Source organism: Burkholderia sp. BCC0506, assembly GCF_902833145.1.
GTDB lineage: Bacteria > Pseudomonadota > Gammaproteobacteria > Burkholderiales > Burkholderiaceae > Burkholderia.
Map to the genome: position 1 here is coordinate 1 of NZ_CADFEN010000009.1, position 110432 is coordinate 110432.

Below are 110432 nucleotides of genomic sequence, written 5' to 3' on the forward strand. Positions count from 1 at the left end.
TAATGCCGTTCAGTTAAGGTTCTTTTTAAGGACGCGGACGGCATAGCGTTTTGGCACTGCCTTCACGGCCCGCTCGAATTTTCGAGCGGGCCGTTCTTCTTTGAGCAGCGCGACCAGACGTAGTCGCAGCCGTTGCAGCAGGGCTGGGAGTTTGCCCTGCGCACGGGTGACCGCGGCCCAGTGCAATTCGTACTGGATGACGTGGAAGGCGCGCACGAAGCTAAGCTCGGTCGGCTCACACTTCACCGCAAGCGCGGCCTTGGCAATCTCCAATCGCACGAGGTTGTAGGCAATCAGCGCGCCCCAGATTTCCTGATACACCCCCTCAACGCTGCGGCTGCGCAGGATCGGCGCCATGCCCATCATTGTCTGCTTGAGTTCTCGATAGCTGGTTTCAATTTGCCAGCGGCGCGCATAGCAGGCCACGATATCGGCGCTCGTGTAGCGTTTTCGGTCGAACAGTGACGTCAGCAGTACGCGCTTGCGGGCACTTGAGTCGACCAGGGTGACGGCTCGCGCCTGCCACACCTCCGGCAGGTCCGGGCATTTCTTGCGTGCCTGGGGCGACACGCGCATGCTTACCACGGCATCATCAGGCGTTCCCTCGATTACTTCCCATTTGGTGTTGGCCTTGGCCGGGATGAGGAAGTGACGGTTCGAACCCGCGCTGCTCAAGCCACACAGGATTTCTGCAGATAGAAACCCCTTGTCGAATACCGTCAGCGAATCGTCGGGGATGGCCTCGAGCAGATCCTTGGCATATAGCATCTCGTTCGTGCCATACGGACCGAACGTCGCGCTGCGGATCAGGTGCGTGGGCACGGCAGTCAGCGTCACGCCACGGACCTGCGGATAACTGGCGATGGTGTTGCCGGCATAAACCTGGGCGCCGAAATGAGCCCGATGTTCGGGGGTGTCCGCCGTCCTCAGCGTCGTGCCATCCATCGCAAACAGGCTCAACCCCTTGAACAGGTATTGTTTGCGGTCCTGCTCAGCCCACGCCTTGGCCGACAATTCGAACAGCGCCTTCAGTGGTTGCGCGCCCAGGCGCTGCCGGGCCTGAGCGACAGCGCTCTTGCTGACGAACGGCGCCTGCATATCCGGTAGCGCAAGATCGAGATCGTCGACAACCTCGCTGATCGATTGATGCCGATACAAGGCCAGCGCAATAACCAGCCAAACAACCTGCTCAGCGGGCAAGCGGCGCTGCCGGATGCTCGCCCGTCCCGTGTAAGCCACCACCTGCTCAATCCACTCGTAGGGCAAGTGCTTGCCCAGGCGAGCCCAGTCGGGCGTCTCCTGTTCTTCAGCGAGAAAATTCAGGGTGTCATCAAGCATGGCGACGCAGGTTAACAGCCCCCATCATCGTTTACAACACCCAAAACAAAAATGCCGTTCAGTTCTTAACTGAACGGCATTACGCCTAGGCGGGCTTTTTTGCGATCGCAGGAAACAGGAGCGCCCGCGCGAGCGGGCACACCGGATTTACGCTGCTGCCTGCAGACCCTTGACGGCTGCGGCCAGGCGGCTCTTGCTGCGAGCGGCCTTGTTCTTGTGAACGATCTTCTTGTCGGCGATCGTGTCGATCGTCTTCACGGCAGCCTTGAACAGCTCGGCAGCCTTTGCCTGGTCGCCGGCTTCGACAGCCTTGCGAACCGACTTGATCGCGGTACGGAATTTCGAGCGCAGCGCCGAGTTGTGCGAGTTTGCCTTCGCGGCCTGGCGGGCGCGCTTGCGTGCTTGTGCGGAGTTAGCCATGACGGTTCCTTATCCTGTCCTGTTTCCAGAGCTTGGAGCCTGACGGCCAAGCGCTGCTTTTCGATCCGTCCCCTGAGAACGATTGCCCAGGGGCGCATAAAAAAACGGTGATTTTAACCGAGGCTAGGACATGAAAACGGCAGTTGCCGTGCATGTACGAGCCCAGAAACCGGCGATTATAGCAACAAAATCAAGCGAGTGGCAAGTTCGACGTAACGCCCGCCGGGCGGGGCGCCGGCGGCGGGCGCGCTTTTCGGCATCGGCCGGTGGCCGGGTCGCGCAACGTCCGTATAATAAGCGCCCCATGAATCTATTCCGAGCCCTGCTGACGGTCAGCGGCTTCACGCTGCTGTCGCGCGTGACCGGACTGGCCCGCGAGACGCTGATCGCCCGTGCGTTCGGCGCCAGTCAATACACCGACGCGTTCTACGTCGCCTTCCGTATCCCGAACCTGCTGCGCCGCCTGTCCGCCGAAGGCGCGTTCTCGCAGGCGTTCGTGCCGATCCTCGCCGAGTTCAAGAACCAGCAGGGGCACGATGCGACCAAGGCGCTCGTCGACGCGATGTCCACCGTGCTCGCCTGGGCGCTGGCCGTCCTGTCGGTCGCCGGCATCGCCGGCGCGTCGTGGGTCGTGTTCGCGGTCGCGTCCGGCCTGCACGGCGACGGCCAGGCGTTCCCGCTCGCGGTCACGATGACGCGGATCATGTTCCCGTACATCGTGTTCATTTCGCTGACCACGCTCGCCTCGGGCGTGCTGAACACGTACAAGAGCTTCTCGCTGCCCGCGTTCGCGCCGGTGCTGCTGAACGTCGCGTTCATCGCCGCGGCCGTGTTCGTCGCGCCGCACCTGAAGGTGCCGGTCTACGCGCTCGCATGGGCCGTCATCGTCGGCGGCGTGCTGCAGTTCGTCGTGCAGTTGCCGGGCCTGAAGAAGATCGACATGGTGCCGCTGATCGGCCTCAACCCGCTGCGCGCGCTGCGTCATCCGGGCGTGAAGCGCGTGCTCGCGAAGATGGTGCCCGCGACGTTCGCGGTGTCCGTCGCGCAACTGTCGCTGATCATCAACACCAATATCGCGTCGCGGCTCGGGCAGGGCGCCGTGTCGTGGATCAATTACGCCGACCGCCTGATGGAATTCCCGACGGCGCTGCTCGGCGTCGCGCTCGGCACGATCCTGCTGCCGAGCCTGTCGAAGGCGCACGTCGACGCCGATTCGCACGAATATTCGGCGCTGCTCGACTGGGGGCTGCGCGTGACGTTCCTGCTCGCGGCGCCGAGCGCGCTCGCGCTGTTCTTCTTCGCGACGCCGCTCACCGCGACGCTGTTCAACTACGGCAAGTTCGACGCGCACACCGTCACGATGGTCGCGCGCGCGCTCGCGACCTACGGGATCGGCCTCGTCGGCATCATCCTGATCAAGATCCTCGCGCCGGGCTTCTATGCGAAGCAGGACATCAAGACGCCCGTGAAGATCGCGATCGGCGTGCTGATCGTCACGCAGTTGTCGAACTACGTGTTCGTGCCGCTGATCGGCCACGCGGGCCTGACGCTGAGCATCGGCGTCGGCGCGTGCCTGAATTCGCTGCTGCTGTTCCTTGGGTTGCGCAAGCGCGGCATCTATCAGCCGTCGCCGGGCTGGCTGCGCTTCTTCGTGCAGCTCGTCGGCGCGGCGCTCGTGCTCGCGGGCCTGATGCACTGGTGCGCGATCAGTTTCGACTGGACCGGGATGCGCGCGCAGCCGCTCGACCGCATTGCGCTGATGGCCGCGTGCCTCGTGCTGTTTGCTGCACTATATTTCGGTATGTTGTGGGTGATGGGCTTCAAATACGCTTACTTCAGAAGGCGCGCCAAGTGACGACCGCAATGACCCGCGTCCTCGACTACTTCAGCACGCTCGTGGCGGACGACGACAGTCTGCCCGTCACGGAAGCCGCGCTGTCGCTGGCGCAGGACGCGTATCCCGACCTCGACCTGCAGGGCACGCTGGCCGAACTCGACATGCTGGCGGCGCGCCTGCGCCGGCGGCTCGCCGACGATACGGACCTGAAGGCCCGCGTCGCCGCGCTGAACGACTTCTTCTTCCGCGAGCTCGGCTTCGCGTGCAATCACAACGATTACTACGACCCCGATAACAGCCACCTGAACGCCGTGCTGAAACGGCGGCGCGGGATCCCGATCTCGCTGTCGGTGCTGTACCTGGAGCTCGCCGAGCAGATCGGCGTGCCGGCGCGCGGCGTGTCGTTTCCCGGCCATTTCCTGCTGCGCGTGACGCTGCCCGACGGCGACCTGATCATCGATCCGACCAACGGTCATTCGCTGTCCGAAGCCGAGATGGTCGAGATGCTCGAGCCGTACGTCGCGCGTGCGGCCGGCGCGGTCGACAGCGCGTTGCGCGCGCTGCTGCAGCCCGCGACGAGTCGCGAGATCATCGCGCGGATGCTGCGCAACCTGAAGACGATCTATCTGCAGACGGAACGCTGGCAGCGGCTGCTCGCGGTGCAGCAGCGCCTCGTGATCCTGCTGCCCGAGCAGCTCGACGAGGTGCGCGACCGCGGCTTCGCGTATGCGCGGCTCGATTACCTGCGTCCCGCGCTCGAGGATCTCGAGCAGTATCTCGGCGAGCGGCCGGAGGCGGAAGACGCGACCGTCGTCGAGTCGCAGGTCAGCGAATTGCGGCAGCGGATGCAGCGCGACGGCGAGGACTGAGCCACGAGCGCGATGCTGCAGACACACGGAAAAACGCCCGCATCGCGGGCGTTTTTTTGCGCGCGTGCCGTTACTTCGCCGATGAGCATCGGATTCTCGCGGCGGCGACACACGCCCGGCCGTGCGAACGCGACAGGCGAAAAAAAGCCGCCCGGAACGGGGCGGCCTGCGGGTGCGCGATGCGCGGCTTACTTCAGTGCATCGAATGCACGCTCGCGGATTTCGTCGACGGTGCCGAGGCCCGAGATCTTGCGATACTGCGGCGCCTTCAGACCGTTTTCCTCGCCGCGCTGTGCCCAGTCGCCGTAATACGTGATCAGCGGCTTGGTCTGCGCTTCGTACACTTCGAGACGCTTCTTGACCGTTTCTTCCTTGTCGTCGTCGCGCTGGATCAGCGGCTCGCCCGTCACGTCGTCGTGACCTTCGACCTTCGGCGGGTTGAACTTGACGTGGTACGTGCGGCCCGATGCCGGGTGCGTGCGGCGGCCGCTCATGCGCTCGATGATTTCCGAGAACGGGACGTCGATCTCGAGCACGTAGTCGATCGCGACACCGGCTTCCTTCATCGCGTCAGCCTGCGCGATCGTGCGCGGGAAGCCGTCGAACAGATAGCCGTTCGCGCAGTCGGATTCCTTCAGGCGCTCCTTGACGAGGCCGATGATCAGCGCGTCCGGCACGAGCTTGCCGGCATCCATGTAGCCCTTCGCCTCGACGCCGAGCGGCGTGCCGGCCTTCACGGCGGCGCGCAGCATGTCGCCGGTCGAGATCTGCGGAATGCCGAATTTTTCCTTGATGAAGTTTGCCTGGGTGCCCTTTCCCGCGCCGGGGGCGCCCAACAGGATCAAACGCATGGTGATATCTCCAAGTATGTAGATTCGTGTGGCGAGACGCAAAGGCGTCGGCGACGGTGGGCGCGGGGCTTGCCCGGCGCGTAGCGGACCGGTCTGATGCGGCGCGTCGGCCAGGGCGACGCGCGGCTGCCGGCAGGGCCACGGGCGGGGTCAAGCGAGGACGCGCGGGTCGCGGACGGCTCGCACAATCGCCTGATTATGCCACGGGTTATTTTGAACCCGGCCGAAAAAGGGCCTGCACGCGCGCGAGATCGGCCGGCGTGTCGATGCCGGCTTCGGGGGCGGACTCGGTGATCAGCACCGCGATGCGCTCGCCGTGCCACAGCGCGCGCAGCTGTTCGAGCTGCTCGGCTTGTTCGATCGGCGCCTGCGCGAGCGACGGGTAGGTGCGCAGGAAACGCGCGCGATACGCATAGAGGCCGATGTGCCGATACACCGGGAAAGCCGGTGCCGGCATGGCCGCGACGTCGGGCCAGTGCGGCTGGTAGGCGTCGCGGCTCCACGGAATCGGCGCGCGCGAGAAGTACAGCGCGACGCTCCGCGCGTCGAGCGCGACCTTCACGACGTTCGGGTTGAACACGTCGGCCGCGTCGTGGATCGGGTGCGCCGCGGTCGCGATCGCGCATGCCGGATGCGCGGCCAGGTGCGACGCTACGTCGCGCACGAGCACGGGGTCGATCAGCGGCTCGTCGCCCTGCACGTTGACGACGACGGTGTCGTCCTGCCAGCCGAAGGCCGCCGCGACTTCCGCGAGCCGGTCGGTGCCGGACGGATGGTCGGCGCGCGTGAGCACCGCTTCGAAGCCGTGATCGCGCGCCGCGTCGAGCACGCTCTGCGCGTCGGACGCGACGAGCACCTGCTGCGCGCCCGCTTCGCGCGCGCGCTCGGCGACGCGCACGACCATCGGCTTGCCGCCGAGATCGGCGAGCGGCTTGTTCGGGAGCCGCGTCGACGCGAGCCGGGCGGGAATGACGGCGATGAAGGGTTGGGGGTGAGTCATCGGGGAGCGCTGAGAAGAACGGGGCGGGTGACGCCGGAGGCCGGTCGCCCGGCGGAGTGCGGCGACCCGGCCGGGGCCGGGCCGTCGGTGTCGAATCGGTGCGCCGGGCGAGCGGCGCGGCGGCTCAGCGGCCGGCCGGATCGACCGGCGTGCCTTCGACGGTCTGGCGCGCTTCGTCGACGAGCATCACGGGGATGCCGTCGCGGATCGGGTACGCGAGCTTGTCCGCGTTGCAGATCAGCTCCTGCGCGGCACGGTCGTAGTGGAGCGGGCCTTTGCAGATAGGGCACACAATGATTTCAAGCAGGCGAGCGTCCACGGAGTTTCTCCACAACGAGGGCAATGAGGCGAGGGTCGAGCGCGGCTTCGACGGGGACCACCCACAGTCGGGCGTCGCGCCAGGAAGCGCCCAATTTTACTGCATCCTTCTCGGTGATCAGGATCGCATCGACGGCATCGTCGACGAACGGATTGTCGGCGAACGCGTAATGGTCGGGCAGCGCGCGCGTCGCCGGCGCGAGACCGGCCGCGCGCAGCGTCGCGAAGAAGCGCTCCGGCGCGCCGATGCCGGCCGCGGCGAGCACGCGTTCGTTCGCGAATTGCGACAGCGGGCGGCGCAGCGCGGGCTGGTCGAGGTGCCACGCGGCACCCGGCGTCAGCGCGAGCGCATAGGTGTCGGGCCACGGCGGCAGGGCACCGCTGTACGGATCGTTGACGAGCGTCGCGTCGCGGTGCCGCGACAGCGGCTCGCGCAGCGGGCCGGCCGGCAGCAGGAAGCCGTTGCCGCCGAGCCGGTGGTCGAAGACGACGAGCTCGACGGTGCGCGCGAGGCGGTAGTGCTGGAGGCCGTCGTCGCTGACGATCACGTCGACGTCCGGATGCGCGTCGCGCAGCGCCTGCGCGGCCGCGACGCGGTCCGGGCACACCCACACGGGCGCACCGGTGCGGCGCGCGATCAGCAGCGGTTCGTCGCCGGCCGCGCTTGCGCGCGACGCCGGCGTGACGGCGGTCGGCGTCTTCACGTTCGCGCCATAGCCGCGCGACACGACACCGGGCGTGAAGCCGGCCGCGCGCAGCGCGTCGACGAGCGCGATCACGGTCGGCGTCTTGCCGGTGCCGCCGACGGTCACGTTGCCGACCACGACGACGGGCACGCCGACGTCGACCGGCTGCTTCCAGCCTTGCGCGTAAGCGGTGCGTCGCAGCGCCGCGCACAGGCCGAACACGCAGGCGAACGGCGTGAGCGCCCACGCGAGCGCGCCGCGCCGCTGCCATTCGCGTGTCAGGCGCGCTTCGAGCCGCGCGAGCAGGCCGCCGGGCGCGCTCATCGGGCCGGGCGCGGCGCGTCGGGCGCCGCGGCGAGGGACGGATTCGTCAAGGCGGGTTCTCCGTTGGCGGCGCATGCCGCAGGGTCCGTGGAAGGCGGCACTCTAGCGCGCCGCATGCCGGCGCGGCAAGCACGACCGCCCGCCGCAGCGCGCGGGGCCGGATGGCGGCGGCCTGTGGATAACTCTGTGAAAAACTCCCCGGTCGATAGCCTCAAACGCCCGTCCGGCGGGCATCGAATCGGCTGCGAATTATTTTGAAAGGTTTAAAAAATTATAAAAATCAAAGTGTTACGAAGAATCGTCTGGTTTTTTTAGCGGTTTCCGGGCGTTTTACGCGGACGAATGCCAGAGTGTGGACACCTTCCGCGTTCGCCGACGCATGCGACGGCGCTGGACGCCACGCGCATGTCGGACTATCGTGACGCCGCCAGCATTCATCCGACCGTCCATGCTTTCCGACTCTGCTTTTTCCGCGCCGGGCGCCGCCCGCGGCGGCGACGAAGTGATTCCCGTTTCGGCGCTCAATCGTGCGATTTCGACGATGCTCGAGCGCTCGTTTCCGCTGCTGTGGATTTCCGGCGAAGTGTCGAATTTCACGCGCGCCGCGAGCGGCCACTGGTATTTCTCGATCAAGGACCAGCAGGCGCAGATGCGCTGCGTGATGTTCCGCGGCCGCGCGCAATACGCGGAATTCACGCCGCGCGAGGGCGACCGCATCGAGGTGCGTGCCGTCGTCACGATGTACGAGCCGCGCGGCGAAGTGCAGCTCAACGTCGAAGCCGTGCGGCGCACCGGGCAGGGGCGCCTGTACGAGGCGTTCCTGAGGCTGAAGGCGCAGCTCGAAGGCGAGGGCCTCTTCGCCCCCGAGCGCAAGCGGCCGCTGCCGGCCCATCCGCGCGCGATCGGCATCGTCACGTCGCTGCAGGCCGCCGCGCTGCGCGACTTGCTCACCACGCTCGCCCGGCGCGCGCCGCACATTCCGGTGATCGTCTATCCGGCGCCGGTGCAGGGCGCCGGTTCCGCCGAAAAGCTCGTCGCGGCCGTCGCGACCGCGAATGCGCGGCGCGAGGTCGACGTGCTGCTGGTGTGCCGCGGCGGCGGCTCGATCGAGGATCTGTGGTCGTTCAACGACGAAGCGCTGGCGCGCGCGATCGCGGCGAGCGCGCTGCCGGTCGTCAGCGGCGTCGGGCACGAAACCGATTTCACGATCGCCGACTTCGCGGCCGACCTGCGTGCGCCGACGCCGACCGGCGCCGCGGAACTCGCGAGCCCGCAGCGCGCGCTGCTGCTGCGCGAGGTCGACGAGCGCCGGCGTGCGCTCGCGCGCGGCATGGCGCGCCGGCTCGAACAGCGCGCGCAGCAGCTCGACTGGCTGGCGCGCCGGCTCGTGAGCCCGGCCGAGCGGCTGCAGCGGCAGCGCACGCACGTCGAGCAGCTCGCGGCGCGGCTCGCGTCGGCGGCGTCGCGGCCGGTGCGCGATGCACGCGCGCGTTTCGCGCTCGCGCAACTGCGCTGGCAGCGCGCGCGGCCCGATGCGTCGCAGGCCCGCCACGCGCTCGCGGGGCTGTCGCAACGCCTCGCGATCGCGTTGCAGCGCCGTCACGAACGCGACACGGCGCGGGTGTCGGCCTGTGCGGCCCGGCTCGAGGTACTAAGCCCGCAGCGCACGCTCGAGCGCGGCTATGCGGCGCTGATCGATGCGCAGACGGGCCGCGCGGTGCGCGCGCCGAACGCGCTGAAGCCGCAACGGCGCCTGACCGTGCATCTCGCCGAAGGCTCGGCCGACGTGTCGCTCGCCGACGTGCAGCCGCGGCTGACGGATACGATCTGACGTAACCGGCACGGGCGACACGCGACGCGCGTCGCAACGGGCGCAGCGCGGCCGGGCACGAATGCTGCGCGTCGTCCGTTCGGCCTGCCGGACGTTGCGCCAGCATCGCTTTTCCGCATACCGCGGATAAATGGCCCGCGAGTTTGCGGGGTTATTCGTCCTCGCCTACAATCGGACGCTCGGCAGCATTCAACACAGCCTCCCTACATACTCAACGAAGGAATCGCCATGGCTCATACGCTCCCGCCGCTCCCGTACGCTGAAGACGCACTCGCGCCGACCATCTCGAAAGAGACGATCGAGTACCACTACGGCAAGCACCACCAGGCTTATGTGACGAACCTGAACAACCTGATCCCGGGCACGGAATTCGAAAACCTGCCGCTGGAAGAGATCATCAAGAAGTCGTCGGGCGGCATCTTCAACAACGCCGCGCAAATCTGGAACCACACGTTCTTCTGGAACAGCCTGTCGCCGAACGGCGGCGGCGCACCGACGGGCGCGCTGGGCGACGCGATCAACGCGAAGTGGGGTTCGTACGACGCATTCAAGGAAGCGTTCACGAAGGCCGCGGTCGGCACGTTCGGTTCGGGCTGGGCATGGCTCGTGAAGAAGGCCGACGGTTCGCTCGACATCGTGTCGACGAGCAACGCCGCCACGCCGCTGACGACGGCCGACAAGCCGCTGCTGACGATCGACGTGTGGGAACACGCGTACTACATCGACTACCGCAACGCCCGTCCGAAGTTCGTCGAAGCGTTCTGGAACATCGTGAACTGGGACTTCGCAGCGAAGAACTTCGCGTAAGTCCGGCGCCTGCGCGCCGCCCCGGCGCGCGGCATCGAAAAAAGCCCTCGTTTCGAGGGCTTTTTGTTTTCCGTCCCGCGCGGAACGTGCGCCCCGGCCGGATCAGCCGATCATGCCGAGCGCCCAGCCGAGCGCCGCGCTCGCGATCACGACGGCCCACGGCGGCACGCGCCAGAACACCAGCGCGACGAAGGCGACCAGCGCGGCGGCCAGGTCGCGCGGCGCGACGATCGTGTCGGTCCAGACCGGGTGATAGAGCGCGGCGAGCAGCAGCCCGACGACCGCCGCATTCACGCCGGCGAGCGCGGCCTGCATCTGCGCGCTGCGGCGCAGGCGCTCCCAGAACGGCGCGGTGCCGGCCACCAGCAGGAACGACGGCGCGAAGATCGACACGAGCGCGATCGTGCCGCCGAGCCAGCCGTTCGGCGCATCGCGCAGCGACGCGCCGAGGAACGCCGAGAACGTGAACAGCGGCCCCGGCACGGCCTGCGCGAGGCCATACCCAGCGAGAAACGTCGCATCGCCGACCCGGCCGGGTGCGACCACGGCCGCCTGCAGCAGCGGCAGCACCACATGGCCGCCGCCGAACACGAGCGCGCCCGTGCGGAAGAACGCGTCGACGACGGCGAGCGTATCGGAGCGCAGCGCGCGGGCCGCGAACGGCAGCGCGACGAGCAGCGCCGCGAACAGCGCGAGCCACAGCACGCCCGCGCGGCGCGACACGTGCAGCGGCAACGGTTCGTGCGCATCGCGCGCCGGTTGCGGCAGCAGCACGAGCCCGGCGGCGCCGGCCACGACGATCACCGCGACCTGCGTCCACGCAGCCGGCGCGAGCAGCGCGACGCAGGCGGCCGCGGCCATCAGCGTGATGCGCCGCGCATCCGGGCACAGCGTGCGCGCCATGCCCCACACGGCTTGCGCGATCACCGCGACCGACACGATGCGCAGCCCGTGCAGCGCGCCGGCTTCGATCGGCGCGCCCGTCGCGTGAACGCCGAATGCGAGCAGCATCATCAGCAGCGCCGACGGCAGCGTGAAACCGAGCCACGCGGCGAACATGCCGGCATAGCCGGCGCGCGCGAGGCCGATCGCCATCCCGACCTGGCTGCTCGCCGGCCCCGGCAGGAACTGGCACAGCCCGACGAGATCGGCATAGGTGCGCTCGGTGAGCCAGGCGCGCCGCGTGACGAACTCCGCGCGAAAGTAGCCGAGATGCGCGACCGGCCCCCCGAACGACGTGAGGCCGAGCCGCAGGAACGCGATGAATACGGGCCACGGATGACGGGCGGGGGCGGGGCGGGTCGACGTGTTCAAGGGAGCGTGCGTGGCGGACGGGAAGCCGCCACGATAGCGCAACCCGGCGGCCGCGGGCAGTGCGCGGCGGCCGATAGAGGCCGATAGTCGCCGACCGAGGCCGTGGCGCGGCGCTCAGTCCGTGCCGTCGGCGAGCCCGCTCGCGCGGCGCAGCGCGTCGATGTCGACGAGTTCGATCTCGCCGACGTGCAGCCGCACGACGCCGTCGGCCTGCAGCGCCTTCAGCAACTGGTTGGTGGTCTGCCGTGTCAGCGACAGCATCGACGCGAGCGTTTCCTGCGACAGCCGGATATGCGTGCGCCCGGCGCTGATGCCGCCGTAGCCCTCGGCGATCATCAGCAGCCGCGCGGCGAGCCGCTGCGCGGCCGGCATCACGCTCATCGACTCGACCGTCAGGAAGCTCAGGCGCAGCTTTTGCGCCATCAGCAGCGCGAACTGCCGCCAGTATTGCGGCGTCGCATCGAGGATCGCGAGCAGCGCGGCCTGCGGCACGTGCAGCAGCAGCGCGTCGTCGAGCGCGATGGCGTCGTGCGTGCGCGGCTGGCCGTCGAACAACGCGATCTCGCCGAACCACGTGACGGGTTCGGCCACCGTCAGCAGCGCTTCCTTGCCGTGCGGATCGACCGAACCTATCGTCAATGAACCGGCCAGTACCGCGTACAGCCCGCACGGCGGGTCGCCGCGCCGGAACAGCGCGTGACCGGACGGCAGGCGGCGCAGCGTCGCGCGGGCGATCAGGTCGGCGCGCAGCGCGGGCGGCAGCGCGGCGAACCACGGGTTCGCTTCGAGCTGCGGCAGGTACGGGGCGAGCGAGGAAGGCATGGGCACGCGATGTCGGGTAGCTGACAGAGGTTCTCGGGCGTGACGCGCATCATAGCGCTCAACAACCGATCAGGAGACGCCATGAAGACCCTCGAAGACCATCTTTCGCAGTATGCGGCCTACCATCGCGACGCGCGCAACATCGCGACGCATCTGGTCGGCATCCCGATGATCGTGTTCGCGGTCGAGGTGCTGCTGTCGCGGCCGGCGATCGGGGCGCTCGCCGGCATCGCGCTGTCGCCGGCGCTGCTGCTCGCCGTCGTTTCCGTGGTGTTCTACCTGCGGCTCGACCTGCGGTTCGGGATCGCGATGGCCGCGTTGTTCGCGCTCGGCCTGTGGGCCGCGCAGTCGCTGGCGCGGCTGCCGACCGCGCAATGGCTCGCGATCGGTGTCGGCGCGTTCGTCGTGGGCTGGATCGTGCAGTTCGTCGGGCACTGGTTCGAAGGCCGCAAGCCCGCGTTCGTCGACGATCTGGTCGGCCTGATCGTCGGGCCGCTGTTCGTCGTCGCCGAGGTCGCGTTCTTCGCGGGGCTGCGCGACGACGTGCGCCGCGAAGTCGAGCGGCGTGCGGGCCCCGTGCATGGCGGCGCGCATTCGCATGTCTGAGGGAGCGGCCGGGCCGGTCTGCGGCTCTCGCGGCGCGCCGCACGACCGGAACCGAGTGGATCGACGGTGAAATCGTGCGGCTGGCCGGGCGCTTCGGAGCGCGGGGCGCCGGTCAATGCGCGGCTTTGCGCGGCTCGTCCACGACGCGGAACGCGCGGCGGCACGTCCGTCGTGGCGCGGCGATGCGCTGTGCGCCGACCTGAGCGCGAGGCGCCGCGCGCCGGCCACATGCCGATCGTATAGGCCGGCGTCGCATGCCCCGCCGGCGGCGCGGGCCGTGCGCAACGACTAAGATGCGGAGTGCGTCATCCGACGCCTTTGCGGAGCAATCGCCATGGTGGACCGCCCGACCCTCGATGCGTACGACGCCCATGCCGCGCAATATGCGCAGGACTGGCTCGACCAGGCCGCGCCCGACGACATGTACGCGCTGCTCGAACAGCATTTCTCGCCGGGGCCGACCGCCGACGTCGGCTGCGGCGCGGGGCGCGACACGGCCTGGCTCGCGTCGCGCGGCTACGACGTGCGCGGCTACGACGCGAGCGCCGCGCTGCTCGACGAGGCGCGCCGGCACCATCCGGGCCTGAGGTTCGAACGGGCCGCGCTGCCGGCGCTGGCCGGCGTACCGTCCGGCGCGTTTCGCAACGTGCTGTGCGAAACGGTCGTCATGCATCTCGAACAGGCGGACGCAGCGGCCGCCGCCGCACGGCTGGCCGATCTGCTGATGCCGGGCGGCACGTTGTACCTGAGCTGGCGGGTGGCGGGAAACGGTATGTTGCGCGACGAGCGCGGCCGCCTCTATACGCCGCTCGACGCGGCGCGGATGCATGCGGCGCTCGGTGCCGGCGTGCACGTGATCGACGAACACGAAGTCGTCAGCGCATCGTCCGGCAAGCGCGTGCACCGGCTGATCGTGCGCAAGGCGGGCGGCGACGCGTGAGCGCGCCGCGCCGGCGCACTTACTCGCGGCTGAGCGCCGCTTCCCAGTTGATGTCGACGCAGAGCACCTGCATGCCCGTCGCGGCCGGTGCGGCGATCGACGCGGTCACGCACAGGTGCGCCTCGTTGATCGACAGGTACGGGGGTGTCAGGTGCACACCGCCCGGCGCGCGCATCGCGTCGATGAAGTACGGACGGCGTTCCCAGCTCGCGCCTTCGGAATGCAGCAGCGGCCGGAAGCGCTTCGCACGTTGCGACACGCTGCCGCGTGCCAGCACGTTGTCGCCGATCTGGCGGCCCGATGCGTCGAGCAGGAAGCAGCGCGCGGTCTCGGGTAGCCCGAGCACGGCGGCGGCTGCATCGGTGAGGGATTCGCCCGCGCCGAGCCTGCGGCTCGCTTCCTCGAGCGCGGCGACGTACGGCGCGAGCCGTTCCGCCTGCGTGCGCTCGCGCTGCGCGACGCGCAGCCGCAGCGCGGCCGACAGCGTATCCATGCAGCCCGCGGCGGCCTGCGGCTGCACGGGATCGACGCTCGGCCCGGCGAAGTACTGGCCCTGCACGAAATCGACGTCGCATTCGAGCGCGATCAGCGCGTCGCGTTCGGTCGCGAGCCCGCCCATCAGCACGAGCTGGCCGGATTCGTGCAGCAGCGACACGAGCCCCGGCAGCACGCGTTCGAGATGCGAGTGCTCGCTCGCCTGCGCGAGGATGCCGCGATCGAGCGTGACGATGTCGGGATGCAAATGCCACACGCGATCGATGTTCGAATGCTTCGCGCCGAACCCGACGAGCGCGATCAGGAAGCCGGCCTTGCGCAGCCCGTCGATGATCGCCGCATAGCGCGGCGTCTCGCCGCCGGCCTGCTCGGGCACCTCGAGCACCACGCGGTGCGGCGGCAGCCCGAGCGCCTTCAGGTTCGCGAGCAGCGCGTCGCCGTAGACGGTGTCCATCAGCGCGGCCGGATGCAGGCTCAGGAAGAGCCATTCGTCGTGGCTGTCGAACGCGTGGAAGTTACCGAGATGCAACGATTCGGCGAGCCGGCCGAGCTCGAGCAGGTCGCCGCGCCGCGCCGCCTGCGTGAACACCTCGTGCGACGCCACCTGGCGGCTTTCCTCGTCGTGCGCGCGCAGCGACGCGTGATAGCCGATCGCGCGCCGGTGCGATACCGAGAAAACGGGCTGGAACACGCTGAACACGGTGTAGCCGCCGTACAGCACGGTGCGCCGGTTCCCGTCGTCACCGGCGACGGGGCGGGGCGGCTGAAAGCCGGGGGGATCGATTTCGATCATGCTCATGATGTCGGCCGAAGGAAGACTGCCAGTTTACCTACAGAATAGGCGAGCAAGAAGCATGCACGGCACGCCCCCGCGTGCGGCTGCCCGTCGCGGCCGGCACGTGCACGCGGCCGGCCCCGGCTGCACCGCGATGGTGCGTGCCGGCCCGATTCGGCGCGCCGCGCATCACGCGCGCTCGGACGGGTCGGTCTTGCGCGCGGTGCTGCGGATCTCCGGCGCGAGCTGCGCGAAGATCCACGCGGACGCGGCCGTGATGATCCCGACGCAGATGAACGTCGCATGGAACGCCGGCAGCGTGTTGCTCGGCGTCACGGTGCGCAGCATGCCGGTGAACGTCGCGAGCAGCGCGCCGGCGACCGTGACGCCGAGGCTCATCGACAGCATCTGCACGAGCGAGAACAGGCTGTTGCCGCTGCTCGCGCCGCCGGTGCCGAGATCCTTCAGCGTCAGCGTGTTCATCGCGGTGAACTGCATCGAGTTGAACCCGCCGAACAGCGCGAGATGCACGACCTTCACCCACACGGGCACCGTGTCGCGCATCAGCGCGAAGCTCGCCATCATCACGCCGACCATGATCGTGTTCGCGAGCAGCACCTTGCGATAGCCGTGCCGCGTGATCAGGCGCGTGATGATCCGCTTCGAGAACATGCCGGCCGCGGCGACCGGCAGCATCATCAGCCCGGCCTCGAACGCCGAGTAGCCGAGGCTCACCTGCAGCAGCAGCGGGATCAGGTAAGGCATCGCGCCGCTGCCGATCCGCGCGAACAGGTTGCCGAGCAGCCCGACGCTGAACGTGTGGATCTTGAACAGCTCGAGCGAGAAGATCGGCTGCGGCGCGCGCACCGCGTACAGCCCGTACGCGACGAAGCACGCGAGGCTCAGGATCAGCAGCACCAGCACGGCCGCGTGCTGCATGCCGAGATCGGCGAGCCCGTCGAGCGACAGCGAGATCGCGACCATGCCGATCGTCAACAGGAGATAGCCCTTGATGTCGAAGCGGCCGGCTGCCGGGTTTCGTGCATCGGGCATCGAATAGAAGGTCGCGATGCAGCCCGCGATGCCGACCGGCACGTTGATCAGGAAGATCCAGTGCCACGACGCGATCTTCACGAGCCAGCCGCCGAGCGTCGGCCCGATCAGCGGGCCGATCAGGCCCGGAATCGCGACGAACGACAGCGCGGGCAGATAGCGCTCGGCCGGGAAGGTGCGCAGCACCGCGAGCCGCCCGACCGGCAGCAGCATCGCGCCGCCGACGCCCTGCACGACGCGAAAGGCCACGAGCTGCGTCAGCGTATGGGCGTTCGCGCACAGCAGCGAGCCGAGCGAGAACACCAGGATCGCGCTGAAGAACACGCGCCGCGTGCCGAACGTGTCGGCGAGCCAGCCGGACACGGGGATCATCACCGCCATCGTCAGCGAGTACGCGATCACGACCGATTGCATCCGCAGCGGCGATTCGCCGAGGCTCGCGGCCATCGACGGCAGCGCCGTGTTGACGATCGTCGCGTCGAGCGTCTGCATGAAGAAGCCCGTCGCAACGAGCCAGAGCATCACGGTGAGGTTTTTTTCGCCGGGGGCGGCGGCAGGCGGGCGTTGGAACATGACGGGGGCGGTGGCGCGGGACAGCCGACATTGTAGGGAAAGCCGCCGTGCCGTGCAGGTTCGGGGCGGTATGTCATTGGCCCCGGCCGGCCGGCCGCGCGCGCCCGGCCCGGTGCGCCCGGCGAAGGCCTGTCCCCGTCGGCCGGCCAGTACAGTTCAGCCAAAAGTGTCCGCGGCCGTATCTGTCCGTGTGCCGCCGTTGTCCGAAATACTGGCGTCATCGAATCCGTGCGACCAGGAGGCTGCCATGCGCGAACTGCGACTTTACGTGATGGACGGCGACGAGCCGGCCGGACGGTGGCGGATCGTCGATCGCACGCTGCTCGAAGTGGCCGAAGGCGACGTGTGGGTGACCGTAGAGGGCCAGCCCGACGATCACTGGCTGGGTGCGGGCGCGTCGCTGACCTTGCTGCCCGGCACGCGCGCGTGGGTCAGCGCCGGGCCGCGCGGCGCGACGTTCGCGTTCGGGCCGCTCGCGGCGCCGGCCGGGCGGCCCGCGTCTGCATGGTGGCGCCCGTTCGCCGCGTGGCGCGACGGCCGGCGTCACGCGGCCGCGTCGCTGCCGACGTAGCGCGCCCGCGGCCGGATCAGCTTTCCGTCCGCATATTGTTCGAGCGCATGCGCGATCCAGCCGGCCGTGCGGCCGGCCGCGAACACCGTGAACGCCGCGCCGTCGGGCAGCGCGAGCGTGCGCTCCAGCACCGCGAGCGCGAAATCGATCGACGGCCGCAGGCCCGTCGCCGCCTCGATGCGCGCGGCGAGCGCGCGCGCCACGCGCAGCGCCGGCCGCTCGGGCGCCGCCGCATGCAACGCGTCGAGCAGCGCCCGCGCGCGCGGGTCGCCGTCGGGGTACAGCGGATGCCCGAAGCCGGACAGGGCCGTGCGGCCGCCGTCCGCGCGTTCGTCGTGCGCGAGCCGCAGCGCGAGGTAGCGATCCAGGTCGGCCGCGCGGGCCGCTTCGTCGAGCAGCGTGCCGGCGCGGAACGTCTCGCCGCCGTGACGCGGCCCCGACAGTGCCGCGAGTCCGCCCGAGATCGCGCCGAACAGGTGGGTGCCGGTCGACGCGATGCAGCGCACCGCGAAGGTCGACGGATTCAGTTCGTGATCCGCGCACAGCACGAGCGCGCGCCGCAGCAGGTCGGCTTCGTCGCGCCGGCGCACGCGCCACGCGGCCGCGAGCTGCCGGTGCACGGGCGCGTCGCCCGGCGCGATGCCGGCGAGCGCGGCCGTCGCGACGCGCAGCAGCAGCGCCGCCGCGTCGAGCTGGGCGTCGCGCCCCTGCGCCCACAGGCGCGGCAGCGATGCGGCCGCGGCCGGCAGCAGCACCAGCGTGCGTTCGAGCGGCGCGAGATGCGCCCAGCGGCGTGCCCAGTCGTCCCACTGCGCGGCGTCGAAGCCGCTCGATGCGAGCGACGCGGCGGCCAGCCGCGCGGGCGGACAGTCCCACAGCCGCGCGGCCGTTTCTTCGAGTGTCGCTGCGTCGGCCAGCGCGATCGCATCGGCGCCGCGGTAGCGCAGGCGAGCGTCGGCGATCTGCGTGATCCGCGATTCCAGGACCGGCACGCCCCAGTCGAGCGAGCGTTCGGCGACACCGCCCGCGCGCTTCGCATCGGCGCGGCGGCGCGCGAGCAGGCGTACCTCGTTGGCGTCGTAGCGGCGACGCTTGGTCGTGCCGTCGGGCAGCGAGCGCAGCAGGCCGCGGCTCACGTACGCGTAAAGGGTGCTCACGCTGACGCCGAGCATGCCGGCGGCTTCCTGCGCACTGACGGATGTCATGCCGGGTGGCTCCTGTCGCCGCGCATGAAGCGCGGGCCTGCTAGAACGATTCGTTATGTATTGATTCGCGCAATCAAGATTGATCGCGCCTGTCGCGAATTCTAGACTCGATTCCGTCTCCTCAACGGCATCTCCTTCACCATGACACCCGAATCCGCATTGGCGCATCTTTGGCAACTCGCACGCGGCGAGCGCGACGCGCTGGCCCGCACGACCGTGGCCGGGCACGACCCGGCGCTGCCGTCGACGTTTCATGTCGGCACGCTTGCCGCCGCGACGATCGCCGCCGCCGGGCTCGCGGCCGCCGAATGCCATCGGCTGCGAACGGGCGTCGCGCAATCGGTCGACGTGTCGGTGCGCGACGCGCTTGTGGCGTTTCGCAGCGAACGCTACCTGCGCGTGGACGACGGGCCGCCGCCGGAGCTGCGCCATCCGGTGACCGGTTTCTTCGAGACGGGCGACGGGCGCTGGATTCAGTTGCACGCGAATTTCCCGCATCACCTGCGCGGCATCCTCGATGTGCTCGGCTGCGGTCCGCAGCCCGCCGACGTCGCCGCGGCGATCCGGACGTGGGACGGCGCGGCGCTCGATACCGCGCTGGCCGAGGCCGGCCTGTGCGCGGCATTGATCAGAACCCCTGACGAATGGGCGGCGCACGAGCAGGCGCGCGCGATCGCATCGCTGCCGCTGTTCGAGATCGAGCGCATCGGCGATGCGCCGGCCGAGCCGATCGGCCGCGGCGAGGCCGGCCAGCCGCTGGCCGGCGTGCGCGTGCTCGATCTCACGCGCATCATCGCGGGGCCGGTCGCTGGCCGCACGCTGGCGTCGCATGGCGCGCAGACGTTGCTCGTCAACGGTCCGCACCTGCCGAACATCGCGCCGCTCGTGATCGACAACGGGCGCGGCAAGCGCTCGACGTGGATCGATCTGCGCGATGCGGCAGGCGTCGATACGCTGCACGTACTGGCGCGCGAGGCCGACGTGTTTCTGCAGTCGTACCGGCCCGGCGCGCTCGCGGCGCGCGGCTTCACGCCGCAGGCACTGGCCGAGCGGCGGCCCGGCATCGTCTACGTGTCGGTGTCGGCTTACGGCCACGCGGGCCCGTGGGCGACGCGGCGCGGGTTCGACAGCCTCGTGCAGTCGGCGAGCGGCATCGCGTGGCAGGAGCAGCAGGCCGCGCAGGCGAGCGGGCCGCGCCATCTGCCGTGCCAGGCGCTCGATCATGCAACGGGGTATCTCGCGGCGTTCGGCGCGATGATCGCGCTCGCGCGACGGGCGCGCGAAGGGGGAAGCTGGCACGTGCGGACGTCGCTCGCGCAGACGGGGCGCTGGCTGCAGTCGTTCGGCGCCGTGCCGGACGGGCTGCGGGCGCCCGATCTCGCGCCGGCCGACGTGCGCGACCGGATCGACCGCGTCGCGTCGCCGTTCGGTGTACTCGACACCGTGCGGCCGGCGGAGCGGTTGTCGGCGACGCCGCCGTCGTTCGCGCGGCCGCCCGTGCCGCTCGGCACCGACGACGCGCGCTGGCTGTGACGGCCGGTGGCGCGGCCCGCGCTACTTGCGCAGTTCGACGACGAAATCGTAGTAATCGTTGCGGCAGTAGGTATCGGTCAGCTCGATCGCGCGCTGGTCGGACGTATAGCCGATCCGCGTGATCAGCAGCAGTGCGTCGTGCGGGGCGATGCCCATCTGCTCGGCGATCTCGTCGGTCGCGTTGACCGCGCGGAAATGCTGCAGCGCGCGCACGATCGGCGTGCCGCGCGCTTCGAGATAGCTGTACAGCGAGCCGACGATCGCCTGCGGATCCGGAATCAGCGTGGCGGGGAACGTCGAGTTCTCGACGGCCATCACGATGCCGTCGGCGAGGCGCAGGCGTTTCAGGCGTGTAACCGATGCGGCCGGCGACAGTCCGAGCTGGATCACTTCGTCGCGGTTGGCCGGCTGGATTTCGCGCGCGAGCCACTGCGAGCTCGGCTTGAAGCCGCGGCGCTCGAGCATTTCGCTGAAGCTCGACAGCCGCGACAGCGGATCCTCGTAGCGCGGCTGGATGAAGTTGCCCGCGCCCTGGGTGCGGCGGATCAGGCCTTGCTCGACGAGCAGCGCGATCGCCTTGCGCGCGGTGATGCGCGACACGCCGAGCGCTTCGGACAACACACGCTCGGAAGGCAGCGCTTCGCCGGCCGTCCAGCGGTTGTCGTGGATCGCGTCGCCGAGCTTGCGGGCGAGCTGCAGGTAGAGCGGCGTATCGTTGTCGGGGTCGGGGCGCAGGTCCTGCCAGCGGTCGTCCGTGGGTGCCTTCATACAATGGGTATCGATCAGGTTGCGGCCATTCTAAGTCATCATGCCGCGCCGTTATAGCCGGTTTTTGCCGTGTAACAGGCCGGAGGCGCGCCGATTGACTACACTGATGCGTCGTATCCGATGCTTCGGCCGCGGTGTGCGGCCACGAATCCGCCACGAGGAAACGCATGACAGACACGATCGCCACGGTCGTTTTGCCGGACGGCGAGACGATTCCGAAGCTGGGCCTGGGCACCTGGGAAATGGGCGAGCGCCCGGCGCGGCGTGCGGACGAGATCGCCGCGCTGCGCGAAGGCATCGCGCTCGGCATGACGCTCGTCGATACCGCGGAGATGTACGGCGACGGCGCGACCGAGGAACTGGTCGGCGACGCGCTCGCGGGCTTGCGCGACGACGTGTTCCTCGTCAGCAAGGTCTATCCGCACCATGCGAGCCGGCGCGGCGCCGTCGCCGCGTGCGACGCGAGCCTCAAGCGGCTGCGTACCGATCGCCTCGACCTGTACCTGCTGCACTGGCGCGGTTCGGTGCCGCTCGCGGAAACGGTCGAGGGCTTCGAGGCGTTGCAGCGTGCGGGCAAGATCCGCCACTGGGGCGTGAGCAACTTCGATACGGCCGACATGGCCGAACTCGTCGACGAGGCGGGCGGCGGCGCGTGCGCCACCAACCAGATCCTCTACAACATCGCGCGACGCGGCCCGGAATTCGACCTGCTGCCGTGGCTGGCCGACCACCGGATCCCGGCGATGGCGTACAGCCCGGTCGATCACGGCCGGCTGCCGAAACGCTCGCCGCTCGACGAGATCGCGCGGCTGCGCGGCGTGTCGGTGATGCGCGTCGCACTGGCATGGGTGCTCGCGCAGCCGGGGGTATTCGCGATTCCGAAGGCGTCGCGGATCGAACACGTGCGCGACAACCGCGCCGCGCTCGACGTCGTGTTGAGCGACGACGAGCGCGCGCAGCTTGATGCGTATTTCCGTCCGCCGCGCAGCAAGCGCGCGCTCGAGATGCTCTGACCGGGTGCGGCCGGGCAACGCGCCGGGTCAGTGGTTGCCGCCGGCCGATCCGCCGTTGCCGTGACCGCCGCCATTGCCGTTGCCGGTGCCATGGCCGTTGCCGACTCCGTTGGCTCCGCCGTTGCCGGCGCCGCCACTGCCATTGCCGTTACCGTTGCCGCCGCCATTGCCGTGGCCACCGGTGCCGTTGGCGCCGCCGCCGTTCCCGCCGCCGTTACCCGCGCCGCCGGCGCCGTTGCCGTTGCCGTGGCCTCCGCCGGTACCGCCACTATTGCCACCATTGCCACGGCCGTTGCCGACGCCGTTGGCGCCGCCATTACCGGCGCCGCCACTGCCATTGCCGTTACCGTTGCCGCCGCCATTACCGTGACCGCCACCGCCGTTACCATGGCCGCCGCCGCCGCCGCCGCCGCCGCCGCCGCCGCCGCCGCCGCCGCCGCCGCCGCCGCCACCGCCACCGCCACCGCCACCGCCGCCGCCGCCACCGCCGCCACCGCCATGGCCGCCACCGTTGCCGTTGCCGTGACCGCCACCACCGTTGCCATGACCGCCGCCGTCGCCGTGACCACCGCCGTCGCCGTGACCGCCACCACCGTCGCCATGACCGCCACCGTCACCGTGGCCGCCACCATGACCGTGACCGCCGCCGTCACCATCGCCACCACCGTGGCCGCCGCCACCCGAAGTACCGCCACCCGAAGTACCGCCACCCGAAGTACCGCCACCCGAAGTACCGCCACCCGAAGTACCGCCACCCGAACTACCGCCACCCGAAGTACCGCCACCCGAAGTACCGCCACCCGAAGTACCGCCACCCGAAGTACCGCCACCCGAAGTACCGCCACCCGAAGTACCGCCACCCGAAGTGCCGCCACCCGAAGTGCCGCCACCCGAAGTGCCGCCACCCGAAGTACCGCCACCCGAAGTACCACCACCCGAAGTACCGCCACCCGAAGTACCGCCACCCGAAGTGCCGCCACCCGAAGTACCACCACCCGAGGTACCACCACCCGAAGTACCGCCACCTGAACCACCGCTGCCCGACGCATTGCCTCCGCGGCCCGTGCCGCTCGTACTGCCTGAGGTTCCGCCTGTCGTTCCACCGACACCGGCAGGTCCGACGGTACCGTTCCCGCTATTCCCGCCGCTACCGTTCCCGTTCCCGTTGCCGCCGCCACTACCGGTGCCGCCGCCGTTCCCGCTGCCACTGCCGCTCGCGCCCGCACCGCTGTTCCCGACGCCCCGGCCCGCATAAACGTGCACCGCGCACGCAGCCGGATTGGCGGCGCACGGCGATGCGTTCTCGACCAGCGTCATGATGGTGTCCGCGCTGGCGTTCGCGTCGCGCGCGGCGTCAGGCGTGGTGTTCTGTGCGACGGCATACGAGCAGCAGCACGCAAGCGCGGCCGCGGCCAGCAGGGTTGCACGAGGGCGCCGTCCCGCCGCGCGGAACGGTTGTTTCGTCTTATGCATCATGGCCTCCCCATGCGCGCGATGCCTCGTTGCCGCGCGACGATCTACGTGTGATGCAGGGGGCCTTGGAAGATTCGTTGTCCTATCGTCAGCCGATGACGTTCGGGCCGACGCTTGACGCCAGCCGCGAACGCGGATCGGCACGCGGGCCCGCCGTGCGAATCACACTCTGCGAGATTCGTGCCATCGGCCGCTCGCGCCCGTGGCGCAAGGCGCGCGCAGTCGCGCGATCACGCATGCAACGTCGTGGGGGAGCGTTTTGTTTCCGGAATGAAACGTGGGGTGTCGTTCAGCGCGCCGGCGCGTCGGCCGCGCGTTGCCAGCGGTGGAACAGGATCGACGCGATCCAGCAGACGAGGAACAGCGCGACGATGCCGTAGCCGATCGAGCCGAAGCGTTCGCCGAGCGCATCGAGCGTGTCGCGCACGGGGCCCGTCAGCGACAGCTTGTCGGCCAGCAGGCCGGCCGCCTCGATTCCGCCGATTGCCAGCGCGACGGCCGCCGACACGAACGTGATGCTCGCGTTGTAGAGCAGCTTGCGCTGGGGATCGTCCATCGCCCAACCGTATGCCTGGATCATCAGCACGTTGTCGGTCGAATCGATCAGCGTCATGCCGGCGGTGAAAAGCGCGGGAAACAGCATGACCGTATAGACCGGCAGCCCCTGGCTCGCCTGCGCGGCGGCGATCGCGAGCAGGCCGATTTCGGTTGCAGTATCGAAACCGAGCCCGAACAGCACGCCGACCGGATACATGTGCCAGCTCTTCGACACGAACCGGAACAGCGGGCGCAGCAACCGCGATACGAGTCCGGCGGGACGATGGTCGTGCGCGCCGTCGTGCGTGTGCCCCGACGCGCCGCGATAGCGTCGCCACACGTCGCGCAGGATCATCAGGTTCACGCACGCGAGCACCAGCAGGAAGGTGGCCGATACCGCCGTGCCGATCGTGCCGCCGATCTCGCGGAACGCGTCGAACCGGTCGCGCAGCGCGAACGCGGTCAGCGCGATGCCGAGCGTCGCGGCGATCACGATCGTCGAATGGCCGAGCGAGAAGAACAGGCCGACGCTCACCGGACGTTGCCCGTCCTGCATCAGCTTGCGCGTCGCGACGTCGATCGCGGCGATGTGGTCCGCGTCCACCGCATGACGCAGCCCGAGCCCGTATGCGATCGCCGCGGTGCCGAGCAGCAGCGGATGATCGCGCAGCACCGCGAGCGCCCACAGCCAGACGGCGACGTTCGCGGCGATCAGGCCGGCGTAGAGGGTCAGCAGGCGGCGCAGGGCGGGGGTGGGCGGCATCGGGCGGGTTCCATCTGATGAATCGCCATCCATTGTGGCACGCGAAAAAAATGCCCGGCGCGCCGATCAAAAACCGCGAACGCGATGCGCGCCGGACGAAAAAAAGCCCGTCCGACACCGGACGGGCTTGGCGTGCATGCGCCAGCGCGCGGCGCTTACTTCACTTTCGCGTTGATCACGGCCTCCGACACGTTCGCCGGCGTTTCCGCGTAGTGCTTGAACTCCATCGTGTACGTCGCGCGGCCCTGCGTGGCCGAGCGCAGCGACGTCGAATAGCCGAACATTTCCGCGAGCGGCACTTCGGCGCGCACGAGCTTGCCGCCACCGCCCGCGATGTCCTCCATCCCCTGCACGATGCCGCGACGGCTCGACAGGTCGCCCATCACGTTGCCCATGAAGTCCTCGGGCGTCTCGACCTCGACGGCCATCATCGGCTCGAGCAGCACGGGCTTCGCCTTGCGCATCGCTTCCTTGAACGCCATCGAGCCGGCCATCCGGAATGCGTTTTCGTTCGAGTCGACGTCGTGATACGAGCCGAACGTCAGGTGCACCTTCACGTCGACGACCGGGTAGCCCGCGAGCACGCCCGACTTCAGCGTGTCCTGGATACCCTTGTCGACCGCCGGGATGTATTCGCGCGGGATCACGCCGCCCTTGATCTCGTCGAGGAACTCGTAGCCCTTGCCCGGGTTCGGCTCGAGCGTGATCACCGCATGGCCGTACTGGCCGCGGCCGCCCGACTGCTTGACGAACTTGCCTTCGACGTCGGCCGCCGTCGTGCGCACCGTTTCGCGATACGCGACCTGCGGCTTGCCGACCGTCGCCTCGACGCCGAACTCGCGCTTCATCCGGTCGACCAGGATTTCGAGGTGGAGCTCGCCCATCCCCGAAATGATCGTCTGGCCGGACTCTTCGTCGGTCTGCACGCGGAACGACGGATCTTCCTGCGCGAGGCGGTTCAGCGCGAGGCCCATCTTTTCCTGGTCGGCCTTCGTCTTCGGCTCGACCGCCTGCGAGATCACCGGCTCCGGGAATTCCATCTTCTCGAGGATGATCGGCTTGGCCGGATCGCACAGCGTGTCGCCGGTGGTCGCTTCCTTCAGGCCGACGGCCGCCGCGATGTCGCCCGCGCGCACTTCCTTGATTTCCTTGCGCTCGTTCGCGTGCATCTGCAGGATCCGGCCGAGCCGTTCCTTCTTGTCCTTCGTCGCGTTGAGCACCGTGTCGCCCGACTCGACGACGCCCGAGTACACGCGGAAGAAGATCAACTGGCCGACGAACGGGTCGGTCATGATCTTGAACGCGAGCGACGAGAACGGCTCGTCGTCGCTCGGATGACGTTCCGCCGGCTTTTCCGGATCGGCGAAGTCGTGGCCGAGGATCGCGGGAACGTCGACCGGCGACGGCAGATAGTCGATCACCGCGTCGAGCATCGCCTGCACGCCCTTGTTCTTGAACGCGCTGCCGCACAGCATCGGCACGATCTCGTTGGCGATCGTGCGCTTGCGCAGCGCGGTCTTGATCTCGTCCTCGGTCAGCGATTCATGGTCGTGCAGGTACTTCTCGAGCAGTTCCTCGCTCGCTTCGGCCGCGGCCTCGACCATCTTTTCGCGCCATTCGTGCGCGAGCTCGACGAGGTTCGCGGGGATGTCCTCGTACGTGAACTTCACGCCCTGGCTTTCGTCGTCCCACACGATCGCCTTCATCTTCACGAGATCGACGACGCCCTGGAAATGGTCTTCCGCGCCGATCGGAATCTGGATCGGCACGGCGACGCCCTTCAGGCGCTCGCCGATCTGCTTCTGCACGCGGAAGAAGTCGGCGCCGATCCGGTCCATCTTGTTGACGAACGCGATGCGCGGCACCTTGTACTTGTTCGCCTGGCGCCACACGGTTTCCGATTGCGGCTGCACGCCGCCGACCGAGTCGTAGACCATGCACGCGCCGTCGAGCACGCGCATCGAGCGCTCGACCTCGATCGTGAAGTCGACGTGCCCGGGCGTATCGATGATGTTGATCCGGTGTTCCGGATAATTGCCGGCCATGCCTTTCCAGAAGGCCGTGGTCGCCGCCGACGTGATCGTGATGCCGCGTTCCTGCTCCTGCTCCATCCAGTCCATCGTGGCCGCGCCGTCGTGCACTTCACCGATCTTGTGGCTCACGCCGGTGTAAAACAGGATGCGCTCGGTCGTCGTGGTCTTGCCGGCATCGATGTGAGCACTGATCCCGATGTTGCGATAGCGCTCGATGGGGGTTTTGCGGGGCACGTGAACCTCCTGGTGGTTCGGATCGTAAGCGGGCCGGCTGGGGCCGGCCCGGACTGGAACTAGCGAGATTTAAAGGATAGCGCTTGTCCGTGGCTTTTGCAGATGCGGGCAGCGTCTGCCGAATCAAGGCGGCTGCCGCGGGCGGGCGAAAAAAAACCGGCGCCCGACAGGAAATGACGGGCGGCCGGTTTTCCGGTCGGTGCGCGGCGCGATGCCGCCGCGCGGGCCGTGGCTGTTACTGGGCCCGCGGCAGGCCGTCGAGCTTCACGCCGGGCTTGATACCCTTCGCGGCGAACCAGCCCTTGCTCATTTCGAGCGCATAGACGCCGTTGTTGCGCGGGCAGTGGTTGTCGGTCGTCTCGGCCTTCATCTCGTCGATGTCGGTGATCGTGCCGTCCGCGCGGATGAACGCGATCGACAGCGGAATCAGCGTGTTCTTCATCCAGAAGCAGTGCACCGCGTTCTCGTTGAAGACGAACAGCATGCCCTCGTTCGGCGCGAGCTGCGAACGGTACATCAGCCCCTGTTCGCGGTCGGCGTCGTTCGCGGCGACGGCCGCGTCGATCACGTACATGCCGGCGCGCAGCTTCACGCGCGGGAACTCGCTCGGCTGCTTGGCGCCGGGCGGCACTTGCGCGCTGGCGGCCTGCATGCCGAACCCGAGGACGGCGAGCGCGGCGGGAAACACGGCGGCGCGCGCAAGGCGGCCGAGCGACGGGCGCAGGGAGAATGGCACAGCATGGCTCCTGTCTGGAAAACGAGACCCGCATGGTACGCGATGCGCGGCGGCGGGCACAAAAAAGAAAAAGGCAGATCGCCTTGCGGTGATCTGCCTTTCAACGCCGTAAGAACGGCAAGACTGCGTGTTCTTGACTGCGTTATTACAGCTTGCTTACTTAGTTCGAAGCAGCTGCCGGTGCTGCTGCGTCGCTTGCTGCAGCCTTCTTCGATGCCTTGTGGTGCTTCTTGGCAGCGTGGTGCTTCTTGGCAGCGTGCTTAGCCGGTGCCGAAGCAGCTTCTGCTGCTGCCGGAGCAGCTTCCGGAGCCGAAGCTTGTGCGAATGCAGCCGTTGCGAAGAGACCAGCGACCAGAGCGGCGATCAGTTTGTTCATGTTGTGTTCCTCAGCTTTAGTTAATTAACCAAATGACCCGGCAATAGGAGTCATGTCGTCTAACGGTGCCATCCACCTTTCGGTTGACAGACGCTTCGAGAAATTTCTCTTTGCGCTGCGGGCGCCGAATCGTATTCGAATAAAACGTCGCTTTCGTGACGCAAACACGGGTTCGGCTGCCAATGCCGGATAGCTAAGGTTGGCATCTGCGTCGTTTAACGCACGGTCCGCGCAGGCGGTTGACGAAAAAGGCGACGAAAAATTCGCGCGTCCCCGGCTTCGTCATCCGGCGGGCGCAAAACCATCCCACGGCGCGCGCGGCGGCAGGGCGATCGTTTCGCCCGGTGCAATGCCGAGCGCAAATATATCGAGCGCGCCGATGCCGACGCGTACCAGGCGCAACGTCGGGAAACCGACGGCCGCCGTCATCCGGCGCACCTGCCGGTTCTTGCCCTCGGTGATCGCCAGCTCGATCCACGTGGTCGGGATCGCGGCGCGGTAGCGGATCGGCGGATTGCGCGGCCACAGCGTGTCGGGCGGCTCGATGAACTCGGCGCGGCACGGGCGCGTCACGTAGTCGCCGAGGTCGACACCGCGCGCGAGCGCCTTCAGGTCGGCCGGCCCCGGCGCGCCCTCGACCTGCGCCCAGTAGCGCTTCACCAGCTTGTGCCGCGGCTCCGCGATGCGCGCCTGCAGCGCGCCGTCGTCGGTGAGCAGCAGCAGCCCCTCGCTGTCCGCGTCCAGCCGGCCGGCCGCATATACGCCGGGCGTTTTTACCCAATCGCCGAGCGACGGCCGCGTCTCGTGCGCGGAAAACTGGCAAATCGTGCCGAACGGCTTGTTGAGGGCGATCAGGTTCATGGCAGGGCGCCCGCCCGGTGCCGCGGGAGGCGGGGCGGGCGGTCTATGGCAAATGGCGGAATCTTAATGCATAATACGGAACGGCAAGTCCTCTGTCTTATATAAGACATAAGTGAGGTCTTGATGCGCAGTGCCGCGGTTCGCGCCGAAGTGCCCGGTTGGGGCGCTAGAATAGCGGCTCGCTGTTGCCGTCACGGGGTGGCCATGCCGCGCCCCCGCCGCGCGCGCAGTTTCGACCAGCATCACCTGCTCAGCCACGTCACTGGAGTCGATCATGCCGTATCAGCACATCAAGGTTCCGGAGGGCGGTGACAAGATCACCGTCAACAAGGACTTCTCGCTCAACGTTTCCGATCAGCCGATCATTCCCTATATCGAAGGCGACGGTACGGGCTTCGATATCACGCCGGTCATGATCAAGGTCGTCGACGCGGCGGTCGCGCATGCGTACAAGGGCAAGCGCAAGATCCACTGGATGGAGATCTTCGCGGGCGAGAAGGCGACCAAGGTGTACGGCCCGGACGTGTGGCTGCCGGACGAAACGCTGCAGGTGCTGAAGGAATACGTGGTGTCGATCAAGGGGCCGCTCACGACCCCGGTCGGCGGCGGCATCCGTTCGCTGAACGTCGCGCTGCGCCAGGAGCTCGATCTCTACGTGTGCCTGCGCCCGGTCCAGTACTTCAAGGGCGTGCCGTCGCCGGTGCGCGAGCCGCAGAAGATCGACATGGTGATCTTCCGCGAGAACTCGGAAGACATCTACGCGGGCATCGAATGGGCCGCGGGCTCCGAGCAGGCGAAGAAGGTGATCAAGTTCCTGCAGGACGAGATGGGCGTGAAGAAGATCCGCTTCCCGGAAACCTCCGGGATCGGCGTGAAGCCCGTGTCGACCGAAGGCACCGAGCGTCTCGTGCGCAAGGCGATCCAGTACGCGATCGACAACGACCGCAAGTCGGTCACGCTGGTGCACAAGGGCAACATCATGAAGTTCACGGAAGGCCTGTTCCGTGATGCCGGCTATGCGCTCGCGCAGAAGGAATTCGGCGGCGAGCTGATCGACGGCGGCCCGTGGATGCGCGTGAAGAACCCGAAGACGGGCAGCGAAATCGTGATCAAGGATTCGATCGCCGACGCGTTCCTGCAGCAGATCCTGCTGCGCCCGGCGGAATACGACGTGATCGCGACGCTGAACCTGAACGGCGACTACATCTCCGACGCGCTGGCCGCGCAGGTCGGCGGCATCGGGATCGCGCCGGGCGCGAACCTGTCGGATTCGGTCGCGATGTTCGAGGCGACGCACGGCACGGCGCCGAAGTACGCGGGCAAGGATTACGTGAACCCGGGTTCCGAGATCCTGTCGGCGGAAATGATGCTGCGCCACCTCGGCTGGACGGAAGCAGCCGACACGATCATCGCCGCGATGGAGAAGTCGATCCTGCAGAAGCGCGTCACGTACGACTTCGCGCGCCTGATGGAAGGCGCGACGCAGGTGTCGTGCTCCGGCTTCGGCGAAGTGCTGATCGAGAACATGTAAGACCCCTTCCGGGGAGGGCCGGCACGGTGCCGGCCGCCCCGGCGCTGACTGCCGGCGCCGGAGCGTTTCGTGGATGGCAGGTTTGTTGGCAGGGCGGCCCGGCATGCGGGCCGCGGCGCCGCGATGCGGCCCGCAAGCCCTGCAAGGTAGAACATGACGGCCCTCGCAACACCACCGCCCGGCTGAGCCGGCGCGCCCCTTTCGCGATCGACCCGGTCGCTCCCCGCCGGTTACCGCCGGCGCTCCTCAGTCCCACACTCACGTAGCAATGCTTTGACCACCATGTCCACTTCGCCCAAGATCATCTACACCCTCACCGACGAAGCGCCGGCGCTCGCGACCTACTCGCTGCTGCCGATCGTCAAGGCCTTCACGCGTTCGTCCGGCGTCGCCGTCGAGACGCGCGACATCTCGCTCGCCGGCCGCATCATCGCGGCATTCGCAGACGTCCTGCCGTCGGAGCAGAAGGGTTCCGACGATCTGGCCGAGCTGGGCCAGCTCACGCTGAAGCCGGAAGCGAACATCATCAAGCTGCCGAACATCAGCGCATCGGTGCCGCAACTGAAGGCCGCGATCGCGGAACTGCAGGCGCAGGGCTACGCGCTGCCGGCCTATCCGGAAGATCCGTCGACGGACGAAGAGAAGGCCGTCAAGGCGCGTTACGACAAGATCAAGGGCAGCGCGGTCAACCCGGTGCTGCGCGAAGGCAACTCCGACCGCCGCGCGCCGCTGTCGGTCAAGAACTACGCACGCAAGCATCCGCACAAGATGGGCGCGTGGAAGCCCACGTCGAAGGCCCACGTCGCGCACATGACCGAAGGCGACTTCTACGGCAGCGAGAAGTCGGCGCTGATCGCCGAGGCCGGCAACGTGAAGATCGAACTCACGACGACCGACGGCGCGAAGAAGGTGCTGAAGGAAAAGACGGCCGTGAAGGCCGGTGAAATCATCGACGCATCGGTGATGAGCCGCAAGGCGCTGCGCAGCTTCATCGAAGCGCAGATCGCCGATGCGAAGGCGCAGGACGTGCTGTTCTCGGTGCACCTGAAGGCGACCATGATGAAGGTCTCGGACCCGATCCTGTTCGGTCACTTCGTGTCGGTGTTCTACCGCGACGCGCTCACGAAGCACGCGGACGTGCTGGCGAAGGCCGGCTTCAACCCGAACAACGGGATCGGCGATCTGTACGCGCGCCTGAAGGACCTGCCGGCCGACACGCGCGAGGCGATCGAAGCCGACGTCAAGGCCGAGTACGCGGTGCGCCCGCGCCTCGCGATGGTCAACTCGGACAAGGGCATCACGAACCTGCACGTGCCGAGCGACGTGATCGTCGACGCATCGATGCCGGCGATGATTCGCGACTCGGGCGGCATGTGGGGCCCGGACGGTCAACTGTACGACGCGAAGGCCGTGATTCCGGATCGCTGCTACGCAGGCGTGTACCAGGCCGTGATCGAGGACTGCAAGCAGCACGGCGCGTTCGATCCGGTCACGATGGGCAGCGTGCCGAACGTCGGCCTGATGGCGCAGGCGGCCGAAGAATACGGTTCGCACGACAAGACGTTCCAGATCCCGGCGGACGGCGTCGTGCGCGTCACCGACGAAGCCGGCAACGTGCTGCTCGAGCACGCGGTCGAGTCGGGCGACATCTGGCGCATGTGCCAGACGAAGGACGCACCGGTGCAGGACTGGGTCAAGCTCGCGGTGAACCGCGCTCGCGCGACCGGCGCGCCGGCCGTGTTCTGGCTCGATCCGGCGCGCGCGCACGACGCGCAGATCATCGCGAAGGTCGAACGCTACCTGAAGGATCACGACACGAATGGCCTCGACATTCGCATCATGACGCCGGTCGAAGCCACGCGCTTCTCGCTCGAGCGCATCCGCGCGGGCAAGGACACGATCTCGGTCACCGGCAACGTGCTGCGCGACTACCTGACCGACCTGTTCCCGATCATGGAACTCGGCACCAGCGCGAAGATGCTGTCGATCGTGCCGCTGATGGCCGGCGGCGGGATGTTCGAAACGGGTGCGGGCGGCTCCGCGCCGAAGCACGTGCAGCAGTTCGTCGAGGAAGGCTTCCTGCGCTGGGATTCGCTCGGCGAATTCCTCGCGCTGGCCGCGTCGCTCGAACACCTCGGCAATGCATACCGGAACCCGAAGGCACTCGTGCTCGCGAAGACGCTCGACCAGGCGACCGGCAAGTTCCTGGACGAGAACAAGTCGCCGGCGCGCAAGGTCGGCGGCCTCGACAACCGCGGCAGCCACTTCTACCTGTGCCTGTACTGGGCGCAGGCGCTGGCCGAGCAGACCGAGGACGCCGCGCTGAAGGCGCAGTTCGAAGGCGTGGCGAAGGCGCTGTCCGACAACGAGGCGCGCATCCTGGAGGAGCTGGCTGCTGCGCAAGGCAAGCCGCAGGCGATCGGCGGCTACTATCGTCCGAACGTCGACCTGACGAGCCAGGCGATGCGCCCGAGCGCGACGCTGAACGGCATCGTCGACGCGCTCGCCTGACACCGGCCGCGCCATCGCGCGAGCCGATGCACGTGCCGGTGCGGCGGGGCGGATCGTCCGCCGCCCGGCACTCAAGAAAAACGCCCCGGTTGCCCCGGGGCGTTTGTCGTTGCAGGCTTGCCATAGTCAGACGTGAACGACTTCCCATTCCGCGATTTCGTGCGGCACTTCGAGCGTCGCGGTGTCGAGTTCGGACAGTTGTTCGCAGTCGCCGCGAGAGATGTGGTCGGCGGCCACTTCGGGGCACGAGAATGCGCCGAGCAGGGCGTTGCCGAACGTCGCTTCCCAGCCGCCGTTACCCGGCAGGATGTAGAACGACCCGAGCGCTGAACCAAAGCGAAATCCCTTCATTTCCGTTCTCCCTTTCTGATCACGAGCGATGCTGTTGTGCCGTCTGCCGGCTCGGCCGGCTGCGGCCCGACTGACTGTCTGCGCCGGATTCCGTGTCGAACCTCGTGGCGAAGCGTCAGTGCATGGAACAAAGTCTACGTCCGAGCCTCGATCGGATGGTGCACATAGAGCGGCTTCTCGAAACAAAAATTCTCTTTCAAAAACAGTGGTTTATTTTCATTGTTTTGTATTGCGGAACGTATTTCGGCATCGCGAAACGGGGAATTTGTGCCCTGCACCACGAATTTTTATAACGCAGTGACTTGTTCCGCATCGTGAAAAATTGACGGGTTCGAGCATCCGGATGCAGCGGCCGGGCGCGCGAGGGCCGGGCAGAAGGCGCCAAGCGCATGTGCCGGGGCGCGCAAAGGGACGGGAGGTGACTCGCCGTGGTTGCCGAAGCATTGTCCGGCGATGCCGATCGCGAAGCCGTGCCTGGCGCGGTAACGATGTGTGCTGCGGCGTATCGCCGCCCGTCCGGCCGCGGCGTTTTTCGATCGGGCCCTGCGGTTATGATGACGCGACCGTCGCGGCTGTCGCGCGGCGCAGCATGAACAACGAGGATCGATTGATGAGACGCAGAACCTTCCTGTCGCGCACCATCGGCGTCGCGGCCGCTTCACTGTTCGCGCGCACCGCGTGGGCGCAGCACGCCGGTCACGCGGGCATGGCCGGCATGGATTCGATGGACGACATGCCGGGCATGTCGGATATGTCAGGAATGTCGGCGCACGCGCCGCACGGCAAGCCCGCACCGGCCGCGCTCGCGGCCGCCGATGCGCTGCCGGCCGGCGCGCCGCTCGCGACGTTGCGCACGCTGGCCAACGAAAGCCGCGAGCCCGGCACGTTCCGGGCCACGCTGGTCGCTCAACCGGTCGCGCGGCCGCTGCTGCGCGGCGCGCGGCCGACCACGTTCTGGCAATTCGGCGCGGGCACGCAAGGCCCCGTCGTCGGGCCGCTGATCGACGTGCGCGAGGGCGATACGGTCGAGATCCGGTTCGTGAACAAGCTGCCGCAACCGTCGACGATCCACTGGCACGGCCTGCCCGTGCCACCCGATCAGGACGGCAACCCGTCCGATCCCGTCGCGCCCGGCGCGACGCGCGTGTATCGCTTCACGCTGCCGAAGGGCAGCGCCGGCACCTACTGGTACCACCCGCATCCGCACATGATGACGGCCGAACAGGTGTTCCGCGGGCTGGCGGGCCCGTTCGTCGTTCGCGCCGCGGACGATCCGCTTGCCGGTTGGCCCGAGCGCCACCTGTTCGTGTCGGACCTGAAGCTTGCACGCGACGGCACGATTGCGCCGAACGACATGATGGACTGGATGAACGGCCGTGAAGGCCAGTTCGTGCTCGTCAACGGCGCGCGCCGGCCGCGCATCGACGTCGCGGGCGACGAACGCTGGCGTGTCTGGAACGCGTGCAGCGCGCGCTACCTGCGCATCGCATTCGACGACGGCCGCGTGTTCGAGCACGCCGGCACCGACGGCGGGTTGTTCGACGCGCCGCGGCGCGCGACGTCGCTGCTGATCGCGCCGGGCGAGCGCGCGGAGCTGCTGGTGCGCGCGGGCGATCGTGCGTCGCGCGCGGTGCTACAGGCGGCCGAGTACGACCGCCGCAAGATGGCGATGTCGCACGACGACGGCCACGGCAGCCTGCCGCCGGATCCGGCGCTGGCGCTGGCCGATGTCGCGTTCGCGCCCGCCGAGGCCCGCGCGCTGCCTGCGACGCTACGCGCGGTGCCGCCGCTGGGCGAACCGGTGGCGCACAAGACGGTCGCGTTCGGCGAGGAAATGGACATGGACGCGATGATGAAGGGCGCGGCGCATGGCCGCCCGGCAGGCATGCGCTTCACGATCAACGGCGACACCTATGCGCCGCACCGCGCGACGCTGACGAGCCGCCGCGGCGACGTGGAGCGCTGGGACATCCGCAATACGACGGACATGGACCACCCGTTCCATCTGCACGGCACGCAGTTCCAGGTGATCGAGCGGGCGGCGGCCGGTTCACGCACGAGCGAACCGTTCCGCGCGTGGCGCGATACCGTAAACGTGCGCAGCGGCGAAACCGTGTCGATTCTCGTCACGCAAGACATGCCCGGCGAGCGCATGTTTCATTGCCACATTCTCGAGCACGAGGATCTCGGCATGATGGGTACGCTGAAGGTCGTGTAACGAAGCCGTAGATATGTTTCACGCGCGGATTCGATGCCCGATCTGCGTGCGTGACAAGACAATGCGTGTTCAATTATCGGGATTGAACGAAAAGGCCGGCCAATCGATTATCGATCGGCCGGCCATAAAAAAAGAAACCCGGCGCAAATGCGCCGGGTTTCTTCGTCTGATATCCGATGCCTTATACGGCCTGGATGTTCGACGCTTGCTTGCCCTTCGGCCCTTGGACGACGTCAAAGCTCACCTTCTGGCCTTCCTTCAGCGTCTTGAAGCCATTCATGGTGATAGCCGAGAAGTGCGCAAACAGATCCTCACCGCCCTCGTCGGGAGTGATGAAACCGAAGCCCTTCGCGTCGTTGAACCACTTAACGATACCAGTTGCCATTTCCTACTTCCCCTGTCACACAGTCGCTGCTACTTACCACGAGCACGCTCGAAAAGCTAAACGACCGGAAAACGCAGCCGTTCCCCCCTCACAAGCTCACCTCGGCCTCTTTCGTTTCGCCAACCGGCGAATTGAAAAAAGTGCCAGCTTGATTGTTGGCGCTCTTTATTGGAGTGTCAAGTGGAATTTTTAGACGTTTAGAGGGTCGTTGTAAAGAACCCATTTTCAGGGTTTTTCCGGCTTTGCTTTGCAGCATGCGGCCAAGCGCGAGGGCTTGAAAAGCCGCATAATCGGCTCATATACCAGGCTCGAGTGACACGCGTTCGAGTCGTCCCGGCTTGTGGGATACTGGATGCGGACACGACGTTCCGGTGCGATTCCCCCTGACGGTTCGTGTTCCGCGTCATGCGTGAAAGCCGGCACCGCAGCCGGCTTTCGTATGGCGCGAAGGATGATCGCGTGTTCCGGGTCACCGGGGAGGGCGCCGGCCGGTCGGTCGGGTAATGGCAGGATTGCGGGCCTGTCCGAGTTGTTTAGAATGGGTGTATGGCGATTATCCCGGACAAGCAGGACAGTACCGTCCTGGAACGCAAGCAGCAGAAGCTCAAGCCGCCTTCGATGTACAAGGTGGTGCTGCTGAACGACGACTTCACGCCGATGGAGTTCGTCGTGATGGTGGTCCAGGAGTATTTCAAGAAGGATCGCGAGACGGCCACGCAGATCATGCTGAAGGTCCATCGCGAAGGGCGAGGGGTTTGTGGGGTCTATACGCGGGACATCGCGTCGACCAAGGTTGAGCAAGTCGTTACCCATGCGCGGCAGGCAGGGCATCCGCTGCAGTGCGTGATGGAGGAAGCATGATTGCCCAGGAATTGGAAGTCAGCCTGCACATGGCGTTCATGGAAGCACGCCAGGCGCGCCATGAGTTCATTACGGTCGAGCATCTGCTGCTGGCCCTGCTGGATAATCCGACGGCAGCCGAGGTGTTGCGCGCGTGCGCGGCCAACATCGAGGACCTGCGTCAGAACCTGCGCAATTTCATCCACGACAACACACCTACCGTCCCGGGCACCGACGACGTCGATACCCAGCCGACGCTCGGTTTCCAGCGTGTGATCCAGCGCGCGATCATGCACGTCCAGTCGACGTCGAACGGCAAGAAGGAAGTCACCGGCGCGAACGTGCTGGTCGCGATCTTCGGCGAAAAGGATTCGCACGCCGTGTACTACCTGCAGCAGCAGGGCGTCACGCGCCTCGACGTGGTGAACTTCATTTCGCACGGCATCGCGAAGACGAACAGCGGCGAAGCCGCGAAGTCGACCGACGCGAACGCGGAAAGCGAAGACGCGAACGCGCAGAAGGAAACCCCGCTCGCGCAGTTCACGCAGAACCTGAACCAGATGGCGAAGGACGGCCGCATCGATCCGCTGATCGGGCGCGAGCCCGAGGTCGAGCGCGTCGTGCAGGTGCTGTGCCGCCGTCGCAAGAACAACCCGCTGCTCGTCGGGGAAGCCGGCGTCGGCAAGACCGCGATCGCGGAAGGTCTCGCGTACCGGATCACGCGCGGCGAGGTGCCCGACATCCTCGCGAACGCGCAGGTGTACTCGCTCGACATGGGCGCGCTGCTCGCCGGCACCAAGTATCGCGGCGATTTCGAGCAGCGTCTGAAGACGGTGCTGAAGGAACTGAAGGAGCGCCCGCACGCGATCCTGTTCATCGACGAAATCCATACGCTGATCGGCGCGGGTGCGGCGTCGGGCGGCACGCTCGATGCGTCGAACCTGCTGAAGCCGGCGTTGTCGTCGGGCACGCTCAAGTGCATCGGCGCGACCACGTTCACCGAGTATCGCGGCATCTTCGAGAAGGACGCGGCGCTGTCGCGGCGCTTCCAGAAGGTCGACGTGACGGAGCCGAGCGTCGAGCAGACGGTCGCGATCCTGCGCGGGCTGAAGTCGCGCTTCGAGGAGCATCACGGCGTCAAGTATTCGTCGGGCGCCTTGTCGGCCGCGGCCGAGCTGTCGGCGCGCTTCATCACCGACCGTCACCTGCCGGACAAGGCGATCGACGTGATCGACGAGGCGGGCGCCGCCCAGCGCATCCTGCCGAAGTCGAAGCAGAAGAAGACGATCGGCAAGGGCGAGATCGAGGAAATCATCTCGAAGATCGCGCGCGTGCCGGCGCAAAGCGTGTCGCAGGACGATCGCAGCAAGCTGCAGACGCTCGACCGCGACCTGAAGAGCGTCGTGTTCGGCCAGGATCCGGCGATCGACGCGCTCGCGGCCTCGATCAAGATGGCGCGCGCGGGCCTCGGCAAGATGGACAAGCCGATCGGCGCGTTCCTGTTCTCCGGCCCGACGGGCGTCGGCAAGACCGAAGTGGCGCGCCAGCTCGCGTTCACGCTCGGCATCGAGCTGATCCGCTTCGACATGTCGGAATACATGGAGCGTCACGCGGTGAGCCGGCTGATCGGCGCGCCGCCGGGCTACGTCGGGTTCGACCAGGGCGGCCTCTTGACCGAAGCCGTCACGAAGAAGCCGCATTGCGTGCTGCTGCTCGACGAAATCGAGAAGGCGCATCCGGACATCTTCAACGTGCTGCTGCAGGTGATGGACCACGGCACGCTGACGGACAACAACGGCCGCAAGGCGGATTTCCGCAACGTCATCATCATCATGACGACGAACGCGGGCGCCGAGTCGATGCAGAAGGCGACGATCGGCTTCACGACGCGCCGCGAAACGGGCGACGAGATGACCGACATCAAGCGCCTGTTCACGCCGGAGTTCCGCAACCGTCTGGACGCGATCATCAGCTTCCGCTCGCTCGATGAGGAAATCATCATGCGCGTGGTCGACAAGTTCCTGATCCAGCTCGAGGAACAGCTGCACGAGAAGAAGGTCGACGCGCTCTTCACGGACGCGTTGCGCAAGCATCTCGCGAAACACGGCTTCGACCCGCTGATGGGCGCGCGGCCGATGCAGCGGCTGATCCAGGACACGATCCGTCGTGCGCTGGCCGACGAGCTGCTGTTCGGCAAGCTCGTCAACGGCGGCCATGTGACGGTCGACGTCGACGAAAGCGACAAGGTGCAGTTGTCGTTCGACAAGCTGGCGAATCCGCCGCACAAGCCGAACGAAGAGACGGTCGAAGTCGAGTAAGCGATAATTCGTTGTTCGTGCGAACGGCGCGGGAAGTTCTCCGCGCCGTTTCGTTTTATCCGGCGCCGGCGGCGCGATGGTGGGGCAGGGGAGTGGTAACGCAGTGACACAACAACAACGGTCGTTCGACAACATCGTCGCGCGCGAACAAGGGTTGCGCCATGCGCTGACGTCGGGGCAGATGGCGATGATCGCGATCGGCGGCGCGATCGGCACGGGGCTGTTCCTCGGCAGCGGGTTCGCGATCGGGCTCGCCGGGCCGAGCGTGCTGGTTTCCTATGCGATCGGCGCGCTGATCGCGTTGCTGCTGATGGGCGCGCTCGCGGAAATGACCGTCGCGCATCCGACGGCCGGCTCGTTCGGTGCCTATGCCGAGCATTACGTCGGGCCGCTCGCGGGCTTCCTCGTGCGTTATGCGTACTGGTTCGCGGTCGTGTTCGCGATCGGCACCGAGATCAGCGCGATCGCCGTGTTCATGAAGTACTGGTTCCCGGCCGTGCCCGGCTGGTACTGGGTGCTCGGCTTCTCCGCGCTGCTGATCGCGGTGAACCTCGCGAGCGTCACGCTGTACGGGACGGTCGAATACGCGTTCTCGCTGCTGAAGATCGCGGCGATCGTCGTGTTCATCGTGCTCGGCGCCTATCTCGTGTGGTCGGCGCCGGCCGCCTCCGGCATCGGTTTCGCGAACTACACCGCGCATGGCGGCTTCATGCCGAAGGGGCCGTGGGGCACGTGGGTGGCGGTGATCGTCGCGATCTTCAGCTACATGAGCATCGAGGCGGTCGCGATCGCGGCCGGCGAGGCGCGCGATCCGCAGCACGCGGTCACGCGCGCATTCCGCTCGACCGTGTTCCGGCTCGTGCTGTTCTACCTGCTGACGCTGTCGCTGATGCTCGCGATCGTGCCGTGGACGCAGGCCGGCACCGACGAAAGCCCGTTCGTGAAGGTGATGGCCGCGACGCACGTGCCGTATGCGCCGGGTGTGATCAACTTCGTGCTGCTGATCGCGGCGCTGTCGGCGATGAACAGCCAGCTCTACGTGACGACGCGGATGATGTTCAGCCTGTCGCGCGCGCGCCTCGCGCCCGCGGTGTTCGGCCGGCTCGGCGCGAACGGCGTGCCGCGCGCGGCGCTGTGGATTTCGACGAGCGGCGTCGCGGTGGCGGCCGTGCTGGTTGCGCTCGCGCCTGATACGGCGTTTACCGTGATGATGGCGATCGCGATGTTCGGCGCGCTGTTCACGTGGCTGATGATCTTCGTCACGCATCTGCGGTTCCGTTCGCGGTATCGCGGCCCCGCGCTCGCGTTCCGGATGTGGGGCCACCCGTTCGGCAGCCTGCTTGGCGCGGCGCTCGTCGCGGCGATCCTGCTGACGACCGCTTTCACGCGCGAATTCCGGATGACGATGGTGGTCGGCGTCGTGTTCGTCGTGCTGCTGACGCTCGCCTACGCGCTGCATTACCGGCACCAGCACGCGCGCTGACCGCGCCGGCGTGGCCGCCCACGCCGTTCTTCGCATTTCACATTCGCTAAGGTTCCGTTAAGCGAGCGGCGACTACATTCGAGCCTGTCTGCACGGCGTGCCGGTCCGCATCGGCGCGTCAATTCCTGCAAAAAGGGGTTCGAATGAACAAACTGCCCGAAATCACGCTCGCGTTCTGGATCATGAAGATCTGTGCGACGACGCTCGGCGAAACCGGCGGCGACCTGCTGTCGATGACGCTGGACGTCGGCTACGCGGTGAGCTCGATCCTGCTGTTCGGTTTCTTTCTCGTGACGCTGGGCGCGCAGCTCCGGACGACGCGCTATCGTCCGGCGGTCTACTGGGCCGTGATCGTCGCGACGAGCACGGCCGGCACGACGATGTCCGATTTCATGGATCGCACGCTCGGTCTCGGCTACGCGGCCGGCTCGTCGATCCTGGTCGCGATCCTGCTGGCGATCTTCGCGGTCTGGCGCCTGAGCGGCGAATCGCTGTCGGTCGACCTGATTCGCACGCGCAAGGTCGAGTTGCTGTACTGGATCGCGATCCTGTTCTCGAACACGCTCGGCACCGCGCTCGGCGACTTCCTCGCCGATAGCTCGGGGCTCGGCTTCGGCGGCGGCGCGCTGCTGATCGGCGGCCTGCTGGCGGCGATCGTGCTCGCGCACTACTTCACGCGCATCTCCGGCGTGCTGCTGTTCTGGGCGGCGTTCGTGCTGACGCGGCCGTTCGGCGCGACGGTCGGCGATCTGCTGACGAAGCCGGTCGCGAAGGGCGGCCTCGCGCTCGGTACGGTCGGCTCGTCGGCCGTGCTGCTGGGCGTGCTGGTCGCGATGGTCGTCTACGCGAGCATCGCTCAGGCGCGGCGTCGCGAACCGGCGCCGGCACGGATCGCGCAACCAGTCGGCAAGTGACGGCGCGTGAGCAAGAAAGGGCCACGCTGAACTGCACCCCGGTGCGCCACTTTCGGGGTGCGGTGCACTCAGCGCGGCCCTTTTTTCATGCGTCGCTCAGTGGCGGCCGGTGCTGCCGAAGCCGCCTTCGCCGCGATCGCTTTCGGTGAATTCGTCGACGATGTTGAACTGCGCCTGCACGACCGGCACGATCACGAGCTGCGCGAGACGTTCGAACGGATTCAGCACGAATTCGGTCTGGCCGCGGTTCCACGTCGAGACCATCAACTGGCCCTGATAGTCGGAGTCGATCAGGCCGACGAGGTTGCCGAGCACGATCCCGTGCTTGTGCCCGAGGCCCGAGCGCGGCAGGATCAGCGCCGCATAGCCGGGATCGGCGAGGTGGATCGCAAGGCCCGTCGGCACGAGCGTGGTTTCGCCCGGCTGCAGCGTGACCGGTGCGTCGAGGCACGCGCGCAGGTCGAGGCCCGCGCTGCCGGTGGTCGCGTAGGCGGGCAGGTAGTCGCGCATGCGCGCGTCGAGAATCTTCAGGTCGAGTTTCATGCGGTCGTCGAATCGGTCGGAAGGGGCGGCGGCGCCAACGGCCGCCGCATGGGATCAGATCAGGCGGTTGTCGGGCAGGCGCTTCGCGATTTCGGCGACGAGCGTGTGCGCGAGTTCATCCTTCGGCGCGCGCGGCAGGCGCGTGAGGCCGGCCGCTTCGAACAGCACGACTTCGTTGTCGTCGCGCCCGAACGTCAGCGGGCCGAGGTTGCCGACGAGCAGCGGCACGTTCTTGCGCTTGCGCTTCTCGTCGCCGTGCACGTCGAGGTCGCCGCTTTCGGCCGCGAAGCCGACGCAGAACGGCGGATCGGGCAGCGCCGCGACCGACGCAAGGATGTCGGGGTTCTCGACGAATGCGAGCGCCGGCATCTTGCGGTCGGCCGTCTTCTTCATCTTGTGCTCGGCCGGCTGCTCGACGCGCCAGTCGGCGACCGCGGCCACCGCGATGAAGATGTCGGCATCGGCGACCGCATGCATCACCGCGTCGCACATCTGCTGCGCGGTCTGCACGTCCTGGCGGTACACGCCCCACGGCGTGTCGAGCGCGACCGGCCCGGCCACGAGATGCACGTCGGCGCCGGCCTGTTGCGCGGCGCGCGCGAGCGCGAAGCCCATCTTGCCGCTCGAGCGGTTCGTGAGGCCGCGCACCGGGTCGAGCGGCTCGAACGTCGGCCCGGCCGTGATCAACACGCGTCGGTGCGCGAGCACCTTCGGCGCGAAGTGCGCGACGATCGCTTCATAGATCGCCTCGGGCTCGAGCATGCGGCCGTCGCCGACTTCGCCGCACGCCTGCGCGCCCGAATCCGGACCGAGCACCGACACGCCGTCCGCGCGCAGTTGCGCGGCGTTGCGTTGCGTGGCCGGGTTCTGCCACATCTGGCGGTTCATCGCGGGGACGACCAGCAGCGGACAGTCGCGCGCGACGCACAGCGTCGACAGCAGGTCGTCGGCGAACCCGTGCGCGAGCTTCGCGAGGAAATCCGTCGACGCCGGCGCGATCACGATCGCGTCGGCTTCGCGCGACAGGTCGATGTGCGCCATGTTGTTGTCGATGCGCGCGTCCCACTGGCTCGTGTAGACGGGCCGGCCCGACAGCGCCTGCATCGTGACGGGCGTGATGAACTGGGTGGCCGCTTCGGTCATCGCGACCTGCACGGTCGCGCCGGCCTTCACGAGCAGCCGCGTGAGCTCGGCGATCTTGTAGCAGGCGATGCCGCCCGTCAGGCCGAGAACGAGGTGTTTTCCTGCGAGTTCTGCGTGTGCCAACTCAGGCCTCCTGGGGTCAAACGGAACGGCCGGCACGAAGCCGGCCGTCGACGCCGAGTATGCGCGCTCAGCGCGCGCCGCGCACGCGCCGTAACTCGTCGTAGATCAGCAGCACCGCGCCGATCGTGATCGCGGAATCGGCGAGGTTGAACGCCGGGAAGTGCCACGCGCCGAGGTGGAAATCGAGAAAGTCGATCACGTGGCCGTAGACGAGCCGGTCGATCACGTTGCCGAGCGCACCGCCGAGGATCAGCGCGAGCGACACGCTGAAGAGCCGCTGGTGGCCGTGGCGCTTCAGCAGGAAGCAGATCACGAGCGTGGCGCCGACGCCGAGCGCGGTGAACGCCCAGCGCTGCCAGCCGCTCGCGGTCGACAGGAAGCCGAACGCGGCGCCGCGGTTGTACACCAGCACGAGGTTGAAGAACGACGTCAGCGCATGCTGCGCGCCGTACGCGAACGTTTTGAGGATCGCGATCTTCGACAACTGGTCGAACAGGATCACGATCAGCGAAATGCCGAGCCAGGGCGCGAGCGCGCCGCTGGCCGGTTTCGACAGGGTCTTCGCCATGGTTACGCAGCGCTCCGGATTTCGCCGTTTTCAAACAGGTTCGAGAAGCAGCGGCCGCACAGCGTCGGATGATCGGCGTGCGCGCCGACATCTTCGCGATAGTGCCAGCAGCGTTCGCACTTCTGGTACTTCGACGCGGCTACGTCGACGCTTTCCTGTGCTTCGTCGTCGACCTTGACGACCGTCGCGGCCGACGTGATCAGCACGAACTTGAGGTCGTCGCCGAGGCTCGTGAGCGCGTCGTAGCGCGCGCCGCTCGCATGGACGGTGACTTCGGCCTGCAGCGACGAACCGATCCGGTTCGCGGTGCGTGCTTCCTCGAGCGCCTTCGTCACGTTGCCGCGCACGTCGCGCAGCAGCGCCCACTTCTCGATCAGCGCGGCCGAGCCGGCGACTTCCGGATACGCATAGTAGGTTTCCGTGAAGATCGTGTCGCTCGCCGGCTGGAACACCTTCCACGCTTCTTCCGCCGTGAACGACAGGAACGGCGCGAGCACGCGCAGCAGGCCTTGCGTCAGGTGGTACAGCGCCGTTTGCGCGGAGCGGCGCGCGCGCGAATCGGCGGCGCTCGTGTACAGGCGATCCTTCAGCACGTCGAGGTAGAAGCCGCCGAGATCTTCCGAGCAGTACGTCTGCAGCTTCGCGACGACCGGGTGGAATTCGTACTTCTCGTAGTGGCCGAGCAGTTCCGTCTGCAGTTGCTGCGAGAACGCGACCGCGTAGCGGTCGATCTCGAGCCATTCGTCGACCGGCACCGCGTGCTGCGCGAAATCGAAATCCGACAGGTTCGCGAGCAGGAAGCGCAGCGTGTTGCGGATGCGGCGATAGCCTTCGGTCACGCGCTTCAGGATTTCCTCGGAGATCGCGAGCTCGCCCGAGTAGTCGGTCGACGCGATCCACAGCCGGATGATTTCCGCGCCGAGACGGTTCGCGACTTCATGCGGGTCGATGCCGTTGCCGAGCGACTTGCTCATCTTGCGGCCTTCGCCGTCGACCGTGAAGCCGTGCGTGAGCAGACCCTTGTACGGCGCGCGGCCGTCGAGCATCGAGGCCGTCAGCAGCGACGAGTGGAACCAGCCGCGATGCTGGTCCGAGCCTTCGAGGTACAGGTCGGCCGGGAATTGCAGCTGATCCTTGTGCGAGCCGCGCAGCACGTGCCAGTGCGTCGTGCCCGAGTCGAACCACACGTCGAGCGTGTCGCGGTTCTTTTCGTACAGGTTCGCGTCGTCGCCGATCAGCTCGCGCGGGTCGAGCGACTGCCACGCCTCGATGCCCGACTGCTCGACGCGCTTCGCGACTTCCTCGAGCAGCTCGAGCGTGCGCGGGTGCAGCTCGCCGGTTTCCTTGTGCACGAAGAACGCCATCGGCACGCCCCACTGGCGCTGGCGCGACAGCGTCCAGTCGGGACGGTTCGCGATCATGCTGAACAGGCGCTGCTTGCCCCACGACGGGTAGAACGCGGTTGCGTCGACGCCTTCGAGTGCCGTTTCGCGCAGCGTCTTGCCGCCGTCTTGCGGCGTCACGTCCATGCCGGCGAACCACTGCGACGTCGCGCGGTAGATGATCGGCGTCTTGTGGCGCCAGCAGTGCATGTAGCTGTGCGTGTACTTCTCGCTGCGCAGCAGCGAGCCGGCCGCGTTCAGCGCGTCGACGATCTTCGGGTTCGCGTCCCAGATCGACAGGCCGCCGAACAGCGGCAGCGATTCGATGTAGCGGCCGTCGCCCATCACCGGGTTGATGAAGTCGGAATCGGTCATCCCGTGCGCCTTGCACGACTGGAAGTCCTCGATACCGTACGCGGGCGACGAGTGCACGACGCCGGTACCGGTGTCGGTCGTCACGTAGTCGCCGAGGTAGACGGGCGCGGTGCGCTTGTAGCCGGGGTGGGCCGACGCGAGCGGATGGTGGAAGCGCAGGTTCGCGAGCTTCACGCCGGGCGCGGTCGCGATGACGCGGCCGGTCAGCTTGAAGTCCGTCATGCAGGCTTCGACGCGTTCTTCCGCGATGATCAGCAGCCCGCGCTCGGTGTCGACCAGCGCGTAGACGATTTCCGGATGGAGGTTCAGCGCCTGGTTGGCGGGAATCGTCCACGGCGTGGTGGTCCAGATCACGATGCCGCCTTCGGCGCGCGGCAGCGCCGGCAGGCCGAACGCGTGCGCGGTCTTGTCCGGTTCCGCGAACGCGAACATCACGTCGATCGTCGGATCGGTGCGGTCCTTGTACTCGACCTCCGCCTCGGCCAGCGCCGAGCCGCAGTCGAAGCACCAGTTCACCGGCTTCAGCCCGCGGTACACGTAACCCTTCTCGATGATCTTGCCGAGCGCGCGGATTTCTTCCGCCTCGTTGACGAAGTTCATCGTCTTGTACGGGTTGGCCCAGTCGCCGAGCACGCCCAGGCGCTTGAAGCCGACCTTCTGCTTCTCGATCTGCTCGGTCGCGTACGCGCGCGCCTTGCTCATCACTTCGGCGGCCGGCAGCGACTTGCCGAACTGCTTCTCGATCTGGATCTCGATCGGCATCCCGTGGCAATCCCAGCCCGGCACGTACGGCGCGTCGAAGCCGGCCATGTTGCGCGACTTGACGACGATGTCCTTCAGGATCTTGTTGACCGCGTGGCCGAGGTGGATGTCGCCGTTCGCATACGGCGGGCCGTCGTGCAGGATGAACTTCGGCCGGCCCTTGCTGGCCGCGCGGATCTTGTCGTAGATGCCGCGCTCTTCCCATTCCTTGACCCACTGCGGCTCGCGCTTGGGCAGGTCGCCGCGCATCGGGAACGGCGTGTCGAGCAGGTTGACCGGATACTTGGCCTGCGGTTTCGAATCGGCTTTCTTGTTGCTCATGATGGGATCGCTATCTCAATCGGGGGACGCTCGGGCGTCGTGAATCGGGTAGGCGCGCGAGAAGGCGCGCGAGGGTGCGGCGCGAGGGCGCCGCCGTCCGGATCAGCTAATTCGGTCGGTGGCCGACGTCGCGAAGCCAGTCGCGCGGCTGCCGGGCGCACGATCGCGCTCGATGAAGTACGCGCGCGCATTCGCGACGTCGAGCGCGATCGCGCGCGACAGCGCCTCGAGATCGTCGAATTTCGCCTCGTCGCGCAGCTTCTTCAGGAATTCGACGCGGATCAGCTTGCCGTACGCGTCGCCGTGCCAGTCGAGCAGGTGGACTTCGAGCAGCACGCGGCCGGAATCGTCGACGGTCGGGCGCAGCCCGAGGCTCGCGACGCCCGGCAGCGGCTCGGGGCCGAGGCCGTGCACCTGCACGACGAAGATGCCCGCGAGCGCCGGCCGCTTGTGCGCGATCGGCAGGTTCAGCGTCGGGAAGCCGAGGTCGCGGCCGAGCTTCAGCCCGTGCGCGACGTGGCCGCTGATCGCGTAGCCGTGGCCGAGCGCCTGCGCGGCCGCGTCGAGATCGCCCGCAGCGAGCGACGCGCGCACGCCGGAGCTGGAAATGCGCGTGCCGTCGCTGCCGGCCACCGTGCCCATCTGCTCGACCTCGAAGCCGTACTGCTCGCCGGCCGCCTTCAGCGTGTCGAAGGTGCCCGCGCGCTTCGCGCCGTAGCAGAAATCGTCGCCGACCATCATCCAGCGCGTGTGCAGCCCGTTCACCAGCGTGCGCTCGACGAACGCCTGCGGCGACTGGCTCGCGAAGGTGTGGTTGAAATGCTCGACGACGACGCGGTCGACGCCGTGATCGCGCAGCGCCTCGAGCTTGTCGCGCAGCATCGCGATGCGCGGCGGTGCGCCGGCCGGATTGAAGAATTCGCGCGGGTGCGGCTCGAACGTCATCACGCACACGGGCAGGCCGCGCGCGTCCGCTGCCGCGCGCACGCGCGCGAGCAGGGCCTGGTGGCCGCGATGGACACCGTCGAAGTTGCCGATCGTCAGCGCGCACGGCGCGCGGCTCTCGGCGTTGGGCAGGCCGCGGAAGACTTTCACGATAGCGGATGCAGCGTCGGGGGAATGGGCGGTGGGATGCCGCAAAGCAGAAGATTATAAACGTTCGGGCGGGCCGACGGCCGAGAAGGCGGGAAACGCGGGGGCGAATGGTAAAATTCGCGGATGAAAAAACTCGTGATCCTGATTTCCGGTCGCGGCAGCAACATGGAGGCCATCGTCCGCGCGTGCGCGCAGGAACGCTGGCCGGCCGAGATTGCCGCCGTGATCGCCAACCGGCCCGATGCGGCCGGGCTGGCCTTTGCCGCGTCGCACGGGGTGGCGACGGCGGTGGTCGACCACCGGTCGTTCGACGGCCGCGACAGCTTCGACGCGGCGCTCGCCGCCGAGATCGACCGTTTCGCGCCCGATCTCGTCGTGCTCGCCGGCTTCATGCGCATCCTCACGCCCGCATTCGTCAGACGATACGAGGGCCGGTTGCTGAACATCCACCCGTCGCTGCTGCCGAGCTTCAAGGGCATCCACACGCACCAGCAGGCGCTCGATGCGGGCGTCGCGCTGCATGGCGCGAGCGTGCATTTCGTCATTCCCGAGCTCGACAGCGGGGCGATCGTCGCGCAGGGCGCGGTGCCCGTGCGGGCCGGCGACGACGCGGCCGCGCTCGCGCGGCGCGTGCTGGCGGTCGAGCACGTGCTGTATCCGCGCGCGGTGCGCTGGTTCGTCGACGGGCGTCTGCGCCTCGAGGACGGCCGCGCAGTGGTCGCGCCGGAAGAGGCGCGCTGGATTTTCGCGGATCAACCGCAAACCGAAACGAGTGAGGGTGTATGAAGCTGCACGGATTCCTGATCGGCCAGACCGAGACTTTGCTGGCCGAGGTGCTGAAATTCGCGGGCCCCGCCGACGCGACGACGAGCCGGTTCTTCCGTGCGCACCCGAAGCTCGGGCATGCCGAGCGCGGCGTGATCGCCGAAGCCGTGTTCGCGGTGCTGCGCCGGAAGATGGAATTTTCGCATCTGGCCGAGAGCGGCTCCGGCACGCCCGCACGGCGCCTCACGCTGCTCGGCCTGATGCAGACGGTCGGTCGCAATGCGCTCAAGCCGTTCCTGTCCGACACCGAGTCCGCATGGCTCGAGCACGTGTCGAAGATCGATCCGGCGAGCCTGCCGGTGCGCATTCGCACGAACCTGCCCGACTGGATTCACCAGGCGCTGTCGGCCCGTTTCGATGCAGAAGAACTCGCGCAGCTCGCCGCCGCGTTGAACTACCCGGCGCCGCTCGACCTGCGCGCCAATGCGCAGAAGGCGACCCGCGACCAGGTGATCGATGCGCTGCGCGCGAGCGGCATCGATGCGGGCGCGACGCCGTTCGCGCCGCTCGGCGTGCGCGTGGTCGGCAAGCCGGCGCTGACGCGCCTGAAGCTGTTCGAGGAAGGCGCGATCGAGGTGCAGGACGAAGGCAGCCAGCTGCTGTGCTCGCTGGTCGCGCCGCGGCGCGGCGAGATGGTCGTCGATTTCTGCGCGGGCGCGGGCGGCAAGACGCTCGCGCTCGGCGCGATGATGCGCTCGACCGGGCGCCTCTATGCGTTCGACGTGTCGGAGAAGCGCCTCGCGAAGCTGAAGCCGCGCCTCGCGCGCAGCGGGCTGTCGAACGTGAACCCGGTGCTGATCGACAGCGAGCACGACGCGAAGATCAAGCGCCTCGCGGGCAAGATCGACCGCGTGCTGGTCGACGCGCCGTGCAGCGGCCTCGGCACGCTGCGCCGCAATCCGGACCTCAAGTGGCGCCAGACGCGCACGGCGATCGACGAGCTGACGCCGAAGCAGGCGTCGATCCTCGCGAGCGCCGCGCGGCTCGTGAAGAAGGGCGGCCGGCTCGTCTACGCGACCTGCAGCGTGCTCGACGCCGAGAACGAGCGCATCGTCGAACAGTTCCTGGCCGATCATCCGGAGTTCGTGCTGGTGCCGGCGCAGAAGGTGCTGGCCGACCAGCGCATCGAGCTCGAGACGGGCGATTACCTGTCGCTGTGGCCGCATCGTCACGCGACCGACGGCTTCTTCGCCGCGGTGCTCGAGCGCCGCGCCGCGCAGTAACGACGACGCGGACGGACGATGGAGAGTCTGCAGAGCCGCCTGCTGTCGCACCGGCTGGCCTCGGTGATTCGCGATTTCCACCAGCCGGTGATGATCTGGCAGGCGGCGATCCTCGTCGGCGCGCTGTGTTTCGCGTGGGTCGCCGCGCGCTTCGTGCACGGCCGGATCGATGCGCGGCGCCGGGCCGCCGGACGCGAGCCGGGTGCAGGCGCGCAAAGCCTCGAGCGGGCGCTGTTTCCGCTCTTCGGCAGCCTGTTCGTCGGCGCCGCGCAGCTCGCGTTCGACCCGTTCATGTCGACGTCGCTGCTGTCGCTCGCGCTCGTGCCGCTGTTCGGCATCGGCCTGATCTACGTGCTGTTCTTCTTCGCGCGGCGCGTGTTCGCGCGCGACGGCCACACGCATGCGTGGCTGTCGATCGTCGAGAAGATCGTGTCGACCGTCGTGTGGGCCGCGATGGTGATGACGGTGCTCGGCATCCAGCGCGACGTGCTCGGCTGGCTCGACAGCGTGCAGTTCCGGGTCGCGACCGCGCATCTCACGCTGCTGTCGGTGATCTCCGGCGCGCTGTGGGTGTGCGTGACGCTGATGGTCGCGATGTGGCTCGGCTCGGTGCTCGAGGATCGCCTGGCGCGCGCAAGCACGCTCGACGCGAACCTGAAGGTCGTGCTGTCGCGGGTCGGCCGCGCGCTGCTCGTGTTCGCGGCGATCCTGATCGGGCTGTCGCTCGTCGGCATCGACGTGACGGTGCTCGGCGTGTTCGGCGGCGCGCTGGGCGTCGGCCTCGGGTTCGGGCTGCAGAAGATCGCGAGCAACTACGTGTCGGGCTTCATCATCCTGCTCGACCGCTCGCTGCGGCTCGGCGATGCGATCAGCGTCGGCGGGCTGCAGGGCGTCGTCACGCAGATCCGCACGCGCTACACGGTCGTGCGCGGCCTCGACGGCAACGAGACGCTGATCCCGAACGAGAAGCTGATCACCGACGTCGTGCAGAACCAGTCGTCGTACCTGACGCGCGGCTATGCGAAGGTCGCCGTGCAGGTCGCGTACACGAGCGACGTCGAGCAGGCGCTCGCGTTGCTCGCCGACGCCGCGAAGGACGTGCCGCGCGTGCTCGCCGAGCCGGCACCGACCCCGTACCTCGTGAGTTTCGGCGCGGACGGGATCGACCTGGAGCTCGGCTTCTGGATCGAGGATGCGGCGAAGGGCACGTCCGGCGTACGCTCGAGCGTGAACCGCAACATCTGGCGGCTGTTCAGCGCGCACGGGATTTCGATTCCGTTTCCGCAGCGCGAAGTGCGCGTGGTGGGGTTGCCGGACGGTTTTCCGGCGGCCGGCGTGGCGGCCGGGCTCGATCCGGCGGCCGGGCTCGATCCGGCGGCCGCCGACGGTGCGCTGGACGGGCGCCGGCCGGCGGCGTAGCGAGCGCGGGCGGTCAATCGTACCGATTTCGCGGTCGAAACCGGATCGCGGCCCGTTCCCAGTCCGCCCGTGGACCGCGCGGATTGCGTCAGGGCAAGAAAATATTCATTTTTTACAAAGACTTGGAACGGTTGAAGTAAAATTCTGGTCTACACGCGGTATGCTTTCATTCTTCTGACGCCACCTTGGTGTCGCTCTCATCACAGGTAACTGCCTTGTTGAATTCCCTGCTCGATTTTCTTTCCCACGGGCTCCTGCGTTTCTCGTGGTGGCAGGTCGCGTTGTTCGCGCTCGCCGTCACGCACGTCACGATCATCGGCGTGACGGTCTACCTGCACCGCTGCCAGGCGCACCGCGCGCTGGAGCTGCATCCGATCGCAAGCCATTTCTTCCGCCTCTGGCTGTGGATGACGACCGGCATGCTGACCGGCCAGTGGGCCGCGATTCACCGCAAGCACCACGCGAAGTGCGAGACCGAGGAAGATCCGCACAGCCCGCAGACGCGCGGCATCTGGAAGGTGTTCCTCGAAGGCGCCGAGCTGTACCGCGCGGAAGCGAAGAACGAAGAGACGATGCGCAAGTTCAGCCACGGCACGCCGAACGACTGGATCGAACGCAATCTCTACTCGAAGTACCCGATTCTCGGCGTGAGCCTGATGATGGTCATCGACGTCGCGCTGTTCGGCGTGCTCGGCCTGACCGTGTGGGCCGTGCAGATGGTGTGGATTCCGTTCTGGGCGGCGGGCGTCGTCAACGGCTTCGGTCACTTCTGGGGCTATCGCAACTTCAACTCGGCCGATGCGAGCACGAACCTGTTCCCGTGGGGCATCGTGATCGGCGGCGAAGAGCTGCACAACAACCACCACACGTTCGCGACGTCGGCGAAGCTGTCGAACAAGTGGTACGAGTTCGACATCGGCTGGATGTACATCCGCATCATGTCGGCGTTCGGTCTCGCGAAGGTGAAGAAGGTCGCGCCCACGCCGCGCCTGAACAAGCCGAAGACGGTGCTCGACCAGGAAACGCTGCAGGCCGTGCTGTCGAACCGCTACGAAGTGATGGCGCGCTACGGCAAGGCCGTGAAGCGTGCGTACCGCCAGGAGCTTGCGCACCTGAAGGAACTCGGTTCGAGCGAGAAGTACCAGTTGATGCGCAGCGCGCGCAAGTGGTTCCACAAGGACGCCGACGGCCTCGACGAGCCGCAGAAGAAGCTGCTGCCGGAAATCTTCGCGAACAGCCAGAAGCTGCATACGTACTTCCAGCTGCGCCAGGATCTCGCCGCGATCTGGGATCGTTCGACCGCGTCGCGCGAACAGCTGCTCGCCCAATTGCAGGATTGGTGCCATCGCGCGGAACAAAGCGGCATCAAGGCGCTGCAGGAATTCGCGACACGCCTGCGTCGCTACGCCTGATTCGAAATCGATTAGAATCTCAGGACGTCACAAACCCCGCGTTGGCGGGGTTTTTTCATTTGGGCCGCCGGTTTTGGGCAGATGACCGGCGGTGCCGGAATTCGTATGAGGCTTGGGCCGGTGCGGACGTGGCGCGCGCCCGGGCGAGCGTACGGGATGGGCTGGAGTGAAGGCCGAAACGCCACCTCCGGCCGACCGCGAAGCATGGGGCAGGAGTCAGTGCTGAAGCACGCGCTCCTGCCGACAGGAGATATGGAGATGCAATCGACGATCAAATCCGTCGAGTACGACCGGCCGGTTTCGGCAGGGACCGTCTGTAGTGTCGGGCAAGCATGGGCCAAGGTGCCCGATGCGCCGTCCGCCGAAGAGCGCGCCGCCCTCAAGGCGCGCATCAAGGCACTGCTCGCCCGCGAGAAGGCCGTGCTCGTCGCCCACTACTACGTGGATGCCGAACTGCAGGAACTGGCCGACGAAACGGGCGGCTGCGTGGCGGATTCGCTCGAAATGGCCCGCTTCGGCCGCGATCACGACGCGCAGACGCTGGTCGTCGCCGGCGTGCGCTTCATGGGCGAGACCGCGAAGATCCTGAGCCCGAACAAACGGATCCTGATGCCCGATCTCGACGCGACCTGTTCGCTCGACCTCGGCTGCCCGGTCGACGAATTCTCGGCATTCTGCGATGCGCATCCGGACCGTACCGTCGTCGTCTACGCGAACACCAGCGCGGCCGTGAAGGCGCGCGCGGACTGGATGGTCACGTCGTCGATCGGCCTCGAGATCGTGGCCGATCTGCACGCGCGCGGCGAAAAGATCATCTGGGCGCCGGACCGCCATCTCGGCAGCTATATCCAGAAGAAGACCGGCGCGGACATGCTGCTGTGGCAGGGCTCGTGCCTGGTCCACGACGAGTTCAAGGGCATCGAGCTCGACCTGCTGCGCGCCGAATATCCGGACGCGAAGGTGCTCGTCCATCCCGAGTCGCCGGAAAACGTCGTGGCGCAGGCCGATGTCGTCGGTTCGACCACGCAGCTGATCGATGCGGCCGTGAAGCTCGACGCGCAGCGCTTCATCGTCGCGACCGATCTCGGCATCCTGCACAAGATGCAGCTTGCCGCGCCCGGCAAGACCTTCATTGCCGCGCCGACGGCCGGCAACAGCGCGACCTGCAAGAGTTGCGCGCATTGCCCGTGGATGGCGATGAACGGCCTCGCGAACCTCGCCGACGTGCTCGAACGCGGTCACAACGAGATCTTCGTCGATCCCGCGATCGGCGAGCGCGCGCGTTTGCCGATCGACCGGATGCTCGAATTCGCGGCCGCGCACAAGAAGCGCGTGCAGGCGAGCGGCGACCTGCAGCGCGACCAGCCACTGTTCGCGAACGTGGGGGCGGCATGAGCCACGCCGTATCCCCGCTGTTCGAAGCCGTTCGCGCTCAATACGGCGCGGCATTCGACGAGGCGATCGCACGCAACGTGGCCGATGCGATCGCCGAAGACGTCGGTGCCGGCGACCAGACCGGGCGCCTCGTGCCGGCCGACGAGCGCCGCCGTGCGCGCATCATCGTGCGCGAGGAGGCCGTGCTGTGCGGCGTGCCGTGGTTCGAGGCCGTGATCGCGCGGATCGATCCGTCGATCGTCGTGCAATGGCGCTATCGCGAAGGCGACCGGATGACGCCGGATTCGACCGTCTGCGAACTCGACGGGCCGGCGCGCGCGCTGCTGACGGCCGAGCGCAACGGGCTGAACTTTCTGCAGTTGCTGTCGGGCGTCGCGACGGCGACGCGCCGTTACGTCGATCGCGTGGAGGGCACGCGCGCGAAGATCCTCGATACGCGCAAGACGCTGCCGGGGCTGCGGCTCGCGCAGAAGTACGCGGTGCGCGTGGGCGGCGGCGAAAACCAGCGTCTCGCGCTGTACGACGGCATCCTGATCAAGGAGAACCACATCGCGGCGGCAGGTGGTGTCGGCGAGGCGCTCGATGCAGCGTTCGCACTCGAATCGGGCGTGCCGGTGCAGATCGAAGTCGAGACGCTTGCGCAGCTCGACACGGCGCTCGCGCATGGCGCGCAGTCGGTGTTGCTCGACAACTTCACGCTGGACATGATGCGCGAAGCGGTGCGCGTCGCGGCCGGCAAGGCCGTGCTCGAAGTATCGGGCGGCGTCAACTTCGATACGGTGCGTACGTTCGCGGAGACGGGTGTCGATCGCATCTCGATCGGCGCGCTGACGAAGGATGTGCGCGCGACGGACTATTCGATGCGGATCGTCGACTGACCGAACGTCGTCCGATCAGACAAAAAGGCCGCTGGCGCACACACGCCAACGGCCTTTTTTCTTGTGCTGCGGCTGCAGCCGGGAAGGGCGGCGGCGTGCCGCTCAGCGGCGCACGCGCGGCGTGAGCACGCTCGGCAATGCCTTCGGCAGCGTGTGCGGCCAGTCGCGGCTGTAGTGCAGCCCGCGGCTTTCGCGGCGCGAGTGCGCGCTCTTCACGATCAGCGTGGCGACATCGACGAGATTGCGCAGTTCGAGCAGATCGCGCGTCACGCGGAAGTTCGCGTAGTACTCGTGGATCTCGTCGCGCAGCAGCGACAGTCGATGTTTCGCGCGTTCGAGGCGCTTGTCGGTGCGTACGATGCCGACGTAGTTCCACATCAGGCGGCGCAGTTCGTCCCAGTTGTGCGCCACGACGACTTCCTCGTCCGCGTCCGACACGCGGCTCTCGTCCCACGCGGGCAGCGTGGCCGGCGTGTCGGCGTCGAAGCCGGCCGCTTCGATCGCCTCGGCTGCCGCGCGGCCGATCACGAGACATTCGAGCAGCGAGTTGCTCGCGAGCCGGTTCGCGCCGTGCAGCCCCGTGTACGACGTCTCGCCGACCGCGTACAGGCCGGCGAGATCGGTGCGCCCGGCGAGATCGGTGACGACGCCGCCGCACGTATAGTGCGCGGCCGGCACGACGGGAATCGGCTCTTTCGCGATGTCGATGCCGAATTCGAGGCAGCGCGCATGAATCATCGGGAAATGTTCGCGCAGGAACGCTTCCGGCTGATGGCTGATGTCGAGATACACGCAGTCGATCCCGCGCTTCTTGATCTCGAAGTCGATCGCGCGCGCGACGATGTCGCGCGGCGCGAGTTCGGCGCGCGGATCGTGCGCGGGCATGAAGCGCGTGCCGTCGGGCAATTTCAGCAGGCCGCCTTCGCCGCGCACGGCCTCCGAAATCAGGAACGATTTCGCATACGGATGGAACAGGCAGGTCGGGTGGAACTGGATGAATTCCATGTTCGACACGCGGCAGCCGGCGCGCCAGGCCATCGCGATGCCGTCGCCAGTCGCGGTGTCGGGGTTCGTCGTGTACAGGTAGACCTTGCCGGCGCCGCCGGTGGCGAGCACCGTGTGCGGCGCCTCGATCGTGATCGTGCGGTCGTTGTCGACGTCGAGCGCATACAGGCCGTGACAGCGGCGGCCGGGCAGGCCGAGCCGGTCGGACGTGATCAGGTCGATCGCGTGGTGGTTTTCGAAGAACGTGATGTTCGGATGCTGGCGCGCGCGTTCCGACAGCGTCGCGAGCACCGCATGGCCGGTCGCATCGGCCGCGTGGATGATCCGGCGGTGGCTGTGGCCGCCTTCGCGCGTCAGGTGAAAGCCGAGTTCGGCCGCGTCGTCCTTCGTGAACGGCACGCCTTGCGAGATCAGCCACTCGATGGCTTCGCGGCCGTGCTCGACGATGTAGCGCGTCGCGCCTTCGTCGCACAGGCCGCCACCGGCGACCAGCGTGTCGTCGACGTGGTTCTCGATGCTGTCCGCCGAGTCGAGGACCGCCGCGATCCCGCCCTGCGCGTTATCGCTGGCCCCCTCCATCATCGAACGTTTCGCGATCAGCGCGACACGTCGCGTGCTGGCCAGATTGAGTGCGACCGACAGCCCTGCCAGGCCGCTGCCGACGATCGCCACGTCGAATTTCATGCTGCATCTCCATCGTTACGCTTTTCGATCTTGCGTTCCGTCGGCTGTCGCCGCGGAAAGGGGAGAGCATACCGCGTCGGGGGCCCGCGCGTGCGCGCAAAACAAAAAGCCCCGCATGTGCGGGGCTTTTCGGTCGCCGTCAGGCTGGCAGAAACCGGAGATTACTTGATCTTGGTTTCTTTGTATTCAACGTGCTTGCGGACGACGGGATCGAACTTCTTGATCGCCATCTTTTCCGGCATGTTGCGCTTGTTCTTCGTGGTCGTGTAGAAGTGACCCGTACCAGCGGTCGACTCGAGCTTGATCTTGTCGCGTGCGCCTTTTGCCATGATTGTGCTCCTTGGGCTTAGGCTTCGCCGCGTGCGCGCAGGTCAGCGAGCACGGAATCGATGCCGTTCTTGTCGATCAGGCGCAGGCCGGCGTTCGAGACGCGCAGACGCACCCAGCGGTTTTCGCTCTCCACCCAGAACCGGCGGTTTTGCAGGTTCGGCAGGAAGCGGCGCTTCGTCTTGTTGTTGGCGTGGGAAACGTTGTTGCCGCTCATCGGCGCTTTCCCAGTTACTTGGCATACGCGTGCCATGAGAGCACTCCTAATACGCTAAATTCGGGGTTCGATCGCCGGTGAAGGTTCCATCGTACCGCCACGTGATCCATGGCTGCACTCAGAACGCCGTAGCCCTTACAGACAAGGCCCTTCGATGGCTAGAACTGGTTGGAAAAAAGACAGACGGCGATTCTAGCAGAAAAAGTTCAGAAAAATCAAACCTAATTTCGCTTCGCCGTTGCGGCGCCCTGGGATGGGCCGCCGCGCCACAGTCTACAGCCAACCGGCCCGCGCGAACGAGAAAGTATCGCTGACGCCGACGACGACGTGATCGAGCAGCCGCACGTCGACGAGCTCGAGCGCGTCTTTCAGCACGCGAGTCAGGCGGCGGTCTTCCGCGCTCGGCTGCACCGCGCCCGACGGATGGTTGTGCGCGACGATCAGCGCCGCGGCGTTGTGTTGCATCGCCCGGCGCACGATCTCGCGCGGGTAGACGGCCATGCGCGTGAGCGAGCCGCGCGCGATTTCCTCCATGTCGATCAGCCGGTTGCGCGCGTCCAGGTAGACCGCCATGAACACTTCGTACTGGCGCGTGCCGATCTTCAGGCGCAAACAATCCTCGACGGCGCCGGGCGAGTCGATCTGCATCCGTTCTTCCGCTTTCTCCACCAGCATGCGCCGCGCGATCTCGGTGACCGCGACGAGCCGCGCGGAGCGTGCGGGGCCGATGCCCGGGTGCGCCTCGAAATCGTCGGCGCTCGCTTCGAGCAGCCCGCGCAACGTACCGAACTGGTCGACCAGTGCGCGGGCGGTGACGAATACGTCGTGACCGGGTTTGCCGGTGCCGAGCAGCAGCGCGATCAGCTCGTCGTCGGTCAGCGCGGCCGGCCCGCGCTCCAGCAGCCGTTCGCGCGGCCGCTCGGGGCGCCAGTCGCCCGGACGGCGCCTGCGCCGGTTGATCGGGATGACGCGGGCGGGCGGCTCGGCCGGTGCGTCGGCGGGGTCGCGGCACTCGGCCGACGGCAGGATGAGGCAGGGTGACGGCATGGTCGGAACTCCATTCGGCGGCGGGCGGCGTGCGCGACGTCGTCGCACTTTCCGCCTTGCACGCTCAGGTGACTTACAATATTGGCTTTGCGCCGGGCCATTCGGCCGTATCGGGCGCCGACTGAACGAGTAATTCATGAGCCTCATCGATCTATCCGAAGTGAAGCCCGGTTCCCACGTCACGTTGCATTACCGGCTGGCACTGGCCGACGGCGCCGACATCGTCAACACCTTCTCGGACAAGCCGGCCACGCTGTTGCTGGGGGCGGGGCAACTGGCGCCGTCGCTGGAACAGATTCTGCTCGGGCTCAGGGTCGGTGACCATTCGACTTTTCAGCTAGCCCCCGATCAGGGGTTCGGCCCCCGCAATCCCGACATGCTCCAGCGCGTGACGCTGTCCACGCTGCGCGAGAACGGGATGGTCGGCGACGATTTCACGCCGGGCGAACTCATCGAGTTCAACGCACCGGATGGCGGTCGCTACGCGGGCGTGCTGAAGGAGGTCGGCGAGACCTCCGCGCTGTTCGACTTCAATCATCCGCTCGCGGGCCAGGCGCTCACGTTCGAAGTGAAAATCATCGGAATCCTGTAATCATGAGTACCACCGATACGCTGTCCGGGCAGACCGTCGCCGCCGACGCCGAAATCCTGCTGGCCCAGCCGCGCGGTTTCTGCGCGGGCGTCGATCGCGCGATCGAGATCGTCGAGCGCGCCATCGCGATGCACGGCGCGCCGATCTACGTGCGTCACGAAATCGTCCACAACAAGTACGTGGTCGAGGATCTGAAGAAGAAGGGCGCGATCTTCGTCGAGGAACTCGAGGAAGTGCCGGCCGGCAACACCGTGATCTTCAGTGCGCACGGCGTGTCGAAGGCCGTGCGCGACGAGGCCGACGTGCGCGGGCTGCGCATTTACGACGCAACCTGCCCGCTCGTCACGAAGGTGCACGTCGAAGTGGCGAAGATGCGCCAGGACGGCGTCGACATCGTCATGATCGGGCACAAGGGCCATCCCGAAGTCGAAGGCACGATGGGCCAGGTCGAGCGCGGCATGCACCTCGTCGAAAGCGTCGAGGACGTGCAGAAGCTCGAGCTCGCCGATCCCGAGCGCATCGCGCTCGTCACGCAGACGACGCTGTCCGTCGACGACGCGGCCGAGATCATCGGCGCGCTGAAGGCGAAGTATCCGAAGATCCGCGAGCCGAAGAAGCAGGACATCTGCTATGCGACGCAGAACCGCCAGGACGCGGTGAAGTTCATGGCGCCGCAATGCGATGTCGTGATCGTGGTCGGCAGTCCGAACAGCTCGAACTCGAGCCGGCTGCGCGAAGTGGCCGAAAAGCGCGGCGTGGCCGCGTACATGGTCGACGCACCCGACCAGATCGATCCGGCATGGGTTGCCGGCAAGCGCCGCATCGGCGTGACGGCCGGCGCGTCGGCGCCCGAGGTGCTCGCCCAGGCCGTGATCGCGCGGCTGCGCGAACTCGGCGTGCGCAACGTCCGCGCACTCGACGGCATCGAGGAAAACGTGTCGTTTCCGCTGCCGCGCGGGTTGAACCTGCCGCCCGCCGCCTGATTGCCGCATCGCACCCTGCGGAACACCGAAGCGCGCCGTCCCGGCGCGCTTTTTTTGTGCCGCCAAATTCCAATCGCAACCATTATTCCCGATCATGGTGCAACCCGGTTGCTCCCATTGCGCCTGATCGCGTCTCAAAATTGGTTGCAATGCAGGAAAACCCCATCGAATCAGGATTATTGGCGTCCTATAAATGGAGTTACAATGCGCCCGTTTTCAAGCCGGAATGGCTTTGAAACGGGTTTTGGCAAGGCGCGGGAGACCATTCAATGCATGTGAAGTTGGCTTACGCCGTGTCCGTCGCCGCACCGGTTGCAATGCTTGCCGGCTGCAGCAAAAAGAGCGACGACGGGGCGGGCAGGGAGGCTGCGGGGTTCGCGGCACCATCGGCCAGCGGCGTGCGCGTCGCCGGAACCGGACGTGCGGCGCCATCGGCGCGCCGTATCGCGCAACTGGGCAGGGACAAGGAAAACGGGGCACGTTTGACGATCGAGGAAATCAACGCGCTTGGCCTGACGCGCGGGCCGGCAGCGGGCATGCTGGCTGCGTCGCGGCAAGCCGCCGGTCGACGGACGCCGGACGATCGCGGCGTTGCCGAAAGCGTGCCGAGGCCACTGTCCCTCCTTCAATTCGATTCGACGAAACAGCGCGCCGCCGCGCCCCACCGTGGCGTGGCGCGTCGTCTGGTTCGTACGATGGATTCCGATGCAGTCCTGACGACAGTCGGGCGCGGCTGCCGCAATGCCTTGCCGGGCGACGCGGCGCGGAATCCGATCCGTCCGGGCGCGATGCTTGCATGGCACTGGACGGGCCAAGGCACGGATGCCGGGAAACCGGACGACGGCCGTCTCGGCATGCTGCCCCACGACTTCAAGGAGGCCACGAACACCGTCCTCGATGTCGTGACGATTTAGCGACGGGACTCATGACGGCACCGGAACAGTGCGGTGCCGTTTTTGTATCCGCTCCGGCGGCAGGTCCGGCCGTACAGGCCGGGCGGCGCGCGCCGGGACGATCCACCCTTACCGGTATCGACTAGTACCCGCAGTGTCGCCGAGAAGGCGCGATTCCTCGCTTACCCGCGGGGCGCAACGTCCTCCGGCCGCACGGGCCAAGGAGCTTTAAATGGATATTTTCGTCCAGCAGGTTCTCAACGGGCTGGTGCTCGGCAGTGTGTACGCCATCATCGCGTTGGGATACACGATGGTGTACGGCATTCTCGGCATCATCAACTTCGCGCACGGCGACGTGCTGATGATCGGCGCGATGGTCGCGCTGTCGGCCATCACCGTGCTGCAGAACCACTTTCCCGAACTCGGCAACGTCGCGACGCTGACGATCGGCCTGGGCATCGCCGCGGTCGTCTGTGCGTTCGTCGGCTTCACGATCGAACGCGTCGCGTACCGGCCGCTGCGCCGCGCGCCGCGTCTCGCGCCGCTGATCACCGCGATCGGCGTGTCGATCCTGCTGCAGACGGCTGCGATGATCATCTGGTCGCGCAACCCGCTGCCGTTCCCGCAATTGCTGCCGACCGACCCGATCAACGTGATCAAGGCGACCGACACGACGCCCGGCGCCGTGATCTCGGTCACTGAAATCGTGATCATCGCGGTCGCGTTCATCGTGATGGGCGGCCTGCTGCTGCTCGTGCACAAGACCAAGCTCGGCCGCGCGATGCGCGCGATCGCCGAAAGCCCGAACACGGCGAGCCTGATGGGCGTGAACCCGAACTTCGTGATCTCGGCGACGTTCATGATCGGCTCCGCGCTCGCCGCGCTGGCCGGCGTGATGATCGCGTCCGAATACGGCAACGTGCACTTCTACATGGGCTTCATCCCCGGCATGAAGGCGTTCACCGCGGCGGTGCTCGGCGGCATCGGCAACCTCGGCGGCGCGATGGTCGGCGGTGTGCTGCTCGGCCTGATCGAGCAGCTCGGCGCGGGCTACATCGGCAACCTCACGGGCGGCGTATTCGGCAGCAACTACCAGGACGTGTTCGCGTTCATCGTGCTGATCATCGTGCTGGTGTTCCGTCCGTCGGGCCTGCTGGGCGAACGTGTCGCGGACCGCGCGTAACGGAAGGGGAGCAAACAACATGACATCCATTCAACCGATCGAATCGTCGACGTCGCTCGTCGAAGAGCGCAACACCGCCAAGACCGTCGTCATCGGCATCCTGACCGCCGCCCTCGTGATCGCCGCGCCGATCGTGATCGGCTCGGCCGGCGGCAACTACTGGGTCCGCGTGCTCGACTTCGCGATGCTGTACGTGATGCTCGCACTGGGCCTGAACGTGGTGGTCGGCTTCGCCGGCCTGCTCGACCTCGGCTACATCGCGTTCTACGCGGTGGGCGCCTACACGGCGGCGCTCCTGAGCTCGCCGCACCTGACCTCGCAGTTCGAGTGGATCGCGGCGCTCGCGCCGGCCGGCCTGCACGTGCCGTTCCTGCTCATCGTGCCGATCGCGATGGCGTTGGCGGCGACCTTCGGGATCCTGCTCGGCGCGCCGACGCTGCGCCTGCGCGGCGACTACCTGGCGATCGTCACGCTCGGCTTCGGTGAAATCGTCCGGATCTTCATGAACAACCTCGACCGTCCGGTGAACATCACCAACGGCCCGAAGGGGATCACGGGCATCGACCCGGTGCACGTCGGCGGCTTCAACCTGTCGCAGACGCATACGCTGTTCGGCTTCCAGCTGCCGTCGGTCTACATGTACTACTACCTGTTCGTGCTCTGCTCGCTGCTGGTGATCTGGGTGTGTACGCGTCTGCAGCACTCGCGTATCGGCCGCGCGTGGGCAGCGATCCGCGAGGACGAGATCGCGGCGAAGGCGATGGGCATCAACACCCGTAACGTGAAGCTGCTCGCGTTCGCGATGGGCGCGTCGTTCGGCGGCCTGTCGGGCGCGATGTTCGGCGCGTTCCAGGGCTTCGTGTCGCCGGAGTCGTTCACGTTCTGGGAATCGATCGTCGTGCTGGCCTGCGTGGTGCTCGGCGGCATGGGCCACATCCCGGGCGTGATCCTCGGCGCGGTGCTGCTCGCGATCTTCCCGGAATTCCTGCGCTCGACGATGAGCCCGCTGCAGCACGCGCTGTTCGGTCATGACATCGTCGATACCGAAGTGATCCGTCAGGCGCTGTACGGCCTCGCGATGGTGATCATCATGCTGTACCGCTCGGAAGGCCTGTGGCCCGCGCCGAAGCATGAGGACAAGATCGCGAAACTGGCGAAGCGCAACAGCAAGAAGCCGGTGCGCGCTTAACCAACGGACAAGGGGATAAACACATGAGCGACAAGCAAATCCGACTGTCCGTCTCGGGCGTGAACAAGCGCTTCGGCGGGCTGCAGGCGCTGTCCGACGTCGGCCTGCAGATCAGGGAAGGCGAGATCTACGGGCTGATCGGCCCGAACGGCGCGGGCAAGACCACGTTCTTCAACGTGATCACGGGCCTCTACACGCCGGACTCCGGCGACTTCAAGCTGGACGGCCAGAACTACACGCCGACGGCCGTGCACCAGGTCGCGAAGGCCGGCATCGCACGTACGTTCCAGAACATCCGCCTGTTCGGCGGGATGACGGCGCTCGAGAACGTGATGGTGGGCCGCCACGTGCGCACCAAGCACGGTCTGCTGGGCGCGGTGTTCCAGACGCCGGCCGAACGCCAGGAAGAGCGCGAGATCAAGGAACGCGCGATCGAGCTGCTCGAATACGTGGGCGTGCTGCAGTACGCCGACTACACGTCGCGCAACCTGTCGTACGGCCACCAGCGCCGCCTGGAAATCGCCCGGGCGCTTGCGACCGACCCGAAGCTGCTCGCGCTCGACGAGCCGGCGGCCGGGATGAACGCGACCGAGAAGGTCGAACTCACGCGCCTGCTCGACAAGATCCGTTCGGACGGCCGCACGATTCTGCTGATCGAGCACGACGTGAAGCTCGTGATGGGGCTGTGCAACCGGATGACGGTGCTCGATTACGGCAAGGTGATCGCCGAGGGTCTGCCGCAGGACGTGCAGAAGGACCCGAAGGTGATTGAGGCATATCTCGGCGCAGGGGTGCACTGATGGCAGCGGCAATGTTGAAAATCAAGGGCTTGCAGGTCAACTACGGCGGCATCCAGGCCGTCAAGGGCGTCGACATGGAAGTCCGTCAGGGCGAGCTCGTGACGCTGATCGGTGCGAACGGCGCCGGCAAGACCACGACGATGAAGGCGATCACGGGTCTCAAGCCGTACTCGGCGGGCGACATCGAGTACGACGGCAAGTCGATCAAGGGCATCCCGCCGCACGAGCTGCTCAAGCGCGGCCTCGCGATGGTGCCGGAAGGCCGCGGGATCTTCGCGCGGATGTCGATCGTCGAGAACATGCAGATGGGCGCGTACCTGCGCAACGACAAGGAGCAGATCAAGAAGGACGTCGACCGGATGTTCGGCTTCTTCCCGCGCCTGAAGGAACGGGCGACGCAGCTCGCGGGCACGTTGTCGGGCGGCGAGCAGCAGATGCTGGCGATGTCGCGCGCGATTCTGTCCAAGCCGAAGCTGCTGCTGCTCGACGAGCCGTCGATGGGCCTGTCGCCGATCATGGTCGAGAAGATCTTCGAAGTGGTGCGCGAGATCTCGAAGGAGGGCATCACGGTGCTGCTGGTCGAGCAGAACGCGCGCCTCGCGCTGCAGGCGGCCGACCGCGGCTACGTGATGGATTCGGGCACGGTCACGATGGAAGGCGATGCGAAGCAGATGCTCGACGATCCGAAGGTGCGCGCCGCGTATCTGGGCGAGTAAGCGATGGAATGAGCGGGCCCGGTTGCGCAGGTCGCACGCGGGCTGTCGAAAAGCCGTCACGGGAGAAACCGTGACGGCTTTTTTTCGTGTTGCGCGATTCGCGTCGAACTATGCGCGCAAGGCCGACGCCATTCGACTGTTGCGCCGCGCATGCGGCTGGCCGTCGGCAAACCGACACGCGGGCCGCGTAACATCGATGACCCATCGGGCACGGAGAACACGGATGAGTCTGAACTACGGTTTCGTGAAGGCGAAGGTGACGTCGGTGGCGAAGTTGAAGGGCTCGCCGCACGGCAGCGAGATCCAGTATCACGTCCACCTGACGCTGGCGCTGCCGACCGGCGACTGGGACGTCGCGATCAACGTCGGTACCAGTGACGCGGACGACTTGCTGAACTACAAGCTCGTCTACGACTTCCACCATCCGGTCACGCAGACGCTCGCCGCCGCGGCCGAAGGCTATACCGACCTGACGGGGCAGGCCGCGCTGCCCGCGCTCGACTACCTGCGCAGCGACATCCTGGACGAGACCGGCGCGTGGCGCGCGAGCGCGGTGATGGACGGCACCGAGCATCCGGAGCCGATTCCGTCGCTGCTGCGGCTCGTGAACGCCGCGCAGTCGCAGGGGCTCGACGTCGTCGTGTTCGGTCGCACCTACAGGGAAGGCAACGGCATCCACGACACGCACATGAACCAGGGCTCGACCGGCGCGAACTATCTGCACCGCGCCGGCGACGATCACAACGATCACAACGACGTGTGGCAGGACGGCGCGCTGATCGTACGCGTGAGCGACACGCAATGGGCCGCGTATTTCGCGGCATTCGAGCAGCAGGCCGTGCCGACCGACGCGCTCGGCAACCCGCTGCCGGGCGCGGGGCCGATCACGCGCTGAACGGAGGCGACGGCCGGCCGTGTCGGGCGGCCGGCAGCGTCTTGCCGAACGAGATGCGTTCCTCGACGCGATAGCCGAGCGCCGCGTAGAAGCGGCACGCGTCGTCGTTGCCGGGCAGCACCTGCAGGTTGATCTTCAGGCAGCCGCGCGCGGCGAGCGCACTTTCCGCATGCGCGATCAGCGCGCGGCCGACGCCGAGCCGGCGCGCGTCGTGCGCGACGCCGAACGAGTAGAGCCAGCCGCGATGTCCGTCGAACCCGGCCATCAGCGTGCCGACGACGCGCGCGCCGCTGGCCGCGACGAAGAACAGTTCCGGCTGCGTCGCGAGCTTCAGCTCGATCGATCGCAGCGGATCGCGGTGCGGCGGCCCACCGGGTTCGTCGTACTGCGGGAACGCGTCGCGCCATACCGCGAGCACGGCATCGGTGTCGGCGCGTTCGAACGGGCGGATAACGACAGCATCGGCGGCGGCATCCATCGCGGCGGTCTCCTTACAGCGTGTCGAGGATCGACCGCAGCATTGCCATCATCTGGTCGATTTCGTCGGTCGTCACGTTCAGCGCGGGCATGAAGCGCAGCAGGTTCGGGCGTGCGGCGTTGAGCAGCAGGCCGTCGGGCTGCATGTCGCGCGCCTTCTCGACGATCTGCGGGCCGATGTCCTTGCCGAGCAGCAGCGCGCGCAGCAGGCCTTCGCCGCGTTCGCCCTCGAAGCCGCGCTCCTCCGACAGCTCGAGCAGCTTGCGCTTGAGATACTCGCCGCGTGCACGCACGCCTTCGAGAAAGCCGGGCGCGACGAGCTGCGAGATGACCGAATAGCCGGCCGCCGTCATCAGCGGGTTGCCGTTGTACGTGCCGCCCTGGTCGCCGGCCTCGAACACCGCGACATCGGCCTTCGACAGCAGCGCCGCGAGCGGCACGCCGCTGCCGATGCCCTTGCCGAGCGTCATGATGTCCGGCTCGATGCCGGCGAGTTCGTATGCGAACAGCGTGCCTGCGCGGCCGCAGCCGCTCTGCACTTCGTCGACGATCAGCAGCAGGTTGTGCTGCTTCGTCAGCGCGCGCAGCGCCTGCATGAATTCGCGCGTCGCCGGAATCACGCCGCCTTCGCCCTGGATCGGTTCGAGCATCACGGCGACGGTCTTGTCGGTGATCAGCTTCTCGACCGAGTTGATGTTGTTCAGCTCGGCTTTCGGGAAGCCCGGCACCTGCGGTGCGTAGATCGTGTCCCAGCCCGGCTTGCCGCTGGCCGACATCGTCGCGAGCGTGCGGCCGTGGAAGCTGTGGTCGAACGTGATGATCTCGTACGCGCCGTTTTTGAACTTGCGGCCCCACTTGCGCGCGAGCTTGATCGCGCCTTCGTTCGCCTCGGCGCCGCTGTTCGTGAAGAACACCTTGTCGAACACGCTGTGCTGCGTGAGCAGGCCCGCGAGCTTCGCCATCGGCTCGTTGTAGAACGCCGGCGACGGGTTCAGCAGTTTCTCGGCCTGCGTCTTCAGTGCTTCGACGACACCGTCGTTGCAGTGGCCGAGACTGTTGACGGCCCACCCCTGGATGAAGTCCAGATAGCGCTTGCCCGTGTGATCGTAGAGCCACGAACCCTTGCCGTGCGTAAACACGATGTCGGGGCGGTTCGTGATGTACATCAGCGAGTCGATCGGATAATCGTTCAGGGGCATGGCAGCAGACTCCAGCGGACGTTGAAAGGGAAACGGGCAATAAAAAAGCCACGGAAGGCCGTGGCTGGTGGGTCGAACAGCTTGTGCGTAACCGGTGAAGCGGAGGAGGGTTACGCGCGAGTCCGTGACGAGCCGGCGGCATCCGGGCGGAGCGGCGAGCGGCGACGTCGGAGAGCGGACAGGAAGCGGTTCATGTGCGCAAGCATAAGGCATCCCGCGCCCCACTGTAAACCGCCGCGATGCCACGGATGTGACACAGGCGGCGCGCAGCGCAGGCGCGGGCGCGCCCGGTGCTCAGACCGGATGCGCGAGATCGGCGGCGCTCGTGAACGAGTCGGCGTAGAACTCGTCGGCGGGCAGCGCGTGGTGCTGCGTGAAGTCGCGCTGCGCGGATTCGACCATCACCGGCGCACCGCACGCATACACCTGGTGGCCGGACAGATCGGGCAGGTCCTCGATCACCGCGCGATGGACGAAGCCGGTGCGGCCCGTCCACTGGTCGGCGTCGTCCGGCTCGGAGAGCACCGGCACGTACTTGAAGTTCGGGATCTCCCGCGCCCACTGCTCGGCGAGCTCGGCGAGGTAGATGTCCTTCTTGCGGCGCGCGCCCCAGTAGAGCGTCATCGGGCGCGTGATGCCCGAATGCTTGACGTGCTCGATGATCGCCTTGATCGGCGCGAAGCCGGTGCCCGACGCGAGCAGCACGATCGGCTTGTCGGAATCCTCGCGCAGGAAGAACGTGCCGAGCGGGCCTTCGAAGCGCAGGATGTCGCGCTCCTTCATCGCGCCGAACACGTGATCGGTGAACTTGCCGCCCGGCATGTGGCGGATGTGCAGCTCGATCGGGCCCTCCTCGTGCGGCGCGTTCGCCATCGAGTAGCTGCGGCGCGAGCCGTCCTTCAGGATGAACTCGACGTACTGGCCCGCGAGGTACTGCAGGCGTTCGTTGGCAGGCAACTGCAGCTTCACGACCATCACGTCGTCCGCCTTGCGTTCGAGCGCGGCGATCCGGCACGGCAGCTTCTTGACCTGCACGCCGTCGACGCCGGCGATCTCGCGCACGTCGATCTCGAGATCGCATTGCGCCTTCGCGCAGCACAGCAGCGCGAGGCCGCGCGTACGTTCGTCGTTGGACAGCGCCGACGCGGCGTGCGGGCCCTGTTCGATCTGGCCCGACACGATCTGGCCCTTGCATGAGCCGCACGCGCCGTTCTTGCAGCCGTACGGCAAATGGACGTTCTGGCGCAGCGCGGCCGCCAGCACGGTTTCGTCCGACTCGACCTGGAATTGCCGGCCGCTTTGCTTGAGAGTGACGTTGAATGCCATAGAACCAAACTAGAACAAAATGGGGGGACCGTGCATGTCGCGCACGGCAGCTACAATGCAAAGCCGTTGCGCGTCGCGCAACGGCGGCTACTGATTTCGCAACCAACATGATCGCGACTCGAATCCTGCGCCGGCCGCGCGTACTGATCGTCGGCTGCGGCGACGTCGGCATGCGCTGCGTCGCGCAATGGCGCGACACGCGCCGCAATCCGCGCATCCTCGCACTGACGAGCCACCCGGCCCGCCGCGACGAACTGCGCGCCGCGGGCGCGACGCCGATCGTCGGCGACCTCGATCGCCCGGCGACGCTCGCCCGTCTCGCGGGCCTCGCCCGCACGATCCTGCATCTCGCGCCGCCGCAGTCCGACGGCCGCGACGATCGGCGCACGCGTGCGCTGATCGCCGCAACGTCCATGCCCGCGCGCCGGCCGGCGACGCCGCCGGCACCGGCGCTCGGCCGGCTCCGAACGCTGCGCACCGCTGCGCGACAGGCCGGCGCGCCCGTTCGGGCAGCGCGTATTGTACCCGACGGCCTTCGCGCGCCGAGGCTCGTCTACGCCAGTACGACGGGCGTCTACGGCGACTGCGGCGGCGCGCGCATCGACGAAACGCACCCGCCGCGCCCCGCGAATCCGCGCGCGTTCCGGCGCGTGTCGGCCGAGCGGCAACTGCGTGCGGCGACGGTGCGCGGCGTGCTGTCCGCGCGCATCGTGCGCATTCCCGGCATCTATGCGGCGAACCGTCTGCCCATCGCGCGGCTCGAGCGCGGCACGCCGGCGCTCGAGCCGGCCGACGACGTGTACACGAACCACATTCACGCCGACGATCTCGCGGCGATCCTGCGTCGTGCGGCCGAGCGCGGCAAGCCGGCGCGCGTCGTGCACGCGTCGGACGACACCGAACTGCGGATGGGAGAGTATTTCGACCGGGTCGCGCGGGCACTCGGCCTGCCGAAGCCGCCGCGCGTCAGCCGCGCGGACGCGGAGCGTCTGCTCGAGCCGACGCTGCTGTCGTTCATGCGCGAGTCGCGGCGGCTGTCCAACACGCGGCTCAAGGCCGAATTGTGCGTGACGTTGCGCTATCCGACCGTAGACGATTTCCTTCAAACGCTCGCGCCGGGCAGCGCATCAGGTGAGCGCCGGTAGCGCCTCGATCAGCAGGAAGCACAGCAGCGCACCGATCAGCGCGCCGATCAGGTTCGGATGATATTTGTGCTTCAGATGCATCGCGGCCAGCAGGCCGCCGATCACGATGACGCCGATGACCGCGAACGCGATCATCACGGACGACAGTTCGAAAGAATGGTTGATGTTCATGATGTCCCCCCTGCATCGCTGCTCTTGCAGCTTGTGATTCGAGTATAGCGGGGGAACCTGCGGCCGAGCGGCGGCCGGACACCGAACGGTCGTGCGGATTTTCCCTTACAGGGTTTTGACGGGATTGCGCAGCGCGGCGAGGTCCGCTTCGTCGAGCCACCGCCATGCGCCGGGCGCGAGATCGGCCGGCAGCGCGAAGCCGCCGATGCTTTCGCGGTGCAGCAATTCGACGCGGTTGCTCGCCGCCGCGACCATTCGCTTGACCTGGTGGTACTTGCCCTCGAGCACGGTCAGCGCGAGTGCATGCGTGTCGCGGGCGTCCGCGGCGACGGCCGCGATCGGTTTCGGCTCGCCATGCAGTTGCACGCCGGTGCGCAGCGCGTGCAGTTGCGCGTCGTCGAGCGGGTGGCGCACGGTCGCGACGTAGGTCTTCGGCACCTTGCGCTTCGGCGACGTGTACGCATGCACGAACTGGCCGTCGTCCGACAGCAGCAGCAGGCCGGTCGTGTCCTGGTCGAGCCGGCCGACGCACTGCACGCCGCGCGCGACGAGCGGCGCCGGCAGCAGGCTGAACACGCTCGCATGGTGCTGCGGGTCGCGCGAACACTCGTAGCCGGCCGGCTTGTTCAGCGCGAGATACGCGCGCGCATGGAACGGCCACGCCGTATCGTCGACCGAGAACACGAGGCCGTCGGTGTCGAAGGTGGCGTCCGGGTCGGTCGCGGCGGCGCCCGCGACGGCGACGCGGCCCGCCTCGATCAGGCCGCGGCACTGGCGGCGCGAGCCGAAGCCCTGCGTGTAGAGAATGCTTTCGAGATCCATAGCGCGCGCATTCTATCAAGCGGCGGCGCATGGCCGGCATGAACGCGCACGCGCTGGTAAGCTGCCGGAACGCTGCGCGGTGCGCAGCGCCGGTTCATTCTTCACGGACAGCCCATGCGTTTCGATTCATTCCCGTTCGGTCGCCGCGCGGCCGCCGTCATCGTGGCCGCGACCGTTTCGTCGGCCGCGTTCGCGCACGCGCATCTCGCGAAGGGCGACCCGGCGGCGGGCGCGGCGCTGGCTGCCGCACCGGCGGCCGTCACGATCGACTTCACCGAGCCGCTGGAGCCGGCGTTCAGCTCGATCGTCGTCGTCGACGGCGACGGCAAGACGGTGTCGGACGGCCGCGCACGCGTCGACGCGTCGAACCGCAAGCGGATGACGGTGCCGCTCGCGGCGCCCGGCCCGGGCGCGTATACGGTGAAATGGGTGGCCGTCGCGACCGACGGGCATCGCACGCAGGGCGCGTATGGCTTCAGCGTGAAGTGACGCAACGGCGGCGGCAGGCCCGTGCCAGGGTTGCCGCCCGCCTTTATCCGACAGGGAGGCTTCTGCATGAACCCGACGACGCTCGACGCACTCGCCGATTTCCCCCGTCAGCTCGAAGCGCATTTCGCGGCCGTACCCGACGGCTATGCGCGCTGGACGCCCGACGACTGGACCGGCATCCCGAGCGAGCATTTCTCGCCGCTCGGCCAGCTCTGCCACGTGCGCGACATCGAGATCGACGGCTACCACGTGCGGCTGCGGCGCATGCTCGACGAAGACCGGCCGCTGCTCGTCTCGATCGACGGCGACGCGCTCGCGAGCGAGCGGCGCTACAACGACGCGTATGCGTCCGACGTGCTCGCCGCGATCCGCGATGCACGGCGCGAGACGCTGGCGCTGCTGTCGCGCCTCACGCCCGAACAATTCGCGCGTACCGGCGAATTCGACGGCTACGGCCCGCTGACCGTGCGCGGGCTCGTCCATTACCTGTGCAGCCACGACCAGCAGCATCTGGCCGGCATGCAGTGGCTGCTCGGCAAGATCGACGCGGCGCTGCACGCGCGCTGAGCCGGCCGGCGGCCGCGCAATCCACGGCAGAATCCGGTGTCGCCGTCGGTACGGAAGGCAACATTGCGCGGCTCCGATTGGAACGTTTTTCTGGATAATCCATCCAGCCGCGGCCGGCTGATCGGCGCGTCGCGCATGCCTACACTCCTAGCTTCGTTCAACGAAAAAAGGAGTCAACCGTGGCAACTCATACGCTCGCAGACAAGGTCGTCCTGATCGCAGGCGGCGCGAAGAATCTCGGCGGCCTGATCGCCCGGGACCTGGCGGGCCACGGCGCGAAGGCGGTGGCGATTCACTACAACAGCGCGGCGTCGCAGGCGCAGGCCGAGGAGACGGCCGCCGCGGTGCGCGCGGCCGGCGCGCAAGCCGCGACGTTCCAGGCGGACCTGACGACGGCTGCCGCGGTCGAGAAGCTGTTCGCCGACGCGAAGCAGCGCTTCGGCAAGATCGACATCGCGATCAACACGGTCGGCAAGGTGCTGAAGAAGCCGTTCACCGAGATCAGCGAGGCCGAGTACGACGAGATGTTCGCGGTCAACAGCAAGTCGGCGTTCTTCTTCATCAAGGAAGCCGGCCGGCACCTCGAGGATCACGGCAAGCTCGTCACGCTCGTGACGTCGCTGCTCGGCGCGTTCACGCCGTTCTACGCGGCATACGAAGGATCGAAGGCGCCGGTCGAGCACTTCACGCGCGCGGCGTCGAAGGAGTACGGCGCGCGCGGGATCTCGGTCACCGCCGTCGGGCCGGGCCCGATGGATACGCCGTTCTTCTATCCGGCCGAAGGCGCCGATGCGGTCGCGTATCACAAGACGGCCGCCGCGCTGTCGCCGTTCAGCAAGACCGGGCTGACGGACATCGAGGATGTCGTGCCGTTCATCCGCCATCTGGTGACCGACGGCTGGTGGATCACCGGCCAGACGATCCTGATCAACGGCGGCTATACGACCAAGTAACCGGGCCGCTTGCGGCCGCGCGGCGCACCGCACTGGCGCGTTTGCGTGGACAATGGACGGGCGCGCGGCCACGAGGCCGCGCGCCCGTTTTTTTCGTGCCGCCGAAGCCGGCCGCGATGCGCGGCGAGGCGGCGGTGAGCGTCGTTCGAACCCGGGTTTCCCGCCGATGGACAAGCTGGATCAGGTCAGGATCTTCCTGCAGGTTGCCGAGATGGGCAGCTTCATCAAGGCCGCGCATGCGCTCGACGTGCCGCGCGCGACTGTGTCGGCGGCCGTCCAGCAGCTCGAGACGGCGCTCGGCACGCGGCTGCTGCACCGCACGACGCGCCAGGTGCAGCCGACCGCCGACGGTGCGCTGCTGCTCGAACGCGGCCGGCGCCTGCTCGCGGAGGCCGACGAACTCGACCGCCTGTTCCGGCGCCGCGACCGCGACGTGGTCGGGCGGCTGAACGTCGACGTGCCGAGCCGGATCGCGCGCCGCGTCGTGGCGCCCGCGCTGCCGTCGCTGTTTCGCCTCTACCCGAAGCTGCAACTGTCGCTCGGGTCGACGGACCGCACGATCGACCTCGTGCAGGAGGGCGTCGATTGCGCGATCCGCGTCGGGCGGCTCACGGACAGCAGCCTCGTCGTGCGGCCGCTCGGGCGATTCACGTTGATCAACTGCGCGAGCCCCGACTATCTGCGCGAATGCGGCGTGCCCGAGCGTCCGGATGCGCTCGCGCACGGGCACTGGGCGGTCGGCTATGCGTCGCCGACGACGGGGCGCGAGCTCGGCTGGGAATACTGCGCCGATGGGCGGCGGCACATGCTGACGCTGCCGAGCCGCGTGATCGTCAACAACGCCGAAACCTACATCGCGAGTTGCGTCGCGGGAATGGGGCTGATCCAGATTCCGCGCTTCGACGTCGAGCATCTGCTGGCAAGCGGCGCGCTCGTCGACGTGATGCCCGGCCATCGCGCCGAGCCGATGGACGTGTCGGCCGTGTATCCGCACCGGCGGCATCGCTCGCGGCGGCTCAACGCGTTCATCGAGTGGTTCGCGGAGTTGATGGCGCAGGCGTTGAACGACGCGGGCGCGAGCGGCGGCGCCTGAGCGCGGCACCGTGCCGGTGTCCGCGCGCCGCGCGTGCTCAGGCGGCGAACTGCCGCGTGCGCCCGGTGGCCCGCACCGCGTCGATCAGCGCGGCGCCGGCGCCGTCGGGTTTCGACGCGAAGGCGTAAAAGCGTGCGGCCGGCAGCGCCGGCAGGCCGTCGTGCGGCCCGCACGCGCGCAGGCCGTCGCGCAGTTGGCTGCGCGCGAGTGCCGTGACCGCGAAGCCGGCGAGCGCGGCCGACATGCAGCCGGCCATGCTCGCGCTTTCGAACAGCACGCGAAACGGCCGCAGCGCCGCGGCGAGCGCGGACACCGCGGCTTGCCGATACACGCACGGTTCCGGAAACAGCGCGAGCGGCACGCCTTCCTCGGCGTCGAGCGCCGTATCGGCCGCGTAGGCCCATACGAGCGGCTCCTCCCACAGCAGTTCGCCTGGCGTGTCGACCTGTCGGCACTGCTTGCCGAACACGACGTCGAGCCGGCCCAGCGATTGCTCCCGCAGCAACGACGCGGTGATGCCGACCTTCAGTTCGATCGACGTACGCGGATGGCCGTCGCGGAACGTGCGCAGCACCTGCGGCAGCCACGTGCCCGCGAAATCCTCCGACGCGCCGATCCGCAGCGGCCCGTGCGCCGGTGCGCCGCGCAGCCGCGCGCGCACCTCGCGCTCCATGTCGACGATGTTGCGCGCGTATGCATACAGCGTGTCGCCGGCCGGCGTGAGTGCGATCCGGCGCGTCGTGCGCGCGAGCAGCACGGTGCCGGCCGCCTGTTCGAGCCGTTTGATGTGGCCGCTCACGGCGGACGGCGTGAGCGCGAGGCGCTCCGCGGCCGGCGCGAACCCGCGGCTGTCGACGACTTCGAGAAAGGTGCGCAGCAGCGCGATGTCGAGTGCGGTCGACGCGGGGGCGGTCGGCGGTTCCATGGATCGATTCAACGAAATATCTGATGAGTGAATCATGATACTCCGCGAATCGTGATGAAAGGCCGACCTACGATCGTAGGTTCATGCTGACCTGACGGAGGACACGATGACGACCTATGCGTATGCGACGACCGCGTCGCTCGACATTGCCTATCTCGAATGGAACCCGCGCGGCGAACGCGTGGCCGTGCTGCTGCACGGCTGGCCGGACAGCCCGGTCGGCTGGGAGGCGGTGGCCGCGGCGCTCGCGGCACGCGGCTACCGCGTGCTCGCGCCCGCACTGCGCGGCTTCGCGCCGACGCGCTTTCGCGACGCGTCCGTGCCGCGCAGCGGCCAGCTCGCGGCGCTCGGCCGCGACCTGCTCGAATTCGTCGATGCGCTCGGTATCGAGCGGCCCGTGCTGGTCGGGCACGACTGGGGCGCCCGTGCGGCCGCGAACGCGTGCGGGCTGCGCGCCGGTGCCGCATCGCAACTCGTGATGCTGTCGGTCGGGTACGGCACCAACGATCCCGCCCAGCCGCTGTCGCTGCAGCAGGCGCGCAACTACTGGTATCACTGGTTCATGGCGACGCCGCGCGGCGAGCAGGCGCTGCGCGACGACCGCCGTGCGTTTGCGCGCCTGATGTGGGATACGTGGTCGCCGCCGGGCTGGTATCGCGACAGCGATTTCGACGCGGCGGCCGTTGCATTCGACGGACCCGACTGGATCGACGTCGTGCTGCATTCGTATCGGCAGCGCTGGGGTTTCGCGCCGGGCGCGCCGGCCTATGCCGACGACGATGCGCGGTTGAACCCGGCGCCCGTGCTGGCCGTGCCGACGCTCGTGCTGCACGGCGGCGCGGACACCTGCAATCATCCGGACAGCTCGGCCGGGCGCGAGCGATTCTTCACCGGCCGCTACGAGCGCGCGGTGCTCGACGGCGTCGGGCACTTTCCGCAGCGCGAGGCGCCGGCGGCCGTCGCGGATGCGATCCTCCGGTTCTGCGCGCGCGATTGACGCGCCGGTCGGCCCGACGCGCCAATCGCGCTCGATCGCCGACGCCCGGTGCGAGCAGATCGGCGAGCCCGATGTTCCTGAACATTTCGCGGCGGATGCGATCGCCGACGCGGAACACCGCCTCGGCGCCGTCGTGCGACGGCTCGACGAACGCTCTCATGGCGGAAAGACGGGGCGGCGAGCAGTCCGTCAGCACATGCCGCCGTTGGCGCGCAGGATCTGGCCGTTGATCCACGCGCCGTCCGGGCCGGCGAGGAACGCGACGACGCGCGCGATGTCGTCGGGCTGGCCGAGCCGCTCGAGCGGGTTCAGCTTCGCGATCCGATCGACGAGTTCGGGGCTCTTGCCCTGCAGGAACAACTCGGTCGCGACCGGTCCCGGCGCGACGGCATTCACGCGGATGCCGCGCCCGCGCATTTCCTGCGCGAGCACCTGCGTGAGGCTTTCGACCGCCGCCTTGCTTGCGACGTACACGCCGTAAGTCGGCATGCGCATGCCGATCACGCTGGTCGACAGGTTGATGATGCGCCCCCCGTCGCGCACGCGCCTGGCCGCTTCGCGGCAGACGTTGAACGTGCCTTTCACGTTGATCGCGATCGTTTCGTCGAAGAGCGCATCGTCGCAGTCGGCGATCGCCGCCAGCTTCATCACGCCCGCCGAATTGACCACCACGTCGAGACCGCCGAATGCGTCGCGGGCGGCGTCGAACAGCGCGACCACGGCCGCCGGGTCGGCGACGTTCGCCTGTACCGCGACGGCATGGCCGCCGTCGGCGGCGATCGCGTCGACCACTTCGCGGGCCGGGCCGGCGCCCCCCGCGTAGTTGACGACGACCCGAAAGCCGTCCCGGGCGAGTTGGCGGGCGATTTCCGCGCCGATGCCGCGCGACGAACCCGTGACGAGGGCGACCTGTTCCGATGTGCTCATGTTCTGCTCCTGATGACTGGATGAATGCCGTTCGATCCGGCGACAGGACTACTGTAGGCGCCCTCGAAGAATAAAAATAATGAATAATGATCAGTCAATGAATGACTGAAAATATGTCTCATGGGATTCGACAGCAGATTGCTCAGCGGTATCGGCGTGCTCTCCGCGGTGATCGAGGCCGGCACCTTCGCGCGGGCGGGCGAGGCGATGGGGCTGACTCAACCGGCGGTGAGCCGTGCCGTCGCCCGGCTGGAAGAGCGGGTCGGCATCCGGATCTTCAACCGGACGGCGCGTGCGATCACGCTGACCGACGAAGGGCGACGCTTCTACGAGGCGGTCGCGCCGCTGCTGGCCGGCATCGAGGAGGCGGCGCTCGACGCCGGCCAATCGAAGGCGCGCGTGAGGGGGCGGCTGCGGGTCAACGTGGACGGCACGTTCGGCCACTCCGTGCTGGCGCCGCGGATGGCGGAATTTCTCGACCGCTTTCCCGACCTGTCGGTCGAGATCAGCGTGCGGGACCGGATGGGCGACCTCGTCGCCGACGGCTTCGACGTGGCCGTGCGCTTCGGTATCCCCGAGCCGTCGTCATATCGCGCGCGGCTACTGCTCGAGACGCGCGTGCTGACCTGCGCATCGCCGGCCTACGTCGCGCGTCATGGGGAGCCGCGCCACCCTCGGGATCTCGCGGACGGTCACCGGTGCGTGCTGATCCGCGATCCCGTGACGGGGCGACCGTACCAATGGGCGTTTCATCGCGGCCAGGAAGTCGTGCCGGTCGACGCCGCCGGCAGGCTGACGGTCAACGATACGGGCGGGCTGCTCGGCGCGTGCCTGGGCGGTGTCGGCATCGCGCAACTGCTCGAGCTCTATGCGCGGGACATCCTCGCCGACGGGCGGCTGGTCCAGTTACTGCCGGAATGGACGGACGAGACCTTTCCGCTTTATGCGTATCACCACGCGTCGAACCTCGTTGCGGCGAAGGTGAGGGTGTTTCTCGACTTCGTCCGCGAACTGACGGTCTGAGCGTACCGGGCGGCTGGCTGCCGTCCGGTCACCGGTGCGGAATGTGCGGCAAAAACAAAAAACCCGCGAAGCGGCGAGCTTGCGCGGGTTTCGACGGAGGCAGCGCATGAGACGCTGCGAAAGACTGGTGCCCAGGGCCGGAATCGAACCGGCACGCCTTGCGGCGGGGGATTTTGAGTCCCCTGCGTCTACCAATTTCACCACCTGGGCTTGATCCTGGCCGCGCGTCAGATGATACAGATTGCGCGCGGCGAAACGCGGATTATGGCGGAAAACCGAGCACCGGGCAAGCAGCCCGGCGACCGGCCGCGTGGACTACTGGCTCAGGTACACGAACCGGCCCTGTTTCACGATCCCCATCACGCTCGCGCGCTGGTCGAGCCCCACATGATCCTTGTCGCTGGTATTGACGACGCCGTTCGGCACGACGAGCTCGTGCGCGCGTTCGAGTTCGCTGCGCAGCGCCGCGCGGAACGCGGGCGTGCCGGGCTGCGCGGCTTTCAGCGCGCGGCCGACCGCATCCGCGAGGCGCGGGTACACGCCCGCCGCGTCGCCCGCGAACTGCGTGACCGTGCCGGCCCCATACTTCGCCTCGTACGCATCGACGAACGCGAGCGCGGCCTGGCGGGCCGGATGATCGGCGGGCAGCGTGCGCGCGACGACCACCGGCTGGGTCGGGAACAGCGTCCCGTCGACATCCTTGCCGCCGAGCTTGATGAATTCCGGTGTCGCGATTCCATGCGTCTGGTAGACCGCACCCTTGTAGCCGCGCTCGATCAGCGTGCGCTGCGGCAGCACGGCGGGCGTGCCGGAGCCCGCGATCAGGATCGCGTCGGGCTTCGCCGCGATCAGCTTCAGCGCCTGGCCCGTGACGCTCGCATCGGTGCGGTTGAAGCGCTCGGTCGCAACCACGCGAAGCTTGCGCAACGCCGCGAAGCGCGTGAATTCGTTCAGCCAGCTGTCGCCGTAGCTGTCCGCGAAGCCGATGAAGCCGACCGTCTTCACGCCGTGGTTGGCCATGTAGCGCGTCATCACGTCGGCCATCGCGCGGTCGCCCTGCGCCATCTTGAACGCCCAGGTCCGCGCGCCTTCCTGCGGCTCGACGATCGCGCCCGAGCCGACCAGCGTGATCATCGGCGTCTGCGCGGCGGCCACCGCGTCGAGCGCCGCCAGCGCGGCCGGCGTGATGTTCGGGCCGACCACGACGTCGACGTGCTCCTCGTCGACCAGCTTGCGGATGTTGCGTACCGCGGTGCCCGGATCGGACGCATCGTCGAGCACCGTGACCTGCACGGGTTGCCCGGCGATCGTTTTCGGCCACATCAGGATCGCGTTCTTGCTCGTGATGCCGATCGCGGCGGCCGGGCCGGTCGACGACAGGTCGACGCCGACCTTCAGGTCGGCATGCGCGGCCGCGCAGGCGAGCACGAGGGCGGCGCCGGCGGCGCGGCGCAACGAGGCGGGAAACCGTGGCAGGGCGGGAAGCGTCATGCGGAAATCTCCGTCGGGCAACAAAAAGGGGCGCGATATGCGCCCCCGTGTTCATACCTGTCCGTCAAAGCTCGTACGATTCGGATTCGCCCTTGAGCGCCTGCTCGATCAGCTTGCGGTTCAGCGTCGGCGACAGCAGTTCGACCAGCGTATAGACGTAGCTGCGCAGGTAGGCGCCCTGCTTGAGCGCGACGCGCGTCACGTTGCTGCCGAACAGGTGACCGACCGGGATCAGCCGCAGGCCGCGATCGCGCTCCGGATTGAACGCGATGTCGGCCATGATGCCGACGCCGAGGCCGAGCTCGACATAGGTCTTGATCACGTCGGCGTCGATCGCCTCGAGCACGATGTCCGGCGACAGCCCGCGCAGCGCGAACGCATGGTTGATCTTCTTGCGGCCGGCGAACGCGTCGTCGTACGTGATCAGCGGGTACTGGGCGAGGTCGTCCAGCGTGATCGGCTTGCGTTCGAGCAGCGGATGGTCGGCCGGCACGACGGCCGCGTGATGCCACTGGAAGCAGGGCAGCGACACGAGCTCCTTGTAGTCGGAGATCGCTTCGGTCGCGATCGCGAGATCGGCCTGGTCGTGGATCACCATCTCGGCTACCTGCGTCGGGCTGCCCTGCAGGATCGACAGGTGCACCTTCGGGAAGCGCTTCTTGAACTCGGCGATCGCGGCCGGCAGCGAGTAGCGGGCTTGCGTGTGGGTCGCCGCGATGGTCAGGTTGCCCTGGTCTTGCGCGGCATAATCTTTTCCGACCCTTTTAAGGCTTTCCACTTCCTGCAGAATCCGCTCGACCGACGCGAGGATGATTCGCCCGGGCTCGGTGAGCGAGCGCACGCGCTTGCCGTGCCGCGTGAAGATCTCGACGCCCAGCTCGTCCTCGAGCTCGATGATGGCCTTCGACACCCCCGGTTGCGACGTGTAGAGCGCCTTGGCGGCCTCGGTGAGGTTGAAATTCTGCCGGACGGCCTCGCGCACGAAGCGAAATTGGTGCAGGTTCATTTATAACCCTTCCGCATATCAACAGAATTTTTTAGTCGTTTGAAATATAAGGCGAGTTTATTACGATTCACCCGAGTTTTTCAAATATGGATATCTGTTTTCGTCATTAGCAATCCAGCCGGCAGCGGATGGCGGCGGTGGCGACGGAACGGAGATTCGGGCGCGACGTGGCTAGGACGTCGCGCGGTCACCACGAAAACCCTGGGGTCCCCGAATGTATCAGTACGACCAATACGACCAGACGATCGTCGACGAACGTGTCGCGCAGTACCGCGATCAGGTGCGCCGCCGGCTGTCGGGCGAGTTGAGCGAAGACGAATTCCGTCCGCTGCGTCTGCAGAACGGCCTGTACATGCAGCGCCACGCGTACATGCACCGCATCGCGATTCCGTACGGCAACCTGCGCAGCGACCAGCTCCGCATGCTCGCGCGCATCGCCCGCGAACACGACCGCGGCTACGGCCACTTCTCGACGCGCTCGAACATCCAGTTCAACTGGGTGCAGCTCGAAGAGACGCCCGAGATCCTCGCGAAGCTCGCGTCGGTGCAGATGCACGCGATCCAGACGTCGGGCAACTGCATCCGCAACATCACGGCCGACCAGTTCGCCGGCGTCGCGCAGGACGAAGAGATCGATCCGCGTCCGTGGGCCGAGGTCCTGCGTCAGTGGTCGACGTTCCACCCCGAATTCGCGTGGCTGCCGCGCAAGTTCAAGATCGCGGTGTCGGGCTCGAAGCATGACCGCGCGGCCGTGCAGATTCACGATCTCGGCGTGTACCTGAAGAAGAACGCGCAGGGCGACGTGGTCGCGAGCATCCTCGCGGGCGGCGGCCTCGGCCGTACGCCGATCGTCGGCGCGGTGATCAAGGAAGACCTGCCGTGGCAGCACCTGCTCACGTACTGCGAAGCCGTGCTGCGCGTGTACAACCGCTACGGCCGTCGCGACAACCTGTACAAGGCGCGGATCAAGATCCTCGTGAAGGCGCTGTCGCCGGCGAAGTTCGCGCAGCAGGTCGAGGAAGAATGGCAGCACCTGAAGGACGGCCCGTCGACGCTCACGCAGGCCGAAATCGACCGCGTGTCGCAATACTTCCAGCCGCCCGTCTACGAGAAGCTGGCCGACACCGACGCGTCGTTCGAACAGCATCTGCTCGAGAACAAGGCGTTCGCGCGCTGGGTCGAGCGTAACGTCGCGCCGCACAAGGTGCCGGGTTATGCGGCCGTCACGCTGTCGCTGAAGGACCATCGCGTGGCCCCGGGCGACGCGACCGACGCGCAGATGGATCTGGTGGCCGACTGGGCCGACGCGTACTCGTTCGGCGAGCTGCGCGTGTCGCACGAGCAGAACCTGATTCTCGCGAACGTGAAGAAGCGCGACCTGTTCGCGCTGTGGGAAAAGGCGAAGGCGGCCGGTTTCGCGACGCCGAACGTGGGCCTCCTGACCGACATCATCGCGTGCCCGGGCGGCGACTTCTGCTCGCTCGCGAACGCGAAGTCGATCCCGATCGCGCTGGCGATCCAGCAGCGTTTCGACGATCTCGACTACGTGTACGACCTCGGCGACCTGTCGCTGAACATTTCCGGTTGCATGAACTCGTGCGGTCATCACCACGTCGGCAACATCGGCATCCTGGGCGTCGACAAGGACGGCGCCGAGTGGTACCAGGTGTCGCTCGGCGGCGAGCAGGGCACGGGCCGCAACGGCGCGCGCCTCGGCCGCGTGATCGGGCCGTCGTTCTCCGCGGGAGAAGTGCCGGACGTGATCGCGAAGCTGATCGACACGTTCGTCGAGGCGCGCATCGACGGCGAGCGCTTCATCGACACGTACGACCGCATCGGCATCGCGCCGTTCAAGGAGCGCGTGTATGCGGCGCGCCAGGCAGTGAACGCGTAACCAACCGGGTAGAAGGAATTTGCAGATGGCTTCGATTATCAAGAACCGCGCAGTGATCGACGACGCATGGCAGGTCGTGCGCGCGGCGGAAGACGGCGCGCTGCCCGCGGTCGACGCGTTGCCGGCAGGCAAGGTGCTGGTGCCGTTCGCGTTGTGGCAGGCTGAGCGTGCGGCGCTCGTCGCCGCGAAGGCGAAGGACGAACTCGGCGTGTGGCTCGCGCCGGACAGCGAACCGGCGGATCTCGCGGCCGACTTCGGCGCGATCTCGCTGGTCGCCGTCGATTTCCCGCGCTTCGCGGACGGCCGCGGCTACAGCATCGCGCGCCTGCTGCGCGAGCGTCATGGCTGGACCGGCGAGCTGCGCGCGATCGGCGACGTGCTGCGCGACCAGCTGCTGTACATGTCGCGTTGCGGCTTCGACGCATTCGCGGTGCGTGCCGACAAGGACATCCACGATGCGCTGAATGCGTTCACGGAATTCACGCAGCGTTACCAGGGCGGGTTCGACGAGCCGGCACCGCTGTTCCGCCGCCGCGCGGCTGCGCCCGACGCCAAGGTGAGCGCATGAGCACCGCAGCCGCCACCGCGCTGACGCCGGAGCTCGCCGCGAAGGTCGAGCGCCTCGACGCGCTGCTCGCGCAGATCGGCGCCCGCCACGACAAGGTGAAGTTCGCGAGCAGCCTCGCCGCGGAAGACATGCTGCTCACGCACGCGATCCTGTCGAAGAACGTGCCGATCGGCATCTTCTCGCTGAACACGGGCCGCCTGCACGCGGAAACGCTCGGCATGATCGACCGCGTGCGCGAGCGCTACGGCTACGAGATCGAGCAGTTCCATCCGCGGCAGGACGCGGTCGACCAATACGTGGCCGAGCACGGCCTGAACGCGTTCTACGAGAGCGTCGAGCTGCGCAAGTCGTGCTGCCACATCCGCAAGGTCGAGCCACTGAACCGCGCGCTGGCCGACGTCGGCGCGTGGGTGACGGGCCAGCGCCGCGAGCAGTCGGTCACGCGTGCCGAGCTGCACGAGGAAGAACGGGACGAAGCGCGCGGGATCGCGAAGTACAACCCGCTCGCCGACTGGACGGAAAGCGACGTGTGGGCGTACCTTAACGCGTTCGACGTGCCGGTCAACCCGCTGCATGCGCGCGGCTACCCGAGCATCGGCTGCGAGCCGTGCACGCGCGCGATCCGCCCCGGCGAGGACAGCCGCGCGGGCCGCTGGTGGTGGGAGTCGCGCGATACGAAGGAATGCGGGCTGCACATCACGACGATCACGCCGATTCCCGCGAATGCCGAAGCCGGCGCCGCGCACTGAAAGCCGACAAGAAAACTGAATATTGCGCCGCCCGCGACAGCGGGCGGCACGAACCCGGAAGAGAAGGACTGAAATCATGAGCACGACGCTCGAGCAATCCGCCTTTGCCCCGCCCACCGGCGCCGACAGCCGCATGGGCCACCTCGACTGGCTCGAAGCCGAGTCGATCCACATCCTGCGCGAACTCGTGGCCGAATGCAGCAAGCCGGCGCTGTTGTTTTCGGGCGGCAAGGATTCGGTCGTCGTGCTGCATCTGGCGCTGAAGGCGTTCGGCCTCGGCGCGAACCGCAAGACGACGCTGCCGTTCCCGCTCGTGCATATCGACACGGGCCACAACTACGAGGAAGTGATCGACTTCCGCGACCGCCGTGCGCAAGAGCTCGGCGCCGAGCTGGTGGTCGGCCACGTCGAGGATTCGATCAAGCGCGGCACGGTCGTGCTGCGCCGCGAAACCGATTCGCGCAACGCCGCGCAGGCCGTCACGCTGCTCGAGACGATCGAGCAGCACGGCTACACGGCGCTGATCGGCGGCGCGCGCCGCGACGAGGAGAAGGCGCGTGCGAAGGAACGGATCTTCTCGTTCCGCGACGAATTCGGCCAGTGGGACCCGAAGGCGCAACGCCCTGAGCTGTGGAGCCTGTACAACGCGCGCCTGCACAAGGGCGAGCATCTGCGCGTGTTCCCGATCTCGAACTGGACCGAGCTCGACGTGTGGCAGTACATCGCGCGCGAGAACCTCGAACTGCCGTCGATCTATTACGCGCACCAGCGCGAGATCGTGCGCCGCAACGGGCTGCTCGTGCCGGTCACGCCGCTCACGCCGATGCGTGACGGCGAGACGAGCGAGCTGGCGCAGGTGCGCTTCCGCACGGTCGGCGACATCAGCTGCACGTGCCCGGTCGAGAGCGACGCGGACGACGTCGAGAAGATCATCGCCGAGACGGCGGTGACCGAGATCACCGAGCGCGGCGCGACCCGGATGGACGACCAGGCCTCCGAAGCCGCGATGGAACAGCGCAAGAAGCAAGGCTATTTCTGAAGCACACGAGGACATTCACATCATGAGCATCATCGAGAACACCGAAGACCTCGGCGTGTTGCGCTTCATCACCGCGGGCAGCGTCGACGACGGCAAGAGCACGCTGATCGGCCGCCTGCTGTACGACAGCAAGGCCGTGCTGTCCGACCAGTTGTCCGCGCTGTCGCGCGCGAAGAACAAGCGCACGGTCGGCGACGAGCTCGATCTCGCGCTGCTGACCGACGGGCTGGAAGCCGAGCGCGAGCAGGGCATCACGATCGACGTCGCGTACCGCTACTTCGCGACCGCGAAGCGCAAGTTCATCATCGCCGACACGCCGGGCCACGAGCAGTACACGCGCAACATGGTGACGGGCGCGTCGACCGCGCACGCGGCGATCATCCTGGTCGACGCGACGCGCATCACGGTCGAGAACGGCGTCGTGCAGCTCCTGCCGCAGACCAAGCGCCACAGCGCGATCGTCAAGCTGCTCGGGCTGCAGCACGTGATCGTCGCGATCAACAAGATGGACCTCGTCGACTACAGCGAGGCGCGCTTCAACGAGATCCGCGACGCGTACGTCGCGCTCGCGAAGCAGCTCGGTCTGACCGACGTGCGCTTCGTGCCGGTGTCGGCGCTCAAGGGCGACAACATCGTCGGCGCGAGCGAGCGCATGCCGTGGTACGCGGGCGAGCCGCTGCTCGACGTGCTCGAATCGCTGCCGGTCGAGACGCAGGCGCATGATGCGCTGCGCTTTCCGGTGCAGTGGGTCGCGCGCCAGGACGGCAGCTCGGCCGACGATTTCCGCGGCTACATGGGCCGCATCGAGTCGGGCGAAGTGAAGGTCGGCGACGCGCTCGTCGTGCTGCCGTCGAACCGAACCGCGACGGTGGCCGAGATCGTCGCGCCGGTGCCGGGCGGCACGGCTTCCGTTGCGCACGCGTTCGCGGGCCAGACGGTGACGATCCGTCTCGAAGAGGACGTCGACGTGTCGCGCGGCGACATGTTCGTCACGACCGCCGAGCCGGTCGAGCCGGCCAGGAAGCTCGAGGCCGACCTGTGCTGGTTCGACGAGGCGCCGCTGTCGCCGCAGCGCAAGTACCTGCTGAAGCAGACCACCAGCACGGTGTTCGCGAAGATCGGCGCGGTCAAGCAGGTGCTCGACGTGCATACGCTGTCGCACGCGACCGACCGTCAGGAACTGAAGATGAACGACATCGGCCGCGTGGCGCTGACGCTGCAAAAGCCGATCGTCTGCGACACGTACGATGCGCATCCGGGCACGGGCGCGTTCGTGCTGATCGACGAGGCGACGCATCACACGGTCGCCGCGGGCATGATCCGCGCGTTCTCGGCGTAATCGTCAATTGGCGCGGCGGCGAACCGGCCGCCGCGGCAGGACCCTAGCGAAGCGACAAACATGGGCAAGGTGTATCTGATCGGAGCAGGGCCGGGCGCCGCGGACCTCATCACGGTGCGCGGCATGCGGCTGCTCGAGCAGGCCGACGTGGTGCTGCACGACGCGCTCGTCGAGCCCGCGATGCTCGACTATGCGCCGAACGCGCGGAAGATCGCGGTCGGCAAGCGCTGCGGGCAGCGCTCGACCGCGCAGCATTTCATCAACAAGCAGATCGTCGATGCGGCGCATGAGCATGCCTGCGTCGTGCGGCTCAAGGGCGGCGATCCGATGCTGTTCGGTCGCGCCGAAGAGGAAATGCGCGCGCTCGAGGCGGCCGGCATCGACTACGAGGTCGTGCCGGGCATCACGGCCGCGCTGGCCGGCGCGGCGACGCTGAAGCGTTCGCTCACGTTGCGCGGCGTGTCGCGCAGCGTCGCGTTCGCGACGCACAGCCGCGCGCCGGGCAGCGACGAGATCCGCGAAGCCGCCCGCGCCGATTCGATCGTCTACTACATGGGCCGCGACAGTGCGCCCGGCATCGCGCAGGAACTGATCGATGCCGGTCGTGCGCCGGCGACGCCGGTGGCGATCGTCGAGGCATGCAGCACCGCGCGCGAACGCACGCTGACACTCACGCTCGCGCAGATGGCGGCGGGCGACGCGCAGGCGTGGCTCGATCCCGCGGAGCCGAGCCTGCTGATGATCGGCGATGCATTCGCCGAACGCGCACGGCACGCGCAGGCGGGCGATCCGATGCGCAATGCCGCCTGAGCGTGGCTCGGCGGTGGTCCGAAACAAAGAAAAGCGCCGGCAGATGCCGGCGCTTTTCTTTGGGGACGGCGAAGGCGTGCGCTGCTACGCGTCGCTGCCGATCTGCTCGATGCAATAGCGCGCGACCGCGTCGAGCACGCCGTCGTCCTCGCCGACGGCCGTCGCGCAGCGGATCTCGACGCCCGGATGCGCGGCGCGGCATGCGTCGACGAGTTGCGGCAGGTCGCGGCGGACATGGCCGCCCTGGCCGAAGAACACCGGCACCACGGTGATGCGCGCGCAGCCGGCCGCGACTTGCGCGGCCACGGCTTCACCGAGCGACGGCGTCATCAGTTCGAGGAACGCGAGCGACACCTGCGCGGCAGGGGAGCCGGCGCCGCGCAGCCGCGCGGCGAGCCGCTCGAACGGCTCGGCCCAGCGCGGGTCGCGGGCGCCGTGGCCGAACAGGACGATACCGTGCGAATGCATGTCGAAGCCTCCGTCGCGACGCGGCGCTCAGTGCCGGTCGACCCACTTGAGCGCGAACAGGCCGAGCGCGAGATAGATGAGACCCGGCGTCGCGGCGGTGAGCGGCGCGGGCCACGTGTTCAGCGTGCCGATGTGCGAGAACAGCGTGTTGAGCAACTGAAAGCTCATGCCGAGCATGATGCCGCCGAACACCTTCACGCCGACCACGCCGGCCCGCGTGTGCAGGTACGCGAACGGCAGCGACAGCACGAGCATCACGAACACCGCGAACGGATACAGCAGCTTGCGCCACAGCGCGATGTCGTAGCGCTGCGTGTCCTGCTGGTTCTCGCGCAAGTGCTGGATGTAGCGGAACAGGTTGACGATCGACATGCGCTCCGGCGACACGAGCAGCACCGACAGGATCTGCGGCGTCAGGTCGGAGCGCAGCCGGTATTCGGGCAGCGATACCTGCTGCGAACGGTACACGGGGTTCAGCGCGTCGGCCGGCTGGCCGCTGATCGGCTTGATCGGCGTCAGTTCGGTTTCGGTGACGCCCTTCAGCAGCCAGTGGCCGGGCGGCTCGTAGCGGCCGGTCTGCGCGATCCGCACGTTCTGCAGCTGGAATTTCGAGTCGAATTCGTAGATGCGCACGTTGCTGATCGTCGAATCGGGCGACAGGCTGCCGACGTTGACGAAGCGCGTGACCTGCTCGCCGTTCTCGCGGGCCGCGAGCGTGTCCTTCACCCACACGCCCGACTGGAAGTTCGACGATACCGACGCGCCGAGCGCCTGCAGTCGCACGCGTTCGGACAATTGATCGGCGTACGGGCCGACGAATTCGCCGATCAGGTAGGTGACGATCACGAGCGGCACGCCGATCTTCAGCAGCGAGCGCAGCGCCTGGTTGGTCGCGAGGCCCGACACGCGGAAGATCGTGAATTCCGAGTTCGCGGCCATCTGCGCGAACACGTAGATCGCGCTGATCAGCGCGGCGACCGGAATGATTTCGTAGAAGCGCGACGGCGTCTGCAGCGCGACGCGCAGCACCGCGTAGCCGAACTTGTAGTTGCCGTGCCCGACCGAGTTCAGCTCGCTGATCAGGTCGAAGAAGAAGAACAGACCCGAGAACGCGAACAGGATGAAGATGAACGTGACGTAGATCTGCCGCGCGAAGTACTTTTCATAGAGCCGCATCGATCATGCTCCCGAGCGGCCGAACAGCGCGCGTGTCAACAACGGACGATTGCGCACGCGCAACCAGAAAATGAACGCGACGATCGCCGCGACGATCACGTGCAGGCCGACGAGCCCGACCCCGAACGACATCTTGCCCTGTTCGATCTGCGCCTGCACGACGTTCAGCAGGTTCGAGTACGTGAGGTAGATCAGTACGGCCATCACGAGGTTGATCGTGCGGCTGCGGCGCGGGTTCTGGTACGACAGCGGGATGCCGAGCACCATCAGGTTGATCGCGATCAGCGGCAGCCCCGCGCGCCACGCGAATTCCGCGAGGTTGTCGCGCGTCGGGTTGCGCAGCAGGTCGGGCGTGGGCGTGCTGTTGGTGCTCGGCACGTTGGTGACCGGCTTGCTCGTGATCTTCACGCCGTAGCGCTCGAACTCCATGATCTTGAAGTTCGGCTGGCCGGGCGTGCCGTCGTAGCGGCGGCCGTCCTCGAGCACGACGAAGCGATCGCCGTCCTTCGAGGTTTCCGTGTGGCCCGTTTGCGACACGACCACGTTGACCTTGCCGTTTTCCGTCGACGTGACGAATACGTTCTGGACCTTGCTCTGGTCGGGCGACATCTTCTCGATGAAGAACACGCGATGGTTCGCGGCCGATTCGCGGAACTGGCCCGGCGCGAGCAGCGAGATCTCGTCGCGCTGCTGGAAGCGCGCCTTGATCATCTTGCTCTGCTGGTTCGACCATGGCCAGCCGACGAACGCGAAGAAGGCGATCAGCAGGACGATCGGCGTGGCGAACACGCCGATCGGCTTGATGAGGCGCGTGAGGCTCACGCCCGACGCGAGCCACACCACCATTTCGGAGTCCCGGTACCACCGGGTCAGCACGAACAGGATCGATACGAACAGCGTGACGACGAGCATCACGGCGAGGTAGCCGATCACGGTCAGGCCGATCAGCACGAGCACGTCCCGCGGATCGATTTCGCCGGACGCGGCGTAGCCGACGATGCGAATCATCATCGTCGTGAGCATGATCGTGAGCAGCACCATGAACACGGCGCCAGCCGTATACGCAAGCTCGCGCTGGAGGGAGCGTTCGAAGATCATTCTTGATGAGAAGAGGGCGGGAGGCTGCGCACGCGTGGTGGAGCGCTCGCGCCGCCACGGGAAAAATAGCGGATAATTGCGGCTTTCATCCTTAGCCCAGATTTTATCCGAGGACAAGCGCGATGGACTTTAGTATAAAAGGCTGTGATTGGAGCAAAGGCGAGGCCAAGGGGTTCCTGACCGGGAAGTCCGACTGCATCGTGCTCGGCATCTTCGAGGCGCAGACCCTGTCGGGCGCGGCGCTCGACATCGACACGGCCACCAAGGGGCTGATCTCGCGCGTGGTGAAGGCCGGCGACATGGACGGCAAGCGCGGCAAGACGCTGTTCCTGCACGAAGTGTCGGGCATCGGCGCGTCGCGCGTGCTGCTCGTCGGGCTCGGCAAGCAGGATGCTTTCAATCAGAAAGCCTACAACGATGCGGTGACGGCCGCCTGGCGCGCGCTGCTGGCCACCAAGGTCGTCCAGGTCACGTTCTCGCTCGCGCAACTGCCGGTCGACGAGCGCAGCTCCGACTGGGGCGTGCGCGCCGCGATCCTCGCGCTGCGCAACGAGACCTACCGCTTCACGCAGATGAAGAGCAAGCCGGAACCGGCGTCGCACACGCTCAAGCGCGTCGTGTTCAGCGTCGACCCGGCGGACGAGAAGGCCGCGAAGGTCGCGGTCAAGCAGGCCGTCGCGCTCGCGAACGGGATGGACCTCACCCGCGACCTCGGCAACCTGCCGGGCAACGTCTGCACGCCGACCTATCTCGGCAACACCGCGAAGCAGATCGCGAAGGATTGGGGCCTGAAGGCCGAAGTCCTCGGGCTCAAGCAGATCCAGGCGCTGAAGATGGGGTCGTTCCTGTCGGTCGCGCGCGCGTCGGTCGAGCCGCCGCAGTTCATCGTGCTGCACTACCAGGGCGCCGCCGCGAAGGCCGCGCCGATCGTGCTGGTCGGCAAGGGCATCACGTTCGATACGGGCGGCATCTCGCTGAAGCCCGGCGAAGGCATGGACGAGATGAAGTACGACATGTGCGGCGCGGGCTCGGTGCTCGGCACGATCCGCGCGGTCGCCGAGATGGGCCTGAAGATCAACGTCGTCGCGATCGTGCCGACCTGCGAGAACATGCCGGGCGGCAACGCGACGAAGCCGGGCGACATCGTCACCAGCATGAAGGGGCTGACGATCGAGGTGCTGAACACCGACGCCGAAGGCCGCCTGATCCTGTGCGACGCGCTCACGTATGCCGAGCGCTTCAAGCCGGCCGCCGTGATCGACGTCGCGACGCTGACGGGCGCCTGCGTGATCGCGCTCGGCGCCCACAACAGCGGGCTGTTCTCGACGAACGACGCGCTCGCGGGCGAACTGCTCGACGCGTCGCGCGAGGCGAACGACCCGGCATGGCGCATGCCGCTCGACGACGAGTACCAGGATCAGCTGAAGTCGAACTTCGCGGATCTCGCGAACATCGGCGGGCGTCCGGCCGGCGCGGTGACGGCCGCGTGCTTCCTGTCGCGCTTCACCGAGAGCTATCCGTGGGCCCACCTCGACATCGCGGGCACCGCATGGAAGGGCGGCGCCGCGAAGGGCGCGACGGGCCGTCCGGTGCCGTTGCTCGCGCAGTTCCTGATCGACCGCGCCGGCCAGTGATGGCGGGGCTGACGACGCAGCGGGTGCGCGGGCAATGACGCGGATCGATTTCCACTCGAACGTCGGCGATTCGCTCGCGTACGCGTGCCGGCTGCTGCGCAAGGCCTATCAGGCCGGGCAGCCGGTCGTCGTGCTCGCCGAGCCCGCGCGCCTGCGCGCGCTCGACGAGCGGCTCTGGACGTTCTCGCCGCTCGATTTCATTCCGCATTGCGGCGTCGACAGCGAGCACGCAGCCGGCACGCCGATCGTGCTGGCCGCCGATCTCGATCGCGCGCCGCATCATCACGTGCTGCTGAACCTCGGCGCGACCGTGCCCGCGCAGTTCGCCCGCTTCGAGCGCCTGCTCGAGGTGGTCGGCAACGCGCCGGACGAGCTGGCCGCGGGCCGCGACCGCTACCGGTTCTACCGCGACCGCGGTTACGCGCTGAACAATTACAAGCAGGGCGGCTAGCCGCAACCGTCGACGGAGTGTTCCCGTGACAGAAGCCGATTCATCCTCGATCCCGACGCTGACCGACGTGCTGGTGCCGGGCAAGCCGGTGCCGGCGCGCGCGCCGGCGTCCGCCGCGCCGCAGTCGCACGACAGCGCTGCGATTCCGGTGCTCACCGACGTGATCGCACCGGGCGCCGCGGGTGCGACGCCGGCCGATTTCCGTCAAACCGGAGCCGACCCCGAATTCGTCGTGGTCGAACCCGTGCCGACGCCGCACGTGCCGGCTGTCGCGTTGCCGGGCGACGGGGCGACCGCCGCCGCCGCGGGCGAAACCGATGCGCCGGCCGAGCCCGGCGCCGCGGAGCACGTGATCGCCGACGATGCGGCCGTGATGACGGCGCCGCTGCGCTCGTCGCTGGTCGATGACGACTTGCCGCAACACACGTTCGCCGCGATTGCGCACGAGGCGGCCGGGCATGCGCCCGATACGGCAATGCCGGAGTCAGGCCTGCCGGGCGCGGCACCGCTCCAGGATGCGCAGGCCGCGGCCGGGCTGACGCCGGAAGATGCGCAGCACATCGCCGAACGGCTGCGCCATCGCCTGACGAACTATCTGACCGGAGCGGGGCGCGAGGCCATCGAAGCGCGTTGTCGCGATGCGCTGCACGAGCATTCGGCCTGGCTGGTCGGCCAGGTCACGCGCGAAGTCGCGCTCGCGCTGGAAACCGAGGTGATGGACTGGGTGCGCGATGCGGTCGATGAAGAGATCGCCCGCCGTCGCGCCGGTCATGCCGGCTGAACGGGCAATCGTTCGCGGCGGTGAAAAACGGCCCGATAGGGGCAAGGGAAGCCGGCGCCGAGCCGCCGTTCGGCAGGTACCTTCGCGCGAGTAGCCGATTCAGCGGACCGACAGCACCCACTGGGCGAGCGTGTGGGCTTCGGTGCTCGTCAGCTGCGTGTTGGCGGGCATCGGCACGCCGCCCCATACACCGACGCTGCCTTTCACGATCGATTGCGCCAGATAATCGACGGCGTCGCCGCGCGCCGCGTATTTGCCGGCGATGTCGTGGAACGACGGACCCATCAGCGGCTTGCCGATTGCATGGCAGGCCATGCAGTTCTTGCGCTGCGCGAGCGCGAGCCCGTCGGGCTGGTCGGCGCGCGCCGCCGCCGCGGCGCCGGTCAGCAGCGTCGCGAGCAGCACGCGCAATATCGTCTGTTTCATGCGGTTCTCCGCCGGCGGGGACGGCCGGCTTCATGGTCCGCGCATTATAGAAGCAAAGGGAAAGCACGTTTTGCGCGTTCCCCGGAGGCCCGTTTATCGGGGTCGCATGCAATGCGTGCCGGCATCAACCCGTGACGGCCCCCTGGTTCGCCGGTCGGGCGAGCGCCGCGAATTTCGCGAGTACCCCGCGCGTATAGCGCGGCGCCGGCTGTCGCCACGCGGCGCGACGGCGTGCGAGTTCCGCATCGTCGACGTTCAGTTGCAGCAGCAGCCGGTGTGCGTCGATCGTGATCGAATCGCCTTCCTGCACCAGGGCGATCGTTCCGCCGACGAACGCCTCCGGCGCGACGTGACCGACCACCATGCCCCAGGTGCCGCCCGAGAAGCGGCCGTCCGTGATGAAGCCGACCGATTCGCCGAGCCCCTTGCCGATGATCGCCGAAGTCGGCGCGAGCATTTCCGGCATGCCGGGGCCGCCCTGCGGGCCGAGGTAGCGCAGCACGAGGATGTCGCCCGCGCGGATCCGGTCGCCGAGGATCGCATCCATCGCGCTCTGCTCGTCGTCGAACACGCGCGCCGGGCCCGTGATCACCGGGTTCTTCAGGCCGGTGATCTTCGCGACCGCGCCGTCTTCCGCGAGATTGCCCTTCAGGATCGCCAGATGGCCTTCCTTGTACAGTGCGCGGTCGATCGGGAAGATCACGTCCTGGTCCGCGCGCGGCACGGCCGGCACGTCCTTCAGCTCGTCGGCGATCGTGCGGCCGGTGATCGTCATGCAGTCGCCGTGCAGCAGCCCGGCGTCGAGCAGGATCTTCAGCACCTGCGGAATCCCGCCGGCCCGGTGCAGGTCGGTCGCGACGTACTTTCCGGACGGCTTCAGGTCGCAGATCACCGGCACGCGCTTGCGGATGCGCTCGAAGTCGTCGATCGTCCAGTCGACCTCGGCCGCATGCGCGATCGCGAGATAGTGCAGCACCGCATTGGTCGACCCGCCGGTGGCCATGATCAGCGACACCGCGTTCTCGATCGATTCCTTCGTGATGATGTCGCGCGGCTTCAGGTCGCGCTTCACGGCCTCGACGAGCACGCGCGCCGATTCGGCGGCCGAATCGACTTTCTCCTGGTCGGGGTTCGCCATCGTCGACGAATACAGCAGCGACATCCCGAGCGCCTCGAACGACGAACTCATCGTGTTCGCGGTGTACATGCCGCCGCACGAACCGGACGTCGGGCACGCGTTCTTCTCGACGCCTTCGAAATCCTCCTGCGACATCCGGCCCGCGGTGAATTCGCCGACGGCCTCGAACGACGACACGATCGTCAGGTCGCGGCCTTTCCAGTTGCCCGGGCGGATCGTGCCGCCGTACACGTAGATGCCCGGCACGTTCAGGCGCGCGAGCGCGATCATGCCGCCCGGCATGTTCTTGTCGCAGCCGCCGACCACCACCACGCCGTCCATCCACTGGCCCTGCACGCAGGTCTCGATGCAGTCGGCGATCACTTCGCGCGACACGAGCGAATACTTCATCCCTTCGGTGCCCATCGACATACCGTCCGAAATCGTCGGCGTGCCGAAGATCTGCGGGTTCGCGCCGGCCGCCTTGACGGCCGCCACGGCCGCATCCGACAGGCGCTGCAGGCCGGAATTGCACGGCGTGATCGTCGAATGGCCGTTCGCGATACCGACCATCGGCTTGTCGAAATCGTCCTTCTGGTAGCCGAGGGCGTAATACATCGAGCGGTTCGGCGAACGGGCCACGCCTTGCGTGATGTGCTTCGAGCGACGGTTGTACGACATGGGGGACTCCATCGTTGTATGGGCGTCACCCTGAAGGGCGCGCCGGTTCGGATCGAACAAGCTTGGAGTTTCTCGACTGGGATGTCCAATATATTATTTGTCGTCTATTAAGTCGTTTTGCGAATGAGTCGAGCATGGCCGATCCCACCCCCGACCTGCGCCAGTGGCGCTATTTCGTGACCGTCGCCGACGAGCGCCATTTCGGCCGCGCGGCCGAGCGCTTGTCGATGACGCAGCCGCCGCTGTCGCAGGCGATCCGCGCGCTGGAGGACACGCTGGGCGTCGCGCTGTTCGTGCGCACCAAGCGCTCGGTGGCGCTGACGGCGGTCGGCGCGGCGCTGCTGCCCGACGTGCGCCGGCTGCTGGCGTCGGCCGATGCGCTGCCGCCGCTGGCGCGGCGGCTCGCGCGCGGCGAGGCCGGCTCGTTGTCGCTCGCGTTCGTGTCGACCGCCGACTACGGGCTGCTGCCGTCGTTGCTGCGTGCGTTCGGCGCGCGCTATCCGCAGGTGCGGCTGCAGCTCGCGGAAGCGACGAGCGACGTGCAGATCGACGAACTCGTCGCCGGGCGCATCGACGCCGGGCTCGTCATTCCTCCCGTGCCGCCGCGTCACGCGGCCGGGCTGTCGTACCTGCCCGTCGTGCGCGAGCCGCTGGTGGTCGCGATGCCGGCCGGGATGTCCGACGCGCCGGAGGACGCGCCCGTCCAGCTCGCCGAGGTCGCCGCGTTGCCGCTCGTGATCTTTCCGCGCCGTTTGGCGCCCGGCTTTTATGACATCATTACGGGCTGCTACGGCGCGGCGGGGGCAACCCCGCGCATCGGTCAGGAGGCGATCCAGATGCAGACGATCGTCAGCCTCGTGTCGGCCGGCATGGGCGTCGCACTGGTGCCGCAATCGCTGCGTAACCTGCGGCGCACCGGCGTGGTCTACCGGCCGCTCGCCGGCGATGCGCCGGTCGTCGAGACGGGGCTCGTATGGCGCACCGGCGACGTGAGCCCGGTGCTCGCCGGCTTCATCGACGTCGTGCGCGCGCAGGGCCTGGCCGCGTGACGTGAACGATGGCGCGCGGGCGCCGTCCAACGCGCGGTCCTGCACGTGTCCGATGGCCGTACCGTATTCGAAAACTTCTTCCCTAACCCATGATCATTCACCCGAATTTCGACCCCGTTGCGATCCATCTCGGGCCGCTGGCCGTGCGCTGGTACGGCCTCATGTATCTCGTCGGCTTCATCGCGGCGATCGTCGTCGGCCGGATCCGCCTGAAGCTGCCGCACGTCGCGGCGCAGGGCTGGACCGCGAAGGACATCGACGACATGATGTTCTACGGCGTGCTCGGCACCGTGCTCGGCGGCCGGCTCGGCTATGTGTTGTTCTACAAGGCCGATTTCTATTTCTCGCATCCGCTCGACGTGTTCAAGGTGTGGGAAGGCGGCATGTCGTTTCACGGCGGCTTCCTCGGCGTGACGCTCGCGATGGCGCTGTTCGCATGGCAGCGCAAGCGGCACTGGCTGCAGGTCACCGATTTCGTCGCGCCGATGGTGCCGACGGGGCTCGCCGCGGGGCGGCTCGGCAACTTCATCAACGGTGAACTGTGGGGCCGCGTGACCGACCCGACGGCGCCGTGGGCGATGCTGTTCCCGGGCGCGATGCGCGACGATGCGGCATGGCTGCCGAAGCACCCGGAGCTCGTCGACAAGTGGCATCTCGCCGACGTGTTCATGCAATACCAGATGCTGCCGCGCCATCCTTCGCAGCTCTATGAAATCGCGCTCGAGGGCATCGCGCTGTTCTTCTTGCTGTTCCTGTTCGCGCGCAAGCCGCGGCCGATGGGCGCGATATCCGCGCTGTTCCTGATCGGTTATGGCCTCGCACGCTTCACGGTCGAATTCGCGCGCGAGCCCGACGATTTCCTCGGTCTGCTGGCGCTCGGCCTGTCGATGGGGCAGTGGCTGTCGCTGCCGATGATCCTCGCCGGTATCGCGATGATGGTCTGGGCGTATCGCCGCCGTGCGGCGAACGCGAATGCGGCTGCATGACGCGGCGTCGATGTCCGCGCGATCGGCGCGGGCATCGGCTACCCGGATGCGCATGAAAAACGCCGGCCCGAGGGCCGGCGTTTTGCGTTTCGACGACTGCGCGACGCGCGTTACTTCATCTGCACGGAGCCGTTGACGGTGACCGATACGGTGGCCTTGCCGCCCTCGACCGCGATCGGCGCGCTCATCTTCGCGCTGTCCATCGGCGCGGCGGCCATCGCCATCATGCGCGGGTACGGCTGCACGTTGCGGCCGCTGCCGACGTTCACGTCGCGGATCGTGTAGCTGCTGTAGCCGAACGCCTTCGCGGCTTCGTCCGCACGGGCGCGGAACGACTTGATCGCTTCGGTCGTGAGTTTCTGCTCGGCCGCCCGCTGCGCTTCCGGCGACAGCGAGAACTCGACGTTCGCGACCTGCATCAGGTTCGACAGCTGGCCTGCCAGCTTCGACGCCGCCGCGAAATCGCGCGATTCGAGCGCGACCTCGGTGCGACCGCGCCATGCGGAGATCTTCCCGTCGCGATCGGTGCTCGGATACACGGAGAACGCGCCCGTATGCGCGGTGACGCCCGACACGCCCTTCGCCTGCGACAGCGCCGCGTCTGCGCGCTGGTTCAACTGCGCGGTGAGACTGCCGGGGTCCTTGGCCTGCTGCTCGTAGAACAGCGTGATGTGGATGATGTCCTGCGGCACGTCGGCGCTGGCTTGCGACGAAAGCGACAGCACGCCCGCCGGCTCCGGAAAGTGCGGGTTCGCCGTCTGCGCGTGTGCGGCGGGCGACGCGAGCGTCAGCGCGACGGGAACGGCGGCGGCGAGGGCGAGCGACAGCGCGAGTGCGGATTTCTTGGTCATTGTTGGACTCCTTGTGCGAGGGCGCGCACGCGGATCGCGCGTGCGCGACGCGGGCGTACCGCGCGACGAAAAACGACAGCCGACGATCGGCCGACAGCGGTTGCTTAGGCCGCGCGAACGTGCCGCGAGTTCCGCCGCGGCGGCGCGTACTGACCAGATTTGACCTTTCGCGTGTGCCTACTTCATCAACTTTTCGGTGATGAATCGCCATTCCGCTCGCGTGACGGGCGTGATCGACAGCCGGTTGCCGCGCGCGAGCACGCGCATGTCGGCCAGCTCGTCGTGCTCGCGCAGCGCGGCGAGCGGCACGAGCGGCGACTTCTTCACGAAGCGCACGTCGACGAGCAGCCAGCGTGGCGCTTCCTGCGTCGACTTCGGGTCGTAATAGGGGCTTTTCGGATCGAACTGCGTGGGATCGGGGTAGGGCGTCGACGATACTTCGGCGAGGCCCGCGATGCCCGGCTCGGGGCAGCTCGAGTGATAGAACAGCACGCCGTCGCCGATCTTCATCGTGTCGCGCATGAAATTGCGCGCCTGATAGTTGCGCACGCCAGTCCACGGCAGCGAACGCTGCGGTGCGTTGGCGAGATCGTCGATGCTTGCTTCGTCCGGTTCGGACTTCATCAGCCAGTATTGCATGGATCGTGATCGACGCAGAAAGGGCTGTTGCAAAAGAAAACGGCACCGGGAACGCCCGATGCCGTTGGATAGGCCCCCGCCTTGGCCGCTAGGCCGGCATCCTGAACCTGAGGTTCAGAATTGGTCGCAGTTAGCAGCACTTCGGGTACATCAGACAGAGTGACGCGCGCGCCCGTGCTACAAATTTCCGCAACCGTGCACATGGCATTGGTTCAAGGAATATATGACCTTGGCGAACCAGGCAGGGAAGCTGACTGAACTGTGATTCGATGCGCCAATTTGACCACCGTTGACCGTCGAGATCAAGGGGAATCGACGCATCGTTTGAAACGTTACTGCGTCTCGTGCTGTGCGAGCACGGCGCCGAGCTGTTCGTTCATCTGGTGCATTGTACGACGGATTTCCTCCGCCGGAAATGCTTCACCGTGCCGCACGCTCGTTTGCAGTCGCAGCAATTCCGATGCGAGCGACAGCGCCGCCATCACCGCGATGCGATCGGTGCCGCGCACCGAACTGTTCGAGCGGATTTTCGACATTTCGGCGTCGACGCGCGCGACCGCTTCGAGCAGCGCCGCTTCGGTCTCGGCCGAACAGGCGAGCCGATAGGGCTGGCCGAGAATCGAGACTTCGATCTGCTTGGTGCTCATGCATGTTCTCCGTGGCTGGCCGCGTCATCGCCATCCGTGCGCGCCTGCGCATCGAGCAGGTCGAGCTGGTTGTCGGCTTGCTCCGCGCTCTTCGAGCGCGGCAGCTTTTCGAGAATCGCGTTCAGTTTCACCTGCGCGTCGTCGATCTTCGCCGACAACGTGTCGCGCTCGGCCGCGAGCGCATTGCGTTCGTCGCGCAGCTGCGCGAGTTCCGCGCGGACCGTATCCGCTTCCGCGCGCAATTGCGCGACCTGCTCCTCGAGCGCGAGCCGTTCCGAGTGATAGCGCTTGTTCAGCGAAATCAGACGGCCAATATTCTGAGACAGGGTTTCGAGTTCGTTGAGCATTTGCTGCGTCCTCTAAAGACCCAGCATTTTAGCGCGGAATAACGCGCAATCCGACATCTGTAACGTTTCCAGTCGTAACACCCCTGCTTCTTGCCGCGAATAGGCGTGTCCGGCGCGGGTCCGGACGCTTCCTTGACGCTCGCGCGACCGGCTCCTAAACTGGCGCCGCCTCGGTGCTCGCGCGCAGGACGCGCGGTTAAACGGGAAGCAGGGTGCGGGCTCCATGAGCGCGTCAACCTGCGCTGCCCCCGCAACGGTAAGCGGCCGCGTCGTGTGACGCAGGCCGGCTCGGGCGCGTTTTGCGTGCAGGTCGCACGCGGGCGCGGGCCACTGCGCGTGATGGCGCGGGAAGGCGAGCCGGACCGCCGCCAGCCCGGATACCGGCCGAGACGGGGAGCCCGCACGGGCTCCATGACGCGCGGCCTGCGGGGAAGCGGGGCGCGTAATGTTTGATGGAACGTTCTTCGATGCCGACCCCAATCGTCCGCCACGCGCCCACGGCGCGCCCGGCCGGCTGCCGCAAGCCGATGCGCCGCGCGTCGTGCACGCTGCCGTGCGCGGCATGAGCGCCGCGCGCGCCACCGCGATCTGGGCCGCGCTGGCCGTCGCGGTCGCGCTGCTGTTCGTCGCGTCGCTGTCGATCGGCAGCGTGCCGATGTCGCCATGGCAGGCGCTCGCGTCGCTCGTGCCGCACGGCGGCGATACCCTGTTGGCCGACATCGTGCGGACGCTGCGTTTGCCGCGCGCGCTCGCGGGTTTCGCGTGCGGCGCGCTGCTCGCCCTGGCCGGCGCGTTGCTGCAGGTGCTGCTGCGCAATCCGCTCGCGGAGCCGTACGTGCTGGGCGTGTCCGGCGGCGCGGCCGGCTTCGCGCTCGTCGCGATGATCGCGGGCGGCGCGTGGTGGCTCGTCGATGCATCGGCGTTCGCCGGTTCGCTCGTATCGGTCGCGCTCGTGCTCGGTCTCGCGAGGCGCGAGCTGTGGCGCGGCGAATCGCGCGACGCGTCGCCGCGCCTGCTGCTCACGGGCGTCGTGATCGCGGCGGGGTGGGGCGCGCTCGTCACGCTGTTGCTGTCGCTCGCGCCCGACGCGCGGCTGCGCGGCATCATCTTCTGGCTGACGGGCGACCTGAACGGCGCGACGGCGCCGTGGTTCGCGTGGGGCGCGTTGGTATTGAGCGCAGGCGTCGCGCTGCCGGCCGCACCGCAGCTGAACGTGCTGTTGCGCGGCGACGCGACCGCGCAGGCGCTCGGCGTGCCGGTCGCGCGCCTGCGCGTGCGGATCTATCTCGTCGCGTCGCTGGCCGCCGCTGCCGCGGTGACGACGGCCGGCACGATCGGTTTCGTCGGCCTCGTCGTGCCGCATGCGTTGCGGCTCGCGTTCGGCAACGATCAGCGGATGCTGCTGCCGGCCGCGATGCTCGCGGGCGGCGGCGGCGTGATGGCGGCCGACCTGCTCGCGCGCACCGCGATCGCGCCCGCGCAATTGCCGGTCGGCGTGATGACCGCGTTGGTCGGCGTGCCGGTGTTCCTGTGGATGTTGCTGAGGAGACCGATGCGATGACGCGCGCCATATCGCACGCCGCTGCCGGCGACATGCACTGCATGGCCGCCGACCTGACGCTGAAGGCCGGCGCGCGCACGCTGCTCGACCGCTTCACGCAGGCGTTTCGCCCCGGCGAAATCTGGTGCGTCGCCGGGCCGAACGGCGCGGGCAAGACGACGCTGCTCGCCACGCTCGCGGGATTGCAGCCGCCCGCCGGCGGACACGTCGAGATCGACGGCCGGCCGCTTGCCGCATGGCGGCCCGGACAACTCGCGCAGCGTCGCGCGCTGATGCCGCAGCAATTGCACGACGCATTCAGCGCGACCGTGTTCGACACGGTGCTGCTCAACCGCTTTCCCTATCTCGGCGGCTGGGGCTGGGAGCGCGACGACGATCGCACGGCCGCGCGCGCGGCGCTCGCGACGTTCGACCTGACCGCGCTCGCGGCGCGCGACGTGATGTCGCTGTCGGGCGGCGAACGGCAGCGGGTCGCGCTGGCCGCGACGCTGTGCCAGGATGCGCCGCTGATGCTGCTCGACGAACCGCTCGCGCATCTCGACCTGCATCACCAGATCGACTGCCTGAGCGCGCTGACCGCCTGGCTCGCGGCAGGCCCGCGCACGGTGATGTTTTCGTGTCACGACCTGAACCTCGCGCGGCGTTTCGCGACGCACGCGTTGTTGCTCGACGGCCGCGGCCATGCGTGGGCCGGCCCCGTGCACGACGTGCTGACGCCCGAGCGCGCGAGCGACGCGTTCGGCTATCCGCTCGTGCTGATCCGCGAGAACGGCCGCGATGCGCTCCTGCCGGCATGGCCCGCGCGACCATGACCTTTCCTGTTCCGACTTTTCCGATGCGCGGCGCTTGCCGCGCCCACGACACGGCTCCTCGATGACGACTCCGACCCAATTCCCGCCCGCGATCGCGCCGCTCGACGACGCGCTGCGCACGCGCCTGCAGCATGTGATCGACCACAAGACCAAGCCGCCCGGCAGCCTCGGCCAGCTCGAGGCGCTCGCGCTGCAGATCGGCCTGATCCAGCGCACCGAGCGACCGGTCATGCAGCGTCCCGTGACGATCGTGTTCGCGGGCGACCACGGGATCGCGGCCGAGGGCGTCAGTCCTTATCCGCAGGCGGTGACCGCGCAGATGGTCGCGAACTTCCTGGCCGGCGGCGCGGCGATCAATGCGTTTTCGGGCGTCGCGCAGAGCACGCTCGAGATCGTCGATGCGGGCGTCGCGTCGCCGCTGCCGCTGTCGGACCGGCTGGTATCGCTGCCGGTCGCGCGCGGCACGCGCAACTTCGCGGTGGAGCCGGCGATGACGCACGAAGCGGCTATGAAGGCGCTGGCCGCCGGTGCGGCGCGCGTCCGCCTGCACGCGTCGCTCGGCACGAACGTGATCGGCTTCGGCGAGATGGGGATCGCGAACACGTCGTCGGCCGCCTGCCTGATGAGCCGCCTGCTCGACGTGCCGATCGACGCATGCGTGGGCCGCGGCACGGGGCTCGACGATCAGGGCCTCGCGCACAAGCGCGCGGTGCTCGGCCGCGCGCTCGTCAAGCATTCGCACGCGGTCGCGCCGCTCGACGTGCTCGCGACGTTCGGCGGCTTCGAGATCGCGATGATGACGGGCGCGTACCTCGCGGCCGCGAGCGAGCGGATGACGATCCTCGTCGACGGCTTCATCGCGAGCGCCGCGCTGCTCGTCGCCGAGCGCATCGCGCCCGGCGTGCGCGACTACTGCGTGTTCTCGCACACGTCGCACGAGGCCGGGCACCGGCGCATGCTCGAGCATTTCGGCGCGAAGCCGCTGCTCGCGCTCGACCTGCGGCTCGGCGAGGGTACGGGCGCGGCGCTCGCGCTGCCGCTGGTGCGCGCGGCGGCCGCGTTCCTCCGCGAGATGGCGAGCTTCGAATCGGCCGGCGTCGACAATCGTGACGCCTGAGCGCGCGCGCGGCATGCGGGCCGAACTGCGCTACTTCTTCGTCGCGCTCGGTTATTTCACGCGCGTGCCGGTGCCGAGTTCGATCGGCCATGCGGCCGGCGATCTCGATCAGGCCGCGCGCTATTTCCCGCTGGTCGGCGCGTGCGTGGGCGCATGGGGCGCGCTCGTCTATCTCGTCGCATTGCGCGCGCTGCCCGCATCGATCGCGGTCGGGCTGTCGATGGCCGCGACGCTGCTCGCGACCGGCGCCTTCCACGAAGACGGCCTCGCCGACAGTTGCGATGCGTTCGGCGGCGGCTACACGCGCGACGACGTGCTGCGCATCATGCACGATTCGCGGATCGGCACGTTCGGCGCGGTCGCGCTCGTGATCGCGCTCGGGCTGAAATGGCAGGCGCTGGCGTCGATGCTGCCGCTGCGCGCCGCATGGACGATGATCGCCGCGCATGCGGCGAGCCGCGCGACGGCCGTGAGCCTGCTGATGTCGCTCGACTACGTGCGGCCCGAAGGCAAGGCGAAGCCGGTTGCGCAGCGCATGGGCGCACGCGCGGCATGCGTCGCGGCGGCGTTCGGATTGCCGTGGCTGTTCTGGCCGGACTGGCGCATGGGTGTCGCCGCGTGCGTGGCGCTCGTGCTCGTGCGCGCGTGGGCGGCCCGCTATTTCGTGAAGCGGATCGGCGGTTATACGGGCGACTGTCTCGGTTTCGCGCAGCAACTGGGCGAACTGGCGATCTATCTCGTGGTGCTCGGATGGACGTCGTCCTGATCCGCCATCCGGCCGTCGGCATCGAGCCGGGTATCTGCTACGGGCGCAGCGACGTGCCGCTCGCCGAAGCGGCCGATCGCGGCGCGCAGGCGGTGCGTGCGCATCTGTCGGCACTCGGCGCGCCGTTGCCCGAACAGGTCTGGACGAGCCCGCTGACGCGCTGCGCGTCGGTGGCCGAGCGGCTTGCGCGGACATTCGACGCGCCGCTGCGGTGCGATGCCGACTGGCAGGAAATGGATTTCGGCGCGTGGGAAATGCAGCGCTGGGACGATATCGACTGCGCGGCACTCGACGCGTGGGCGGCCGATTTGATGCACGCCTGCGCGCACGGCGGAGAAAGCGTCGCACGGTTCGTCGCGCGGGTGGCGCGGCAGGCGGACGCGCTTGCCGGGTTCGACGGGTCGCAATGGGTCGTCACGCATGCGGGCGTGATCCGCGCATTCGCGTCGCATGTATTGCGCGTGCCGCTCGACACGCTGCTGTCGCGGGCGGTGCCGACGGGCGGGGCCGTGTGGCTGCACACGAACGACGACGCGCAAGCATGGGAAGTCGTGCACTGGGACGAATAGGCGCACCCGAGTCTGCAGTTGAGCGACGCTGCGTACGATCGATCTGTCTCGGGAGCCGAACGCATCGGGCACCGGTGCGCGGGATGAACGCGCCAATCGCCGGCAATCAGCGCGCCGGCCGCCGCGCACGTGCGGCATCCAGATCCTCGCACAGCGCGGCCGCGCCCTGCGCGATCCGCGGCGATGGCCGCGTCAGCAGATCGCCGTCGATCGCGAACAGGTTGTTGCGCGCCACGGCCGTCAGCGCGGGCCACGCGCGCCAGCGCGCGAGGCTCGGCAGCGGGTCGTTCGAACGGGTCGCGCCCGCGCTCGTCGTCACGATCGCTTCCGGATTCGCCGCGAGCACGGCCTCGTCGGTCACGGTCGGCACAAGCGGCTTGAGCGACGCGAACACGTTGCGGCCGCCGCAGAGTTCGAACACTTCGTTGATCAGATGGGTGCCGTTGAGCGTGGTCAGCGGGCGGTCCCACACCTGGAAGAACGTCGTGACGGGCGGGCGTGCCGCGTAGCGTGCGCGCAGGGCCGCGATGTCGCGCGTGAAGGCGGTCGCGGCGGCATCGGCGGCCGGCTGCGTGCCGAGCAGCGCGCCGAGCCGGCGCAGCGACGACGATACGTCGTCGAGATGCTTCGGTTCGCTGAAGAACAGCGGGATGTGCAGCGCGCGCAACGCGTCGGTCTGCCGCTCGGCGTTGCCGTGCCGCCAGACGACGATCAGGTCGGGCTTCAGCGCGGCGATGCGCTCGAGATCGAGCGCCTTGTTGTCGCCGACGCGCGGCACTGCTTGCGCGGCAGGCGGATAGTCGCTGTACGTGACGGTGCCGACGAGCTTCGCGCCGCCGCCGGCCGCGTAGACGAGCTCGGTCGCGTGCGGCGCGAGGCTGATCACGCGCTGCGCGGGCGCGGACAGCGTGACCGTATTGCCGGCGTCGTCGCGGGTCGTGACATCGGCGTGGACGAGCGGCGCGTGAGCGAGCGCGGCCAACAGCGCGGCCGGCAGCGCGGCCGGCGTGAGCCGGCGCAACGGGCGTGGATTCATGCGGAGCCCCGCTGCAGCAGCGGCACGCACTGCGCGAGCGCGTCGCCGAGGCGCTGCCATTCGGCTTCGCTGCCCGGCAGGCCGATGCGCACGCTCGACGGGCTCGGGAAGTGCCGCGTCCAGATCCCGCGTGCGGCGAGCGCCGCATGCAGCGCCGCGGCGCGCGGGTCGTCGGTCCAGCTGAAGAGCGGCGTCGCGCGAACCGCGAAGCCGTGCGCGCGCAGCAGCGCGGCCAGTCGCTCGCCGTCGGCCGCGAGCCGCTCGCGGGTGGCCGCTTGCCACGCGCGATCGGCGAACGCCGCGGCGACCGCGTGGCGCGCGGGGCCGCCGACCGTCCACGCGCCGAGGCTGTCGCGCAACGCGACGATGGTGTCGGGGCACGCCAGCACGAAGCCCGCGCGGATCCCGGCGAGCCCGAAGAACTTGCCGACCGAGCGCAGGACGACGAGCCCCGCACGATCGACCTGCGGCGCGAGCGAGGGCGCGGCGCCCGTATCGGCGAACGCTTCGTCGACGATCAGCGTGCCGCCGCGTGCCGCCAGTTGCGCATGCCAGCCGAGCAGGCGCTCGATCGGCACGAACTCGGCGGTCGGATTGTTCGGATTCCCGACGATGACGTGGCGTAGCGTCGCGGGCAGCGTATCCGCGTGGATGTCGAGCGCGACGACGCGATGGCCGTGACGCGCGAACGCGGGCGCGTATTCGCCGTACGCGAGCGCCGCGACGCCGGCGACGCCCGCCGGCAGCAACGCCGGCAACGCGCGGATCGCCGCCTGGCTGCCGGCGACCGGCAGCACGTGCGCGGGGGCGGGCGCGTGATAGTACTGCGCGGCGCAGGCCGCGAGGCCGTCGCCGTCGTCGGGCAAGCGGCGCCATGCGTCGGCCGGTACGGGCGGCACGGGGTAGCCGACCGGATTGATGCCGGTCGACAGGTCGAGCCACGCGCCGTACGGAATGCCGTGGCGGCGGGCGGCCTCATGCAGGTTGCCGCCGTGCGCGATGGATGAATCAGACATGATGGGTGGCCATGACGAGTGCGCCGCTCGCGACCAGCAGCGCGAGCCACAGCGCGAGCGTGCGCGTGACGAGCGACAGCGCGGCGACGATGTGAACGGCGGTGGGCGTGACGCCGGTGCCCAGCGCCGGCCGATCCTCGATCTCGCCGTGATAGACGGCCGGGCCGCCGAGCTGCACGTTCAGGCTGCCGGCGCCGGCAGCCATCACGGGGCCCGCGTTGGGGCTGTCCCACTGGCGCGCCTGCGTGCGCCAGCAGCGCCACGCGGCGGCCGTGTCGCCGAGCAGCGCGTAGCTCGCGGCGGTGAGGCGCGCGGGAATCCAGTTCAGCGCGTCGTCGAGGCGCGCGGCGGCCCAGCCGAAGGTCAGGAAGCGCGGCGTGCGGTAGCCCCACATCGCGTCGAGCGTGTTCGCGAGCCGGAACAGCAACGCGCCCGGGCCGCCCGCCGCGACGAACCAGAAGAGCGCGCCGAAGATCGCGTCGTTGCCGTTTTCGAGCGCCGATTCGACGGCCGCGCGCGACAGCGCGCCTTCGTCCGCGCCGCTCGTGTCGCGCGACACGATGCGCGCGGTCAGCGTGCGCGCCGCGTCGAGGTCGCGCCGCAGCAGCGCGGCGGCGATCGGCGCGACGTGGTCGGCGAGGCTCTTCGCGCCGAGCGCGAACCACAGCAACGCGACGTGCAGCGCGGCCGCGAACGGCCACGGCAGCACGGCGACGAGCCATGCCGCGACGGCCACCGGCGGCACGACCGCCGCGAGCCAAGCGGCGACGCCGGCCACGCGGCCGCGCCGGCCCGTGTTCAGCGCGGCCTCGATGCGCGCGGCGACACGGCCGAACGCGACGAGCGGATGCCAGCCGGCCGGCTCGCCGATGGCGCGGTCGACGAGCGCGGCCGCGACCGCGAGCATCGCGACGACCGGCAGCGACAGCATCAGCATGACGGCGCCTTAGCCTTGAGCTCGAGCGGCAGCCCGGCCACCAGCAGCGTGACGCGCGTCGCGAGCGCGGCGATGCGCTGGTTCAGGCGCCCGAGCTCGTCGACGTAGCGCCGCGTGACCGACCCGAGCGGCACGACGCCGAGCCCGATCTCGTTGCTGACGACGATCACCTTCGCGCGTGCGCCGCGCAACGCGTGTTCGAGCCCCTCGACCTGCGCCGCGTACTGCGCATCGTCGAGCGGTTCGCCATCGGCGGGGCACAGCAGGTTCGTGAGCCATAGCGTCAGGCAGTCGACGAGCAGGCATGCGTGCGGATCGTCGAGCCGCGCGAGCGTGCCCGCGAGATCGACGGGTGCGTCGGCGAACCCCCAATCGGCCGGCCGGCGCGCGCGGTGATGCGCGATGCGCTGCGCGAATTCGGCATCGGCGGCGGTCGCGGTCGCGATGTAGGTGACGGGGCGGCCGCTGTCGGCAGCGAGCCGCTCGGCATGCGCGCTCTTGCCCGAGCGCGCGCCGCCGAGGACGAAGGTGAGGTCGTGCGGAATCATCGCGTGATTGTAACGGCGCGGGCGACCTGCCGCGGGCGATAATGCCGCCTTTGCTTCGCGACGACCTTTGACACGATGAATGCACCCGAGCCGCGGCCGCGCGGCACGCTGATGATCCAGGGCACGACGTCCGACGCGGGCAAGAGCACGCTCGTCGCGGGCCTGTGCCGCCTCGCGCGCCGCGGCGGCGCGCGCGTGGCGCCGTTCAAGCCGCAGAACATGGCGCTCAACAGCGCGGTCACGATCGACGGCGGCGAGATCGGCCGCGCGCAGGCGCTGCAGGCGCTGGCCGCCGGCGTCGCGCCGCACACGGATTTCAACCCGGTGCTGCTCAAGCCGACGAGCGACCGCGGCGCGCAGGTGATCATCCACGGCAAGGCGCGCATGAACCTCGACGCGCGCGCGTATCACGACTACAAGCCGGTCGCGTTCGATGCGGTACTCGAGTCGTATGCGCGCCTGCGCGCCGGTTACGACACGGTGATCGTCGAAGGCGCCGGCAGCCCGGCCGAGATCAACCTGCGCGACGGCGACATCGCGAACATGGGGTTCGCCGAGCGCGTCGACTGCCCGGTCGTGCTCGTCGCCGACATCGATCGCGGCGGCGTGTTCGCGCATCTGGTCGGCACGCTCGCCTGCCTGTCCGACAGCGAGCGCGCACGCGTGCGCGGCTTCGTGATCAACCGCTTCCGCGGCGACCTCAGGCTGCTCGAGCCGGGGCTCGACTGGCTGCGCGCGCAGACGGGCAAGCCGGTGTTCGGCGTGCTGCCGTATCTGCACGGGCTGCTGCTCGACGCGGAGGACATGCTGCCCGCGCAGGCGCGCAGCGCCGCCGCGCGGGGCGACGCCGGCGTGTTGCGTGTCGTCGTGCCCGCGCTGCCGCGCATCAGCAACCACACCGATTTCGATCCGCTGCGCGCGCATCCGCAGGTCGAATTCACGTACTGGAAGAGCGGCCCGGTGCCCGACGCCGACCTGCTGATCCTGCCCGGTTCGAAGAGCGTGCAGCGCGACCTCGCGTGGCTGCGCGACGCGGGCTGGGACGCGCTGATCCGGCGCCATCTGCGCTACGGCGGCAAGGTGATCGGCATCTGCGGCGGCATGCAGATGCTCGGCCGCACGCTCGACGATCCGCTCGGTCTCGAAGGCGCGCCCGGCAGCGTGCCGGGGCTCGGGCTGCTCGATTTCGACACGACGCTGCAACCCGACAAGACGCTGAAGAACGTGACCGGACAACTCGCGCTGCCGGGCGCGGCGGCCGTGCGCGGGTACGAGATCCACATGGGCGACACGCGCGGGCCGGCGCTCGCGACGCCCGCGCTGATGCTGGCCGCCGATGCCGCGCAGGACGGCGCGCGGCCCGACGGCGCGATGTCGGCCGACGGCCAGATCCTCGCGACCTACGTGCACGGGCTGTTCGACGCACCCGACGCGTGCGCGGCGCTGCTCGCCTGGGCGGGGCTCGACGGCGCGGCCCGCATCGACTATCCGGCGCTGCGCGAGGCGTCGCTCGAGCGGCTGGCCGACACGTTCGCCGAGCATCTCGATCTCGACGCGCTGTACGCCGAGTTTCGTTGAGACCGCGCCGGTCCGTCCTCGCTTTTGCCGTCCGATCGCGTACAACAGAGGAGGGCGGAGGTCTGCCCGAAGGAGGGCGACGATGAGGGCGCGATGGGGGTGGAGCGTACTGCTCGCGGCGTTGCTGGGCGTGTCGGCGGCCGCGCATGCGTGCGATTCGTATGCGCCGGGCGGCGGCCAGTCCGGTGGCGACGCCACGCAAGGCAAGCGCGGTTACTGAGCCGGACGCAGGGCATGATCGGTCATGCCCTTTTTTTGATCCAATTCGTTCCTGAATGGAATCAATTTAAGCGGATTGGCATGTTTATCGGGCGATTCGATTCGAATAGAGTGCGATCCATTCCCATCCACTCACGAAGGAATCCGCCATGAACACCAATCGCCTGAACGATTTCGCCGCGACGCTGCTGCGCGTCGCCCTCGGCGTGCTGTATCTCGCCCACGTCGCGCAGAAGGTATTCGTCTTCACGCTGCCCGGCACCGCGCAGTTCTTCGCGTCGCTCGGCCTGCCCGGCTGGCTCGCGTACCTGACCACGTTCGTCGAACTGGCGGGCGGCCTCGCGCTCATCGTGGGGTTGCGCGTGCGCATCGCCGCGCTGGTGCTGCTGCCGTTCATGCTCGGCGCGGTCGCCGCGCATCTGCCGAACGGCTGGAGCTTCGCGTCGCCGAACGGCGGCTGGGAATATCCGGCGTTCTGGGCCGTCACGCTGGCCGTGCAGGCCCTGCTGGGCGGCGGCGCGTTCGCGATCGGCGCGCAGGAGGCCGCGGTCCAGCGCGCGTGACGCGAAGGAAAGCGGACGAAAGCGGTACGCCGTTCGGCGCGACCGGTTCCGGTGACACCCCGTTTGCCGATATCATCGCTCCCTGTATCCGCAATCGAGCGGCGCCTGCCATGCGGCCGGCGCCGCGTGGCTTTTTCGGGGGAATTCATGACGGTCATCGTGGTGGCGAATCCGAAGGGCGGCGTGGGCAAGAGCACGCTGTCCACCAATCTAGCCGGCTATTTCGCGGCGCAGGGCGCGTGGGTCGCGCTGGCCGACCTGGACCGGCAGCAGTCCGCGCATGCATGGCTCGACCTGCGGCCGGCCGGCTTGCCGGCGATCGAGGCGTGGGATCTCGATCCGGAGGCGCCGTCGAAGCCGCCGCGCGGGCTGGAATATGCCGTGATCGATACACCGGCCGGCCTGCACGGCACGCGGCTGAACGTCGCGCTGCAACTGGCCGACAAGGTGATCGTGCCGCTGCAGCCGTCGATGTTCGATATTCTCGCGACCCAGCAATTTCTGGAGCGCCTCGCCAGCGAGAAGGCGGTGCGCAAGGGCAGCGTCGAGGTCGGGATCGTCGGGATGCGGGTCGACGCGCGCACGCGCTCGTCCGACCAGTTGCACCGGTTCGTCGAAGGGCTCGGCCTGCCGGTGCTCGGCTACGTGCGCGACACGCAGAACTACGTGCAGATCGCCGCGCACGGCCTGACGCTGTGGGACGTCGCGAAGAGCCGTGTCGAGAAGGATCTCGAGCAGTGGCGGCCGATCGTCGAATGGGCCGAGCGCCGCGGGCCGAAGGCCGCGAAGGCTTCCTGAGCGCTCGGCCGTCCGGCTGGCGCGATCCCTGTGACCCAATGAA

At 67.9% G+C, this 110432-nt stretch carries 108 protein-coding genes, 1 tRNA gene, 1 other RNA gene, 2 pseudogenes and 1 riboswitch; of the genes and pseudogenes, 58 read left to right on the forward strand and 54 right to left on the reverse strand.

The window, feature by feature from the left end; all coding sequences use genetic code 11:
• Positions 1–9: 9 nt before the first annotated feature.
• Both HWX62_RS20855 and rpsT read right to left on the reverse strand, forming a co-directional pair.
• On the reverse strand, positions 10–1338 hold the full coding sequence (locus HWX62_RS20855; RefSeq protein WP_175985221.1) for an IS4 family transposase: 1329 nt from the start codon (positions 1336–1338) through the stop codon (positions 10–12).
• A gap of 147 nt (positions 1339–1485) precedes the next feature.
• The gene (rpsT, locus tag HWX62_RS20860) at positions 1486–1758 is read right to left on the reverse strand and encodes a 30S ribosomal protein S20 (RefSeq protein WP_006482211.1); all 273 of its coding nucleotides are present in this window, start codon (positions 1756–1758) and stop codon (positions 1486–1488) included.
• Between the two features lie 304 nt (positions 1759–2062).
• Between rpsT and murJ the strand changes: the two genes are divergently transcribed.
• Both murJ and HWX62_RS20870 read left to right on the forward strand, forming a co-directional pair.
• Positions 2063–3613: a murein biosynthesis integral membrane protein MurJ gene (murJ, locus tag HWX62_RS20865; protein ID WP_175933275.1), complete on the forward strand. Its 1551-nt coding sequence runs from the start codon at positions 2063–2065 to the stop codon at positions 3611–3613.
• 8 nt (positions 3614–3621) lie between these two features.
• The gene (locus HWX62_RS20870; protein ID WP_175933276.1) at positions 3622–4464 is read left to right on the forward strand and encodes a SirB1 family protein; all 843 of its coding nucleotides are present in this window, start codon (positions 3622–3624) and stop codon (positions 4462–4464) included.
• A 188-nt stretch (positions 4465–4652) separates the two neighbouring features.
• On the opposite strand, the gene adk is transcribed toward HWX62_RS20870, so the two are convergent.
• The 4 genes from adk to lpxK all read right to left on the reverse strand — a co-directional run bounded on the left by adk (position 4653) and on the right by lpxK (position 7643).
• Entirely contained in the window at positions 4653–5315 is a 663-nt protein-coding gene (gene adk, locus HWX62_RS20875; RefSeq protein WP_006482212.1) for an adenylate kinase, read from the reverse strand.
• Positions 5316–5523: 208 nt separating this feature from the next.
• On the reverse strand, positions 5524–6315 hold the full coding sequence (gene kdsB / locus HWX62_RS20880; RefSeq protein WP_175933277.1) for a 3-deoxy-manno-octulosonate cytidylyltransferase: 792 nt from the start codon (positions 6313–6315) through the stop codon (positions 5524–5526).
• Positions 6316–6439: 124 nt separating this feature from the next.
• Positions 6440–6634, reverse strand: coding sequence for a Trm112 family protein (locus tag HWX62_RS20885; protein WP_006482216.1), 195 nt, complete (start codon positions 6632–6634; stop codon positions 6440–6442).
• Entirely contained in the window at positions 6615–7643 is a 1029-nt protein-coding gene (lpxK, locus tag HWX62_RS20890; protein WP_175933278.1) for a tetraacyldisaccharide 4'-kinase, read from the reverse strand. Before lpxK ends, HWX62_RS20885 begins: the two co-directional genes overlap by 20 nt.
• A gap of 448 nt (positions 7644–8091) precedes the next feature.
• Between lpxK and xseA the strand changes: the two genes are divergently transcribed.
• Positions 8092–9474: an exodeoxyribonuclease VII large subunit gene (xseA, locus tag HWX62_RS20895; RefSeq protein WP_175985223.1), complete on the forward strand. Its 1383-nt coding sequence runs from the start codon at positions 8092–8094 to the stop codon at positions 9472–9474.
• A gap of 228 nt (positions 9475–9702) precedes the next feature.
• On the forward strand, positions 9703–10281 hold the full coding sequence (gene sodB, locus HWX62_RS20900; protein WP_175933280.1) for a superoxide dismutase [Fe]: 579 nt from the start codon (positions 9703–9705) through the stop codon (positions 10279–10281).
• Positions 10282–10383: 102 nt separating this feature from the next.
• Here the strand turns inward: sodB and chrA are convergent, their stop codons facing one another.
• Both chrA and HWX62_RS20910 read right to left on the reverse strand, forming a co-directional pair.
• On the reverse strand, positions 10384–11595 hold the full coding sequence (gene chrA, locus HWX62_RS20905; RefSeq protein ID WP_175933281.1) for a chromate efflux transporter: 1212 nt from the start codon (positions 11593–11595) through the stop codon (positions 10384–10386).
• A gap of 114 nt (positions 11596–11709) precedes the next feature.
• Positions 11710–12417: a Crp/Fnr family transcriptional regulator gene (locus HWX62_RS20910; protein WP_175933290.1), complete on the reverse strand. Its 708-nt coding sequence runs from the start codon at positions 12415–12417 to the stop codon at positions 11710–11712.
• Positions 12418–12498: 81 nt separating this feature from the next.
• Here HWX62_RS20910 and HWX62_RS20915 point away from each other — a divergent pair, with 81 nt between their 5' ends.
• The 3 genes and pseudogenes from HWX62_RS20915 (at position 12499) to HWX62_RS20925 (ending at position 13963) form a co-directional block, all read left to right on the forward strand.
• Positions 12499–13023: an Mpo1-like protein gene (locus tag HWX62_RS20915; RefSeq protein ID WP_175933282.1), complete on the forward strand. Its 525-nt coding sequence runs from the start codon at positions 12499–12501 to the stop codon at positions 13021–13023.
• Positions 13024–13049: 26 nt separating this feature from the next.
• Positions 13050–13315 (forward strand): annotated as a pseudogene (locus tag HWX62_RS20920) (hypothetical protein); the annotation flags it as partial.
• A gap of 42 nt (positions 13316–13357) precedes the next feature.
• Positions 13358–13963: a methyltransferase domain-containing protein gene (locus HWX62_RS20925; protein WP_175933283.1), complete on the forward strand. Its 606-nt coding sequence runs from the start codon at positions 13358–13360 to the stop codon at positions 13961–13963.
• A gap of 19 nt (positions 13964–13982) precedes the next feature.
• Here the strand turns inward: HWX62_RS20925 and HWX62_RS20930 are convergent, their stop codons facing one another.
• Positions 13983–15257, reverse strand: a complete 1275-nt coding sequence (locus tag HWX62_RS20930; protein WP_175933284.1) for an EAL domain-containing protein — start codon at positions 15255–15257, stop codon at positions 13983–13985.
• 165 nt (positions 15258–15422) lie between these two features.
• Positions 15423–16859: a multidrug transporter subunit MdtD gene (gene mdtD / locus HWX62_RS20935; RefSeq protein WP_175933285.1), complete on the reverse strand. Its 1437-nt coding sequence runs from the start codon at positions 16857–16859 to the stop codon at positions 15423–15425.
• Positions 16860–17106: 247 nt separating this feature from the next.
• Here mdtD and HWX62_RS20940 point away from each other — a divergent pair, with 247 nt between their 5' ends.
• Positions 17107–17430 carry a DUF2917 domain-containing protein gene (locus tag HWX62_RS20940; RefSeq protein ID WP_175933286.1) on the forward strand — a complete coding sequence of 108 codons (324 nt, stop codon included), beginning with the start codon at positions 17107–17109 and terminating at the stop codon, positions 17428–17430.
• On the opposite strand, the gene HWX62_RS20945 is transcribed toward HWX62_RS20940, so the two are convergent.
• Positions 17403–18635: a citrate/2-methylcitrate synthase gene (locus HWX62_RS20945; RefSeq protein ID WP_175985225.1), complete on the reverse strand. Its 1233-nt coding sequence runs from the start codon at positions 18633–18635 to the stop codon at positions 17403–17405. The two genes, HWX62_RS20940 and HWX62_RS20945, sit on opposite strands and share 28 nt — an antisense overlap.
• Positions 18636–18776: 141 nt before the next feature.
• On the opposite strand from HWX62_RS20945, the gene HWX62_RS20950 reads away from it, so the two are divergent.
• Complete coding sequence (locus tag HWX62_RS20950) at positions 18777–20168, forward strand: CoA transferase (protein WP_175933288.1); 1392 nt, start codon at positions 18777–18779, stop codon at positions 20166–20168.
• A 21-nt stretch (positions 20169–20189) separates the two neighbouring features.
• On the opposite strand, the gene HWX62_RS20955 is transcribed toward HWX62_RS20950, so the two are convergent.
• Positions 20190–20936, reverse strand: coding sequence for a GntR family transcriptional regulator (locus HWX62_RS20955; protein ID WP_006489667.1), 747 nt, complete (start codon positions 20934–20936; stop codon positions 20190–20192).
• Positions 20937–21103: 167 nt separating this feature from the next.
• On the opposite strand from HWX62_RS20955, the gene HWX62_RS20960 reads away from it, so the two are divergent.
• On the forward strand, positions 21104–21949 hold the full coding sequence (locus HWX62_RS20960) for an aldo/keto reductase (RefSeq protein WP_175985227.1): 846 nt from the start codon (positions 21104–21106) through the stop codon (positions 21947–21949).
• A gap of 27 nt (positions 21950–21976) precedes the next feature.
• Here the strand turns inward: HWX62_RS20960 and HWX62_RS33125 are convergent, their stop codons facing one another.
• The 6 genes from HWX62_RS33125 to HWX62_RS20990 all read right to left on the reverse strand — a co-directional run bounded on the left by HWX62_RS33125 (position 21977) and on the right by HWX62_RS20990 (position 28962).
• Entirely contained in the window at positions 21977–23422 is a 1446-nt protein-coding gene (locus tag HWX62_RS33125) for a hypothetical protein (RefSeq protein WP_244136076.1), read from the reverse strand.
• A gap of 289 nt (positions 23423–23711) precedes the next feature.
• Complete coding sequence (locus HWX62_RS20970) at positions 23712–24722, reverse strand: HoxN/HupN/NixA family nickel/cobalt transporter (protein WP_175930446.1); 1011 nt, start codon at positions 24720–24722, stop codon at positions 23712–23714.
• A 155-nt stretch (positions 24723–24877) separates the two neighbouring features.
• The gene (fusA, locus tag HWX62_RS20975; RefSeq protein WP_175930447.1) at positions 24878–26989 is read right to left on the reverse strand and encodes an elongation factor G; all 2112 of its coding nucleotides are present in this window, start codon (positions 26987–26989) and stop codon (positions 24878–24880) included.
• Positions 26990–27224: 235 nt separating this feature from the next.
• Positions 27225–27725 (reverse strand): DUF192 domain-containing protein, encoded by a 501-nt coding sequence (locus HWX62_RS20980; protein ID WP_175985231.1) that lies wholly within the window; start codon positions 27723–27725, stop codon positions 27225–27227.
• 160 nt (positions 27726–27885) lie between these two features.
• A complete protein-coding gene (locus HWX62_RS20985; RefSeq protein WP_011352970.1) occupies positions 27886–28101 on the reverse strand; it encodes a hypothetical protein in 216 nt (71 codons plus the stop codon).
• Between the two features lie 282 nt (positions 28102–28383).
• A complete protein-coding gene (locus HWX62_RS20990) occupies positions 28384–28962 on the reverse strand; it encodes a pseudouridine synthase (protein ID WP_089446272.1) in 579 nt (192 codons plus the stop codon).
• A gap of 274 nt (positions 28963–29236) precedes the next feature.
• Here HWX62_RS20990 and icd point away from each other — a divergent pair, with 274 nt between their 5' ends.
• Positions 29237–30493 (forward strand): NADP-dependent isocitrate dehydrogenase, encoded by a 1257-nt coding sequence (gene icd / locus HWX62_RS20995; RefSeq protein ID WP_040141560.1) that lies wholly within the window; start codon positions 29237–29239, stop codon positions 30491–30493.
• 282 nt (positions 30494–30775) lie between these two features.
• Positions 30776–33004: an NADP-dependent isocitrate dehydrogenase gene (locus HWX62_RS21000; protein WP_175930449.1), complete on the forward strand. Its 2229-nt coding sequence runs from the start codon at positions 30776–30778 to the stop codon at positions 33002–33004.
• Positions 33005–33130: 126 nt separating this feature from the next.
• Here the strand turns inward: HWX62_RS21000 and HWX62_RS21005 are convergent, their stop codons facing one another.
• Entirely contained in the window at positions 33131–33355 is a 225-nt protein-coding gene (locus HWX62_RS21005) for a hypothetical protein (RefSeq protein ID WP_175930450.1), read from the reverse strand.
• Positions 33356–33965: 610 nt separating this feature from the next.
• Between HWX62_RS21005 and HWX62_RS21010 the strand changes: the two genes are divergently transcribed.
• On the forward strand, positions 33966–35573 hold the full coding sequence (locus HWX62_RS21010) for a multicopper oxidase family protein (RefSeq protein ID WP_175930451.1): 1608 nt from the start codon (positions 33966–33968) through the stop codon (positions 35571–35573).
• Between the two features lie 181 nt (positions 35574–35754).
• Here HWX62_RS21010 and HWX62_RS21015 read toward each other — a convergent pair whose 3' ends face one another.
• On the reverse strand, positions 35755–35958 hold the full coding sequence (locus HWX62_RS21015; protein WP_006488945.1) for a cold-shock protein: 204 nt from the start codon (positions 35956–35958) through the stop codon (positions 35755–35757).
• A gap of 546 nt (positions 35959–36504) precedes the next feature.
• Between HWX62_RS21015 and clpS the strand changes: the two genes are divergently transcribed.
• From clpS to HWX62_RS21035, 4 genes are all read left to right on the forward strand, one after another.
• Positions 36505–36819 carry an ATP-dependent Clp protease adapter ClpS gene (gene clpS / locus HWX62_RS21020; RefSeq protein WP_006398529.1) on the forward strand — a complete coding sequence of 105 codons (315 nt, stop codon included), beginning with the start codon at positions 36505–36507 and terminating at the stop codon, positions 36817–36819.
• Positions 36816–39116, forward strand: coding sequence for an ATP-dependent Clp protease ATP-binding subunit ClpA (gene clpA, locus HWX62_RS21025; protein WP_059576869.1), 2301 nt, complete (start codon positions 36816–36818; stop codon positions 39114–39116). Before clpS ends, clpA begins: the two co-directional genes overlap by 4 nt.
• A gap of 103 nt (positions 39117–39219) precedes the next feature.
• A complete protein-coding gene (locus HWX62_RS21030; protein ID WP_175930452.1) occupies positions 39220–40599 on the forward strand; it encodes an amino acid permease in 1380 nt (459 codons plus the stop codon).
• A gap of 143 nt (positions 40600–40742) precedes the next feature.
• The gene (locus HWX62_RS21035; RefSeq protein ID WP_175930453.1) at positions 40743–41513 is read left to right on the forward strand and encodes a hypothetical protein; all 771 of its coding nucleotides are present in this window, start codon (positions 40743–40745) and stop codon (positions 41511–41513) included.
• A gap of 96 nt (positions 41514–41609) precedes the next feature.
• On the opposite strand, the gene dut is transcribed toward HWX62_RS21035, so the two are convergent.
• The 5 genes from dut to HWX62_RS21060 all read right to left on the reverse strand — a co-directional run bounded on the left by dut (position 41610) and on the right by HWX62_RS21060 (position 47825).
• Positions 41610–42056 (reverse strand): dUTP diphosphatase, encoded by a 447-nt coding sequence (gene dut / locus HWX62_RS21040; protein WP_006488961.1) that lies wholly within the window; start codon positions 42054–42056, stop codon positions 41610–41612.
• 54 nt (positions 42057–42110) lie between these two features.
• Positions 42111–43322, reverse strand: coding sequence for a bifunctional phosphopantothenoylcysteine decarboxylase/phosphopantothenate--cysteine ligase CoaBC (gene coaBC / locus HWX62_RS21045; protein ID WP_175930454.1), 1212 nt, complete (start codon positions 43320–43322; stop codon positions 42111–42113).
• A gap of 67 nt (positions 43323–43389) precedes the next feature.
• The gene (gene lspA, locus HWX62_RS21050; RefSeq protein WP_175930455.1) at positions 43390–43890 is read right to left on the reverse strand and encodes a signal peptidase II; all 501 of its coding nucleotides are present in this window, start codon (positions 43888–43890) and stop codon (positions 43390–43392) included.
• Between the two features lie 2 nt (positions 43891–43892).
• A complete protein-coding gene (gene ileS, locus HWX62_RS21055) occupies positions 43893–46730 on the reverse strand; it encodes an isoleucine--tRNA ligase (RefSeq protein WP_175930456.1) in 2838 nt (945 codons plus the stop codon).
• Between the two features lie 102 nt (positions 46731–46832).
• Positions 46833–47825, reverse strand: a complete 993-nt coding sequence (locus tag HWX62_RS21060) for a bifunctional riboflavin kinase/FAD synthetase (RefSeq protein ID WP_175930457.1) — start codon at positions 47823–47825, stop codon at positions 46833–46835.
• Positions 47826–47948: 123 nt separating this feature from the next.
• On the opposite strand from HWX62_RS21060, the gene purN reads away from it, so the two are divergent.
• The 6 genes from purN (at position 47949) to nadC (ending at position 54977) form a co-directional block, all read left to right on the forward strand.
• Entirely contained in the window at positions 47949–48611 is a 663-nt protein-coding gene (purN, locus tag HWX62_RS21065) for a phosphoribosylglycinamide formyltransferase (protein WP_175930458.1), read from the forward strand.
• On the forward strand, positions 48608–49873 hold the full coding sequence (locus tag HWX62_RS21070; RefSeq protein WP_175930459.1) for an RsmB/NOP family class I SAM-dependent RNA methyltransferase: 1266 nt from the start codon (positions 48608–48610) through the stop codon (positions 49871–49873). The genes purN and HWX62_RS21070 overlap by 4 nt, the downstream gene beginning before the upstream one ends.
• A gap of 18 nt (positions 49874–49891) precedes the next feature.
• On the forward strand, positions 49892–51292 hold the full coding sequence (locus tag HWX62_RS21075; RefSeq protein WP_175930460.1) for a mechanosensitive ion channel domain-containing protein: 1401 nt from the start codon (positions 49892–49894) through the stop codon (positions 51290–51292).
• Between the two features lie 215 nt (positions 51293–51507).
• Positions 51508–52704 (forward strand): acyl-CoA desaturase, encoded by a 1197-nt coding sequence (locus HWX62_RS21080; protein WP_175930461.1) that lies wholly within the window; start codon positions 51508–51510, stop codon positions 52702–52704.
• 258 nt (positions 52705–52962) lie between these two features.
• Entirely contained in the window at positions 52963–54099 is a 1137-nt protein-coding gene (gene nadA / locus HWX62_RS21085; RefSeq protein WP_175930462.1) for a quinolinate synthase NadA, read from the forward strand.
• Entirely contained in the window at positions 54096–54977 is an 882-nt protein-coding gene (gene nadC / locus HWX62_RS21090; RefSeq protein ID WP_175930463.1) for a carboxylating nicotinate-nucleotide diphosphorylase, read from the forward strand. Before nadA ends, nadC begins: the two co-directional genes overlap by 4 nt.
• Positions 54978–55079: 102 nt before the next feature.
• On the opposite strand, the gene nadB is transcribed toward nadC, so the two are convergent.
• The 4 genes from nadB to radC form a co-directional block, all read right to left on the reverse strand.
• Positions 55080–56666, reverse strand: coding sequence for an L-aspartate oxidase (nadB, locus tag HWX62_RS21095; protein ID WP_175930464.1), 1587 nt, complete (start codon positions 56664–56666; stop codon positions 55080–55082).
• A gap of 161 nt (positions 56667–56827) precedes the next feature.
• Positions 56828–56995, reverse strand: coding sequence for a 50S ribosomal protein L33 (rpmG, locus tag HWX62_RS21100; RefSeq protein ID WP_006478046.1), 168 nt, complete (start codon positions 56993–56995; stop codon positions 56828–56830).
• 17 nt (positions 56996–57012) lie between these two features.
• Complete coding sequence (gene rpmB / locus HWX62_RS21105; protein ID WP_004186391.1) at positions 57013–57246, reverse strand: 50S ribosomal protein L28; 234 nt, start codon at positions 57244–57246, stop codon at positions 57013–57015.
• A gap of 237 nt (positions 57247–57483) precedes the next feature.
• Positions 57484–58257: a DNA repair protein RadC gene (radC, locus tag HWX62_RS21110; RefSeq protein WP_175930465.1), complete on the reverse strand. Its 774-nt coding sequence runs from the start codon at positions 58255–58257 to the stop codon at positions 57484–57486.
• A gap of 136 nt (positions 58258–58393) precedes the next feature.
• On the opposite strand from radC, the gene HWX62_RS21115 reads away from it, so the two are divergent.
• From HWX62_RS21115 to HWX62_RS21150, 8 genes are all read left to right on the forward strand, one after another.
• The gene (locus HWX62_RS21115; RefSeq protein WP_034208176.1) at positions 58394–58849 is read left to right on the forward strand and encodes a peptidylprolyl isomerase; all 456 of its coding nucleotides are present in this window, start codon (positions 58394–58396) and stop codon (positions 58847–58849) included.
• A 2-nt stretch (positions 58850–58851) separates the two neighbouring features.
• Complete coding sequence (gene ispH, locus HWX62_RS21120; protein WP_006488968.1) at positions 58852–59832, forward strand: 4-hydroxy-3-methylbut-2-enyl diphosphate reductase; 981 nt, start codon at positions 58852–58854, stop codon at positions 59830–59832.
• 269 nt (positions 59833–60101) lie between these two features.
• Entirely contained in the window at positions 60102–60746 is a 645-nt protein-coding gene (locus tag HWX62_RS21125) for an amino acid-binding protein (protein WP_175930466.1), read from the forward strand.
• Positions 60747–60957: 211 nt separating this feature from the next.
• Positions 60958–61908 (forward strand): branched-chain amino acid ABC transporter permease, encoded by a 951-nt coding sequence (locus HWX62_RS21130; protein WP_175930467.1) that lies wholly within the window; start codon positions 60958–60960, stop codon positions 61906–61908.
• A 19-nt stretch (positions 61909–61927) separates the two neighbouring features.
• Positions 61928–63097 (forward strand): ABC transporter ATP-binding protein, encoded by a 1170-nt coding sequence (locus HWX62_RS21135; protein WP_175930468.1) that lies wholly within the window; start codon positions 61928–61930, stop codon positions 63095–63097.
• 23 nt (positions 63098–63120) lie between these two features.
• Positions 63121–63897, forward strand: coding sequence for an ABC transporter ATP-binding protein (locus HWX62_RS21140; protein WP_175930469.1), 777 nt, complete (start codon positions 63121–63123; stop codon positions 63895–63897).
• Positions 63897–64613, forward strand: coding sequence for an ABC transporter ATP-binding protein (locus tag HWX62_RS21145; protein ID WP_175930470.1), 717 nt, complete (start codon positions 63897–63899; stop codon positions 64611–64613). The genes HWX62_RS21140 and HWX62_RS21145 overlap by 1 nt, the downstream gene beginning before the upstream one ends.
• Positions 64614–64836: 223 nt before the next feature.
• Entirely contained in the window at positions 64837–65508 is a 672-nt protein-coding gene (locus HWX62_RS21150; protein ID WP_175930471.1) for a DUF2278 family protein, read from the forward strand.
• On the opposite strand, the gene HWX62_RS21155 is transcribed toward HWX62_RS21150, so the two are convergent.
• From HWX62_RS21155 to HWX62_RS21165, 3 genes are all read right to left on the reverse strand, one after another.
• On the reverse strand, positions 65498–65986 hold the full coding sequence (locus tag HWX62_RS21155; RefSeq protein WP_175930472.1) for a GNAT family acetyltransferase: 489 nt from the start codon (positions 65984–65986) through the stop codon (positions 65498–65500). The genes HWX62_RS21150 and HWX62_RS21155 overlap by 11 nt on opposite strands.
• Before the next feature lie 13 nt (positions 65987–65999).
• Positions 66000–67184 carry an acetylornithine transaminase gene (locus HWX62_RS21160; RefSeq protein WP_175930473.1) on the reverse strand — a complete coding sequence of 395 codons (1185 nt, stop codon included), beginning with the start codon at positions 67182–67184 and terminating at the stop codon, positions 66000–66002.
• Between the two features lie 294 nt (positions 67185–67478).
• On the reverse strand, positions 67479–68510 hold the full coding sequence (locus tag HWX62_RS21165) for a CDP-6-deoxy-delta-3,4-glucoseen reductase (protein WP_175930474.1): 1032 nt from the start codon (positions 68508–68510) through the stop codon (positions 67479–67481).
• A gap of 107 nt (positions 68511–68617) precedes the next feature.
• Here HWX62_RS21165 and HWX62_RS21170 point away from each other — a divergent pair, with 107 nt between their 5' ends.
• Positions 68618–69655 (forward strand): NAD-dependent epimerase/dehydratase family protein, encoded by a 1038-nt coding sequence (locus HWX62_RS21170; protein WP_175930475.1) that lies wholly within the window; start codon positions 68618–68620, stop codon positions 69653–69655.
• On the opposite strand, the gene HWX62_RS21175 is transcribed toward HWX62_RS21170, so the two are convergent.
• Together HWX62_RS21175 and HWX62_RS21180 are read right to left on the reverse strand one after the other, a co-directional pair.
• Positions 69638–69826 carry a hypothetical protein gene (locus tag HWX62_RS21175; protein ID WP_050017523.1) on the reverse strand — a complete coding sequence of 63 codons (189 nt, stop codon included), beginning with the start codon at positions 69824–69826 and terminating at the stop codon, positions 69638–69640. The genes HWX62_RS21170 and HWX62_RS21175 overlap by 18 nt on opposite strands.
• Before the next feature lie 105 nt (positions 69827–69931).
• On the reverse strand, positions 69932–70648 hold the full coding sequence (locus HWX62_RS21180) for a 16S rRNA pseudouridine(516) synthase (RefSeq protein ID WP_175930476.1): 717 nt from the start codon (positions 70646–70648) through the stop codon (positions 69932–69934).
• Positions 70649–70762: 114 nt separating this feature from the next.
• Between HWX62_RS21180 and copC the strand changes: the two genes are divergently transcribed.
• The 4 genes from copC (at position 70763) to HWX62_RS21200 (ending at position 73750) form a co-directional block, all read left to right on the forward strand.
• Complete coding sequence (copC, locus tag HWX62_RS21185) at positions 70763–71137, forward strand: copper homeostasis periplasmic binding protein CopC (RefSeq protein ID WP_175930477.1); 375 nt, start codon at positions 70763–70765, stop codon at positions 71135–71137.
• 66 nt (positions 71138–71203) lie between these two features.
• Positions 71204–71704: a DinB family protein gene (locus HWX62_RS21190; protein WP_175930478.1), complete on the forward strand. Its 501-nt coding sequence runs from the start codon at positions 71204–71206 to the stop codon at positions 71702–71704.
• A gap of 179 nt (positions 71705–71883) precedes the next feature.
• Complete coding sequence (locus tag HWX62_RS21195; RefSeq protein ID WP_175930479.1) at positions 71884–72657, forward strand: SDR family oxidoreductase; 774 nt, start codon at positions 71884–71886, stop codon at positions 72655–72657.
• A 166-nt stretch (positions 72658–72823) separates the two neighbouring features.
• Positions 72824–73750 (forward strand): LysR family transcriptional regulator, encoded by a 927-nt coding sequence (locus HWX62_RS21200; protein WP_175930480.1) that lies wholly within the window; start codon positions 72824–72826, stop codon positions 73748–73750.
• A gap of 37 nt (positions 73751–73787) precedes the next feature.
• Here the strand turns inward: HWX62_RS21200 and HWX62_RS21205 are convergent, their stop codons facing one another.
• The gene (locus HWX62_RS21205; protein ID WP_175930481.1) at positions 73788–74675 is read right to left on the reverse strand and encodes a LysR substrate-binding domain-containing protein; all 888 of its coding nucleotides are present in this window, start codon (positions 74673–74675) and stop codon (positions 73788–73790) included.
• A gap of 106 nt (positions 74676–74781) precedes the next feature.
• Here HWX62_RS21205 and HWX62_RS21210 point away from each other — a divergent pair, with 106 nt between their 5' ends.
• Complete coding sequence (locus tag HWX62_RS21210) at positions 74782–75672, forward strand: alpha/beta hydrolase (protein ID WP_175930482.1); 891 nt, start codon at positions 74782–74784, stop codon at positions 75670–75672.
• Between the two features lie 37 nt (positions 75673–75709).
• Here HWX62_RS21210 and HWX62_RS33330 read toward each other — a convergent pair.
• Together HWX62_RS33330 and HWX62_RS21215 are read right to left on the reverse strand one after the other, a co-directional pair.
• A pseudogene (locus HWX62_RS33330) lies at positions 75710–75872 on the reverse strand (oxidoreductase); the annotation flags it as partial.
• Positions 75862–76599: an SDR family oxidoreductase gene (locus tag HWX62_RS21215; RefSeq protein WP_175930483.1), complete on the reverse strand. Its 738-nt coding sequence runs from the start codon at positions 76597–76599 to the stop codon at positions 75862–75864. The pseudogene HWX62_RS33330 and the gene HWX62_RS21215, both read right to left, overlap by 11 nt.
• Positions 76600–76719: 120 nt before the next feature.
• Here HWX62_RS21215 and HWX62_RS21220 point away from each other — a divergent pair, with 120 nt between their 5' ends.
• Complete coding sequence (locus HWX62_RS21220) at positions 76720–77622, forward strand: LysR family transcriptional regulator (protein ID WP_175930484.1); 903 nt, start codon at positions 76720–76722, stop codon at positions 77620–77622.
• Between the two features lie 125 nt (positions 77623–77747).
• Here the strand turns inward: HWX62_RS21220 and HWX62_RS21225 are convergent.
• From HWX62_RS21225 to HWX62_RS21235, 3 genes are all read right to left on the reverse strand, one after another.
• Positions 77748–77832: transfer RNA gene (locus tag HWX62_RS21225), tRNA-Leu, on the reverse strand.
• Positions 77833–77937: 105 nt separating this feature from the next.
• Complete coding sequence (locus tag HWX62_RS21230) at positions 77938–79113, reverse strand: ABC transporter substrate-binding protein (RefSeq protein ID WP_175930485.1); 1176 nt, start codon at positions 79111–79113, stop codon at positions 77938–77940.
• A 64-nt stretch (positions 79114–79177) separates the two neighbouring features.
• Positions 79178–80119: a CysB family HTH-type transcriptional regulator gene (locus tag HWX62_RS21235; protein ID WP_175930486.1), complete on the reverse strand. Its 942-nt coding sequence runs from the start codon at positions 80117–80119 to the stop codon at positions 79178–79180.
• Positions 80120–80333: 214 nt separating this feature from the next.
• Between HWX62_RS21235 and HWX62_RS21240 the strand changes: the two genes are divergently transcribed.
• The 6 genes from HWX62_RS21240 to cobA all read left to right on the forward strand — a co-directional run bounded on the left by HWX62_RS21240 (position 80334) and on the right by cobA (position 86518).
• Positions 80334–82013: a nitrite/sulfite reductase gene (locus tag HWX62_RS21240; RefSeq protein ID WP_175930487.1), complete on the forward strand. Its 1680-nt coding sequence runs from the start codon at positions 80334–80336 to the stop codon at positions 82011–82013.
• A gap of 25 nt (positions 82014–82038) precedes the next feature.
• On the forward strand, positions 82039–82581 hold the full coding sequence (locus tag HWX62_RS21245; protein ID WP_175930488.1) for a DUF934 domain-containing protein: 543 nt from the start codon (positions 82039–82041) through the stop codon (positions 82579–82581).
• Positions 82578–83330, forward strand: a complete 753-nt coding sequence (locus tag HWX62_RS21250) for a phosphoadenylyl-sulfate reductase (RefSeq protein WP_175930489.1) — start codon at positions 82578–82580, stop codon at positions 83328–83330. The genes HWX62_RS21245 and HWX62_RS21250 overlap by 4 nt, the downstream gene beginning before the upstream one ends.
• Positions 83331–83406: 76 nt before the next feature.
• Complete coding sequence (cysD, locus tag HWX62_RS21255) at positions 83407–84369, forward strand: sulfate adenylyltransferase subunit CysD (protein WP_006478076.1); 963 nt, start codon at positions 83407–83409, stop codon at positions 84367–84369.
• A gap of 22 nt (positions 84370–84391) precedes the next feature.
• Positions 84392–85708 (forward strand): sulfate adenylyltransferase subunit 1, encoded by a 1317-nt coding sequence (locus HWX62_RS21260; protein ID WP_175930490.1) that lies wholly within the window; start codon positions 84392–84394, stop codon positions 85706–85708.
• A gap of 60 nt (positions 85709–85768) precedes the next feature.
• On the forward strand, positions 85769–86518 hold the full coding sequence (gene cobA, locus HWX62_RS21265; RefSeq protein WP_175930491.1) for a uroporphyrinogen-III C-methyltransferase: 750 nt from the start codon (positions 85769–85771) through the stop codon (positions 86516–86518).
• Positions 86519–86602: 84 nt separating this feature from the next.
• Here the strand turns inward: cobA and HWX62_RS21270 are convergent, their stop codons facing one another.
• From HWX62_RS21270 to lptF, 3 genes are read right to left on the reverse strand one after another with little or no spacing between them, the layout of a single operon-like run.
• A complete protein-coding gene (locus HWX62_RS21270; protein WP_175930492.1) occupies positions 86603–86986 on the reverse strand; it encodes a CbiX/SirB N-terminal domain-containing protein in 384 nt (127 codons plus the stop codon).
• 27 nt (positions 86987–87013) lie between these two features.
• The gene (lptG, locus tag HWX62_RS21275; RefSeq protein ID WP_175985233.1) at positions 87014–88162 is read right to left on the reverse strand and encodes an LPS export ABC transporter permease LptG; all 1149 of its coding nucleotides are present in this window, start codon (positions 88160–88162) and stop codon (positions 87014–87016) included.
• 3 nt (positions 88163–88165) lie between these two features.
• Positions 88166–89260: an LPS export ABC transporter permease LptF gene (gene lptF / locus HWX62_RS21280; RefSeq protein ID WP_175930494.1), complete on the reverse strand. Its 1095-nt coding sequence runs from the start codon at positions 89258–89260 to the stop codon at positions 88166–88168.
• Between the two features lie 122 nt (positions 89261–89382).
• Here lptF and HWX62_RS21285 point away from each other — a divergent pair, with 122 nt between their 5' ends.
• From HWX62_RS21285 to HWX62_RS21295, 3 genes are read left to right on the forward strand one after another with little or no spacing between them, the layout of a single operon-like run.
• Positions 89383–90894, forward strand: coding sequence for a leucyl aminopeptidase (locus tag HWX62_RS21285; protein WP_175930495.1), 1512 nt, complete (start codon positions 89383–89385; stop codon positions 90892–90894).
• A gap of 34 nt (positions 90895–90928) precedes the next feature.
• Positions 90929–91345 (forward strand): DNA polymerase III subunit chi, encoded by a 417-nt coding sequence (locus tag HWX62_RS21290; RefSeq protein WP_006484796.1) that lies wholly within the window; start codon positions 90929–90931, stop codon positions 91343–91345.
• A 25-nt stretch (positions 91346–91370) separates the two neighbouring features.
• Positions 91371–92126: a DUF2486 family protein gene (locus tag HWX62_RS21295; protein WP_175930496.1), complete on the forward strand. Its 756-nt coding sequence runs from the start codon at positions 91371–91373 to the stop codon at positions 92124–92126.
• Positions 92127–92225: 99 nt separating this feature from the next.
• Here HWX62_RS21295 and HWX62_RS21300 read toward each other — a convergent pair whose 3' ends face one another.
• Both HWX62_RS21300 and ilvD read right to left on the reverse strand, forming a co-directional pair.
• Positions 92226–92552 (reverse strand): c-type cytochrome, encoded by a 327-nt coding sequence (locus HWX62_RS21300; RefSeq protein WP_175930497.1) that lies wholly within the window; start codon positions 92550–92552, stop codon positions 92226–92228.
• Between the two features lie 124 nt (positions 92553–92676).
• Complete coding sequence (gene ilvD / locus HWX62_RS21305) at positions 92677–94350, reverse strand: dihydroxy-acid dehydratase (RefSeq protein WP_175930498.1); 1674 nt, start codon at positions 94348–94350, stop codon at positions 92677–92679.
• Between the two features lie 134 nt (positions 94351–94484).
• Here ilvD and HWX62_RS21310 point away from each other — a divergent pair, with 134 nt between their 5' ends.
• Both HWX62_RS21310 and lgt read left to right on the forward strand, forming a co-directional pair.
• Positions 94485–95399 (forward strand): LysR substrate-binding domain-containing protein, encoded by a 915-nt coding sequence (locus tag HWX62_RS21310; protein WP_175930499.1) that lies wholly within the window; start codon positions 94485–94487, stop codon positions 95397–95399.
• A gap of 89 nt (positions 95400–95488) precedes the next feature.
• On the forward strand, positions 95489–96385 hold the full coding sequence (lgt, locus tag HWX62_RS21315; RefSeq protein WP_175930500.1) for a prolipoprotein diacylglyceryl transferase: 897 nt from the start codon (positions 95489–95491) through the stop codon (positions 96383–96385).
• A 110-nt stretch (positions 96386–96495) separates the two neighbouring features.
• On the opposite strand, the gene HWX62_RS21320 is transcribed toward lgt, so the two are convergent.
• The 5 genes from HWX62_RS21320 to HWX62_RS21340 form a co-directional block, all read right to left on the reverse strand.
• Complete coding sequence (locus HWX62_RS21320; protein ID WP_059576741.1) at positions 96496–97236, reverse strand: SIMPL domain-containing protein; 741 nt, start codon at positions 97234–97236, stop codon at positions 96496–96498.
• A gap of 177 nt (positions 97237–97413) precedes the next feature.
• The gene (locus tag HWX62_RS21325) at positions 97414–97875 is read right to left on the reverse strand and encodes an EVE domain-containing protein (RefSeq protein ID WP_006478090.1); all 462 of its coding nucleotides are present in this window, start codon (positions 97873–97875) and stop codon (positions 97414–97416) included.
• A gap of 69 nt (positions 97876–97944) precedes the next feature.
• Positions 97945–98126: non-coding RNA, 6S RNA (gene ssrS, locus HWX62_RS21330), on the reverse strand.
• 81 nt (positions 98127–98207) lie between these two features.
• The gene (locus HWX62_RS21335; RefSeq protein ID WP_006478091.1) at positions 98208–98522 is read right to left on the reverse strand and encodes a cell division protein ZapA; all 315 of its coding nucleotides are present in this window, start codon (positions 98520–98522) and stop codon (positions 98208–98210) included.
• Positions 98519–98869 carry an ATPase gene (locus HWX62_RS21340; protein WP_006478092.1) on the reverse strand — a complete coding sequence of 117 codons (351 nt, stop codon included), beginning with the start codon at positions 98867–98869 and terminating at the stop codon, positions 98519–98521. The genes HWX62_RS21335 and HWX62_RS21340 overlap by 4 nt, the downstream gene beginning before the upstream one ends.
• 154 nt (positions 98870–99023) lie before the next feature.
• Positions 99024–99273: riboswitch (cobalamin riboswitch) on the forward strand.
• 41 nt (positions 99274–99314) lie between these two features.
• Between HWX62_RS21340 and HWX62_RS21345 the strand changes: the two genes are divergently transcribed.
• From HWX62_RS21345 to cobC, 5 genes are all read left to right on the forward strand, one after another.
• Complete coding sequence (locus tag HWX62_RS21345; RefSeq protein WP_244136077.1) at positions 99315–100430, forward strand: iron ABC transporter permease; 1116 nt, start codon at positions 99315–99317, stop codon at positions 100428–100430.
• A complete protein-coding gene (locus HWX62_RS21350) occupies positions 100427–101242 on the forward strand; it encodes an ABC transporter ATP-binding protein (protein ID WP_175930501.1) in 816 nt (271 codons plus the stop codon). The genes HWX62_RS21345 and HWX62_RS21350 overlap by 4 nt, the downstream gene beginning before the upstream one ends.
• A 61-nt stretch (positions 101243–101303) precedes the next feature.
• Positions 101304–102359 carry a nicotinate-nucleotide--dimethylbenzimidazole phosphoribosyltransferase gene (gene cobT, locus HWX62_RS21355; RefSeq protein WP_175930502.1) on the forward strand — a complete coding sequence of 352 codons (1056 nt, stop codon included), beginning with the start codon at positions 101304–101306 and terminating at the stop codon, positions 102357–102359.
• A 13-nt stretch (positions 102360–102372) separates the two neighbouring features.
• A complete protein-coding gene (locus tag HWX62_RS21360; RefSeq protein ID WP_175930672.1) occupies positions 102373–103125 on the forward strand; it encodes an adenosylcobinamide-GDP ribazoletransferase in 753 nt (250 codons plus the stop codon).
• The gene (gene cobC, locus HWX62_RS21365; RefSeq protein WP_175930503.1) at positions 103110–103694 is read left to right on the forward strand and encodes an alpha-ribazole phosphatase; all 585 of its coding nucleotides are present in this window, start codon (positions 103110–103112) and stop codon (positions 103692–103694) included. Before HWX62_RS21360 ends, cobC begins: the two co-directional genes overlap by 16 nt.
• A 106-nt stretch (positions 103695–103800) precedes the next feature.
• Here the strand turns inward: cobC and HWX62_RS21370 are convergent, their stop codons facing one another.
• The 4 genes from HWX62_RS21370 to cobU are packed head-to-tail and all read right to left on the reverse strand — an operon-like array spanning position 103801 to position 107231.
• The gene (locus tag HWX62_RS21370; RefSeq protein WP_175930504.1) at positions 103801–104730 is read right to left on the reverse strand and encodes a cobalamin-binding protein; all 930 of its coding nucleotides are present in this window, start codon (positions 104728–104730) and stop codon (positions 103801–103803) included.
• Positions 104727–105746, reverse strand: a complete 1020-nt coding sequence (cobD, locus tag HWX62_RS21375) for a threonine-phosphate decarboxylase CobD (RefSeq protein ID WP_175930505.1) — start codon at positions 105744–105746, stop codon at positions 104727–104729. Before cobD ends, HWX62_RS21370 begins: the two co-directional genes overlap by 4 nt.
• Positions 105739–106683: an adenosylcobinamide-phosphate synthase CbiB gene (cbiB, locus tag HWX62_RS21380; protein WP_175930506.1), complete on the reverse strand. Its 945-nt coding sequence runs from the start codon at positions 106681–106683 to the stop codon at positions 105739–105741. Before cbiB ends, cobD begins: the two co-directional genes overlap by 8 nt.
• Positions 106677–107231, reverse strand: coding sequence for a bifunctional adenosylcobinamide kinase/adenosylcobinamide-phosphate guanylyltransferase (gene cobU, locus HWX62_RS21385; RefSeq protein ID WP_175930507.1), 555 nt, complete (start codon positions 107229–107231; stop codon positions 106677–106679). Before cobU ends, cbiB begins: the two co-directional genes overlap by 7 nt.
• Positions 107232–107306: 75 nt before the next feature.
• On the opposite strand from cobU, the gene HWX62_RS21390 reads away from it, so the two are divergent.
• The 4 genes from HWX62_RS21390 (at position 107307) to HWX62_RS21405 (ending at position 110389) form a co-directional block, all read left to right on the forward strand.
• Complete coding sequence (locus tag HWX62_RS21390; protein WP_175930508.1) at positions 107307–108809, forward strand: cobyric acid synthase; 1503 nt, start codon at positions 107307–107309, stop codon at positions 108807–108809.
• Positions 108810–108891: 82 nt separating this feature from the next.
• Positions 108892–109029 (forward strand): hypothetical protein, encoded by a 138-nt coding sequence (locus HWX62_RS21395; protein ID WP_175930509.1) that lies wholly within the window; start codon positions 108892–108894, stop codon positions 109027–109029.
• Between the two features lie 148 nt (positions 109030–109177).
• A complete protein-coding gene (locus HWX62_RS21400) occupies positions 109178–109591 on the forward strand; it encodes a DoxX family protein (protein WP_175930510.1) in 414 nt (137 codons plus the stop codon).
• Positions 109592–109738: 147 nt separating this feature from the next.
• Complete coding sequence (locus HWX62_RS21405) at positions 109739–110389, forward strand: ParA family protein (RefSeq protein WP_175930511.1); 651 nt, start codon at positions 109739–109741, stop codon at positions 110387–110389.
• Positions 110390–110432: the final 43 nt, after the last annotated feature.

What these genes read in the sequence shown, in the direction of transcription:
- HWX62_RS20985 (WP_011352970.1), bottom strand. Translation starts at nt 28,101, where the DNA reads ATGAACAAACTGATCGCCGCTCTGGTCGCTGGTCTCTTCGCAACGGCT.
- HWX62_RS21345 (WP_244136077.1), top strand. Translation starts at nt 99,315, where the DNA reads ATGTTTGATGGAACGTTCTTCGATGCCGACCCCAATCGTCCGCCACGC.
- HWX62_RS21130 (WP_175930467.1), top strand. Translation starts at nt 60,958, where the DNA reads ATGGATATTTTCGTCCAGCAGGTTCTCAACGGGCTGGTGCTCGGCAGT.
- lptG (WP_175985233.1), bottom strand. Translation starts at nt 88,162, where the DNA reads ATGCGGCTCTATGAAAAGTACTTCGCGCGGCAGATCTACGTCACGTTC.
- murJ (WP_175933275.1), top strand. Translation starts at nt 2,063, where the DNA reads ATGAATCTATTCCGAGCCCTGCTGACGGTCAGCGGCTTCACGCTGCTG.
- cbiB (WP_175930506.1), bottom strand. Translation starts at nt 106,683, where the DNA reads ATGCTGATGCTGTCGCTGCCGGTCGTCGCGATGCTCGCGGTCGCGGCC.
- HWX62_RS21200 (WP_175930480.1), top strand. Translation starts at nt 72,824, where the DNA reads ATGGACAAGCTGGATCAGGTCAGGATCTTCCTGCAGGTTGCCGAGATG.
- copC (WP_175930477.1), top strand. Translation starts at nt 70,763, where the DNA reads ATGCGTTTCGATTCATTCCCGTTCGGTCGCCGCGCGGCCGCCGTCATC.
- cobD (WP_175930505.1), bottom strand. Translation starts at nt 105,746, where the DNA reads ATGTCTGATTCATCCATCGCGCACGGCGGCAACCTGCATGAGGCCGCC.
- icd (WP_040141560.1), top strand. Translation starts at nt 29,237, where the DNA reads ATGCCGTATCAGCACATCAAGGTTCCGGAGGGCGGTGACAAGATCACC.
- HWX62_RS21165 (WP_175930474.1), bottom strand. Translation starts at nt 68,510, where the DNA reads ATGGCATTCAACGTCACTCTCAAGCAAAGCGGCCGGCAATTCCAGGTC.
- ileS (WP_175930456.1), bottom strand. Translation starts at nt 46,730, where the DNA reads ATGAGCAACAAGAAAGCCGATTCGAAACCGCAGGCCAAGTATCCGGTC.
- lspA (WP_175930455.1), bottom strand. Translation starts at nt 43,890, where the DNA reads ATGGCGAAGACCCTGTCGAAACCGGCCAGCGGCGCGCTCGCGCCCTGG.
- cobA (WP_175930491.1), top strand. Translation starts at nt 85,769, where the DNA reads ATGGGCAAGGTGTATCTGATCGGAGCAGGGCCGGGCGCCGCGGACCTC.
- HWX62_RS20940 (WP_175933286.1), top strand. Translation starts at nt 17,107, where the DNA reads ATGCGCGAACTGCGACTTTACGTGATGGACGGCGACGAGCCGGCCGGA.
- lpxK (WP_175933278.1), bottom strand. Translation starts at nt 7,643, where the DNA reads ATGAGCGCGCCCGGCGGCCTGCTCGCGCGGCTCGAAGCGCGCCTGACA.
- HWX62_RS21220 (WP_175930484.1), top strand. Translation starts at nt 76,720, where the DNA reads ATGGGATTCGACAGCAGATTGCTCAGCGGTATCGGCGTGCTCTCCGCG.
- HWX62_RS21075 (WP_175930460.1), top strand. Translation starts at nt 49,892, where the DNA reads ATGGAGAGTCTGCAGAGCCGCCTGCTGTCGCACCGGCTGGCCTCGGTG.
- HWX62_RS21175 (WP_050017523.1), bottom strand. Translation starts at nt 69,826, where the DNA reads ATGAACATCAACCATTCTTTCGAACTGTCGTCCGTGATGATCGCGTTC.
- radC (WP_175930465.1), bottom strand. Translation starts at nt 58,257, where the DNA reads ATGCCGTCACCCTGCCTCATCCTGCCGTCGGCCGAGTGCCGCGACCCC.
- HWX62_RS21015 (WP_006488945.1), bottom strand. Translation starts at nt 35,958, where the DNA reads ATGGCAACTGGTATCGTTAAGTGGTTCAACGACGCGAAGGGCTTCGGT.
- lgt (WP_175930500.1), top strand. Translation starts at nt 95,489, where the DNA reads ATGATCATTCACCCGAATTTCGACCCCGTTGCGATCCATCTCGGGCCG.
- HWX62_RS21340 (WP_006478092.1), bottom strand. Translation starts at nt 98,869, where the DNA reads ATGCTCAACGAACTCGAAACCCTGTCTCAGAATATTGGCCGTCTGATT.
- cobT (WP_175930502.1), top strand. Translation starts at nt 101,304, where the DNA reads ATGACGACTCCGACCCAATTCCCGCCCGCGATCGCGCCGCTCGACGAC.
- HWX62_RS21400 (WP_175930510.1), top strand. Translation starts at nt 109,178, where the DNA reads ATGAACACCAATCGCCTGAACGATTTCGCCGCGACGCTGCTGCGCGTC.
- HWX62_RS21285 (WP_175930495.1), top strand. Translation starts at nt 89,383, where the DNA reads ATGGACTTTAGTATAAAAGGCTGTGATTGGAGCAAAGGCGAGGCCAAG.
- HWX62_RS21215 (WP_175930483.1), bottom strand. Translation starts at nt 76,599, where the DNA reads ATGAGCACATCGGAACAGGTCGCCCTCGTCACGGGTTCGTCGCGCGGC.
- HWX62_RS21320 (WP_059576741.1), bottom strand. Translation starts at nt 97,236, where the DNA reads ATGACCAAGAAATCCGCACTCGCGCTGTCGCTCGCCCTCGCCGCCGCC.
- HWX62_RS21300 (WP_175930497.1), bottom strand. Translation starts at nt 92,552, where the DNA reads ATGAAACAGACGATATTGCGCGTGCTGCTCGCGACGCTGCTGACCGGC.
- HWX62_RS21335 (WP_006478091.1), bottom strand. Translation starts at nt 98,522, where the DNA reads ATGAGCACCAAGCAGATCGAAGTCTCGATTCTCGGCCAGCCCTATCGG.
- HWX62_RS20930 (WP_175933284.1), bottom strand. Translation starts at nt 15,257, where the DNA reads ATGAGCATGATCGAAATCGATCCCCCCGGCTTTCAGCCGCCCCGCCCC.
- HWX62_RS21405 (WP_175930511.1), top strand. Translation starts at nt 109,739, where the DNA reads ATGACGGTCATCGTGGTGGCGAATCCGAAGGGCGGCGTGGGCAAGAGC.
- HWX62_RS21390 (WP_175930508.1), top strand. Translation starts at nt 107,307, where the DNA reads ATGAATGCACCCGAGCCGCGGCCGCGCGGCACGCTGATGATCCAGGGC.
- HWX62_RS21000 (WP_175930449.1), top strand. Translation starts at nt 30,776, where the DNA reads ATGTCCACTTCGCCCAAGATCATCTACACCCTCACCGACGAAGCGCCG.
- HWX62_RS21230 (WP_175930485.1), bottom strand. Translation starts at nt 79,113, where the DNA reads ATGACGCTTCCCGCCCTGCCACGGTTTCCCGCCTCGTTGCGCCGCGCC.
- HWX62_RS21350 (WP_175930501.1), top strand. Translation starts at nt 100,427, where the DNA reads ATGACGCGCGCCATATCGCACGCCGCTGCCGGCGACATGCACTGCATG.
- cobU (WP_175930507.1), bottom strand. Translation starts at nt 107,231, where the DNA reads ATGATTCCGCACGACCTCACCTTCGTCCTCGGCGGCGCGCGCTCGGGC.
- HWX62_RS20855 (WP_175985221.1), bottom strand. Translation starts at nt 1,338, where the DNA reads ATGCTTGATGACACCCTGAATTTTCTCGCTGAAGAACAGGAGACGCCC.
- HWX62_RS21005 (WP_175930450.1), bottom strand. Translation starts at nt 33,355, where the DNA reads ATGAAGGGATTTCGCTTTGGTTCAGCGCTCGGGTCGTTCTACATCCTG.
- HWX62_RS21115 (WP_034208176.1), top strand. Translation starts at nt 58,394, where the DNA reads ATGAGCCTCATCGATCTATCCGAAGTGAAGCCCGGTTCCCACGTCACG.
- HWX62_RS21370 (WP_175930504.1), bottom strand. Translation starts at nt 104,730, where the DNA reads ATGAATCCACGCCCGTTGCGCCGGCTCACGCCGGCCGCGCTGCCGGCC.
- HWX62_RS21010 (WP_175930451.1), top strand. Translation starts at nt 33,966, where the DNA reads ATGAGACGCAGAACCTTCCTGTCGCGCACCATCGGCGTCGCGGCCGCT.
- HWX62_RS20925 (WP_175933283.1), top strand. Translation starts at nt 13,358, where the DNA reads ATGGTGGACCGCCCGACCCTCGATGCGTACGACGCCCATGCCGCGCAA.
- HWX62_RS21210 (WP_175930482.1), top strand. Translation starts at nt 74,782, where the DNA reads ATGACGACCTATGCGTATGCGACGACCGCGTCGCTCGACATTGCCTAT.
- HWX62_RS20910 (WP_175933290.1), bottom strand. Translation starts at nt 12,417, where the DNA reads ATGCCTTCCTCGCTCGCCCCGTACCTGCCGCAGCTCGAAGCGAACCCG.
- HWX62_RS21290 (WP_006484796.1), top strand. Translation starts at nt 90,929, where the DNA reads ATGACGCGGATCGATTTCCACTCGAACGTCGGCGATTCGCTCGCGTAC.
- cobC (WP_175930503.1), top strand. Translation starts at nt 103,110, where the DNA reads ATGGACGTCGTCCTGATCCGCCATCCGGCCGTCGGCATCGAGCCGGGT.
- HWX62_RS21325 (WP_006478090.1), bottom strand. Translation starts at nt 97,875, where the DNA reads ATGCAATACTGGCTGATGAAGTCCGAACCGGACGAAGCAAGCATCGAC.
- HWX62_RS21170 (WP_175930475.1), top strand. Translation starts at nt 68,618, where the DNA reads ATGATCGCGACTCGAATCCTGCGCCGGCCGCGCGTACTGATCGTCGGC.
- HWX62_RS21145 (WP_175930470.1), top strand. Translation starts at nt 63,897, where the DNA reads ATGGCAGCGGCAATGTTGAAAATCAAGGGCTTGCAGGTCAACTACGGC.
- dut (WP_006488961.1), bottom strand. Translation starts at nt 42,056, where the DNA reads ATGAAACTCGACCTGAAGATTCTCGACGCGCGCATGCGCGACTACCTG.
- kdsB (WP_175933277.1), bottom strand. Translation starts at nt 6,315, where the DNA reads ATGACTCACCCCCAACCCTTCATCGCCGTCATTCCCGCCCGGCTCGCG.
- HWX62_RS21155 (WP_175930472.1), bottom strand. Translation starts at nt 65,986, where the DNA reads ATGGATGCCGCCGCCGATGCTGTCGTTATCCGCCCGTTCGAACGCGCC.
- HWX62_RS21070 (WP_175930459.1), top strand. Translation starts at nt 48,608, where the DNA reads ATGAAGCTGCACGGATTCCTGATCGGCCAGACCGAGACTTTGCTGGCC.
- HWX62_RS20915 (WP_175933282.1), top strand. Translation starts at nt 12,499, where the DNA reads ATGAAGACCCTCGAAGACCATCTTTCGCAGTATGCGGCCTACCATCGC.
- ispH (WP_006488968.1), top strand. Translation starts at nt 58,852, where the DNA reads ATGAGTACCACCGATACGCTGTCCGGGCAGACCGTCGCCGCCGACGCC.
- HWX62_RS20970 (WP_175930446.1), bottom strand. Translation starts at nt 24,722, where the DNA reads ATGCCGCCCACCCCCGCCCTGCGCCGCCTGCTGACCCTCTACGCCGGC.
- HWX62_RS20990 (WP_089446272.1), bottom strand. Translation starts at nt 28,962, where the DNA reads ATGAACCTGATCGCCCTCAACAAGCCGTTCGGCACGATTTGCCAGTTT.
- HWX62_RS21235 (WP_175930486.1), bottom strand. Translation starts at nt 80,119, where the DNA reads ATGAACCTGCACCAATTTCGCTTCGTGCGCGAGGCCGTCCGGCAGAAT.
- HWX62_RS21135 (WP_175930468.1), top strand. Translation starts at nt 61,928, where the DNA reads ATGACATCCATTCAACCGATCGAATCGTCGACGTCGCTCGTCGAAGAG.
- lptF (WP_175930494.1), bottom strand. Translation starts at nt 89,260, where the DNA reads ATGATCTTCGAACGCTCCCTCCAGCGCGAGCTTGCGTATACGGCTGGC.
- HWX62_RS21125 (WP_175930466.1), top strand. Translation starts at nt 60,102, where the DNA reads ATGCATGTGAAGTTGGCTTACGCCGTGTCCGTCGCCGCACCGGTTGCA.
- clpA (WP_059576869.1), top strand. Translation starts at nt 36,816, where the DNA reads ATGATTGCCCAGGAATTGGAAGTCAGCCTGCACATGGCGTTCATGGAA.
- HWX62_RS20960 (WP_175985227.1), top strand. Translation starts at nt 21,104, where the DNA reads ATGACAGACACGATCGCCACGGTCGTTTTGCCGGACGGCGAGACGATT.
- nadA (WP_175930462.1), top strand. Translation starts at nt 52,963, where the DNA reads ATGCAATCGACGATCAAATCCGTCGAGTACGACCGGCCGGTTTCGGCA.
- HWX62_RS21360 (WP_175930672.1), top strand. Translation starts at nt 102,373, where the DNA reads ATGCGGGCCGAACTGCGCTACTTCTTCGTCGCGCTCGGTTATTTCACG.
- HWX62_RS21395 (WP_175930509.1), top strand. Translation starts at nt 108,892, where the DNA reads ATGAGGGCGCGATGGGGGTGGAGCGTACTGCTCGCGGCGTTGCTGGGC.
- HWX62_RS20950 (WP_175933288.1), top strand. Translation starts at nt 18,777, where the DNA reads ATGACACCCGAATCCGCATTGGCGCATCTTTGGCAACTCGCACGCGGC.
- clpS (WP_006398529.1), top strand. Translation starts at nt 36,505, where the DNA reads ATGGCGATTATCCCGGACAAGCAGGACAGTACCGTCCTGGAACGCAAG.
- HWX62_RS21160 (WP_175930473.1), bottom strand. Translation starts at nt 67,184, where the DNA reads ATGCCCCTGAACGATTATCCGATCGACTCGCTGATGTACATCACGAAC.
- adk (WP_006482212.1), bottom strand. Translation starts at nt 5,315, where the DNA reads ATGCGTTTGATCCTGTTGGGCGCCCCCGGCGCGGGAAAGGGCACCCAG.
- sodB (WP_175933280.1), top strand. Translation starts at nt 9,703, where the DNA reads ATGGCTCATACGCTCCCGCCGCTCCCGTACGCTGAAGACGCACTCGCG.
- mdtD (WP_175933285.1), bottom strand. Translation starts at nt 16,859, where the DNA reads ATGTTCCAACGCCCGCCTGCCGCCGCCCCCGGCGAAAAAAACCTCACC.
- HWX62_RS33125 (WP_244136076.1), bottom strand. Translation starts at nt 23,422, where the DNA reads ATGCATAAGACGAAACAACCGTTCCGCGCGGCGGGACGGCGCCCTCGT.
- HWX62_RS21310 (WP_175930499.1), top strand. Translation starts at nt 94,485, where the DNA reads ATGGCCGATCCCACCCCCGACCTGCGCCAGTGGCGCTATTTCGTGACC.
- HWX62_RS20870 (WP_175933276.1), top strand. Translation starts at nt 3,622, where the DNA reads ATGACCCGCGTCCTCGACTACTTCAGCACGCTCGTGGCGGACGACGAC.
- HWX62_RS21245 (WP_175930488.1), top strand. Translation starts at nt 82,039, where the DNA reads ATGGCTTCGATTATCAAGAACCGCGCAGTGATCGACGACGCATGGCAG.
- rpmB (WP_004186391.1), bottom strand. Translation starts at nt 57,246, where the DNA reads ATGGCACGCGTATGCCAAGTAACTGGGAAAGCGCCGATGAGCGGCAAC.
- HWX62_RS20955 (WP_006489667.1), bottom strand. Translation starts at nt 20,936, where the DNA reads ATGAAGGCACCCACGGACGACCGCTGGCAGGACCTGCGCCCCGACCCC.
- HWX62_RS21140 (WP_175930469.1), top strand. Translation starts at nt 63,121, where the DNA reads ATGAGCGACAAGCAAATCCGACTGTCCGTCTCGGGCGTGAACAAGCGC.
- HWX62_RS21260 (WP_175930490.1), top strand. Translation starts at nt 84,392, where the DNA reads ATGAGCATCATCGAGAACACCGAAGACCTCGGCGTGTTGCGCTTCATC.
- HWX62_RS21205 (WP_175930481.1), bottom strand. Translation starts at nt 74,675, where the DNA reads ATGGAACCGCCGACCGCCCCCGCGTCGACCGCACTCGACATCGCGCTG.
- purN (WP_175930458.1), top strand. Translation starts at nt 47,949, where the DNA reads ATGAAAAAACTCGTGATCCTGATTTCCGGTCGCGGCAGCAACATGGAG.
- HWX62_RS20945 (WP_175985225.1), bottom strand. Translation starts at nt 18,635, where the DNA reads ATGACATCCGTCAGTGCGCAGGAAGCCGCCGGCATGCTCGGCGTCAGC.
- rpmG (WP_006478046.1), bottom strand. Translation starts at nt 56,995, where the DNA reads ATGGCAAAAGGCGCACGCGACAAGATCAAGCTCGAGTCGACCGCTGGT.
- HWX62_RS21150 (WP_175930471.1), top strand. Translation starts at nt 64,837, where the DNA reads ATGAGTCTGAACTACGGTTTCGTGAAGGCGAAGGTGACGTCGGTGGCG.
- HWX62_RS21180 (WP_175930476.1), bottom strand. Translation starts at nt 70,648, where the DNA reads ATGGATCTCGAAAGCATTCTCTACACGCAGGGCTTCGGCTCGCGCCGC.
- HWX62_RS21250 (WP_175930489.1), top strand. Translation starts at nt 82,578, where the DNA reads ATGAGCACCGCAGCCGCCACCGCGCTGACGCCGGAGCTCGCCGCGAAG.
- nadC (WP_175930463.1), top strand. Translation starts at nt 54,096, where the DNA reads ATGAGCCACGCCGTATCCCCGCTGTTCGAAGCCGTTCGCGCTCAATAC.
- xseA (WP_175985223.1), top strand. Translation starts at nt 8,092, where the DNA reads ATGCTTTCCGACTCTGCTTTTTCCGCGCCGGGCGCCGCCCGCGGCGGC.
- HWX62_RS21270 (WP_175930492.1), bottom strand. Translation starts at nt 86,986, where the DNA reads ATGCATTCGCACGGTATCGTCCTGTTCGGCCACGGCGCCCGCGACCCG.
- ilvD (WP_175930498.1), bottom strand. Translation starts at nt 94,350, where the DNA reads ATGTCGTACAACCGTCGCTCGAAGCACATCACGCAAGGCGTGGCCCGT.
- HWX62_RS21190 (WP_175930478.1), top strand. Translation starts at nt 71,204, where the DNA reads ATGAACCCGACGACGCTCGACGCACTCGCCGATTTCCCCCGTCAGCTC.
- HWX62_RS21240 (WP_175930487.1), top strand. Translation starts at nt 80,334, where the DNA reads ATGTATCAGTACGACCAATACGACCAGACGATCGTCGACGAACGTGTC.
- rpsT (WP_006482211.1), bottom strand. Translation starts at nt 1,758, where the DNA reads ATGGCTAACTCCGCACAAGCACGCAAGCGCGCCCGCCAGGCCGCGAAG.
- cysD (WP_006478076.1), top strand. Translation starts at nt 83,407, where the DNA reads ATGAGCACGACGCTCGAGCAATCCGCCTTTGCCCCGCCCACCGGCGCC.
- HWX62_RS21035 (WP_175930453.1), top strand. Translation starts at nt 40,743, where the DNA reads ATGAACAAACTGCCCGAAATCACGCTCGCGTTCTGGATCATGAAGATC.
- nadB (WP_175930464.1), bottom strand. Translation starts at nt 56,666, where the DNA reads ATGAAATTCGACGTGGCGATCGTCGGCAGCGGCCTGGCAGGGCTGTCG.